The organism is Paenibacillus sp. RRE4 (assembly GCF_031844205.1).
Lineage (GTDB): Bacteria > Bacillota > Bacilli > Paenibacillales > Paenibacillaceae > Paenibacillus > Paenibacillus xylanexedens_B.
Genome location: NZ_JAUZUT010000002.1, coordinates 230,686 through 346,028, shown reverse-complemented (window position 1 = coordinate 346,028; position 115,343 = coordinate 230,686). Strand labels below are relative to the sequence as shown.

The 115,343-nt window shown below is 47.4% G+C and carries 100 protein-coding genes (2 of these 100 only partly in view); 57 read left to right on the top strand and 43 right to left on the bottom strand.

All coding sequences use genetic code 11. The features are described 5' to 3' along the window. Positions 1-8, top strand: the 3' portion of a protein-coding gene (locus Q9R46_RS18555) for an MFS transporter (protein ID WP_311281253.1). Its footprint begins 1,411 nt before the window's first position; 8 of the gene's 1,419 nt are visible here — the last part of the coding sequence; the start codon falls outside the window, past its left edge; its stop codon occupies positions 6-8. Between the two features lie 185 nt (positions 9-193). On the opposite strand, the gene Q9R46_RS18550 is transcribed toward Q9R46_RS18555, so the two are convergent. Further along, positions 194-349: a hypothetical protein gene (locus Q9R46_RS18550; RefSeq protein ID WP_311281252.1), complete on the bottom strand. Its 156-nt coding sequence runs from the start codon at positions 347-349 to the stop codon at positions 194-196. Between Q9R46_RS18550 and Q9R46_RS18545 the strand changes: the two genes are divergently transcribed. Then, a complete protein-coding gene (locus tag Q9R46_RS18545) occupies positions 348-734 on the top strand; it encodes a hypothetical protein (protein WP_311281251.1) in 387 nt (128 codons plus the stop codon). The two genes, Q9R46_RS18550 and Q9R46_RS18545, sit on opposite strands and share 2 nt — an antisense overlap. Positions 735-804: 70 nt before the next feature. Here the strand turns inward: Q9R46_RS18545 and Q9R46_RS18540 are convergent, their stop codons facing one another. Next, positions 805-1,338 (bottom strand): hypothetical protein, encoded by a 534-nt coding sequence (locus Q9R46_RS18540; RefSeq protein ID WP_311281250.1) that lies wholly within the window; start codon positions 1,336-1,338, stop codon positions 805-807. 208 nt (positions 1,339-1,546) lie between these two features. Here Q9R46_RS18540 and Q9R46_RS18535 point away from each other — a divergent pair, with 208 nt between their 5' ends. The 5 genes from Q9R46_RS18535 (at position 1,547) to Q9R46_RS18515 (ending at position 10,072) form a co-directional block, all read left to right on the top strand. Next, positions 1,547-2,074 carry a DUF6385 domain-containing protein gene (locus tag Q9R46_RS18535; RefSeq protein WP_311281249.1) on the top strand — a complete coding sequence of 176 codons (528 nt, stop codon included), beginning with the start codon at positions 1,547-1,549 and terminating at the stop codon, positions 2,072-2,074. A 39-nt stretch (positions 2,075-2,113) separates the two neighbouring features. Beyond that, positions 2,114-3,457: a DUF6385 domain-containing protein gene (locus Q9R46_RS18530; RefSeq protein ID WP_311281247.1), complete on the top strand. Its 1,344-nt coding sequence runs from the start codon at positions 2,114-2,116 to the stop codon at positions 3,455-3,457. An 80-nt stretch (positions 3,458-3,537) separates the two neighbouring features. Continuing rightward, positions 3,538-5,991 (top strand): glycosyltransferase, encoded by a 2,454-nt coding sequence (locus tag Q9R46_RS18525; RefSeq protein ID WP_311281246.1) that lies wholly within the window; start codon positions 3,538-3,540, stop codon positions 5,989-5,991. Continuing rightward, complete coding sequence (locus Q9R46_RS18520; protein ID WP_311281245.1) at positions 5,918-8,008, top strand: tetratricopeptide repeat-containing glycosyltransferase family 2 protein; 2,091 nt, start codon at positions 5,918-5,920, stop codon at positions 8,006-8,008. The genes Q9R46_RS18525 and Q9R46_RS18520 overlap by 74 nt, the downstream gene beginning before the upstream one ends. A 78-nt stretch (positions 8,009-8,086) precedes the next feature. Further along, entirely contained in the window at positions 8,087-10,072 is a 1,986-nt protein-coding gene (locus tag Q9R46_RS18515) for a tetratricopeptide repeat-containing glycosyltransferase (RefSeq protein WP_311281244.1), read from the top strand. An 88-nt stretch (positions 10,073-10,160) separates the two neighbouring features. Here Q9R46_RS18515 and Q9R46_RS18510 read toward each other — a convergent pair whose 3' ends face one another. Genes Q9R46_RS18510 through Q9R46_RS18495 form a run of 4 tightly spaced genes read right to left on the bottom strand, consistent with a single transcriptional unit; the run spans position 10,161 to position 14,530 of the window. After that, positions 10,161-10,841: a class I SAM-dependent methyltransferase gene (locus tag Q9R46_RS18510; protein WP_311281243.1), complete on the bottom strand. Its 681-nt coding sequence runs from the start codon at positions 10,839-10,841 to the stop codon at positions 10,161-10,163. Further along, positions 10,838-12,277, bottom strand: a complete 1,440-nt coding sequence (locus Q9R46_RS18505; protein WP_311281242.1) for a glycosyltransferase family 4 protein — start codon at positions 12,275-12,277, stop codon at positions 10,838-10,840. The genes Q9R46_RS18510 and Q9R46_RS18505 overlap by 4 nt, the downstream gene beginning before the upstream one ends. Position 12,278: 1 nt before the next feature. After that, on the bottom strand, positions 12,279-13,199 hold the full coding sequence (locus tag Q9R46_RS18500) for a glycosyltransferase (RefSeq protein ID WP_311281241.1): 921 nt from the start codon (positions 13,197-13,199) through the stop codon (positions 12,279-12,281). Continuing rightward, positions 13,199-14,530: a hypothetical protein gene (locus tag Q9R46_RS18495; RefSeq protein WP_311281240.1), complete on the bottom strand. Its 1,332-nt coding sequence runs from the start codon at positions 14,528-14,530 to the stop codon at positions 13,199-13,201. Before Q9R46_RS18495 ends, Q9R46_RS18500 begins: the two co-directional genes overlap by 1 nt. 235 nt (positions 14,531-14,765) lie before the next feature. Between Q9R46_RS18495 and Q9R46_RS18490 the strand changes: the two genes are divergently transcribed. The 5 genes from Q9R46_RS18490 to cydC are packed head-to-tail and all read left to right on the top strand — an operon-like array spanning position 14,766 to position 21,108. Next, the gene (locus Q9R46_RS18490; RefSeq protein WP_260989910.1) at positions 14,766-14,900 is read left to right on the top strand and encodes a hypothetical protein; all 135 of its coding nucleotides are present in this window, start codon (positions 14,766-14,768) and stop codon (positions 14,898-14,900) included. Positions 14,901-14,904: 4 nt separating this feature from the next. Then, positions 14,905-16,320, top strand: a complete 1,416-nt coding sequence (locus Q9R46_RS18485) for a cytochrome ubiquinol oxidase subunit I (protein WP_311281239.1) — start codon at positions 14,905-14,907, stop codon at positions 16,318-16,320. Next, a complete protein-coding gene (gene cydB / locus Q9R46_RS18480; RefSeq protein WP_311281238.1) occupies positions 16,307-17,320 on the top strand; it encodes a cytochrome d ubiquinol oxidase subunit II in 1,014 nt (337 codons plus the stop codon). Before Q9R46_RS18485 ends, cydB begins: the two co-directional genes overlap by 14 nt. A 1-nt stretch (position 17,321) precedes the next feature. After that, positions 17,322-19,157 carry a thiol reductant ABC exporter subunit CydD gene (gene cydD / locus Q9R46_RS18475; RefSeq protein ID WP_311281237.1) on the top strand — a complete coding sequence of 612 codons (1,836 nt, stop codon included), beginning with the start codon at positions 17,322-17,324 and terminating at the stop codon, positions 19,155-19,157. A gap of 1 nt (position 19,158) precedes the next feature. Beyond that, positions 19,159-21,108 (top strand): thiol reductant ABC exporter subunit CydC, encoded by a 1,950-nt coding sequence (gene cydC, locus Q9R46_RS18470; RefSeq protein ID WP_311281236.1) that lies wholly within the window; start codon positions 19,159-19,161, stop codon positions 21,106-21,108. Between the two features lie 910 nt (positions 21,109-22,018). Here the strand turns inward: cydC and Q9R46_RS18465 are convergent. Further along, positions 22,019-23,041: a LacI family DNA-binding transcriptional regulator gene (locus tag Q9R46_RS18465; protein WP_145333621.1), complete on the bottom strand. Its 1,023-nt coding sequence runs from the start codon at positions 23,039-23,041 to the stop codon at positions 22,019-22,021. A 490-nt stretch (positions 23,042-23,531) separates the two neighbouring features. Here Q9R46_RS18465 and Q9R46_RS18460 point away from each other — a divergent pair, with 490 nt between their 5' ends. From Q9R46_RS18460 to Q9R46_RS18450, 3 genes are all read left to right on the top strand, one after another. Then, the gene (locus Q9R46_RS18460) at positions 23,532-24,875 is read left to right on the top strand and encodes an ABC transporter substrate-binding protein (RefSeq protein ID WP_123064072.1); all 1,344 of its coding nucleotides are present in this window, start codon (positions 23,532-23,534) and stop codon (positions 24,873-24,875) included. 168 nt (positions 24,876-25,043) lie between these two features. Continuing rightward, on the top strand, positions 25,044-25,937 hold the full coding sequence (locus Q9R46_RS18455) for a carbohydrate ABC transporter permease (protein ID WP_145333818.1): 894 nt from the start codon (positions 25,044-25,046) through the stop codon (positions 25,935-25,937). Next, a complete protein-coding gene (locus Q9R46_RS18450) occupies positions 25,937-26,755 on the top strand; it encodes a carbohydrate ABC transporter permease (RefSeq protein WP_145333620.1) in 819 nt (272 codons plus the stop codon). Before Q9R46_RS18455 ends, Q9R46_RS18450 begins: the two co-directional genes overlap by 1 nt. A gap of 176 nt (positions 26,756-26,931) precedes the next feature. Here the strand turns inward: Q9R46_RS18450 and Q9R46_RS18445 are convergent, their stop codons facing one another. From Q9R46_RS18445 to Q9R46_RS18435, 3 genes are all read right to left on the bottom strand, one after another. Further along, the gene (locus tag Q9R46_RS18445) at positions 26,932-27,891 is read right to left on the bottom strand and encodes an MraY family glycosyltransferase (protein WP_090921690.1); all 960 of its coding nucleotides are present in this window, start codon (positions 27,889-27,891) and stop codon (positions 26,932-26,934) included. A gap of 132 nt (positions 27,892-28,023) precedes the next feature. Then, positions 28,024-28,842 carry a hypothetical protein gene (locus Q9R46_RS18440; protein ID WP_311281235.1) on the bottom strand — a complete coding sequence of 273 codons (819 nt, stop codon included), beginning with the start codon at positions 28,840-28,842 and terminating at the stop codon, positions 28,024-28,026. Beyond that, positions 28,842-29,153 (bottom strand): ArsR/SmtB family transcription factor, encoded by a 312-nt coding sequence (locus tag Q9R46_RS18435; protein WP_145333618.1) that lies wholly within the window; start codon positions 29,151-29,153, stop codon positions 28,842-28,844. The genes Q9R46_RS18440 and Q9R46_RS18435 overlap by 1 nt, the downstream gene beginning before the upstream one ends. Positions 29,154-29,364: 211 nt before the next feature. Between Q9R46_RS18435 and Q9R46_RS18430 the strand changes: the two genes are divergently transcribed. Then, on the top strand, positions 29,365-29,754 hold the full coding sequence (locus Q9R46_RS18430; RefSeq protein WP_311281234.1) for a nuclear transport factor 2 family protein: 390 nt from the start codon (positions 29,365-29,367) through the stop codon (positions 29,752-29,754). Between the two features lie 759 nt (positions 29,755-30,513). Here Q9R46_RS18430 and gntK read toward each other — a convergent pair. The 4 genes from gntK to Q9R46_RS18410 form a co-directional block, all read right to left on the bottom strand. Next, positions 30,514-32,064, bottom strand: a complete 1,551-nt coding sequence (gene gntK / locus Q9R46_RS18425) for a gluconokinase (protein ID WP_311281233.1) — start codon at positions 32,062-32,064, stop codon at positions 30,514-30,516. Between the two features lie 156 nt (positions 32,065-32,220). Then, positions 32,221-33,048 carry a carbohydrate ABC transporter permease gene (locus Q9R46_RS18420; protein WP_145333615.1) on the bottom strand — a complete coding sequence of 276 codons (828 nt, stop codon included), beginning with the start codon at positions 33,046-33,048 and terminating at the stop codon, positions 32,221-32,223. 21 nt (positions 33,049-33,069) lie between these two features. After that, complete coding sequence (locus Q9R46_RS18415) at positions 33,070-34,020, bottom strand: carbohydrate ABC transporter permease (protein ID WP_311281232.1); 951 nt, start codon at positions 34,018-34,020, stop codon at positions 33,070-33,072. A gap of 95 nt (positions 34,021-34,115) precedes the next feature. Next, positions 34,116-35,390 carry an ABC transporter substrate-binding protein gene (locus tag Q9R46_RS18410; RefSeq protein WP_311281231.1) on the bottom strand — a complete coding sequence of 425 codons (1,275 nt, stop codon included), beginning with the start codon at positions 35,388-35,390 and terminating at the stop codon, positions 34,116-34,118. 402 nt (positions 35,391-35,792) lie between these two features. Between Q9R46_RS18410 and Q9R46_RS18405 the strand changes: the two genes are divergently transcribed. The 5 genes from Q9R46_RS18405 to Q9R46_RS18385 all read left to right on the top strand — a co-directional run bounded on the left by Q9R46_RS18405 (position 35,793) and on the right by Q9R46_RS18385 (position 42,025). Beyond that, positions 35,793-36,566, top strand: a complete 774-nt coding sequence (locus Q9R46_RS18405; protein WP_145333613.1) for a GTP cyclohydrolase II — start codon at positions 35,793-35,795, stop codon at positions 36,564-36,566. A 259-nt stretch (positions 36,567-36,825) separates the two neighbouring features. Beyond that, entirely contained in the window at positions 36,826-37,395 is a 570-nt protein-coding gene (locus tag Q9R46_RS18400; protein WP_145333612.1) for a glycerol-3-phosphate responsive antiterminator, read from the top strand. Positions 37,396-37,417: 22 nt separating this feature from the next. Further along, complete coding sequence (glpK, locus tag Q9R46_RS18395; protein WP_311281230.1) at positions 37,418-38,905, top strand: glycerol kinase GlpK; 1,488 nt, start codon at positions 37,418-37,420, stop codon at positions 38,903-38,905. Positions 38,906-39,310: 405 nt separating this feature from the next. Next, positions 39,311-40,969, top strand: a complete 1,659-nt coding sequence (locus tag Q9R46_RS18390) for a glycerol-3-phosphate dehydrogenase/oxidase (RefSeq protein ID WP_311281229.1) — start codon at positions 39,311-39,313, stop codon at positions 40,967-40,969. A gap of 69 nt (positions 40,970-41,038) precedes the next feature. Beyond that, positions 41,039-42,025, top strand: coding sequence for a Gfo/Idh/MocA family protein (locus tag Q9R46_RS18385; RefSeq protein WP_311281228.1), 987 nt, complete (start codon positions 41,039-41,041; stop codon positions 42,023-42,025). A 122-nt stretch (positions 42,026-42,147) separates the two neighbouring features. Here Q9R46_RS18385 and Q9R46_RS18380 read toward each other — a convergent pair whose 3' ends face one another. Continuing rightward, positions 42,148-42,435 carry a winged helix-turn-helix transcriptional regulator gene (locus Q9R46_RS18380; RefSeq protein ID WP_090921779.1) on the bottom strand — a complete coding sequence of 96 codons (288 nt, stop codon included), beginning with the start codon at positions 42,433-42,435 and terminating at the stop codon, positions 42,148-42,150. A gap of 524 nt (positions 42,436-42,959) precedes the next feature. Between Q9R46_RS18380 and Q9R46_RS18375 the strand changes: the two genes are divergently transcribed. Beyond that, the gene (locus Q9R46_RS18375; RefSeq protein WP_186331753.1) at positions 42,960-43,343 is read left to right on the top strand and encodes a DoxX family protein; all 384 of its coding nucleotides are present in this window, start codon (positions 42,960-42,962) and stop codon (positions 43,341-43,343) included. A 108-nt stretch (positions 43,344-43,451) separates the two neighbouring features. On the opposite strand, the gene Q9R46_RS18370 is transcribed toward Q9R46_RS18375, so the two are convergent. From Q9R46_RS18370 to Q9R46_RS18350, 5 genes are all read right to left on the bottom strand, one after another. After that, positions 43,452-44,288, bottom strand: coding sequence for a DNA alkylation repair protein (locus Q9R46_RS18370; protein WP_311281227.1), 837 nt, complete (start codon positions 44,286-44,288; stop codon positions 43,452-43,454). An 84-nt stretch (positions 44,289-44,372) separates the two neighbouring features. Continuing rightward, positions 44,373-45,077 carry a Crp/Fnr family transcriptional regulator gene (locus Q9R46_RS18365; RefSeq protein WP_311281226.1) on the bottom strand — a complete coding sequence of 235 codons (705 nt, stop codon included), beginning with the start codon at positions 45,075-45,077 and terminating at the stop codon, positions 44,373-44,375. A gap of 128 nt (positions 45,078-45,205) precedes the next feature. Continuing rightward, positions 45,206-45,724 carry an AbrB/MazE/SpoVT family DNA-binding domain-containing protein gene (locus tag Q9R46_RS18360; protein ID WP_145333605.1) on the bottom strand — a complete coding sequence of 173 codons (519 nt, stop codon included), beginning with the start codon at positions 45,722-45,724 and terminating at the stop codon, positions 45,206-45,208. Between the two features lie 104 nt (positions 45,725-45,828). Continuing rightward, the gene (locus Q9R46_RS18355; RefSeq protein WP_311281225.1) at positions 45,829-46,509 is read right to left on the bottom strand and encodes a CidB/LrgB family autolysis modulator; all 681 of its coding nucleotides are present in this window, start codon (positions 46,507-46,509) and stop codon (positions 45,829-45,831) included. After that, positions 46,506-46,877: a CidA/LrgA family protein gene (locus Q9R46_RS18350; protein WP_145333603.1), complete on the bottom strand. Its 372-nt coding sequence runs from the start codon at positions 46,875-46,877 to the stop codon at positions 46,506-46,508. The genes Q9R46_RS18355 and Q9R46_RS18350 overlap by 4 nt, the downstream gene beginning before the upstream one ends. Before the next feature lie 201 nt (positions 46,878-47,078). Here Q9R46_RS18350 and cidR point away from each other — a divergent pair, with 201 nt between their 5' ends. From cidR to Q9R46_RS18325, 5 genes are all read left to right on the top strand, one after another. Further along, positions 47,079-47,969: a cidABC operon transcriptional activator CidR gene (gene cidR / locus Q9R46_RS18345; protein ID WP_311281224.1), complete on the top strand. Its 891-nt coding sequence runs from the start codon at positions 47,079-47,081 to the stop codon at positions 47,967-47,969. A 424-nt stretch (positions 47,970-48,393) separates the two neighbouring features. Beyond that, entirely contained in the window at positions 48,394-49,125 is a 732-nt protein-coding gene (locus Q9R46_RS18340; RefSeq protein ID WP_311281223.1) for a hypothetical protein, read from the top strand. A gap of 237 nt (positions 49,126-49,362) precedes the next feature. Then, the gene (locus tag Q9R46_RS18335; protein ID WP_311281222.1) at positions 49,363-50,220 is read left to right on the top strand and encodes a carbon-nitrogen hydrolase family protein; all 858 of its coding nucleotides are present in this window, start codon (positions 49,363-49,365) and stop codon (positions 50,218-50,220) included. A gap of 50 nt (positions 50,221-50,270) precedes the next feature. Further along, positions 50,271-50,951, top strand: a complete 681-nt coding sequence (locus Q9R46_RS18330; RefSeq protein ID WP_311281221.1) for a GNAT family N-acetyltransferase — start codon at positions 50,271-50,273, stop codon at positions 50,949-50,951. A gap of 158 nt (positions 50,952-51,109) precedes the next feature. Then, complete coding sequence (locus tag Q9R46_RS18325; protein WP_311281220.1) at positions 51,110-51,781, top strand: GNAT family N-acetyltransferase; 672 nt, start codon at positions 51,110-51,112, stop codon at positions 51,779-51,781. 671 nt (positions 51,782-52,452) lie between these two features. Here the strand turns inward: Q9R46_RS18325 and Q9R46_RS18320 are convergent. Then, entirely contained in the window at positions 52,453-52,950 is a 498-nt protein-coding gene (locus Q9R46_RS18320; RefSeq protein ID WP_311281219.1) for an antibiotic biosynthesis monooxygenase family protein, read from the bottom strand. Positions 52,951-53,136: 186 nt separating this feature from the next. Between Q9R46_RS18320 and Q9R46_RS18315 the strand changes: the two genes are divergently transcribed. The 3 genes from Q9R46_RS18315 to Q9R46_RS18305 all read left to right on the top strand — a co-directional run bounded on the left by Q9R46_RS18315 (position 53,137) and on the right by Q9R46_RS18305 (position 58,735). Then, positions 53,137-55,455, top strand: a complete 2,319-nt coding sequence (locus Q9R46_RS18315) for a helicase C-terminal domain-containing protein (protein WP_311281218.1) — start codon at positions 53,137-53,139, stop codon at positions 55,453-55,455. Between the two features lie 204 nt (positions 55,456-55,659). Further along, entirely contained in the window at positions 55,660-57,159 is a 1,500-nt protein-coding gene (locus Q9R46_RS18310) for an alpha-amylase (RefSeq protein ID WP_311281217.1), read from the top strand. Between the two features lie 877 nt (positions 57,160-58,036). Continuing rightward, the gene (locus Q9R46_RS18305; protein WP_311281216.1) at positions 58,037-58,735 is read left to right on the top strand and encodes a hypothetical protein; all 699 of its coding nucleotides are present in this window, start codon (positions 58,037-58,039) and stop codon (positions 58,733-58,735) included. A 10-nt stretch (positions 58,736-58,745) separates the two neighbouring features. Here the strand turns inward: Q9R46_RS18305 and Q9R46_RS18300 are convergent, their stop codons facing one another. Next, complete coding sequence (locus tag Q9R46_RS18300; RefSeq protein ID WP_311281215.1) at positions 58,746-59,498, bottom strand: MBL fold metallo-hydrolase; 753 nt, start codon at positions 59,496-59,498, stop codon at positions 58,746-58,748. Between the two features lie 301 nt (positions 59,499-59,799). Here Q9R46_RS18300 and uxaC point away from each other — a divergent pair, with 301 nt between their 5' ends. The 8 genes from uxaC (at position 59,800) to Q9R46_RS18260 (ending at position 70,284) form a co-directional block, all read left to right on the top strand. Continuing rightward, the gene (uxaC, locus tag Q9R46_RS18295; RefSeq protein WP_311281214.1) at positions 59,800-61,239 is read left to right on the top strand and encodes a glucuronate isomerase; all 1,440 of its coding nucleotides are present in this window, start codon (positions 59,800-59,802) and stop codon (positions 61,237-61,239) included. A gap of 398 nt (positions 61,240-61,637) precedes the next feature. Beyond that, on the top strand, positions 61,638-62,216 hold the full coding sequence (locus Q9R46_RS18290; RefSeq protein ID WP_145333591.1) for a MarR family winged helix-turn-helix transcriptional regulator: 579 nt from the start codon (positions 61,638-61,640) through the stop codon (positions 62,214-62,216). Then, positions 62,213-63,940 carry an ABC transporter ATP-binding protein gene (locus Q9R46_RS18285; protein WP_311281213.1) on the top strand — a complete coding sequence of 576 codons (1,728 nt, stop codon included), beginning with the start codon at positions 62,213-62,215 and terminating at the stop codon, positions 63,938-63,940. Before Q9R46_RS18290 ends, Q9R46_RS18285 begins: the two co-directional genes overlap by 4 nt. Next, on the top strand, positions 63,937-65,826 hold the full coding sequence (locus Q9R46_RS18280) for an ABC transporter ATP-binding protein (protein ID WP_311281212.1): 1,890 nt from the start codon (positions 63,937-63,939) through the stop codon (positions 65,824-65,826). The genes Q9R46_RS18285 and Q9R46_RS18280 overlap by 4 nt, the downstream gene beginning before the upstream one ends. A gap of 197 nt (positions 65,827-66,023) precedes the next feature. After that, positions 66,024-66,977 carry a S8 family serine peptidase gene (locus Q9R46_RS18275; protein WP_311281211.1) on the top strand — a complete coding sequence of 318 codons (954 nt, stop codon included), beginning with the start codon at positions 66,024-66,026 and terminating at the stop codon, positions 66,975-66,977. Between the two features lie 18 nt (positions 66,978-66,995). Further along, complete coding sequence (locus Q9R46_RS18270) at positions 66,996-68,783, top strand: prenyltransferase/squalene oxidase repeat-containing protein (RefSeq protein WP_311281210.1); 1,788 nt, start codon at positions 66,996-66,998, stop codon at positions 68,781-68,783. A gap of 64 nt (positions 68,784-68,847) precedes the next feature. Beyond that, positions 68,848-69,648: a hypothetical protein gene (locus Q9R46_RS18265; protein WP_311281209.1), complete on the top strand. Its 801-nt coding sequence runs from the start codon at positions 68,848-68,850 to the stop codon at positions 69,646-69,648. A gap of 177 nt (positions 69,649-69,825) precedes the next feature. Continuing rightward, on the top strand, positions 69,826-70,284 hold the full coding sequence (locus Q9R46_RS18260) for a hypothetical protein (protein WP_311281208.1): 459 nt from the start codon (positions 69,826-69,828) through the stop codon (positions 70,282-70,284). A gap of 224 nt (positions 70,285-70,508) precedes the next feature. On the opposite strand, the gene Q9R46_RS18255 is transcribed toward Q9R46_RS18260, so the two are convergent. Then, entirely contained in the window at positions 70,509-71,021 is a 513-nt protein-coding gene (locus tag Q9R46_RS18255) for a hypothetical protein (protein ID WP_311281207.1), read from the bottom strand. Positions 71,022-71,483: 462 nt separating this feature from the next. Between Q9R46_RS18255 and Q9R46_RS18250 the strand changes: the two genes are divergently transcribed. Beyond that, positions 71,484-72,380 (top strand): diacylglycerol/lipid kinase family protein, encoded by an 897-nt coding sequence (locus tag Q9R46_RS18250; RefSeq protein WP_311281206.1) that lies wholly within the window; start codon positions 71,484-71,486, stop codon positions 72,378-72,380. A 21-nt stretch (positions 72,381-72,401) separates the two neighbouring features. Here the strand turns inward: Q9R46_RS18250 and Q9R46_RS18245 are convergent, their stop codons facing one another. Continuing rightward, positions 72,402-73,037, bottom strand: coding sequence for a TetR/AcrR family transcriptional regulator (locus tag Q9R46_RS18245; protein ID WP_311281205.1), 636 nt, complete (start codon positions 73,035-73,037; stop codon positions 72,402-72,404). A gap of 393 nt (positions 73,038-73,430) precedes the next feature. Between Q9R46_RS18245 and Q9R46_RS18240 the strand changes: the two genes are divergently transcribed. Together Q9R46_RS18240 and Q9R46_RS18235 are read left to right on the top strand one after the other, a co-directional pair. Beyond that, positions 73,431-75,662: an MMPL family transporter gene (locus tag Q9R46_RS18240; protein WP_311281204.1), complete on the top strand. Its 2,232-nt coding sequence runs from the start codon at positions 73,431-73,433 to the stop codon at positions 75,660-75,662. A gap of 267 nt (positions 75,663-75,929) precedes the next feature. Next, complete coding sequence (locus tag Q9R46_RS18235) at positions 75,930-76,883, top strand: nucleoside hydrolase (protein ID WP_090924098.1); 954 nt, start codon at positions 75,930-75,932, stop codon at positions 76,881-76,883. 190 nt (positions 76,884-77,073) lie between these two features. On the opposite strand, the gene Q9R46_RS18230 is transcribed toward Q9R46_RS18235, so the two are convergent. From Q9R46_RS18230 to Q9R46_RS18220, 3 genes are all read right to left on the bottom strand, one after another. Further along, a complete protein-coding gene (locus Q9R46_RS18230; protein ID WP_311281203.1) occupies positions 77,074-78,795 on the bottom strand; it encodes a methyl-accepting chemotaxis protein in 1,722 nt (573 codons plus the stop codon). 320 nt (positions 78,796-79,115) lie between these two features. After that, complete coding sequence (locus Q9R46_RS18225) at positions 79,116-79,862, bottom strand: DUF3105 domain-containing protein (protein ID WP_311281202.1); 747 nt, start codon at positions 79,860-79,862, stop codon at positions 79,116-79,118. A 443-nt stretch (positions 79,863-80,305) separates the two neighbouring features. Next, positions 80,306-81,250 (bottom strand): zinc ribbon domain-containing protein, encoded by a 945-nt coding sequence (locus tag Q9R46_RS18220; RefSeq protein WP_311281201.1) that lies wholly within the window; start codon positions 81,248-81,250, stop codon positions 80,306-80,308. A 332-nt stretch (positions 81,251-81,582) separates the two neighbouring features. Here Q9R46_RS18220 and efeO point away from each other — a divergent pair, with 332 nt between their 5' ends. The 7 genes from efeO (at position 81,583) to Q9R46_RS18185 (ending at position 90,412) form a co-directional block, all read left to right on the top strand. Then, complete coding sequence (gene efeO, locus Q9R46_RS18215) at positions 81,583-82,479, top strand: iron uptake system protein EfeO (RefSeq protein ID WP_311281284.1); 897 nt, start codon at positions 81,583-81,585, stop codon at positions 82,477-82,479. A 4-nt stretch (positions 82,480-82,483) separates the two neighbouring features. Beyond that, the gene (efeB, locus tag Q9R46_RS18210; protein WP_311281200.1) at positions 82,484-83,761 is read left to right on the top strand and encodes an iron uptake transporter deferrochelatase/peroxidase subunit; all 1,278 of its coding nucleotides are present in this window, start codon (positions 82,484-82,486) and stop codon (positions 83,759-83,761) included. A 61-nt stretch (positions 83,762-83,822) separates the two neighbouring features. Beyond that, on the top strand, positions 83,823-85,772 hold the full coding sequence (locus Q9R46_RS18205) for an FTR1 family iron permease (protein WP_311281199.1): 1,950 nt from the start codon (positions 83,823-83,825) through the stop codon (positions 85,770-85,772). A 256-nt stretch (positions 85,773-86,028) separates the two neighbouring features. Further along, positions 86,029-86,766 carry an HAD family hydrolase gene (locus Q9R46_RS18200; protein ID WP_397386390.1) on the top strand — a complete coding sequence of 246 codons (738 nt, stop codon included), beginning with the start codon at positions 86,029-86,031 and terminating at the stop codon, positions 86,764-86,766. A 397-nt stretch (positions 86,767-87,163) separates the two neighbouring features. After that, a complete protein-coding gene (locus Q9R46_RS18195; protein WP_311281197.1) occupies positions 87,164-87,643 on the top strand; it encodes a Dps family protein in 480 nt (159 codons plus the stop codon). Positions 87,644-87,769: 126 nt separating this feature from the next. Next, positions 87,770-89,023 (top strand): nitric oxide synthase oxygenase, encoded by a 1,254-nt coding sequence (locus tag Q9R46_RS18190; RefSeq protein WP_397386388.1) that lies wholly within the window; start codon positions 87,770-87,772, stop codon positions 89,021-89,023. Positions 89,024-89,578: 555 nt separating this feature from the next. After that, the gene (locus Q9R46_RS18185; RefSeq protein WP_154890241.1) at positions 89,579-90,412 is read left to right on the top strand and encodes a hypothetical protein; all 834 of its coding nucleotides are present in this window, start codon (positions 89,579-89,581) and stop codon (positions 90,410-90,412) included. Positions 90,413-91,342: 930 nt separating this feature from the next. Here Q9R46_RS18185 and Q9R46_RS18180 read toward each other — a convergent pair. The 3 genes from Q9R46_RS18180 to Q9R46_RS18170 all read right to left on the bottom strand — a co-directional run bounded on the left by Q9R46_RS18180 (position 91,343) and on the right by Q9R46_RS18170 (position 93,314). Next, a complete protein-coding gene (locus tag Q9R46_RS18180) occupies positions 91,343-92,608 on the bottom strand; it encodes an MFS transporter (protein ID WP_311281195.1) in 1,266 nt (421 codons plus the stop codon). A 176-nt stretch (positions 92,609-92,784) separates the two neighbouring features. Next, the gene (locus tag Q9R46_RS18175; protein WP_090924107.1) at positions 92,785-92,979 is read right to left on the bottom strand and encodes a hypothetical protein; all 195 of its coding nucleotides are present in this window, start codon (positions 92,977-92,979) and stop codon (positions 92,785-92,787) included. Between the two features lie 83 nt (positions 92,980-93,062). After that, entirely contained in the window at positions 93,063-93,314 is a 252-nt protein-coding gene (locus Q9R46_RS18170; protein ID WP_090924108.1) for a hypothetical protein, read from the bottom strand. A 251-nt stretch (positions 93,315-93,565) separates the two neighbouring features. On the opposite strand from Q9R46_RS18170, the gene Q9R46_RS18165 reads away from it, so the two are divergent. From Q9R46_RS18165 to Q9R46_RS18145, 5 genes are all read left to right on the top strand, one after another. Beyond that, positions 93,566-94,675 carry an ABC transporter ATP-binding protein gene (locus Q9R46_RS18165; RefSeq protein WP_145333567.1) on the top strand — a complete coding sequence of 370 codons (1,110 nt, stop codon included), beginning with the start codon at positions 93,566-93,568 and terminating at the stop codon, positions 94,673-94,675. Beyond that, positions 94,665-95,498, top strand: a complete 834-nt coding sequence (locus Q9R46_RS18160) for an ABC transporter permease (RefSeq protein WP_090924110.1) — start codon at positions 94,665-94,667, stop codon at positions 95,496-95,498. The genes Q9R46_RS18165 and Q9R46_RS18160 overlap by 11 nt, the downstream gene beginning before the upstream one ends. Beyond that, positions 95,473-96,282 carry an ABC transporter permease gene (locus Q9R46_RS18155; RefSeq protein ID WP_110895773.1) on the top strand — a complete coding sequence of 270 codons (810 nt, stop codon included), beginning with the start codon at positions 95,473-95,475 and terminating at the stop codon, positions 96,280-96,282. The genes Q9R46_RS18160 and Q9R46_RS18155 overlap by 26 nt, the downstream gene beginning before the upstream one ends. Then, on the top strand, positions 96,279-97,352 hold the full coding sequence (locus Q9R46_RS18150; protein WP_311281194.1) for an ABC transporter substrate-binding protein: 1,074 nt from the start codon (positions 96,279-96,281) through the stop codon (positions 97,350-97,352). The genes Q9R46_RS18155 and Q9R46_RS18150 overlap by 4 nt, the downstream gene beginning before the upstream one ends. Before the next feature lie 369 nt (positions 97,353-97,721). Beyond that, entirely contained in the window at positions 97,722-98,441 is a 720-nt protein-coding gene (locus tag Q9R46_RS18145) for a CPBP family intramembrane glutamic endopeptidase (protein ID WP_311281193.1), read from the top strand. A 332-nt stretch (positions 98,442-98,773) separates the two neighbouring features. Here the strand turns inward: Q9R46_RS18145 and Q9R46_RS18140 are convergent, their stop codons facing one another. Together Q9R46_RS18140 and Q9R46_RS18135 are read right to left on the bottom strand one after the other, a co-directional pair. Beyond that, positions 98,774-99,274, bottom strand: a complete 501-nt coding sequence (locus Q9R46_RS18140) for a hypothetical protein (protein WP_311281192.1) — start codon at positions 99,272-99,274, stop codon at positions 98,774-98,776. Between the two features lie 125 nt (positions 99,275-99,399). Further along, on the bottom strand, positions 99,400-100,461 hold the full coding sequence (locus Q9R46_RS18135; protein ID WP_311281191.1) for an AraC family transcriptional regulator: 1,062 nt from the start codon (positions 100,459-100,461) through the stop codon (positions 99,400-99,402). Between the two features lie 134 nt (positions 100,462-100,595). On the opposite strand from Q9R46_RS18135, the gene Q9R46_RS18130 reads away from it, so the two are divergent. Continuing rightward, entirely contained in the window at positions 100,596-101,183 is a 588-nt protein-coding gene (locus tag Q9R46_RS18130) for an NAD(P)H-dependent oxidoreductase (RefSeq protein WP_311281190.1), read from the top strand. A 177-nt stretch (positions 101,184-101,360) separates the two neighbouring features. Here the strand turns inward: Q9R46_RS18130 and Q9R46_RS18125 are convergent, their stop codons facing one another. From Q9R46_RS18125 to Q9R46_RS18110, 4 genes are all read right to left on the bottom strand, one after another. After that, the gene (locus Q9R46_RS18125; protein WP_145333560.1) at positions 101,361-102,362 is read right to left on the bottom strand and encodes a cation diffusion facilitator family transporter; all 1,002 of its coding nucleotides are present in this window, start codon (positions 102,360-102,362) and stop codon (positions 101,361-101,363) included. A 181-nt stretch (positions 102,363-102,543) separates the two neighbouring features. After that, positions 102,544-103,155 carry an SMI1/KNR4 family protein gene (locus Q9R46_RS18120; protein ID WP_311281189.1) on the bottom strand — a complete coding sequence of 204 codons (612 nt, stop codon included), beginning with the start codon at positions 103,153-103,155 and terminating at the stop codon, positions 102,544-102,546. Positions 103,156-103,445: 290 nt separating this feature from the next. Then, complete coding sequence (locus Q9R46_RS18115; RefSeq protein ID WP_311281188.1) at positions 103,446-104,219, bottom strand: DODA-type extradiol aromatic ring-opening family dioxygenase; 774 nt, start codon at positions 104,217-104,219, stop codon at positions 103,446-103,448. After that, a complete protein-coding gene (locus Q9R46_RS18110; RefSeq protein ID WP_311281187.1) occupies positions 104,216-104,893 on the bottom strand; it encodes an alpha/beta hydrolase in 678 nt (225 codons plus the stop codon). Before Q9R46_RS18110 ends, Q9R46_RS18115 begins: the two co-directional genes overlap by 4 nt. 291 nt (positions 104,894-105,184) lie before the next feature. Between Q9R46_RS18110 and Q9R46_RS18105 the strand changes: the two genes are divergently transcribed. Continuing rightward, a complete protein-coding gene (locus tag Q9R46_RS18105) occupies positions 105,185-105,553 on the top strand; it encodes a glyoxalase superfamily protein (protein ID WP_311281186.1) in 369 nt (122 codons plus the stop codon). Positions 105,554-105,594: 41 nt separating this feature from the next. Then, entirely contained in the window at positions 105,595-106,143 is a 549-nt protein-coding gene (locus Q9R46_RS18100; RefSeq protein WP_145333555.1) for a helix-turn-helix domain-containing protein, read from the top strand. A gap of 379 nt (positions 106,144-106,522) precedes the next feature. Here Q9R46_RS18100 and Q9R46_RS18095 read toward each other — a convergent pair whose 3' ends face one another. From Q9R46_RS18095 to Q9R46_RS18065, 7 genes are all read right to left on the bottom strand, one after another. Further along, positions 106,523-108,658 carry an ATP-binding protein gene (locus tag Q9R46_RS18095; protein ID WP_311281185.1) on the bottom strand — a complete coding sequence of 712 codons (2,136 nt, stop codon included), beginning with the start codon at positions 108,656-108,658 and terminating at the stop codon, positions 106,523-106,525. A gap of 1,152 nt (positions 108,659-109,810) precedes the next feature. Then, positions 109,811-109,942, bottom strand: a complete 132-nt coding sequence (locus Q9R46_RS18090; protein WP_311281184.1) for a hypothetical protein — start codon at positions 109,940-109,942, stop codon at positions 109,811-109,813. After that, complete coding sequence (locus Q9R46_RS18085; RefSeq protein ID WP_311281183.1) at positions 109,935-110,132, bottom strand: hypothetical protein; 198 nt, start codon at positions 110,130-110,132, stop codon at positions 109,935-109,937. The genes Q9R46_RS18090 and Q9R46_RS18085 overlap by 8 nt, the downstream gene beginning before the upstream one ends. Before the next feature lie 138 nt (positions 110,133-110,270). Beyond that, the gene (locus tag Q9R46_RS18080; protein ID WP_311281182.1) at positions 110,271-110,990 is read right to left on the bottom strand and encodes a 3-ketoacyl-ACP reductase; all 720 of its coding nucleotides are present in this window, start codon (positions 110,988-110,990) and stop codon (positions 110,271-110,273) included. 83 nt (positions 110,991-111,073) lie between these two features. Further along, positions 111,074-111,997, bottom strand: coding sequence for a DUF4097 family beta strand repeat-containing protein (locus Q9R46_RS18075; RefSeq protein ID WP_311281181.1), 924 nt, complete (start codon positions 111,995-111,997; stop codon positions 111,074-111,076). Then, positions 111,994-112,605 carry an HAAS signaling domain-containing protein gene (locus Q9R46_RS18070; protein WP_311281180.1) on the bottom strand — a complete coding sequence of 204 codons (612 nt, stop codon included), beginning with the start codon at positions 112,603-112,605 and terminating at the stop codon, positions 111,994-111,996. The genes Q9R46_RS18075 and Q9R46_RS18070 overlap by 4 nt, the downstream gene beginning before the upstream one ends. Before the next feature lie 387 nt (positions 112,606-112,992). Then, the gene (locus Q9R46_RS18065; RefSeq protein WP_311281179.1) at positions 112,993-114,537 is read right to left on the bottom strand and encodes an FAD-dependent oxidoreductase; all 1,545 of its coding nucleotides are present in this window, start codon (positions 114,535-114,537) and stop codon (positions 112,993-112,995) included. 370 nt (positions 114,538-114,907) lie between these two features. Here Q9R46_RS18065 and Q9R46_RS18060 point away from each other — a divergent pair, with 370 nt between their 5' ends. After that, positions 114,908-115,343: the 5' end (the start) of a glycoside hydrolase family 3 C-terminal domain-containing protein gene (locus Q9R46_RS18060; protein WP_311281178.1), read on the top strand. 2,396 nt of this gene lie beyond the right edge of the window; 436 of the gene's 2,832 nt are visible here — the first part of the coding sequence; the start codon lies at positions 114,908-114,910; the stop codon falls past the right edge of the window.

Sequence of the window (115,343 nt, the reverse complement as noted above, 5' to 3'; positions counted from 1 at the left end):
TTTCGTAAAAGGCTTGTCCCATAGCTGGAATGAATGAACTCACTAAAGTCGATGGGAATTCAAAGGAATAAATGGCTGTACCTGATGCTTCTGGCACATTCCACATCTTGGCATATGAAATAGCCGCCTTCGGTATTTATCCGAACGTGGCTATTTCTGTTCTTTGCCTGCACAGAGGCAAGGCTATAGACCATCACACTTCCCACCAAGTGAAATACGTTGTGGAGGCTAACAAACCGGCAACAGTTAGTGATCCGGTGACGGACAGGTTTATGGCCTGACCCGGAGGAATCACGTATTTCCCGAACTCGTTGGATTGAAATGGACCAACTTGCAGAGGCATGGACATGATAGCGGTAGCACCGGATGGGGTTGCTGTAGAAAATCGAACGAGAGCAACACTTGTGTTACTGCTGGAGAGATTGCTGTTTACGGCTGTGAGTGTGCTTGGAGATGAGAGGGTACCGTTTGCACTTAGAGTCATCGTTCCACTGAAAGAAGATAACAAGTTGAGTGCGACAGTAATGCCACCGGACAATCGCGAGACATACAAGGTTCTGCCACTTCCGGCTGGATTGGCGAGTTGCAAAGTGGCTGTTACGCTTCCACCGAGTATACCTAAAGTAGTGGAGTTTGTAGAGCCTGCATTATACAGATTGCCTGTGCTGCCGGCACTGTTTTCGGGTGGAGCAACAATGCCGGGCGAGATGTATGTGTTTGTGTTTGACGTGTAGACGGGTTGGTTCAAGGGATTAAATACATTATTGTTCGGCATGATTTGCACCACCTTTACTCAAATTCATGTTAGAATTCCCACCAAAATAGATTGATAGACCCCACCTGGCTTCCGGTTCCCAAGCTTATGGATAACGATTGACCTGGAGGAACGACAATAGAGCCGTTCAAATCGAGAGCATACAGACCTGCGGTGAGCGGAATGCTTAGAAGGCTGGTGAAGGTACCCCCAAGTGTTCCTGTATTCTGCCTTGTCGTTACGATACTGGTGTTGGCATTGCCTAGCAATGTATTGACGGGTACGGGGGTGCTGCCGACAGTGACGGTTCCGCCGGAATAGACCACAAGTGTGGCTGCTGCTGTTGTGCCCCCTGATAAGCTCGCAATGCGTATCGTTCTGCCGCTTCCGGCGGCATTTAGAATTTGTAGAAGGAGATTTTGGCTCGAAGGAATAGAAACATTGTTGGTTGTCAGGGCAAAAAAACTTCCTGCCGCAGCCGCGCCAGTATCCGGAGCCGCCCCAATTCCCGGAGCCGCGAAGGTATTGGTAAGCTGTGTGTATAAAGGGCCATTAGATTGGTTGAACACATTCGTATTGGTCATCCCACTTAACCTCCTCTAAACAATGAAATAGATGGAGAATAGCTTATGGCCTACGTTATTTCGCCTGTCCTCATTACTAGCATGGTATGTAAAAGGAAGAGAAAGCGTTTGGGATTGCATCCGAATTTTCAAATAACGGCAGATGCCGTGCCCGTATTTCTATTCCGGGCATACGATGCGTAAGCACATTTTTTAAGGGGAAATCGAGATGAGTCGAACAGCCAAGCGAAGCAGGAAGAGAACGAAACCTTCAGCCAAGCGGACAATGAAACCAAAAACTAAATATGTCAGCCGCCGCCCATCCTGTTGTTCTCGCCGCGCCAAACTGCTGAAGCCCCCTTGTTCCCGGATTACCCGTCCCAGGTTCAAACAGGGTGCTTTCTCACGCACGAAACTCCCTGGTGCTACTCACTGTTTTACAGAGCATACCTACACTGGAGCTGAGACAGGTCAGGGTGAACATGCCCTCCCGCCGCAGGATACCTCATCTCTGAGCATGTACAGCTATGGCGTGGTGAACCGCGGGAAACATCCAGCGATCGTTCAAGTTCAGGTCAGCCCGAATGCCGTAGATTATGCGGTGGATAGTCAGGAAGTCATTGAGGGAGGCCAGACGAAGGCGCTGGTTCCCTTGCGATTTCTGCATTATACCCGGCTTGTGCTCCTGCCTGTAAATCCGGCTCAGCCTACTCGGCTTGATGTATATTTTCAGGCACAGCGTATGCTCGTAAGGTAGTTTAATTACACAGATTGTCCAGGGAGGAGGACGAGGCTCATGCCTAACTTTACAACGTTTAATACGAATCCGGATAACCTGAGAACACTGATTTTTGGTCAGGATAGTACAGGTACGGCTCAGCCCGTCAGAACGGATACAAGCGGGAATGTGGTAGGTATCATTCTGGACGGGACAATTAGTAACATTTCAGGTCTGACCACGGTTACGATTAATGCAGGGACAATCACCAACATTCTGAATGGTACGATCACGAATGTACTGGGTGCCACGATTACGGCGGGAACCATCACCAGTGTGCTGGGAGCGACAGTAACAGCCGGGACCCTGACCAACTTGCTGAACGGTACCATTACCAGCGTGCTTGGGGCAACCGTCACTGCCGGAACATTAACCAACCTTTTGAACGGTACAATTACTAGTGTGCTCGGCGCAACGATTACGGCAGGAACGATTAACAGCGTCCTCGGGGCTACCATCACGGCCGGGACCCTGACGAACTTGCTAAACGGTACGATTACCAATGTGCTTGGAGCAACGATCACGGCGGGAACCATCACCAGTGTATTGGGTGCTACGATTACGGCAGGCACAATCACAAGTGTGCTCGGTGCAACGTTGACGGCAGGTACATTAACGAACCTGTTAAATGGTACGCTCACCAGCGTACTTGGCGCGACGATTACCGCGGGTACACTAACGAATTTGTTAAACGGAACGATCACGAATGTCCTCGGCGCAACGATCACAGCAGGTACAATTACGAGTGTGCTTGGAGCAACAATTACAGCCGGAACGATTACCGGTGTGCTTGGTGCTACCTTAACAGCCGGAACGCTGACGAACCTTTTAAACGGAACGATCACGAGTGTCCTCGGTGCAACAGTGACAGCTGGAACGTTGACCAACTTGCTGAATGGTACGCTCACGAGTGTACTGGGCGCGACCATTACCGCAGGTACGTTAACCAACCTGTTGAACGGAACCATTACCAGCGTGCTTGGTGCCACGATTACGGCCGGTACACTGAGCAGCGTTACATCCATCTCCCAAAAAAGTTTTCAAGAGAACCAGCTTATCGGCACGCCGACGGCTAACACGTTTACATCGCTGCCTGCTGTAACAACGAGTGTATTCGGCACATACTCTTTCTTCGTATATAACAGGGGGCCGGGATTGAACAGGGTAGATGCGCAAGTGGAAATCAGTGCTAACGGAACCAACTGGTATACGGATGTAGCTACGGTAACAGGGATTCTATCCGGTTCTGTAGATGTTTTGGTACCTCAACGGTTTCTGAAATACACACGTCTTTCTTATCGCTCGAGTCTGCTTGGTGCACCGAGTACGATTGACGTGTTCTTCAATGGACAAGGCACATAACCCGCTTGGCTGTCATATAGGTACATGGAGTTCACTTTGGTGGGCTTCATGTACTTTTTTTGTATCGGAGGTTAATGGGGATGCAGAACCGGTTACTCGGCATTCATATGATTGTGCAAAATGAAGAGCAGCACCTGCCCCGCTGTCTGGACAGCTTGAAGCAAGCAGGCTTGGAATGGTTCATTACAGATACAGGCTCGTCCGACCGGACAGCTGATATTGCCAGAACATATGGTGCGACAGTGCTACACGCCAGTTGGGAAGATGATTTTGCTAAAGCCCGAAATATTAGCCTGCCCCTGGCAACGACGGAATGGATTCTCTGTCTGGATGCCGATGAGTATGTCATCGAAGGATTGGAACAATTAATGAGTTTTTTGCCAAACGTCCATAAGAGCATCACCCGTTTACGCATCACAATCGAAAATCAATACGGAGAAGGGACGGAGGACAAGATCCTGTCCCATCCTGTACGGCTGTTCCGTGCCCAGCATGGCTATCAGTACACAGGGCGCATTCATGAACAGCTGTTTCGCCAAAACATGGATGACCAAAGCTCTGACATTACCCTAAATAAGCCCCAAAAAAAGATGAGCATACACTCTGATTCACCTGAAATATGTGCAACAGGCAATTTAGCAGACGTAGATGTAGATGCAGACACAGACACAGATGTAAAAGTTGAGCCGCTTGCCCCTTTGCGTCTGGGGCATGATGGTTATCTAGCTACCGTAATCGCCAAAGGGGATAAAGCCAAGCGTAATTTGCACCTGATCGAGCGGGAGCTTGCCGATCATCCGGCAGACCCTTTTCACCTTTACAATCTGGGCGTAACACGCTGCCAACTGGGTGACCCTGGGCAAGCGGCGGAGGCTTTTAGTGAGTCGCTGAAACGAGCCGTATGGCAAGCTCCCTATCGCCCCACCCTTGTAAGAGATTTGGCGAAAGTACTGGTAGAACTGGAGCGTTACGAAGAAGCCCATCTGCTACTTTCCGCAGAAACTCAACGTTACCCTGCATACGCTGATCTCCATTTGATATACGGTGAAGTTCTGGAGCAGCAGGGTTTGCAGGAACGGGCTTATCGTGCCTATGCACGGGCGAGCACCTGTGGCTCCGGTCCGAATGATCACGGAAGGTCTGGCGGCGGAGAAGCCGTGAACAAAGCTTTTTACGTGACAGAAGCAGGCTCTTGCAGTTATCGGGCATATGCATCGATGGCGCGGCTTGCACAGAAACGGGGATTCGGGCAAGAAGCGGTTCGGCTATACGAGCTTGCCCTGGAGCAATTATCTGCCTACAGACCCGCTTGGATCGGATTGGCGGATGCATTGCAGCAACAGGGGCATTCGGATGATTCCATTGCAGGTCAGCTGATGCATTTAGCTAACCGATTACATCAGATCCGTGGAACAGATCATGCAGATCAAATGAACCGGCCGCACCCCACTTTGGAAAAGGAAACAGAGATCGTGCTGATTCATATGCTCTATGCCCTCGCTAATTGCGGAGCGTATAAACAGGCATTACTTCTTCTGGGTGGTGAGGCATCCCATATTCATGTTCCAGTAGGTGATCAACTTCACTGGATGTTGTGTGCAGGCCAAGTTACAGATGCATGGGACCTCGCTCAGAGTAGCTGGGGAGAAGCGGATAGAGAGGAGCATAAACAGATTTCTTTCCCGTCTGTCATCACGTCAGGAGTTGAGGATGATGCTGATATGAGCCTTCAATCGGATGAGCGAAGTGATTGGGCGCTAGCATGTTGGGCGAGTGGCAGGCGTTTGACTTCATCCTTCTTGGCTAAAGTATCTCCTCTGGAGAGGGGAATGTGGAAGGTAGCGGACCGGTTACTGTTTGAGTATAAGCCTGGAACTCTATCGGCTGGTTCTTCTAGACCTCCTGTACCTGCTGCATCGGATAGGCAACTTCTGCAATGGAGCGAACCTGTGCAAATGATGGCAAGGCAGTTAGTGGCTCGTGCGATCCAAAGCGGGCAGTTGGTCATCGCACAGCAGTTGCATGAGCGCTTGGCTTGTATCATGTCAGATCCTGAGAGGACAGAAACAGCAATTCGGCGGAATTATGCGGGTCTGTTGCATCGGTATGGATACACGATGATTGCTGCCGAGATGCTGATTCAGTGTATGACGGAAGGAGAATTGGATGCGGAAGGGCTGTTCTGTCTGGGCGAAACGCTGTACTCCAAAGGACATTTGGAGCAAGCACTGTCGCTCTTGGAACAGGCACTGGAGCAAAAGCCGGATTTCAGTGAAGCCCGTGTTGGAGCGGCTATCTGTTACTTGCAAATGGCCCTCGGTTTAATTCATCAGGAACGGAATCGTTCTTCCGAGGTTAGAGTACTTGCGAATCAGCAGCTGGCTTTGGAACAGCAGTTGCGAACAGCGGAGGGGATACCTTGGCGGACAGTATATCATGCAAAAGAAAGGAGGAATCACCATGCAGGCACATCAGCATCAGAGACAGCGGAGTCAGGCCGAGCGGATCTCTCTGTGCATGATCGTCAAGGATGAGGAAGAGATGCTGCCACGTTGCCTTGAAAGTGTGCGGGGTGCGGTGGATGAGATCATTGTAGTAGATACTGGATCATCTGATCGCAGTGTGGCCATTGCGCAGGAGTATGGCGCGTCGGTCGTTGAGTTTGAGTGGTGCGATGATTTTGCCGCGGCACGAAATGCTGGCCTGGAGCGGGCTTCCGGCGACTGGATTCTCTTTCTTGATGCGGACGAGGCGCTGGAAGCGACAGCTCGGGAGCAGATCAGAAGCTGGACGGAAGTCAGCGGCTGCGACGGATTGTTTTTAAACATTCATAACTATACGGGTTCGGGTCAGCAAGGCGCGACGGTCAATCCGGTGCTGCGTTTGTTTCGCAATCATCCCGAGCATCGGTTCAAGGGTCGCATCCATGAGCAGATTGCGGCGGCGATCTGTGAGCGAGATCCGGAGGCTGCGTTTCATATCACGGATATGGTGATTCACCATTACGGGTATCAGACGGTGGTTGTGGAGCGCAAGGACAAGGTGAATCGCAATGTGCGTCTACTGCAGCAGGCGGTGGTGGAAGAGCCGAATCAACCGTTCCATCACTATAACTTGGGCGTGGAGTATTTGCGTGTGGGTGAAGCGGAGCAGGCACTGGATTCATTCGGCAAAGCGCGGAAGATGATTGACCCTGCCGTGACCAGCTATGCTCATTTGCTGTTGAAATACGAAGTCCGCTGTCTGGAGCATTTGCAGCGCTGGCAGGACGCACTGGAGCGTGTGGACGCGGCGCTGGAACTTTTCCCGGAATACACAGATTTGATGCATCATCGGGCGATATGTGCAGATGCTGTGGGGGATACAGAGGCTGCAGAGATATGGCTTCGTAAAGCCGTTCGGCAGGGGCCTCCTCCAGCGATTTTCCACACTGAAGAAGGAATGGGCACATACCAGACATGGTACACGCTGGGCCGCTTGCTGGAAGGAAAGGCCGATCTTGAAGGAGCGGTCGATGCTTATGTGGAAACGGTGCGGGCAAAATCCAGCTTGGTACCGCCGCTGTATCGCCTGTTTCGAATTATGCGCGTATCAGGGCAGGAAGGGCAAATTCCGGCGGTGATCGAGTCGCGTTTTGCCCTGAGTTCGGAGGAGGCTTTGTCTAAAGTACTGGGTATTCTGGAACAGTGCCATTGTTACGATGCTGCGCTTGAATTGCTTGGGGAGTTAACGTCTGCTTCTTCCGGCGAGCAACGGGAGAAACGTTCGGTGGCTGAGGCCGTTCTGCATGTAAAACGAGGGGACTGGAGTAGCGCGCGTTTGAAACTCGAAACGGTGAAGCGAAAAAGGGGTCCATTTGCCCCTATGGCTGCCCGTTGGCTTGAACGTTTACGATGGCTGGATGGGAAAGAGGGGCAGGAAACAAGCGGACAGGATGCTTTTACCCGTTGGCTGATGCACAGCTCACAGTTAGGCGAGGGCAGAGAGAGTGCATCTGAGGAAAAGTCGGGGTCTACAGGATGGGGAAAGGCTGTAGTAGAGATGGGAAACAGATCGAAAAAGGAGAATGTAGCTGGACTTGAGAGTGTGGCGGACTCTGATCATGCAGGGCTGTATGAGGGCTGGCAAGCTCTCGGGCTAATGCTGGAAGGGTGTGTCCAGTCTGGAAGATGGCAGGCGCTGCATGGATTGATTCAACGGGGACGTCAGCTGCTGGATGCAGGTGGTGGAATCATGGGAAAAGGTTTGGAAGAGGAAAAGTATGCCGGAAGTAAGCCGGAGCATGAAGAAAATCGGGTACAACAATCCGAGAGTGAGCGTACAGATGCCAAAGAAATATCGGCTAAGGAGCCTTTCGCAGGAGCCTTGGATACGTTGAGCGGAACAGGAGGGTTGGTTCAAGGCATGGTGAGTGCAGCTGATCGCCATCTGGCGCAACTTACGTCTGATACGGAACAGGTGGAGCCTGGGAAAAGGCAGCGCCGTTCATACTGGCCTGTCATTCAGCATATTCGGCTGGAGTTGCCTGGAGCAGACGGATTCGAGGGCTGAGTCGGAAGAGCGGCGGACAATAAATGGAAGGCGAAGGATCAGCAGGGAGGGTTTTGACGGAAGGAGGGCAGGGTGCGGGTGAAGGAAGGTATCAGCTTATGTATGATCGTGAGGGATGAAAGCGAATTTCTGGAACGTTGTCTGGGTTCTGTACGTGAAATCATAGACGAGATCATTATCGTGGATACAGGTTCGGCTGATGATTCCGTAGCTATTGCTCAGCGATATGATGCAACGATCATTAGTACAGAGTGGAATGGAGACTTTAGCCAGGCGCGTAATCTTTCGCTCGCTGCCGCGAGTTATTCATGGATTTTGGTACTCGATGCCGATGAAATGTGGATGCATACGTTATGGACAAAGTCAGAGTTGCTGGAATGGCTCGAAGCGGGGAGTGAAGAGGTCTGGGGGTATTGGGTTAAGGTGACGAGTCTGCTGGGTATTTCAGGCGAAGAACGTGTAACGGACGAGGTGTGCCGTTTATTTCGAAATGACCCCCGAATTGCTTTTCGTGGAAGAATCCATGAGGAAGTCGCTTCTTCCATTCTCGCATTGATGCCGCAAGGGATTCGTCATTCGGACATCGAGGTTGTTCATTACGGTTATTTGGATGAGGTCATTGCAGCTAAGCGAAAAGATGTGCGTAACATGAGGTTGATCCGGCTGGCTCTGCAGCAGACAGCAGATCAGCAGGAACTGCTCTATGCGCTGGCTGCCGAGTGGTTTCAGCAATCGAAGTATGATGAAGCACTTCGATTGCTGTTGCCGCTGCTGGCACAGCTTGATCCGACGTGTGGATATCATTCGGATGTGGTGTTAAAAACAGCTTATACGTGGAGAGAATTGGGGCAGCTCGAGCTGGCGCTCTCTGTGGTGGAGACCTGGGTAACGGTGTATGATGATTTCCCGGATCTGCTTGAACTTGCCGCGGTGTTGGAACTGGATCAGGGCCGGGCAGATCGTGCATTAGAATGGTTAAAGCAGGCGAAATCCGCTGCATCGACAGCAGTGCGGTATACCTCGGTGTCCGGTGCCGGAAGCTACCGCAGCCTAACGTTGGAAGGCATGGCACATGAGCAGGATGGCCGCTGGGCAGAAGCGGAAGCATCCTATACGGAAGCGCTGGGCATACAGCCCGGCAACGGGGCGGCATGGCAGCGAATGCTACTCCTTGGGGCAGCCACGGGACGGCCGCAGGCCATTGCTGGCGTAGCCGAGGGGGGGAGCTTGCCGCTAGCGGCGTGGCAAGCACTGGTCTCGGTAGCGCTGGCTGCGCATCGGCCGGAATGGCTGCTGCGCCATGCGGGGGCGCTGGGCCCGGCGCAACGCGGGAAGCCGCTTGCCGAGGGGCTGGCGCTGGCCCAGATCGGCGAGGATGCAGCCGCGAGCACGGCGCTGCGGCTGTGGGTAGCGCATGCGCAGCATGGGCCAGAGGCTGCGCTGGCACTGTGGGCGCTGGGCCACAAGCAGCGTGAGCGCGGCGTGCCCGGGCGTGCGGCGGCAACTCGCCAGCAGGCAGCCGTGCCGGAGGTGGCGCGTGCTGCAGAGGCGCTGCTGCAAGGCGAAGGCGCGCCGGCGTGCGGCACTCCGAGCAGCATGGCGCTACCCGCGCAAGCGCTCGCCGCCGTGGGCGCCTGGCCCGCATGGCTGCGCCTGCTGCAGGCCCTGCCGCCTGGCGGCGCGCTGGCGCTGCTCGCCGCGCTCCCGCCTGCGGCCCGCTGCGGGCTGCTGCGCGCGCCCGCTCACGTCCGCGCAGGGCTGCTTGCGCTATGCGGCACGCCTGGCGGCGCGCAGCAGCCCTGCGCGGACGAAGTGCCCGCCCCGGCGCTCGCAGCGCATGCGCTCCTGGCGGGCACGCTCGCGCTGCTCGCCGGGCGGCAGGGCCTGGCGCGTGATTGGGCCGATTACGCGGCCCGGATCACGGCACGGCATGCTGCCGCCCAAGGCCGCCCGGCGAAGGCACCGCCGCCGGGCCTGCAGACCCTGCTGCGCCTGACGGAATCTGGCGCAGCCCATGCCCCAGCCTACCAGCAGCAGTGCAACATGCTGCTGGTGTACCTGTGATCCGGCGTACCCATGGCGCCGGATGCCCCGGGATGCCCGGCTTTCAGCACAGCAATTGATGTATTAATGGCGTGCGGGACTAACGTCTCTATCCTTTTTCCGCCTTGCATATCACAGCCCTGAAGCAGCGGATGGGCGCGCCATACATCTCCGAGGAGATGGCGTCGGCAGGTTCTTCCACGGTTAACTTATCTTCAATCGTCAGTCCTGTGACAGCCATGATCGTTTCCAGTAGATCCGGTCGCATCTCGGGTACATCAAACGTGGCGATTAATTGTCCGTTTGGCTTCAACACCCGGGCGAATTCGCGAAAAGCCCGTAGCATCGTGCCCGTGTCCAGATGCTCCAGAACAGAGATGCAGAATATGCGGTCAAACTGCTCGGGACGATATGGAAGCTGCGCCAGATTGGCCTGAGCGCGATGAAGCCGGGTGAGGTAATGTTCGGGCAGATGGAGAGCCGCCTGTTCGCCAAAATCAGCCGCAATATCTAGACGAATCGCCTCTTCCGACAGGATGCGTTCATCCCAATCACATGCGTGAACTTCGCGGCAATGCTCCGTGAGCCAAAATTTGAACGGGTGCGAAATGCCGCAGGCTGCATCCAGTACCACGTCGCTTGAACGTGCAAATTGCTTTGCCCACTCATACTCATAAGGACGGCTCCACCAGGCGGGATGAAGCGGGAAAACGAGCGTGTCTGTCTTCGGATCGCTTTGCCGGATGTACCTTGATTCCATCATTGACGTGGTGTCGGGTGTGTCCATCATGTTTGAATCGCCTCCTTCAATCCTGTTTCAGCTAAAAAAGATTCCAGAACCCTGCTCCACCGGCTACGCCATATGGACAGATCATAAGACAGTGCGGTTTCGCGCGCATAGATGCCAAGCCGCTCCCGCGTGGCGCGATCCTGAACGAGCCTGATGAGCGCGGCAGTCAATGCCTGCTCACCCGGAGGCACGAGCAATCCGTTGAACCCATCCTGAATCAGATCATTGAGTCCCCCGACATTGGAAGCGATAACCGGAAGACCGCAGCTCATCGCTTCCAGGCATGCGTAGGAGGTTCCCTCCGAGAATAACGTAGGTATAACAACGATATCTGCCTGATGGTAAGCGTCACGAATATCTTTGAAATCGTACGTATGCTGGTGGATGCGGGCCGTATGCGGATGTGTACGCTGCCAATAGCGAAAGGCTCTGCCTACCGTACTGCCTTCGACCAGTTCCCCGGCAAATTCAACCTCCACATCCGGAAAAGCCCCCAGCAGCTTATCTGCCGCAAGCATCATAGGAATGATACCGCGCTCGCTACTGATGCGGCGGGGATACAGAATGCGGATTGGACGTGGAACTGACACAGGCACAGCGTCATTCGTATGATCGTGACCTTGATGAGAAGGAGGTTCGGCAAATTCATTTTCGAAAGAAAAAGCACCTACACCGGAGACTTCACCCTGCTCTCGCTTAAAACTCTTCGTTCTGGCTTTTTGCCCTGAACTGCGATCTAAATCTGAATCATTAAGGCCTGCTGTATGATGATCTGCAACATCCCCTCTGTATTCCTTAACAAGAATGTCTTCATGTTCAGTCTGGAGTGGCAAATCTCTTTTCCATGCCGTCATCCATTCCTCTTCATGCTGCGGTGTGAGCATCCTGCTTGGCGGAGCAGGGATGAAATAAGAGGTGTCCACTGCGTTGGGAATCAGCACAATTTGTTCTGAATCGGTGTACGTACAAGCTGCCCGGCAGAAGGTCTGGAAATGGGAGTCTACCGAAACGATGCGAACCAGTCCGTCCAGCGCCAGCTGAATGTGATCGGCAACCTGGCGTTTCGTCTCAAGCGGCAGGCGGGGGCGATCCCAATTAATTCCATGACATATCCCGAGGCTGCCAGGTTTATAGGTAATGGGTTGCCAGAGGCAACTGGCATAGATGATTGGACCGCGGGCTGCTGCGGCCATCCGGTCAAAGGCTTCCGGTACATTTTCCATGTCGTAATCGTAACCATAGACGTCAATCTGTTCGGTTCGGGTCTGGAATGCTTCGAAATAGGACAGCTGGTGCACTTCCGGAATATGTCCGAGTCCGCGGATGACACTGCATAGATCGAGAATATAACGTTCCAGTCCGCCGCCAAATACCCGGCCAAACTCCCGGTTGTAACCATCGGTAAAACTATGGGTCAGGATGCTGACCACGCCCATATTACGACTCCTCCTTCCAAGGGAGCAGGCGCGGTTCAGGGTCCAGAATGGACTCATACTGCGCTGGGTTACCCCATTCCCCATGCGGATCAATCCGTTTGTACCGTAAATATTTGCGTACCCGATCCTCCAAACTCCCTGCCCAGCCGAGATGCTGAACTTTCAGTTCCGTGCACACCCCTGGCAACACGGTGCAGGACAGGGGGAGACGAGCAACATGGTGATTCTGTTGCGGATAAAAGTAAGGATAGCCCGGCATGTAACGGACAAGGGAGGCGGTGTGACGTTTGTGCATCGACCACAGCTCATCATCCCGATAATGTGTTCGGCAACCCCACATATCGTAGAATCGGAAGGCAAACCAGTCTGCATAGTCCTGATCAATGAGTTTACGCATTGCCTTTTTGGCTTCAGCACTGTATAGTTCATCGGCATCTACCGATAGAAGCCAGTCTGGATCTGTACTGACGGCTGCTTGCCATAACGTGTTGCGAAGGCGCCATTCCTCGGCAAATAGCGGCTTCTCCAACACGTCCAGACGTACGACTTTTGGGAAAGCTCTGCATATTTCCGGTGTTCCGTCTGTACTGGCATCATCCACGATGACGATTTCATCCACGAATTCACTCAGATCTTGCAACACTTCTTCCAGATACCGTCCTTGTTCATTACGTACCTGAAGCATGGCAGTCAGCTTGTTGTTTTTATTTTTGCGTACCCGACGTACGGGAGAGTTTTGTTCGTACGCGTCTACCTCTACATCACGGCTCGCGGGGGAGTTCGTTTCTTCTTCGATCCGCGAGTTAACGATGCGATGAACTTGACTTGAGGCGCCTTGGGCTTCGGAATTCGAAGGCGTTTGAAGCGAATCATGCATAACGGGCCTACTTCCAGGGGTTCTGCGCTTCTTCGGATCTATCATTAAGGCACCTCCCCAAGCAACTGCTGTACGGCTTGATCCAGCAACTCCAGTTCCATAATCCGGGCCAAGGCCTCTTCATCCTCCGCAGCTGTCTCCAGAAACAGCCTTACCGCACCGTGGCGTTCGCCTCGAAGAGCCAGTGCTGTCCCGGATAGTTGTCGATATTGCAGAAGGCTGGTTGCATCCTGAATATCACTGGCATGAACGAGCGCAAGCGCATCCTCCACACACTCTGTTTCCTGATAGATACGGAACTTCCAATGCCTTGCCGTTTCCCCGCCAAGCTCATCCAGAACGCGCAGAGCACTGCCATAATCATCATTGATACGCAGCAGTTCTGCGCGAACCAACTGTTCTTCTCCGGCTTCAAGCCAGCGGCACAATTGCTCATAATGATGACGTTCTTGCTCGTTATTTGCACTGATGCCAAACACCTGCAGAGCTTCTTCAACCTGACCTGATCTCGCATAGATGGCGGAGAGGAACCGGTAATGGGACACCACACAATCCTGCCTTCCGTTGATGACAGCATGAGTGAATGCTTCCTTGAGCGAGGCGGCGGCACGGGAATCTTCCAGTAAATACTCATATGCGGACAGAAGAAACGAGATGGTTTCATGAGCGCCTGTTTTGGCTCGAAGCTGTCTGTAGTAGTCGGCTCGCACACGACATTGAAGCGTGGTAATGCGGTCTGGTTTACCAGTCAGTGCCTGCTGAAGTGCATGCATAAAAAATATCTCATAATCCCGCAGTGGAATACGTGTACCGTCATATTGGATGTAACCGGCTGGTGAAGTGTCTTCTCCCCCTAGCCAGATGGCACGGGTACCTTGGAAGAGCAACTTCATATACCGGGTTTCCGAGGATGTGGCGACCAGATCGGCAATGCCGACAAGTCTGGAGATACTGCTCTCCCAGAGTGGAGATGATGCTTCGTCTCCTACCGGTTCAGGCAATAGTGCAATACATATTTCCGGTTGTAGTGAAGCTACAGCCATGAGCCAGTATGGATGTGCAACGATTGCAGCTGTGTGAGGTTCCTGTAGTCGTTTCTCCGCTTCCGCAAGGGAGATTACTTGAATGGCCTTTGGCAATTCCTCATCCTCAGCTGTACGGCTGCTGACATAAAAGATCGTACCTTCTTGAGCTGCAAATAGAGCAGCGATGTCCGGGTAAGGGAAGGATGACCAGCCTCCTTTTCGCGGGAAAAGCACATACTGGACTGCAATGTCTGTGGACACAGACAGATCGGTGGCTGCCTTCTCCAAGTGCTCTTCATGCTTTGGTTTTGGCTTTGAAGCAGTATCTGTTAATGATTCCGCATGTTCCATCTGTAACTCACCACACTTTGACAAGGGATTTTTGGTATGTAAAAAAGCCGTTGCAGCACTTCACATATCTCCGTCTGACACTAACATATGGGCATTTGTCTCCAAACATGAACAACTTCCAAGAATACATGCAACAGTTCAAGACAAAACAGGCCGCGGGCATGTGGGTTAGATAGGCTTAATTTTATCTATTGTGTGACCAAGGTCACTTTTTTTCGCAGGGGAGGTGGGTATTGTGATAATTCTCACATGTGAGTTGTACGTAATCTGGCACAATACGTTCATCAACGTATTTGGAGAACAGACAGCGAAGATGAACGCTTCAACGCCACTTACGTATCTTGCTAAAGCGAACAGAAAGAAGGGGTAAAGGTATGGATCCGATTATGTTATCGCGTATCCAATATGCACTTACAACGATTTTCCACTTTTTCTTCGTACCGCTGTCCATCGGCCTTGTGCTGCTAGTTGCGATTATGGAGACGTTGTATGTCATGAAGGGAAAAGAGATTTACAAAACGATGGCGAAGTTTTGGGGCAAGCTGTTCCTGATCAATTTTGCCGTCGGTGTGGTCACCGGTATTTTGCAGGAGTTCCAGTTCGGCATGAACTGGTCGGAGTATTCCCGGTTTGTCGGCGATGTCTTCGGTGCTCCGCTGGCGATCGAGGCTTTGCTAGCATTTTTTATGGAATCCACATTTATCGGTTTATGGATATTCGGCTGGGATCGTTTGTCCAAAAAAGTGCATCTGGCCTGCATCTGGCTCGTGTTTGCCGGTACATTCCTGTCAGCGGTGTGGATTCTGGCAGCGAACTCGTTTATGCAGCATCCCGTTGGGTTCGCCATCAATAATGGCCGGGCGGAGATGAATGACTTCTTTGCACTCATTACGAATGGACAGTTTCTCGTTGAATTCCCGCATACCATTTTTGGTGCGTTAATGACGGGAGCTTTTGTGGTGACGGGCATTAGTGCTTACAAGTTGATGAAAAAACAAGACGTGGACGTGTTCCGCAGATCCTTCAACATTGCCGTTATTATCGGGCTTGTATCCTCGCTGGGAGTGGCTTTCTCGGGACACTTTCAGGCGCAATATCTGGTGGAGACACAGCCGATGAAGATGGCTGCAAGTGAGGGCACATGGACAACAACCGAAGATCCGGCACCGTGGACGGTCATTGCCTCCATCGACCCGGAAAAGCAGGAGAATTCGGGTGAAATCAAAATTCCTGGATTGCTTAGTTACCTGTCTTACAGTAAATTCTCAGGCAGTGTTAAAGGCATGAAAGAACTGAATGCCGAGTATCAACAAACGTACGGACCTGGCGACTACATTCCGCCTGTACGCACGACGTTCTGGAGCTTCCGTGTCATGATTGCTGCAGGCGGCTTGATGATTCTGCTGGCGATGTACGGAACATATCTGGCTTGGCGCAAGAAGCTGGAAGTGGCGAAACCATGGTTTATGCGTCTGATGGTTTTTGCCATATCCCTGCCGTTTATCGCCAATACAGCAGGCTGGATTATGACCGAGGTTGGCAGACAGCCATGGACGGTATTTGGATATATGACAACCGAAGCCGGTGTATCGCCTAACGTTTCAGCAGGCATGATTTTGTTCTCCACAATTGCCTTTACTGCGGCGTATACGGTTCTGGGCATCGTGATGGTGTATCTGTTTGTACGCAAAATCAAAGCAGGCCCATATGCCGTTGATAAGTCAGAAGAGCATGATGAGCCGGCCGATCCGTTTGGTGTAGATGGGGGGTATTCCGTTGTTACTAAGTGAGCTGTGGTTTGTGCTGATTGCCGTATTGTTTATCGGGTTTTTCTTCCTTGAAGGATTTGACTTCGGGGTGGGTATGTCTACAGGGCTGATCGCCAAAACAGATCGTGAACGTCGTACATTAATTAATTCGATTGGCCCGTTCTGGGATGGAAACGAGGTCTGGCTGCTGACCGCGGGCGGTGCCATGTTTGCAGCCTTCCCGCACTGGTACGCAACGCTGTTCAGCGGATTCTACCTGCCGCTGGTGGTTGTGTTGCTCTTGTTGATCGGACGCGGAGTTGCCTTTGAATTCCGCAGTAAAATGAAACAGCAGCGCTGGCGTAGAACGTGGGACATCATTATTTTGGTGGCAAGCGCCTTGCTGCCATTCCTGTTTGGGGTCGTTTTTGCAACGTTGATGAAGGGCCTGCCTATTGATGAGAACATGCAGATGCATGCCGGTTTCCTGGATATCGTGAATCCGTACACCGTTGTAGGCGGCTTGAGTGTAACGTTATTGTGTCTGGTTCACGGGCTGTTATTTGTTTCCCTGCGTACCGTAGGTGAATTGAGAGAACGGGCACTACACATGGCGAAAAAGGTAATGATACCGCTGGTTGCAGTGCTTGCGATATACGCATTATTGACCTATCTGATGACTGACGTATTCACAGTTCGCGGCTGGGCACTCTGGATTATGGTTCTGCTGGGTGCTGCGGCGCTGGCTCTTGCGGCTTACTTCATTCGTCAGCAACGAGAAGGTTGGGCTTTCGGGATGACAGGTGCGGTTATTGCCATTGCCTTTGCCTCCGTATTTATCGGATTGTTCCCACGAGTTATGGTAAGTTCCATCAATTCGGCATTCGATCTGACCGTATATAACGCAGCATCAGGACCTTATTCATTAAAAGTGATGACTATTGTTGCGTGCACCTTGTTGCCGTTTGTGCTTGGATATCAGATCTGGAGTTATTATATTTTCCGCAAACGTCTGAACGAGCAGCACCACCTGGAGTACTGACATGGGACGCGGGCTAATGAAGCTGCCGGGCATCCGGCCGGTACTCGCACTGGCATCTGCATTGGTGTTGTTGCAGGCGATGACGATTATTATGCAGGCCAAATGGCTGGCACAGGCGATTACGGCGTTGTTTGAAGGTGCCACGGTTTCGTCACAGTATCCGGTGCTGCTGTTGTTTCTGGCTGCTTTTGCTGCCCGCTATGCCTTGTCATTCTGGTTACAGCTTGTTACTACGCGGTATGCAGAAAGAACCGGAACCGATCTACGTAGACAGATGACGGAACAATGGTTCAGGCTCGGGCCGCGTTATGCCAAAACAGAAGGTACGGGACATTTGGTGACGCTGGCACGTGAAGGGGTTTCCCAATATAAAACGTATCTGGAGCTGTTTATTCCGCGTATGCTGGGCATGGGATTCATACCTGTTGTTGTTCTGCTTTATGTATTCAAACTGGATACAATGTCCGGTGTGATATTAATGCTAACGCTACCGATCCTGATCGTGTTTATGATCCTTATTGGTCTGGCGACTCAGCGCAAGATTGACGGACAGTTCAAGTCCTACAAGGCGCTGGCCAATCATTTTGTGGATACGCTGCGTGGGCTGGAAACGTTGAAAACGCTGGGTCAAAGCAAAACACACGAAGGCTCCATCATGCAAGTAAGCCAGCGATACCGAAAAGCAACCATGTCCACACTGCGCATGGCCTTTTTATCCTCATTTGCGCTGGATTTCTTCACCATGTTGTCGGTTGCGTCCGTTGCGGTAGGTCTCGGACTCCGGCTTACGGAAGGACAGATGTCACTGTTTCCTGCCCTAACCGTTTTAATTCTAGCACCAGAGTATTTCCTGCCCGTACGCATGTTGGGTGCAGATTACCACGCGACTCTGGATGGCAAGGAAGCCGGAGAAGCAATTAATCAAGTGATTGCACGAGGCAAGGCCGCAGAACAGCGCGAAAAGGATGCCTATGCAAGTGTAGTGGATCAGTCAGGGGGATTGGATGAAAATGGATCTGTTTCCCCTACGCAACTGCGAGTGGTATTTAACCGGGATAAACATGGGATGCAAGATGCGGCGACCGCAGCGTCTTGGGGAGAGCATAGTCGGTTAGCACTGACCAATATTCAGGTTAGGCACGAAGCGGAGGGAGCATATTCCCTTCAGGATGTTACTTTCCAGCTGAAGGGTCTTGGGAAAATCGGAATCATTGGCGCTAGTGGGGCGGGAAAATCAACGCTCATCGATGTTCTCGCAGGTTTTCAGCTTCCAACAGCCGGACAAGTGCTGGTCAACGGGAAGCATCTGACCCCGGAACTGCTCCGAGACTGGCGCAGCCAGACGGCAGCGATCCCGCAGCATCCGTATATTTTCAGTGGCTCGATTGCGGATAATATTCGTTTTTACAAGCCAGAGGCATCGGATGCGGAAGTGGCTCAAGCAGCACAGGTAGCGGGGCTGACAAAGCTATTGTCATCTCTGGCAAGTGGGCTACATGAACAGATTGGTGCAGGGGGCAGACAGCTCAGTGGCGGTCAGGAGCAACGTGTGGCGCTCGCAAGAGCTTTGCTGAGCGAACGCAGCGTGCTGCTGCTTGACGAACCTACCGCGCATCTGGATGTGGAGACCGAATACGAACTGAAACAGACGATGCTACCCTTGTTTGAAGGTAAGCTTGTCTTTCTGGCAACGCATCGTCTGCATTGGATGCCGCATATGGATCGCATTATTGTCATGGATGGCGGTACGGTAGCGGAGACAGGTACACATCAGGAACTGCTTGCACGAAAAGGGGTATATTATCACATGATTGAAGCGCAGATGGAGGCGATATGAGATGAGATCCGGACATCCAGGGACAGAGACCGAACGAGGCGGACAAGGTGGAAAAAATGGCTGGATTACTCCATACGCGACACAGTACCGCTGGCGAATGATCGGTGCGATTGCACTGGGCACATGCGCGGCTCTCTGTGCGGTGATGCTCCTTTTTACCTCCGGGTATCTGATCTCCAAGTCTGCGCTGCGTCCTGAAAATATTTTGATGGTCTATGTTCCGATTGTTGGTGTACGTGCCTTTGGTATCTTCCGGGCGGTGTTCCGTTATGTCGAACGACTGGCAGGGCATGATGCTGTTTTGCGTGTGCTTGCAGATCAGCGGGTGAAGCTATATCGCATTTTGGAACCACAGGCTCTGTTTCTGCGTTCGCGGATGCAGACCGGTGACGTGCTCGGTGCACTGGCCGATGATGTAGAACGTCTGCAAGATATATATCTGCGTACTGTATTCCCTGCTGTTACAGCACTTGTGATCTACGGAGCGGCGGTACTGGCATTTGGCAGTATAGATCCGATGTTTGCGCTATGTATGGCACTGTATATGTTGTTTATTGTTGTTGCACTTCCCGCAATTTCACTAAAAATGACATGGAGATGGCGTGTACAGCTCAAAAGAGAAAACAGCAAGCTGTACACACGTCTGACCGATGGCGTGCTTGGGCTTGGAGATTGGATTGCCAGTGGCAGAGCGGCAACGTTCGTGCAATGGCAGGAAGAGGACGAGGAGCATGCTGATCAGATTCGCCGTAGATTGCGTCGCTGGAGCCGTTGGCGCGATTTTATTGCTCAATGCATCATTGGGGTGATGGTTGTTATGGTCACCATGTGGGCAGGACAAGCGGCGTCAACAGCTCAGTTGCCCGCGGTTATGATTGCGGCATTTGTGCTTGTCCTGTTCCCTTTAACGGAATCATTGCTACCGGTTGGCGACGCAGTAGGGCATGTGCCAGATTATCGTGAATCGTTGGATCGATTAAACAAGCTGGAGGGCTCGGAAGATAAGGGACGTCAGAATGGGAAAGATCAGAAAAAGAAGTCCCAAACATTTGAGTCACATAACAGACATCGATCTGGTTCAGTTGCGGTGCAATCGACCTATGAAGTACCCGTAGCGGATAAGGGAATGACTGCAGATGGACGAATCCGTCTACGCATTCCCCCGAAACTCCGGGCGGATATTAGCATTGAGCAAGTGAGTTATCGATATGAAGCAGAGACAGCATATGCCGTTCGGGATATCTCTCTGCATCTGCCTCAGGGCAAACGTATGGCTATTCTTGGACGCAGCGGTGGTGGTAAATCAACGTTGCTGAAGCTGATCCAAGGTGCCTTGTCGCCCTCATCCGGCAAGGTTTTAATCAATGATCTGCCTGTAGAGATGCTTGGCGAGAGTGTAACCGAAGTGATAGCAGTACTCAATCAGAGCCCACATCTCTTTAATACGACGGTTGCGGGCAATCTGCGGATTGGTCGCCCAGATGCAACGAATGAAGAGATTCGGCAGGTCGCTGCGCAGGTTGGTTTGGCTGAACTGATCGAGTCTCTGCCACAGGGGTATCAGACACCGATGCTAGAGACAGGACTGCGCTTCTCCGGCGGAGAGCGTCAGCGGATTGCACTAGCCAGGGTTTTGCTACGGAAGACGCCCGTTGTTATTTTTGATGAGCCGACTGTAGGGTTAGATCCCGTGACAGAACGCGAACTGATGCGTACCATGCTGGACAGCCTGCAAGGCAAAACGTTAATCTGGGTCACCCACCACCTGATTGGTGCAGAGAAGATGGACGAGATTGTGTTTGTGGAAAATGGAAACATCGTCATGCAGGGTTCTCACGAACAGCTGCTGGCTCGGGAAGAGCGATATCGCCGACTCCTTGAACTGGATCGGCCCGGATGGTTGGATCGGCAGCGCAAATCCCCGCTACCTCCCACCGCTGCTTTCAAGTAACCGACTGTGGCAGGAGATTATGACCCTATGTGAGCAGAGATTCCGTCCCTCTACTAGTTCTGAGGATGTCACCGAGTAGTAGGGAGGGTGCAGGAAAGTGATATAATGCAGGTGAATAATGTGAAAAAAGACGAAGCAGGCACAGTCCTGCTTCATCTTTTTGTTGTTTGTGCCCGAAGTCGCCAAAAGTCGGTGCCCGACTATGTAGCTCTCATCATGTGCTAACTATCGTTCAATGAACACCCTCGCGCCTGCTTATGTACTCCCCACTATGTACTGCCAAGCTACAATGCAAAGGGCATGTATGCCCTTATTGTTATGAAGGTCGTTGGGCCGTCTCCATCACGCTCCAGAGTCAATTCTACATCTCTGCCTTGATGACAATGACAATGCGGCTAACGATCACAGATGACCCTATTTGGCCCGTTTTAGCTCTTTTCGAATTCTAACGATCATGAGGAACGCTATTTTCTCGTTTTGGCTCGATAATTGCAGTTCCCAAGCCGTTTTAGTTCAAATAGCGTCGCTGGTGATCGTTAGAATTTTTACCGAGGCCGAATCCCGCAAATAAGGCTTCTGGTGATCGTTAGAGTGTAGAGGGGAGAGAGACGTAACTAGTGCACACCGGGTTACAGCAAAAGTAATAACTGAGTAACTATTTAGCGTCACCACAGTGTCAACCAACCCGAGCCCCAGCACCAACATCAACGCCAGCCCCAACGAACTACTATCGATCTATCCATCTAATCAGAGCCTCGTGCAATACATACCTGACACAACAGACGATGTTTCTACCCCCACGCTCTCGAATCACAGTGCTACTCAACTTGACTAACGTGATATCCAGCCGAGTAGCCCAGTCCTTCTTTACACTACACTACACTACACTACACTACACCGCCAAATTCATTTACTGATATGCCAGCAAAGTGCCGCAGGAACGGCGTAACACCAGCTCCGGCTCTACTTTAATGCAACGATTATCCATTTGTTTGTTCATCAGGTCGAACAGGATCATTGCCGCAAGACGTCCGATTTTGTCTGTATCCTGCTTAACAGTTGTGAGTGGCGGATCACTGTAACGACAGGCTTCGATGTCATCACATCCTGCAACAGCAATGTCCTCGGGAACACGGAGTCCCGCCTCTTTAAAGGCTCGTACTGCCCCGAATGCAAGCAAGTCCGTGGCGGCGAATACAGCTCGCGGCAAGACATCTGCTTTTAACAGCTGTTTGGCTGCCTCGTAACCGTCGGTAGCGGCATAATCTTGGCTGTATACCAACCATTCCGGTTTCTCTTCGAGACTAAACTGCTTTAGGGATTGTTTGAAGGCTTCTTCCCGTTGCTGCATGACGAGGGAGGCACGCTTTAGCCCGATAAACCCGAGATCCCGATAGCCATTCATGTAAAATTGTTCCACCACTTTGGTAGAGATTTTCTCGTTATCCGACATGATATAACAGGAGTTCTGTCCGGTCAGCTCAATATCAATTCCGATGCACGGAATGGGACTGGCATCAAGGTCAGACACGCTGCTCTCCACCTCATCTCCCGCAATGATAATACAGCCATCCACTTGAAAATATTTGGAACGTGCCAGGTAGTCCTCTCCCTGATCCAGAAATTTTTCGTTGGAAAAGAAGAGTAAATCATATCCTAACAGGCCGATCTGTTTCTTAAAGGCATTAATGACTTCCACAAAAAAAGGGTGACTGAAATCGACATTCAACTTCCCTGCAAAGACAACACCCACCAGATTGGACTTTTTAGTTGCCAGTGTTTTGGCGGAAGATGAGGGGCGATAGCCTGTTTCCTCCATAATCTTAAGTACGCGTTGGCGTGTCTCTTCACCAATGTCAGGGTAGTTGTTAATAATTTTGGACACCGTTGCAACAGACACACCGGCTAAACGAGCTATCGTTTTGATATTCATTATATATCCCTCAGATTCTAAACTAGTTTCGTAGATTGTGGCTGTGTCATTTTATAGCTTTCTTGCCAACATTCTATGCCACAACTATCTTAGAGTCAATAACAGAAAGGGGAATCGTCGAGGTGAATATGATATGTATGGATATTTTTTAAGTGTTTGAAGTCAAATCTAACGAAAACACCGAGATATTTTAGTAAAAATAACCTAGTTTAGCTGAAAGTGAAGGCTCATTTTTACTAGATTGACAGGAAGAGCAGAGGTGGAAAAACCAAGCCACCGAATATAGGTTTCGTAAAATAAAATATGGAGTTGCTCTCAAAATGACGCTAAACCCCATACATGACGCAGTTTCATCACATATTTTGTAAAAATTCAAATAAACTATTTACAAATTTATCAGGCGGAGTCATAATGAGGGTGTAATTAACGAAACTGATTTCGTAAATTTATTGAATTGTAAATTAATCTTGAATGGTTGGGGGAAAGTGATATGAAGAGAAAGATTTTATCTATTACACTTGTAACCGCTTTAATGTTTGTGCTTGCAGCATGTGGCAACGGTTCGACCGATTCGGACGGGAAGGCGTCTACGGATGGGAACAAAAAGGTAACGTTAAAGATCATTCACTGGCAACAAGAGAACATCAACAATTACATCAAAGAATTCAATAAAAAGTTTGAAGAGAAGTACCCGGACGTGAAAGTGGAGTATACCACAGTTCCGGCAGATGCAACGTATGATCAATTGATGCAAACACGGATGAACGCAGGGAGTACAGGGGATGTAGATATCATTCCGCTCAAGTCCAGCTTCGTGGGCGCTCCGCAGGACTGGTCTAAGGGTGCGGCTGATCCGATGTGGAAGCAATGGATCGATGCAGGGTTGATCAGTGACTTGTCAGGTCAGGCATTTATCAAAAACTATAACGAAGTTGACGTGCAGAACGCGATGACGTACAACGACAAGGTGTACGGTGTCAACATGGGTAAAGTGGCATTCACAGGCCTGTTCTACAACAAAGACCTTTTTGCCAAATACAATCTGCAAGTGCCAACGACTTGGGATGAACTGCAGAACGTCATCAAAGTATTCAAAGATAACGGTGTAGAAGCATTAGGTTTTGCAGGTAAAGATGTTTGGCCGATTGGTCTTGCAGTACAGGGGCTTCAAGCCTCCATCCATGATGACCAGCTTAGCTACATCAAAGGTCTGTGGACGGGGCAAACCAAGTTGACTGATCCGGTACAGATCGAAGTTTTGCAAAAGGCTCAAACGTTGATGAACAGCGCAATGCCTGGTTTCATGGGGATTGACTACGGAACACTGCCAAGTCTGTTTGCTACAGGTAAGGTGGCGATGATTGCGGACGGTACGTGGGATGCTACGACGATTCAAGCGGCTAACCCGGATCTGAAGTTTGGGTATTTCCCGATTCCGGGCAGTAATGATGCGGCAAAAAACAAAGACTTGGCTGGCAAATACGATATGACCTGGATGGTTGTAGATAAGTCACCAAACAAGGATTATGCGCTGAAGTGGCTTGAAATGTTGTCGGAGAAAGGGAACTATACGGATTTTGTTAATGCAGCCGGATTCCTTCCGACACAGCCTGATGTAGAAATCAAGAGCGAGTTTATCAAAGATATTCAACCATACCTGGAGAACTTCAAGTTGTCCTGGGATCAGTTGTTTATTAATCGTCAGAATGTAGGACAGTACATTGCGGAGTCCAGTGTTCATGCAGAGATGCTTAAACCGGCCGGGCCAATTGCTACACCAGAGGAACTTGCGAGCAAATCACAAGCAGACTGGGATGCGGCAGCTCCCAAGTAAGCAAATGATTGGACCCGTGTACTATAAATAATTCGAGTATCGATCTAAGATTGCCATACAGAATAACCACCGGAATAGCGCTTGGGGTAAGAGCCTTCAGGCCAGCCTCGATCAAGCAAAGCTGTTATTCCGGTTTTTTGGTTTTACCCGATGAAAGGTGTGAGGACGATGTATCCGTTTGGAAAAGGGAAGGCGCGGCTGATTCCTTATCTATATTTAAGCATTCCGTTGCTGCTTTATGTCGTGTTTGGCTTTGGCCCATCACTCGTGACTGTGCTGTTTTCGTTTACCGACGCGACTGGAGTGAGAGGACAGGAGTGGAGCTTTGTCGGTTTCGAAAATTATAAAACCTTCTTTGGCGCATCTAATGCGGGCGATCGACTGGACGCGATCGGGCGATCCTTATATTTTGCGTTTGCCGTAGTCATCATCCAAAACGCAGTAGGTCTGTTCATGGCAATCCTGATTAACAAAAAGCTTCGAGGCGACAAGCTGTATCGTGCGGTATTCTTTTTGCCCGTCGTGCTGGGTGTAACGGTGTCTGGCCTGATCTGGCAGCTCGTAGCGAATCCGCTTGGCGGGCCGGCGCAGTCGCTTCTGAATTTCTTTGGTACCAGCTCCAACTTTTTCGGGGATTATAATATTGCCTTCGAGCTAATTATTTTCGTGCAAATCTGGATGTACATGGGCTACTCCATGACCATCTTCCTTGCCGGGCTGCAGACGATTCCGAGTGATCTATACGAGGCGGCTTATATGGATGGTGCATCGGGCTGGAAAGCCTTCACTAACATCACGTTCCCGATGATTGCTCCTTCTTTCACCGTGAATATGCTGTTGTCCATCATCGGCGCACTGCAAACCTTTGACATTATCTACGTCCTCACAGGCGGTAAATTCAATACAACCACTCTGGCATTTGACGTTTATGCAACAGCGTTTGGCAGCGGTACGGCGGATTATGGTCTGGCTTCTGCGGTAGCGATGATCCAGTTCCTGTTTGTGTTCACAATCTCCATGGTCGCATTGTTCTATCTTCGCAAAAGAGAGGTGGAAGTATAATGAAGCAAAGCAGAACATCAAGAACAATCAGCTACATTATTGTGCTGCTGATGCTTGCGCTATACGTCTTCCCTCTGTTCTATCTGTTTAATGTGTCGATGAAAACACAGACGGAGTATTTGCTGAATCCCGTAGCGCTGACAGAGGGCATTCGGCTGGAGAACTTTGCCGAAGCATGGACGAAGGGCAGTTTCTCGCAGTACATGTGGAACAGTGTGCTTTACACGGGCATGTCTACCTTGTTGACGTTGATCTTGTCTGTGTTTGCAGCATTCCCGCTTGCTCGTAGATACGTGAAGTTCAGCACGTTCATTTATATTTTCTTTTTGATCTCTATGTATTTGCCGAACCCGTTGATTCCGCAGTTCTCTTTGATCAATCAACTGGGGCTGTATAATACGCAAACGGGTTACATTTTGCTGAAAACGACGGGTACGGGTATTGCGTTTCTGATGTTTGTCGGTTATATCAAATCGGTATCCCGCGAGCTGGATGAGGCGGCTGCCATGGATGGATGCGGATACACCCGTTATCTGTTTACCATTCTTGTTCCGTTAATGAAGCCGATTCTGGCAACAGGCATCATTCTCACAGCCATCGGGGTGTGGAATGATATCATTGGGCCGACCATTTATTTGTCTGATCCGAATTATCAGCCAGTGACCAAAGGGTTATTTACCTTCTATGGGCAGTATATGAATAACTGGCCGTTGCTGGCGTGCGGAATTTTAATTGTAACGCTGCCGCTGGTTGTGCTGTACGTTGCGTTGCAGCGTTTCATCGTCGGCGGTGCAATGGCTGGTGCGGTTAAATCATAGGTCTTTTATGAATTAGAAAAACGACTAATCTGGATTTCTTCTTGATGTGTAGATATCGATGTAACAAGATATGGGATAACAACAGAAGCCACCCTCATTCGACATGAGGGTGGCTTCTTGTATTTCTATTGAACCATTCATTGGCATAGCTTGCATTGGGTGATCCAACGATTTTTTTACATGTCCACTAACAATAAAATAATGGAGGACAGACACAGACAGGTGCTGACCAGATAGAGAACGGCAACCACCTGTTTGTGATTCAAACCGGCACGTAACAGGCGATAGTGAGCTTGGCTTGCATCGGCCTGATAGATCGCTTTGCCTTGCAGGAAACGTTTGATCACGACGAAAATATTATCGAAAATCGGTACGCCGAGCGCCAAAATCGGAATGAAAATGGACAGCATCGTCGCTTGTTTGAATGCACCGTCAAGTGCGATAACCGCTAGGATGAAGCCTAGAAACGTAGCGCCGGCATCGCCCATAAATACTTTGGCTGGAGCCTTGTTATATTTGAGATAACCAAGCGTTACCCCAACTAAAGTGATGGACATCAGCGCTGAATCGCTCTGGCCCTTGGTGATGGCTACGATAAACAGCGTGATTGCCGAGATTGCAGACAAACCACCAGCCAGCCCATCCATCCCATCCGAGAAGTTAATCACCGTCGTAACTCCGAAAATCCACAAGATCGTCAGAATGAATTGCAACCAGATCGGCAGGAGCACATACTCTGCATTGAACGGATTCACGAACCCGGTAAATGCAATACCCGAAGCGAAAACGAGCACCGCGGCCGAGACTTGAATAATCATTTTAGGTAACGCAGGAAAATCTTTTCCTTTGGTTTTGTACCAGTCATCAATCGTACCAATCGTCAGGAGAAGCATTCCGCCTGCAACCAATGCGGCGGTCTCCCAGGTCAATTCTTTAGTAAGAGCAATATATGTCAGGAAAAATCCAGTGAATATCGCGTAGCTAGCGGTCAGTGGTATCGGTTGCCTGTGCAGCTTACGCTCCACATCTTCCCGGGGCTTGTCCACAAAATCCAGTTTGTGCGCCAGTCGGCCCAGCGGCGGAATCAGCAGAACCACGACAGCAAAAGACAATATGAAAGCCAGTATGTACATCATAAACTCGCTTGGTTCACTCCCATCATCCTCATTTCCTCTTATTATACGAGTTCAACCCGAAATCTGTCGATGTCAGTATTGTAACCTAGAGGTTAGATAGTAATGCGCGTCAGATGTAATAGATGAAACAAATTAGACGTTACTTTGAGGCAGATAAGGCCCGAAGTAATCAAGTACGTTTTCTGCATGATATCCATCATCGCCCTGCCAAGTTGCGACAAAGATAAAGTCGCCCGAACCGCCTTTACGTTTTCTTGGCGTATTCCCGGGAACCAGGATGCCGGCGGCTGCCCAGATTTCCAGCAGGGCGTCCCTTTCCTGTTTGCTGGAGGGGAGACATTCTTTCCACTTTTTCTCCAGAGAGCGTGCGCTGTCTTTTGGATCTCCGGTCTGTGAGACTTCCAGCAGCTTGACGAGGATCGTTTGGTCTTCCACGGTCACATCGTACGGGATGGTGCTATCCAGAAGCAGCAGTTCCAAATCCATCAGGCAGTAGAGTAGCCACCCATGCCGCACGCCACCCCATTTCATCCGTTCAAAATTTAGCACGTTCAGATCTTCATTCACATATTGTTTATCCGATTGTAAGCAAAGGAAGTTACAGTCCCCGCAGGCGCTTGTATTGGCATGTAAAGCCGGGCGTTCCCTGTAAGTATGCAGCGGCATGTTTCGTGTCAAAGCCCAGCTGGATAACGCGCTGCGCAGATACAATTTTTTGGTGGATAGGCTGTGTAGAAAGGCTGTAATGACGCGCTCTTTAAGCGCAGGGTTCTGATGCATGTGATGCAGGCGCTGTACGATCTCGTCATGGCTGATCGTGAGAGGGTCGAACATGACGCCCTTGCTTTTGGCATATTCAAAATCGTCACCCGCAAAGGGGGCATGGGGGGATTTCCAACCGCCACCACTCCAGAATGTACTCAGTAGAATTTTAGCTGCTTTTTTATCCATTAGGCGGAGCCTCCTGTTTGTAGAATCATAGCGACCAGTCCTGGAAAACGTGCAATGAGTTCGTCCTTTCTAAGGGAATAAAAGTGCTGTTTACCGTCAATGCGTGGCTGAATAATGCCAGCTTCTCGCAAGATTTTGATGTGATGGGACAACGTTGATTTGGAGATATGGTCGACTTCAAAAGCCGAGCAATTTTTCTCACCCGAGCTGGCCAGGCAGTATGCGATTTTCATGCGGATGGGGTCACCGAGTGCATTGCAGACCGTGGTCAGACTCATCTCCGAAGCGGTAGGTATCGTTATAGTTCTCATAAGATAGACGTTAGCATAGTTGGCTTTTTCTTTCAATGTTCGAAAAAAATCGAAATATGTGTTGCGATGAAGCTTGGAAGTGTGGTAAGGTTCTTTTCGCATTATATTGTTCGATATTATTCGAACTGATAACATGTATAACATGTGATAAGCATACGGCATGAGATTTTTCGTTCGAAGCGACATGAGACCAACAGGAGGCTAATTATTAATGAATACAGCAACGAGCATTACGATGTTGAATAACTATTTCCGATTATTTGATGCTTCACGGACAGATCAGCGGGCTATGGAGGATTTGTTATCCCTGTTTACTCCGGATGCTGAGATTGTGTTGAATGGCACTAGCCATACTGGGTTTGAGGGATTTATGAAAGCTTTCTATAATTACAACCAAGACATTAAACATATGTGGGATGCGTGGGTGCCCCAGCCGGACGGCAGTTATCAAACGAATTGGGCTGTGTGCGGACAAGCAACGGATGGATCGGTGTATGCGAAGACGGGCGTGGATATTGCGCGTGTGAATGATGCAGGCCGGATTGTATACTTGGAAAATGTACAAGCGGACGAGAATGCGTTCAGCAAATATAATTCGTAGGTGTGTTATAAACCCCACAGCTTTAAGCTTTGGGGTTTATTTGTATCTTGGTGAGTGTGCGCACCGCATATTGGACATATTTTCTGAAAAAAAGATCGAATGAAACAGGCTCTTCCCGTCTCTAGGTTGGGAAGAGCCTTCATTGAGGAGCGTCATATGAATGTTGTGCTAATCCTTGTTACTTCATTTCATATTAGAGTGGAGCTGACCTCTGCAAGGCTCGAAGTCTTACAGGGGTGGGGCATTTGAGAAGAGGCCTCTCACGCTACGCAAATTCTAACGGTCACCAGAGACGCTATTTGGCGGAAAAAGCAAGCTTTCAGATTCTAACGATCACCAGAAACGCTATTTGCTCGAGATAGCTGTTTCTGGGACACTTTTAACCTGAAAATGTTGAAATAAGGTGTCTGGTGATCGTTAGATTTCAAAAACCTCCTAAAAGCACTAAATAAGCTCTCTGGTGATCGTTAGCGCTTTACCCTTCACTATCTGCTACCAATGATCGTTATCATCATTCCCGTGTACTATCCGCAACCGTAGACCATTGCCATCATTCCCGTGTAGTATTCGCTTCAAGAGATATTATCGTCAAGCTTCTGCTTAGACTTCCCGCACCATTCGAACACTGAGGGTGCTAGTAATTCGCTCCAACACCCTCTATTTCGGAGAATGGTTAACACCAGTTCTTCACTATTCGTCTCTATCCGTCTAGCTCAGAGAGAGCTCCTAGCCGTGCTTTATTATGATTATGCCAACGCATTACTCCTCCATCATTCGATTCTGGAACGCCGCGATATCGGCATATTCCTCTTCAAATTTGCGTGAGATGCGGATGAAAATCGGCAACAGTTCGCGATACACACGCACACGTTCCGGGTGTGGCTTATGGCGGTGTGTTGAGCCAATCATGCCGGAAACGGCGCTTAGTGAATCGATGCGGCCTGTGGCATACAGCCCGAGCACGGCGGCACCAAGGCAGGAACTCTCGATGCTTTCGGGTATGATAACATCCTGATCGAAAATATCGGCCATCATCTGCCGCCACAGCTCGGAGCGAGCGAAGCCTCCAGTGGCCTGGATCTTTTTCGGACGCCCAATCTTCTCCTCAATGGCGAGCATAACCGTGTACAGGTTAAACAGCACACCTTCCAGCGCTGCACGGATCATATGCTCCTTCTTGTGATGCAACGTCAGACCGAAAAACGATCCGCGTGCGTTCGGGTTCCAGAGTGGTGCGCGCTCCCCGGTCATATAGGGGTGAAACAGCAGTCCGTCTGAACCTGGGGGTACATTTTCAGCGACACGTGTCAGGACTTCATACGGATCGATCCCGAGCCGTTTTGCCGTTTCCACCTCAGACGCCGCAAACTCATCCCGAATCCAGCGGAAAATCACGCCGCCATTGTTCACAGGCCCGCCAATCACCCATTGATCCTCCGTAAGCGCATAACAGAAAAAACGTCCTTTGGGATCGGTTACTGGTTTATCCACGACCGTACGAATCGCTCCACTGGTACCGATCGTCACAGCAACAATCCCTGGGTCAATAGCATTTACACCCAGATTCGAGAGTACACCGTCGCTTGCCCCAATCACAAAAGGAGTCGTCTCCGCAATGCCCATCGCTTTGGCATATTCGGGATTAAGCCCTTCTTTGAATACATGAGTTGTCGGTACAAGGCTGGACAGATGCTCCGGTGTAATGCCTGCGACATGTAATGCTTCTGCATCCCATTCGAGTTTTTCCAGATTCATAAGTCCGGTGGCGGAGGCCATCGAATGATCGATAACAAATTCAGAGAATAGCTTGTAGAAAACATATTCCTTCATGGAGATCAATTTATGTGTCTGTCTGAACAAGTCCGGTTCTTCTCGGGTGAGCCACATCATTTTAGTTAGTGGAGACATGGGATGAATGGGTGTACCCGTTCGCAGGTAGATTTCATGTCCGTTCATCTCCGATTTGAGTGCTTCTGTCCATTCGGCACTGCGATTGTCTGCCCATGTCATCGCTCGCATCAACGGTTTGCCTTGTGCATTAACAGGAAGAATGCTATGCATGGCCGAGCTGAACGAAACAAACAGAATGTCGTCCGGCTGTACCCCTGCTTTAGAGGTGGCTTGATGCACGGAGGAAATAACGGCTTGGAAAATGTCCTCTGCATCCTGCTCTGCAATCGCGGGTGTTGGTGTGTATAGCGGATAATCTGCACCACCTTGTGCCACAATGCTACCGTCCTGCTTGAACAACACAGCCTTGGTCGAGGTTGTGCCGATATCTACGCCGATCATATAAGGTGAAGCCGCCATGGTGATCATCCCTCTTCCGTTTCAATTACTGCGTCTGAAAGTGCTATGAATTAACGTCTGGTATCTCATCTATAGAATAAGAATATCAGACTTGAGGGAAGGATCAAAATGGCGTCACATATATTCACCGCTCCAGGGAGTCTTACCTCCCCTGGGTCAGTCCTTCACCGCTCCTGCGGCAATATCCGAGATAAACTGTCGGCTGATGAACAGGAACATGATGATGAGTGGAAGAACGGCAAGCAGTGTACCTGCAATGACCATCGCATAATCCGTGTTATAGAGTCCGTTTAATTGAGACAATGCAATTTGCAACGTGTATTTGCGTGCATCTGTTAGTACAATTAACGGCCACAGGTAGTCATTCCACACACCGATAAAGGTGAAAGCACCGAGAAAAGCAAATGCTGGCCGCAGAATCGGCAATGCGACGTTCCAATACAAGCGAAAGAAATTACATCCGTCGATCCGTCCTGCATCCAGCAGATCGTTCGGGATGGATTCCGTCGCATACTGACGGATCCAGAAGATGCCGAAGGCGTTGACCATGCCCGGAATAATGAGGGCTTTGAAGGAACCTACCCACCCGAACGTGGCCATCAGCACGAAGGAAGGCACCAGCGACAGCTGGGAAGGCACCATCATGGTGGCGAGCAGCAGGACGAAAAGCCATTTTTTGCCCGGAAACTCAAACTTCGCAAACGCAAATCCCGCCAGTGAATCAAAAAACAACACCAGAATGGTTACTACACCTGATACAAACAAGGTATTCAGAAAGGCTCCCCAGAAATCAATCTGCTGCAAAACCCGTGTAATATTATTCCACAGCTCACCGCCGAACCAGAGTTGGGGCGGAAACTTGTAGATGTCGGACGTTGTTCGGGTGGACATAACCATGAGCCAATAGAACGGGAACATGGATATAAGCATGCCCCCGATCAGGCCGGTATACAGCACCAGCGACTTGAGATGTTTGGACGCCATGAGCGCTCCCCCCTTGTCACATCAGGATGATTTGCCTTGAACAAGCTTCCAGTTCACGATGGAGAACAGGGCGATAATCAGGAACATGCCCCAGCCAACGGCGGCCCCGTATCCAAAATAATTGTTGATGAATGACTCACGGTACAAGTAAAGTACGATGGTCATACCAGCTGCTCCGGCACCGCCGTCATTGCCCACCAGCACCTGCGGTTCAGTGAACAGTTGCATGCCGCCAATCGTAGACGTAATGACCGTGAACAGAATGACCGGGCGTAGCATCGGAATGGTAATACGGAAGAAGGATTGCACAGCGGATGCCCCGTCGATTCTGGCCGCTTCATACAGCGTCTGCGGGATGCTCTGAAGTCCGGCCAGATAGATAATGGCGTTATATCCGGTCCAGCGCCAGACCACCATGGATGAGATGGCAATTTTGATGCCCCATGGTGCATTCAGCCACTCGACGACCGGAAGGCCGACCGACTGCAGCAGATAGTTAAGGAAACCGTAATTGTTTGCAAACAAAGCCCCGAAGATGATGGCTACCGCCACAATGGATGTGACGTTGGGCAGAAAGTAACCGACCCGGAACAAGGTACGGAATTTGATGAAAGGCGCATGTAGTAGAAACGCAATAATAAGAGCGAAGAAAAGCATCGGAATGGTCGAATAGATCCAGATCATCAACGTGTTGCCAACCGCTTGCCAGAATTCAGCATCGGTGAGCATGTATTTAAAATTGTTCAAGCCGTTATACGTCATCACACCGATTCCATCCCATTTGTGGAAAGCCAGATATAGTGAGAATGCGATCGGGAACAGTCCGAACACGGCGAACAGAATGTAAAAAGGCGAGATGGCAACATAGAGCGCGCGATGCTCCCATATGCGGGCCCGGAGTGATTTTTGCCGATCCAGATCGGGCAGGAACGGACCGGAATCAGGGGACGTGCGAGGTTCGGTGACAGCCATAACAACTCCTCCTTTACGGGTACGAAACCACATCAAACGAGATCGAGTGAGGGTAACCCATATAAGTCATAAACCGTTGGGATCAAATGCATGCCTTAACGTTGTAATTCCCGCTCGACCCGGTGCACCGTATCCGACCAGACTTGCTGTGGATCAGCGTTTTGTTTGGCAATATCGTTCAGCCGCCGGGTGATAATGTTGTGTACAGACGGATATCGTTCGCCAAAAAAGGCATCTGGCACATGCTGTGCGGATTCAGCGAATATCGGACCTGTTGCTTGCCCGCCGAAGAAAGGTTCCTTTTCTTTCATGGCTGGTTTATCAAACACACCTGGAGCTGACGGGAACAGGTTAAGCGTCTGATACTGCTCCAGTTGGTTCTCTGGACTTTGCAGCCAGCGTATTAATTCGAAGGCCTCCTTCGGATGTTTGCTTGATTTTAAAATAGAGAGAAAGGAGCCGCCGTTATTGCCGTCTCCCCCGGGAGCGCGAGTCACACGCCATTTGCCCGAAGTGTCCGGTGCGGCTTCCTGGAGCACCTGCTTCATCCAGACTGCACCAACGAACGAGGCAATTTCGCCGTTATTCATCGCTGCATTCCAGGTGGGCGTCCAGCCGTCAGCGTTAGCAAGCAGTCCCTTTTCCTTAAAAGCAACGGCTGTGTCCCAGCTTTTGCGTACAGCAGGAGAATCCATGCCGATAAACGACCCGTCTGGACGGAAATAGCGTTCTTTAGCTTGGGAAAGCACTTGGTTGTAAACGCTTCCGATATTATCGGTCAGAAAAACCTTGCCGCCAAACTTCTCCTTTAGCTGCTCTCCGGCAGCAGCATAGGCATCCCAGTTATCGATCTGGCTTGCAACCTGCTCCGGTTCGGAAGGTAGCCCTGCTTCCTTGAACAAGTCTGCACGATAGAAAAGAGCTGTTGGCCCCGTATCCATCGGAAAGCCGATCATCTGTCCATTTGGCGTCACACCCTGCTTCCATTTCCACGGCAAATACTGGCCTTCCACCTCTCCTGCGCCTAGATCATACAGGTTATAGAAGCGATCCTCGCTCGGGAATAACTCCATGATCCAGTCGTTAAGTGCGACGATATCTGGTTCACCTGAGCGTGCAGCGAGGGTGGTTTTGAGCTTGGCTTTGAAATCCCCGCCGATCTTCTGGGCAGTCAGTTCAATATTCGGGAATTTCTCTTTAGCCTTGGCAATGAGTTTGTCGTCAATAGATCGATTCCAATACCACAATGTAAGCGCTACCTTTTTACTGGATGCTGAATCATCCTGTCCCGGCCAGATGGAGCATCCGCTAATTAGCAGGACACAGACCATGATGATGGCTATCCAACAGGTTCTTCTACGGCGGTTCATAGGCTAACCCCCTCATCATTAGGTTTGACGCAAGAAGTATCAAGGACTAAGGCTGGGCTTCGTGGACTACACCAATAGTGTATGAGTAGTTTCTAAACTCATACCCAATTTTCCTTAAATGAAACACGTGGATTGTGTCCATAACGTAACATAAATTTAGTAGTTACTTTAAAAATAAAAGTTACTTGACACAATATAATTTTTATTCTAAACTAACTTACATTAAGTAACTAATTATAGTGAGGATTATATAGATACGTAATATTTCGCTGTGAGCAGGGCTTGAAAACAAGATCTCTTTGAATGTATTACGTCAGTAAGTGATCCAAAATCAAAGCGGTTGCGAATGCATAATATTATGACACATTTTGAGATGAAGATGCTTAACAGGAGGAACGAACGATGATCAATTCACATATTATTCAACTGCTTGCCCCTAAAATCCAGACTTTTCCGAGTGGAAAAGAATTCATACATTTGGTGGGACCCATTAAACTGCCGGTCAATCTGGATGGGGAAACGAGAACATTCCAATGGTACAGCTGGCTGAAAACGGACAAAGCGATGGAAAGCGGCGAACTGATCGCATCTCTTGCGGGTGCTGAACTGGCAGAGCGTCAGCAATCCAGCGTGCTGGTGTATGGCGATTTTGCTGAGGCGCAGGATGCGTTGATTCGTATGCATAGCATCTGTCACACGGGCGATATCTTCGGTAGCAAACGCTGTGACTGCGGTTTCCAGCTGGAGCAGTCCATGAAGATGATTGCGGCACACGGCGCAGGTGCGCTGTTCTATCTTGCGAACCATGAAGGACGGGGCATTGGCCTGTTCAGCAAAGCAATGGCTTACATTTTGCAGGAAGAAGGTCTGGATACGGTAGATGCGAACCTGCAACTTGGCTTCACGGATGATGCACGTAATTATGACGATGCGATTGCTGTATTGCGTGCACTTCGGTCAGCTCCGGTTACGTTGATTACGAATAATCCACGTAAGCTGGCTGCACTGCAGGAAGCAGGACTCAATGTCGGCGGGCGCGTTCCGCTGTGGGGAGATCGGTCGGCATTTAATGAGAAGTATCTGCAAACGAAAGTGAACCGTTCAGGTCACTTGGCGGAAAGCGATAGCTGGACAGATGCGGGGACAGAGACACGTGTTCCACATGCACAGGCTTGATTGATTAAGGATGAATATTTGGATTTATATGGTGATTTATATTGATCATACGTAGGTTGTAGTGTAGACGGGCTGTTACGGTACTTTTCATATTGAAAAGTGCTGTAGCAGTCTTTTTGCGGTGTAAGATACCGCGCCGGGAGGAATATGCGGCATGTCGCCTGAGTTCTGGAATTTGGCGACTTCCCCCAAATCACTTGCCGTTGGTGTGTGACGAATTATACAATATAGGCATCTGATGAATGCAGGAGGAACGATGGTGGCATTTGAGGGACAGCGTATTTTGCCAGCGGCGAAGAGTATGAAGCAGTTTGAAGCAATCATCGAAGGCCCTTATACATACGGGGTCATGTTGGAAACGCATATCGCACAGCTGCAGAGCATGATGGAGCAGGCTCGGCGGTATGGGAAGAAGATTTTGCTGCATGCCGATCTGGTGCAAGGGCTGAAAAATGACGAGTACGCCGCAGAGTATCTGTGCCAGCATATTCGTCCTGCCGGACTAATCTCCACAAGGGCCAGTATCATCCAGAAGGCGAAACAAAAAGGCATTACGGCGATTCAACGGGTGTTCCTGCTGGATACCCATGCGCTGGAGAAAAGTTACCAATTGGTTGCCAAAACACAGCCCGACTATATCGAGGTATTGCCTGGTGTCATTCCGCATATTATTGCGGAGGTGTCTGAACGGACAGGTATCCCCATTATTGCAGGCGGGCTGATTCGTACACCTGATGAAGTGGAACTTGCACTCGGTGTGGGAGCGGCGGCTGTAACGACATCCAATGATGATTTGATCAAGCATTTTGGGAAATCGCTTACATTTTGATTACACACTGGAGGCACAAGGTATGGAAAAATTTATTTTGGCTTTGGACCAGGGTACAACAAGCTCCCGGGCAATTCTGTTTAACCACAGCGGCGAGATTGTGCATATGGCACAGCAAGAGTTCCCGCAGTATTTTCCCAAACCGGGCTGGGTAGAGCAAAATGCCAACGAAATCTGGAGCTCCATCCTCGCCGTAATGGCATCCTGTCTCGCGGAGAGTGGCATCAAACCCGCACAGATTGCAGGGATCGGCATCACCAATCAACGGGAAACCGCGGTGGTGTGGGATAAGCAAACCGGTAGACCGATCTACAACGCAGTGGTATGGCAGTCCATACAGACAGCATCTATCTGTGATGAGTTGAAAACGCAAGGGCTGGACGACCTGTTTCATCAGAAAACAGGCTTGCTCATTAACCCCTACTTTTCGGGTACGAAAGTAAAATGGATTCTGGATCATGTCCCTGGTGCACGTGAACGGGCAGAGAAAGGGGAGTTACTGTTCGGCACCATCGACAGTTGGTTGATCTGGAAGCTGAGCGGCGGTACCCATGTTACGGACGTTTCGAATGCTTCGCGCACCCTGATGTATAACATCTATGAGCTGCAGTGGGATGATGAATTGCTGGATATTCTGGATATCCCTAAGGCGATGTTGCCTGAAGTGAGAGGCTCTTCCGAGATCTATGCGCATACGACAGATTACCATTTCTTCGGTCATCGGGTTCCGATTGCGGGTGCGGCAGGTGATCAGCAAGCTGCATTGTTTGGTCAGAGATGTTATGTCCAGGGCAGTATGAAAAATACATACGGTACCGGATGTTTCATGTTGATGAACACGGGCGAGAAGCCTGTACAATCGGATCACGGGTTGATTACAACGATTGCCTGGGGTGTGGATGGTAAAGTTCAATATGCGCTGGAAGGCAGCATTTTCGTAGCAGGTTCAGCTGTGCAGTGGCTGAGGGACGGCCTTCGCATGCTTCGTTCTTCCAAAGACAGTGAGGACTATGCGAAGCGAGTGCCTTCGACGGACGGGGTCTATATGGTGCCTGCCTTTGTGGGACTCGGAAGCCCGTATTGGGACAGCGATGTGAAAGGAGCCGTATTTGGCCTTACTCGTGGTACCACGAAGGAGCATTTTATCCGTGCTACACTTGAGGCGCTGGCTTATCAGACCAAGGATGTACTGGAGGCTATGGTGACCGATTCCGGATACCCCGTACATACGTTACGTGTTGATGGAGGCGCTGCGGCGAATGATTTCCTGATGCAATTCCAGAGTGATATTCTGGGCATTCCTGTGGAGCGTCCGTCAGTGAACGAAACGACAGCTCTCGGTGCTGCCTATCTGGCAGGCCTGGCGGTCGGGTTCTGGTCGAACGTAGATGAATTGAACCAGCATGATCATACGGAGCGAGTTTTTGAGTCTGTGATGGCCAAGGACGAGCGGGAGCAGTTGTATTCCGGTTGGCAACGAGCGATCAAGGCAGCCATGGCTTTTAAATAAAATAGAATTATGTCTTCCTCATTATATGCAAATGGTCATTTGTACTTTTTCGTCAAACATATGTTATAAATGATATTTACTGGTGTAAAATGATGTATCATTTACAGGGATTATATTCCTGGATGGAGAGAATGCATTGTCCACAATAAGGAAAATTGTAAAGTTAGTGGCTTGCTTTGAAATTCCATCCTTGCACAAAAAAAGTTTTTTAAATTTTTTTGAATAATGTGTCAATTCAGGCCTTCACGCCACCGAAAATCTGTGATAGGATTAGGTTACAAGTTAAAAAATGATGTCTGGAGATCGGGAGGGACCACGTGCGTTCAGCAATTGCTGAACGAATGACGTGGTCCTTTTTTTGTTGTTTTTTAGAGAAAAATAAGGGAAATTATGGAGGGTTCATACATGACAGCAACGTTCTCGGCGGCAAAACGAACCGAATATATGGAACAAATGGCGAATGCACATTTTGACGTATTGGTGATTGGTGGAGGCATTACGGGCGCAGGAATTGCACTGGATGCGGCATCTCGCGGATTGAAGACGGCGCTTGTGGAGATGCAGGATTTCGCGGCAGGCACATCGAGTCGTTCCACAAAACTGGTTCATGGCGGCTTGCGCTACCTGAAGCAGTTTGAAGTGAAGATGGTAGCCGAGGTTGGAAGAGAGCGGGCGGTGGTTTATGAGAATGGACCCCATGTGACGACACCGGAACCAATGTTATTGCCTATATACACGGGAGGCACGTTTGGCCGTTTCAGTACATCCATGGGTTTGATGGTGTACGACCGACTTGCTGGAGTGAAGCGCAGTGAACGTCGCCAGATGCTGAATGCCAGTGATACATCTGCAAGTGAGCCTCTGCTGCGGAAGCAGGGACTGCTGGGAGGCGGACGTTATGTGGAGTACCGGACGGATGATGCGAGACTTACGATTGAAGTCATGAAGGAAGCAGTGCGGCACGGGGTGCTGGCTGTTAATTATATGAAAGCAACTTCTTTTCAGAAGGAGAATGGAACGATTACAGGCATCCATGTGATGGATCAACTAAACGGGAATGGTTATAAACTTATGGCGAAAAAAGTAATCAATGCTTCGGGGCCATGGGTAGATACCCTCCGTGAAGTGGATGGCTCACGTCAAGGCAAAACGCTACAGATGACCAAAGGCATTCATCTTGTATTTGACGGGGCACGATTCCCGCTACGGCAAGCGGTTTACTTTGATACGCCAGATGGACGCATGGTCTTTGCGGTGCCGCGGGATGGCAAAACCTATGTAGGTACAACCGATACCGTATTCCGTGATGACCCGGCTCATCCGTTAATTTCGGAGTCAGACCGTGATTATGTCATTGATGCAGTGAACGGCATGTTCCCGGATGTCCGGATTCGTGCAGAGGATGTAGAGTCAGGCTGGGCAGGCGTGCGTCCACTGATCCATGAGGAGGGTAAGGGCCCTTCAGAGATTTCGCGTAAGGATGAGGTCTGGGTATCGGATTCCGGCCTGATTACCATTGCCGGAGGTAAATTGACGGGGTATCGCAAAATGGCCGAGATGGTCGTGGATCTGGTTGCACGTCAGATGCAGCAAGAGTTCGGTTACACCCCGGGACCTTGTGTAACCAAAAAGATGCCGATCTCCGGCGGAGATGTTGGCGGTTCGGCCGGATACGTCACGTACACCGAACGCAAGATCAAGGATGGCGTTGCCCTAGGTCTGGACCGGAAAGCGGCGGAGCGGCTTGCCCGTACGTATGGCTCCAACGTGGATGCGCTGTATGAGCGCATGCCTGACCCGCGAGCCAAGGCAGAGCTTCAAGGCATGTCGCAAGAGCTTTTGCTGATGCTTCGTTACGCGATGGAGGAAGAGATGGCGGCAACGCCCGCTGATTTCTGGGTACGCCGAACGGGAGATTTATTTTTCCGCATCGATGAGGTACGCCGTTATAGATCAGCAGTCAGCATGTATATGGCAGAACAGCTTGGCTGGTCAGAACAGCAGGTAGCAACCTACGCTAAGGAATTGGATCAACTGTTGCTGGAAGCATCCGGCAAGAGCTAGAAGAGCAGGAATTTGCGGGGCTGGGTCGAATGGAACATGTAAGCGCGTAACAGAGAGGGGATTACATCCATGACATTGCAGATCGGAATCATAGGAACAGGCTGGTTCAGCAAAGTACACGCAGATATTCTTACACGCATGGAAGGTGTTCGTGTCGCAAGTGTATGCGGAACAACACTCGAAAAGGCGGAAGCGATGGCTTCCGTATATGATGCAACGGGTTACGATAATCTTGAACGTATGCTGGACGGTGAGAAACTGGACGCCGTATACATCTGCGTACCTCCGATGTCCCACGGATTCATCGAGTCAGAGTTGATCAAACGGGGCATTCCGTTCCTGGTGGAAAAACCATTGAGCACAGGAATGGATGTACCGCTCCAGATACTGGAGCAGGTGCAACAGTCTTCTTTGTTAACCTCTGTAGGCTATCATTTCCGTTACCAGGGTGCTGCGCAGGTCATGAAACAAGCCATGCAGGAACAAAAGGTGGGCATGGCTCTGGGGCGCTGGATGGGCGGCATGCCTGGCGTTGGTTGGTGGCGCCGTCAAGACGGATCGGGAGGCCAGTTTGTGGAGCAGACGACCCATATTGTGGATCTCCTGCGTTTCTGTGCAGGCGAGGTGACGGAAGTCTATGCCGTTGCAGCCCAGCGTAGCATGCATGAGAAGCATGAGCATGTGACGGTGGATGATGTCGCTAACGTGACATTGAAGCTGGAAAGCGGTGCAATTGCAAGCATTGCGAATACGTGTTTACTGCCTGACGGTGAGGGTGGAGCAGGGCTGCAATTCTACACGGATGCCGGTGTATGGGACTGGACACCTGACCGTCTTCTGTTACCGAGTGCGGCTTCGCATCCGATGGCAGGACTTGAGGTTTCAGCTGGACAGAATCCTTATGAACGGGAGAATGAAGCATTTATTCATGCACTTCGCACGGGAGATCGATCACGCATTTTGTCCGATTACGCAGATGCCTGCCGTACACAGGCGATCACCGTCGCTGCTCAGGAATCCGTGGACTCCGGCCTGCCTGTAAAGATCAAAGCTTAAACAGATCGTTAGCGCACAAAAACGCCTGCGGCCCGAACCATGTTCTCTGTGGTTCCGGGTGCAGGCGTTTTTCCTATAAAATTTAGGGTATATAAGACCTCTTGTTTGTAGTTGTATCTGGACTACTTCAATTGTTGCTGTTCTTTTAACCAGTCCGAAGACCAGCTGTAGATTTGATTAATGACAGGTTCAATCGCTCTACCTTTAGGGGTAAGCTCATATTCCACACGGGGCGGAATCTCGGGATACATATGCCGGGTTACGATGCCTTCCGTCTCCATCTCTTTCAGACGCTCCGATAACAGACGTCCGCTAATCGCCATCTCGGCCTCCAGTTCCGTGAACCGTTTGGGTCCGGACAGCAGCTGATACATAATCAGCAGTACCCACTTTTTCCCGATGATGTCCATGGCTTGTGTAATCAGACAAGGGCTTGGGGATTTTACTTTTCTCAGCTTCAACGTGTTTCACCTCGATTCATGGCAAATGTGCAATACAACCTATATAAAAGGACAAAAGTTTCTGCCGCTCTGAAAAATAAAGTCCTTCATGTGAAGGGTGGTCACTACAAAATATACTGTAACATACCTTTTGTATGTATTATACATCATTTTACGAAAAATTACTTGATGAAATTATCTTATTATTATATACTCACTTCATAAAAGTAAGTTTGTGAGTAATAATGCGTATTATAAATGTACATACCATTTCCGGTTAAGTTGTCACACAATCAGAGCAGTGGATAAACCTCGGGAATTTGAACGTTATCAAGGTTCTAGGGAATTTTATGAAACTACAGTTTCTCCTAGGGAACTTTTACATAGATGAGTGCTACAGTACATACTGTATTTTGCTGAATTTTGTGCAGAAAAGATTAGCGATAAGTTAAAGATTCTCAAAATAACACTTGGATGAATGGGAGATGGAAGATATGAAAAGGGTGTTGGGATATGTTTTTTTGGTGGTGCTGGCAGGTGTTTTCGTCATGACGGGATATACGAAAGTTACGGGAGCGGAGATGATGATTGATACCTTCGAGAGTTTCTCTTATCCTACATGGACGATGTATTTGATCGGTGTGTTGGAACTGCTTAGTGCGGTTGGGTTGCTCATTCCGCGTACCCGTATTCTGGCTTCGGGAATACTAACGTTCATTCTGATCGGAGCTGTAGGCAGCCATTTAATCTATGCACAATATGCGGCTATACCGCTCCCGGCAGTATTGCTTGTAGCAAACATCGTCGTGTTACTGGTTAGTCTGCACAGACTGGAAGAAGAAGAGAGCAACATGGATATGGATATCGTACAGGCATAGTTAGAGTATAGAAATTCGTTTTCATAAATAAATGAGTAACGCCCGTTATCCATTGAAGGATGTGCTTGCCTCTAATTTGTTTAGATGTAAGCACATCCTTCCCGCACATTAGATACTTCGTTGACCACGCTTAACGATTCGTTGTGTAGGTTTGGTATCCGATTGTTCGATCCACATGGCACATGTCTGCCGAACCCAATCCGGGTTTGTTTTACTGGCATCGTTCAACCAGTTACTGAGGGAGTCCTGTACATAGGGGTGTGCATCGGATTTCACAGGAGATAGTAAGGGAAGGGCAATCTCCGGATGATCTTTCAAAGGCTGGATGTGTTTCGCCCATACCCCGCGAGGACGGGTGGATTCAATGGCGAAGCGGCGAATCATCGGATCGGGATCGCTACTCCACGGGATTAAATCTTGGAGGGCCGTTAATAAGTCTGCAGTGATGGAATCCCGCACGGCCATCCAGGCGATCTCTCTTACGCCAAAGTGAGCATCCGCTGCAAACGGGCGGATCTGCTCCAGCTTTTCCGTCACATGCAGATGGGGATTCAGCCCAATGATATAAGCTGCCCAGCAGCGAACACTGTCTGAGCGGTGATTTGCTAAACATATGAAAAGGTCTGCTTCGTCCTGCCTCGGTATTCCCTCCATATATTCCAGCCAGAGTGAGCCTATTGCAGGGATAACTTTCATGATGCGGTGTTGATCCTTCGGCTCCAATTTTCCATAGACATCCTGTGTGGAGATGGGAACATCAAGTTCGCGGGTGATCTGTTGCAAAAGCAGAATATGGTCTACCGCCAGCCACTCCGTCAGATTCACGGATTCGATCGTTCCGCTTTGTAACAGGTGGCGAATGTGTTCTGGAATTTCGGCGGCTTTACGCGCACCTTTGCGAAGTAGGATATCTTCGTTGATGGTATTGTCAGGGCTCGTTTCCATGGTTTGGCCTCCTTGCTTGTCTGCATTCATTTATACATAACGTACAATGAAACAGGTGCAAAGGGATGTAAGGCAGCTTACAAGTTATCCGTCTTGCAAAGGGGAAATCAATTGGCGAAAGGCCCTGAGTTCACTTGCATGAAGAGAAGCTGATTTGAATCCGGTACGGATACGGCCTGATTGCGAGAGTTCTTTTATAGCTACCGTAACAGATTCCCTGGAGGCACCTGCCATCCAGGCAATTTCCTGATGTGTAATAGTACACTGAATCAGGCAGTATTCATCCTTTTTCGTCCAACCCATCTGCTCGGCCAACCGACATAAACTATGAATGATTTTGTCATGCAAATTCCCGAGTGCAAGAGTCTGTGTCAGTTCACTCATTCGCTTCATTCGTTCACTCAGCACATGCATCATTCTCATCATAAATGCCGGATGATCGATTAAAAACTGCTCAAATCGGTTTCTGTCCATCAGGCAGATGTCGCAGTTCTCCAGCGTTTCGATATATAAATCACGCGTGCCGAGGGAAATGCCCTTCATTTCTCCAAAAACGTTACCTTCACTCAACATATCCACCGTAAATTGTTTTCCCTCAGGGCTTAATGTATACAAGCGAACTTTGCCCCGTTTGATAAAATAAAACCCTTCTGTGAATGTATCCGGTCTCTGAATGGTTGTATGTTTAGGGAGTGTTGTTATCGACGTCATACTGTCCATCTCAACGAGATCGGTCTCCGATAAGGAGGACATGAGGTCGAATTGAGACAGATACATAATTTTATCCATGAGACTCCTTTCGCTCACCATATAAAATGATAAAAAAAAGAAGAACCCGATGAAGCCAGGGTTCTTTGACAGCGTGCTATCCATTGCTTAGGAGTACGCTGTTTATTTATAATGACATGCCGTTCCAGCTATAATAACTTTTTTAGTTGAGAGACGCGTCCCTGGCTAATGCCAAGTTTCTCCGCAATTTGCTGTTGAGCGAGGCCAGGATTCTGTTCAATAATCTCTTTCATCTGTTGCAGCATGCGCGCCGTTTTGGGCCGCAGGTCGGGGTAGTCCTGATTCGCAGCAGCATCTCCTTCTTCCCAGGAGGAAGCTGAGGCAGCAGCGGGTTTAGGCACAGGACGTTCTTTGGGTGCAGAAACCTGTTTGTTTTCAGGTACGAACCAGTCGGGAGTGTCATCTGGGTGTTTTAATTGAATCGCACAAGTCCGGCAGATGAATTGCTCTTTGAAATACATTTCCGTATCCACGTCACCGCAAAAAATACACAATGTTGATTTGTACTTTCTTAAAATCAACTCTTTCCCTTCAATGAAAAATTCAAGCGGATCGCCGATATGGATTTCCATTGTATCCCGCATCTCTTTGGGAAGGACAATTCGTCCGAGACGGTCCAGAGATCTCTTCATTCCGGTTCTTTTCATCGCATCTCCCCCGCAATATTAACATTAAAACCTGTCCTTATTGTAAGGAAGAAAGGGCTTTAATACAACAATAATATTTCAAAAAAAAGGGATTATTCCAACTATTATGGGAAAATAAGTTTGGAGAGCGCGGGAGCGACGGCTAAAGTGAAGAGCGCAGCCAAAACCATGGAGATACTGGAGATCGTTCCTGTTAATGAACTGAGCTCGAAGGCTTTCGAAGTTCCTGTACCATGAGCACCTGTTCCGAGGAGTGTCCCGCGAGCAATCTCGCCATCAATACGAAGCATTTTGACGATAGAAGGCCCCATAATAGCCCCAAGTAGCCCGGTCATAATCACGAATACGGCCGTGACTGCCGGGATGCCCCCGATAGAAGCAGATACATTCATCGCAATGGGCGTTGTAATCGAGCGCGGAATCAGACTATGAATCAAGCCGGAGTCGAGATGCAACCATTTTGCAAGCATAGCGGAAGAGAGTACAGCCACAACTGAGCCGGTCATGACACTGACCACAATCTCGGAAATATGTTTTTTGAGTACATGGAAGAAGGTGTAGAGCGGTACGGCAAAAGCGACCGTAGCAGGTTGCAGCAGAAGGCTAAGCCATTTGCCTCCGCTACTATATGCGGCATAATCCGTTCCAGTCACTAGAAGTATGCCTACGACCAATAGCGGCGTAATAAGTAGCGGTGACAGATATACTTTGGGCAGACTGCGATACATTTTCTTGGCAACCATGTAGATCCCGACCGTTAACAGCAAACATAAAAATCCAATCATCCGGTATGACGCTCCTTTCGTTTGGCAATACGTGTAGCAACAAGGCCGGTACAGGCCATAACCAGAAACGTGCTTAGCAGCACGATAAATAAAATTTGCAATCCGTCATGCTCCAGCATAGGCATGTAATTCATGATGCCAACCGCCGACGGGATAAAGAATAACAGCAGTTCACCGAGCAGCCATGCCGCTCCGACCTCAATCCAACGCAGCTTCACCACGCCAGTTTGCAGCAAGACGAACAGCACGATCATTCCGAGAATGGACCCGGGTACAGGCAGGTGGAGAGTACGGGCCAGCAGGTCCATGAGCAGTGAAAAAACCATTAGTAACGCAATTTGCATAATCCCGATGCCCCATTTTTTCACGCGAATCCCTCCTTTATATATATCAACATGTGTCTAATAAGTTTGCTTTGAATATTTGTGAAAATGAATGGAAATGTTGCTTCGTATCACAAATTTTACATCGCAATCTTTCATGAGTAAAATGCATATTAAGAATGTTTTCTATTCCATTTATCTATGTTGATAATAGATGGAGCCAGAATCACAGGAGGGGATGAGACGATGGATATTCGTCATTTGCAATATTTTCTCGAAGTTGCCCGGCAACAGAGCTTTACAAAGGCCGCCGAGGTGCTGTATATCACCCAGCCTACGATTAGTAAGACGGTCAAAAGTCTGGAGGAGGAGCTGGGCGTGACCTTGCTGGATCGATACGGTAAACAGGTGCAGCTAACGGATGCGGGGCATGTCTTTTTTCGGCAGGCGCTGGAGATTGAAAAATCGTTCCGTAGTCTTTCATCGGAACTGGACGATCTGATGAATCTGAAGAAGGGACATCTGCGCATCGGTCTGCCGCCGATGGTAGGATCGAGTTTCTTTCCGATGATTATCGGTGAGTTCCATAAAGCGTATCCACAAGTGAGCATTCAATTGTTTGAGGATGGGGCGAAAAAAGTGGAGGCCGATGTCATCAGCGGTGCGCTGGATATCGGTGTGGCGGTGTTGCCAACGGTCGATGAACTGCTCGATCATTTTGTGTTTGTTCAGGAAAAGCTTAATCTGCTCGTGCATCCTTCGCATCCCCTTGCTGAACAGAAGTCGGTCGCGCTCCATGAACTGGAACAGGATGCGTTTGTTTTGTTTCGGGAAGATTTTGCGCTCCATGACCGCATTATTGCGGCTTGCCAGCAAGCTGGATTCCAGCCGCATGTGGTCTATGAGAGTTCCCAGTGGGATCTGTTAAGTGCGATGGTTGCGGCGAATCTGGGTGTGGCCTTGCTACCGGAGACGATCTGCCGTGAGGTTGACCATATGCGCGTACGGGTCATCCCCGTTATTGAACCGGTCATTCCTTGGCAGCTCGGTATGATCTGGCGGAAGGATCGATATCTTTCTTTTGCCACCCGGGAATGGATCGGATTTACCCAGTCCATGCTGGGGAACAGAGAGTGAAGTCGATCCTTGAGCCTGAGCATCCATAGGATAGTTATAGATTAGAGTTCCGTTACGAATGGTCAGAAGCCCATTACTCAATCACTAATGATCTGATTAACGGGCTTTTTCCAGTTTTATCGATCTTTTCTTCTAATTTTATTGTCATTTTAACCGATATAAAGTTACTGAGGGGGTGTGCATAAGGAAGATATTAGTAAGGGGAGCATAAAAGATTGCTGGAAAATGATAATTTTAAAAATGGGTTGGTGCCTGAGTGTTCAGAAGTTAGATGATTTGAAGCCTGTGGAAAATATACAGAGTAGAGTTCGCGGTAATTACATATATTTACCATTTGTACCGTGTGAAGTATGAAGTATGTAATATGTAGCTCGAATTTCAAAAGAGATGCCAATTATTCTTAATTCGAAAGGGTTGTGTAAAGTTGAAGAAACGTACTGCAAATAAAGGATTCAAGATGTCTATAGTGATTGGTTTGATGACGATTATGCTGGTGGCTTGTGGTAAGCCGTTAACCGAAAAACTATACTCAGAAACAGTACCCGACGATATTAAAAATAGCACTGAAATCACGCAAGAAGATAAAGATCTCTTGGGGAAGGCTATCTTATATTCAATGGGTAGCAATACGGATCTTTCTACTAAAACGGTGGGTCAAATTATAACCGATGAGAAGCAAAGACAGCTGAAGCTTGAGGAAGAAGAGAAGAAGAGACAGGAAGAAATCAAAAGAAAACAGGAAGAAGCTGAAGCAAAAAAACAAAGTCAACTAAAACTGTTGGATGAGTCTGTACAGGTTGGTTTAATTAAAAAAAGCGTGACATTGAAAGACACGAAAAAATGGATATTCAGCGACGTTATACATATGACGCTTGACTTGAAGAACATTTCGGACAAGGATATTAAAGGGTTTCAGGGAGTCATTACCTTCAAAGACATGTTTGATAATGAGATCAAGTCACTAAACGTTAAATATGATGAACCCATCAAAGCCGGAGCTTCCACGTCTTATGAGGGTAGTTTCGAATTAAATCAGTTTATGGATAAAGATACTGAACTTAGGGAGACACCTTTAGAAAAAATCAAGGTTGAGTTTGAGATGGATCAAATCATCTTTGGTGACGGCAATATTGCGAAACGTTCGGATATTGAGTAAATTAGTTTAGGCATTGAATTGAATAAATTAGTTTTAGGGATTGATTGGATAAATGAGTCTACTAAAAGCCTCTTCATACTATGAAGAGGCTTTTTTGTATAAAATTGTGCATGATGTAGACGGATGAGTATCGTAGGTATCGTTGCTAAATCGGCTTATCCCCATAGCTATAGCATTAGATAAATCATCGGATCATTGATACAATATAAACACAAATACTAGTGGGGGTGTGGACTTATGAAACTGCGGGTATCCGCTGTGCAATATCAATTGCAGACAATCGGTTCATTTGAGGAATTTGCCGCTCAAGCGGAGCATTATATACGGACAGCTGACGAATTCGGGACGGAATTTGTGCTGTTTCCTGAATTTTTCACAACCCAATTAATGTCCATTGGAGACGCACAAGGAAATGCGTTAACGATTGAAGATTTGCCTGATTTTACAGGGCAATATGAGCAGTTGTTCGTCTCCCTTGCTGCCAAATACAATATGCATCTCATCGGGGGCACTCACGTTATTCGGAAGGAAGGCAAGCTGTATAATACGGCGCATATGTTCTACCCGGATGGACGAATTGCACGCCAGGCCAAAATTCATATTACGCCTACCGAAGTGACCGAATGGAACATGGCCGCGGGTGACGGACTGGAAGTGTTTGATACGGACAAAGGCCGCATTGCGATGCTGACCTGTTACGATATTGAATTTCCCGAAATTGTACGTATGGCGAAAGCCAAGGGAGCAGACGTAATTTTCTGTCCTTCTTGTACGGACGACCGCCACGGATTTTACCGGGTACGGTATACGAGTCATGCTCGTGCAGTGGAGAATCAGATTTACGTTGTATTAACCGGAACGGTGGGCCATCTGCCTACAGTGGATTTCATGCGTGCCAATTATGGACAAGCTGCGATCATTACCCCGAATGATGTACCATTCCCTCCGCGTGGCATTCTGGCTGAGGGTGAGATTAACAACGATATGATTGTAACCGCCGATCTCGATCTGGATTTGCTGTACGAGGTACGTGAACGGGGCTCAGTAACAACCTGGCGTGACCGCCGTACAGATCTGTACACCGATTGGGAGTAGATCTGATTTTGGAAGCTGAGTAGAGTTAGACAAAGGAGGGGTTAAGCGGGATGTATGTCAAAGAAATGCTGATAACGGCAGCGGGTGGCAGTGACAAAAAGGGTAGAGCTAAAGCGGTCATCCGCAATTATGCGGCCCATGACTTTGAAGAGCTTATTCGTATACAGGCAGAGAGCTTCCCACCACCATATCCGGAGGAACTTCTTTGGAACCAAGAGCAACTCAGTAGCCATATTCAGCATTATCCTGAAGGAGCCATCTGCATCGAGGTGGATGGGGAACTGGCTGGCTCAATGACTTCACTTCGAATGCAGTGGGATGCTGCGCACCCATCCAGCCATACGTGGGCAGAGGTCACCGATGATGGATATATCCGCAATCACCAGCCGGATGGGAACACGTTATACATTGTTGACCTCTGCGTCCGGCCGAAATATCGGAAGTGGGGGCTCGCCCAGCTCATGATGCAGGCGATGTACCATCTTGTCATTGCACAGGGGATGGATCGTTTGCTTGGGGCAGGGCGTATGCCGGGATATCACCGGGTATCCGAGCAAATGTCAGCACAACAGTATCTGGATCAGGTTGCCGATGGAGAGAGGCATGACCCGGTTATTTCTTTTCTGCTACGATGCGGGCGTATGCCTGTTGGAGTGGCTGCCGATTATCTGGATGACGAGGAATCTTGTCATTACGCGGCTCTGATGGAGTGGCGCAATCCGTTTAAATAGGGAAGTTGTTACTTCCATGTGCGCGTCCTGCTTTAAATTTTGTGGATTTTTAATAAATTCAATCGTGCTGATGTTCTTGAGATTGCTATACGTTAGAATGAATGACTGCAATCGGCGATTTCACCGAATACATACTTGAAATAGGGAGGAATTTATCTATGGAATTTACACGTATTACATCCATTCAGGACCCGTTGTTCGCTCAAATGCACAAGCTGATGCAGGAGATTTTCCCGCCGGAGGAAGTGCTGGATTTCCCGTTATGGGCTGAACCATTGGAAGACCCGGGCATTCGGGTGTTTGTCGCTGTACATGAAGGCCAAGTGGTAGGTGCGACGGAATACCGTTACTATGAGGACTGGAACGTGGCCATGACTGATTTTACGATTATCGGACGTGAAGGCTTGGGAATCGGCGCATTCTTGGCGAATCGCCGCAAGCTGGATCTGCAGCAGCTCGCTGCTGCCAATGGCAAGTCGTTGTTTGGCATGTTTGCCGAAATCTACAATCCATATTTGACTCAGGATCACGCGTTTGGCGGCATCAAACCGATGGACCCGTACGTGCGCCGCGAAGTGTTGTCCCATCTGGGGTATCAGCGTCTGGACTTCCCTTATGTTCATCCATCCTGGCAAGGCGACGGTGAAGCCGTGGGAGGTTTGGACCTGTGCTTTATGCCGGGCGATGAGTCTCTTGCGGAACTGCCAGCTAAATTGGTGTCCGATTTCCTAAATCGATACTATGCTGTGTTGCCAAACAAACCGCAGGAATGGCTGGCTATGGTGGAGCAGTTGAATGCGCGTGAATCCGTGGCATTGCGTCCGTTGTAAGTTGAAGCACTGTATCGGATGTAGAGCAACTAGGCTGCTGGTGCTGGAACTTGGGTTGGGACTTGAACGTGGTATACGTATAACTAAAGTATAAATGTAAGTACCCGTAATTCAGTCTGTTTTTTCAGTTCAGGATTGCGGGTACTGTTTTTTTCGATGAAGGGTAACTGAGGCTTTCCTGAATCCTGAATAAAGTTGAATAAACCTGAATAAAGGATGAGGAAATGCGCTAACGATCTCAGAAAGCCTTATTTAGGCGTTTGAGCACACGTTCAGAATCTAACGATCAGGAGAGAGCTCATTTTAGGGAAAAGGGGCTATTTTCAAGCTAAAACTGTGAATTTTACCAAAATAACGTTTCCTGAGATCGTTAGATCTCTAGAAGGGCAAAAAAGTCCCATATAAGCTCCCTTGAGATCGTTAGAAATCCAATGAATACTCGATGGTTCATGTTACACCTATGCATTGATGCCAACTCGTAACTTCGCACCACTTACTTCGCAATTCATGCTTATGCGAGAGTCCCATACTCTGCGATTCAGATTTGTGAGCAACCCCGCAACTTCATGTTTTGTGGCTGTTGAACTCGGCCGTACGAATACGCAACTGGGGTTTCTGAAATCCTAGCTCCAGCTACTCCACTTAATCGTAACTCGCCAGCTCTACTCTCTCTACTCAATTGTATAGGTCGACACAAATGAAGGTCGCGGGAACATGGTTGGTTTCTGCGCGGTCAGGCCTTCACTTGTGCTGCGATTGCGATGAGCATGGTTGTACGCCTGCGACTGTTGCCAGCCTTTGAAATGTTCTTCGGTTTGCCACAGTGTCAGAACGACATACGTATCACCTTTGAGTGGACGGAGCACACGAATACCAATGAATCCAGGCTCATCTTCAACTTTGCGGGCACGATTCTTAAAACGTTCCTCAAAATCATTCCGACCATCTTCTGTGACAGGAATGTTGTTCAGCACAGCGAAGCCACCACCTGTCCATGATCCGGCATCGTCAAAAGCTTCATATGCAGCCACCTGCTCATCCGATTCAATGTCCAGCAAACGATCAGTGGTTTCCAGAGCGAGAAGTACCTGATCTTCAGCGCGTAGTGTCAGATGTGGGTATGCTGCAAGTGCATCCGGAAGTGGAGATGGAACCAGATAAATATACATAGGAAGTTGCCCCCTCTTAAAATACGTAAACTCCATCATAAGTTTGACTATACTTTCGTGATCTAGTTCAACTTATACAACCCAACATAGCATACGGGAACGGACGAGTCCAATTTGCCAAAAATCTGGTTAGAGGAGCCTGTTTCGTGATAAAGTAGAACCACTACTAGCAGAACGGGTGATCGTATGAAAACAACAATTCGGATATCAGTCAGGCCGCTGGTCGAGTATGTTTATCGGAGCGGCAGCATCCGTCCGGGATTCCGCACCAATGCTTCGATGCAGGAGGGAACACGAATCCATCAGCGTGTGCAGAAGGCATATACCGAAGAGGATTTAAAAGAAGTAGTACTGGAAGCCGAGCTTCAACATGGGGATTTGACCTACGTCATTGAAGGGCGATGTGACGGCTTGATTCGCCTGGAGGGTCAATTAACGGTGGATGAGATCAAATCCACGGCGGGTAACCTGGACGAGCTGGAAGGTGGCCTCGACGTGCACTGGGCCCAGGCGAAGATGTATGCCTATATGTATGCCGTGCAGCATGGTGAGCCTCGGATGCAGGTGCAGTTGACGTATGTGCATTCGGTGACGGGTGAAGAGCGGCGGTTTCGCCGCATGGCGGAGCGGCAGGAGCTGGAGCAGTTTGCGGCAGAAGTTATCGCCGGATATGCACCTTATGCGGAGATGATTGCTGCCTATGAAACGAAGCGGGACGTTAGTGTGCGCGAGCTTCCGTTTCCTTTTCGCAAATACCGGGAAGGACAGCGTAAGCTGGCAGGCGCAGTGTACAAAACGATTCGTGAAGGACAGGGACTTATGGCCAAAGCGCCTACAGGCATCGGTAAGACCATGTCCGTACTCTTTCCTACGGTGAAAGCCATCGGTGAAGGCGAGGCCAGCCGTTTGTTCTACCTGACCGCGAGAACGACAACGAGAGTGGCGGCGGAGGAAGCTTTTGCCCGGATGCAGGCGGAAGGGTTGAACATGCATGTCATCAGCCTGACGGCGAAGGATAAAATTTGTTTCAAAGACGAGGAAGCCTGCGACACGGGACAGTGCGGCATGTGTGAAGGGTATTATGACCGAATTAATGGTGCTGTGCTGGACATGCTGGAACATGAAACGTTGATGACCCGGTCCGTCATTGAGCAGTATGCCCGCAAACATCGGGTGTGTCCGTTTGAGTTTTCGCTGGATGCGGCATATGCAGCCGATGCGGTAATCTGCGATTATAACTATATTTTCGATCCGCGTATCTCACTCAAACGTATGCTGGAGGAACAGAAGCGCAGAACGGTGCTGCTGGTGGATGAGGCACATAATCTGGTGGATCGTGGGCGTATGATGTTCTCCGCGGAGCTGGAAAAAGCCGTATTTCTCGATGTCAAAAGAGAGTTCCAGACGCTGGGCAGCAATGTACCCGCCGCCAAAGCGATTGTGGACTACACCGGAGCCATCGACAAGTATCTGATTACCCTTCGTAAGAACGGCGGAGAAGAGGGCAAGATCATTCAACAGGAGGCACCAGAGGAACTGATTGAACGGCTTGAGCCATTTGTCATGGTGGCGGAGCAATGTCTGGCCGAGGGTGGGTCTGGCCATGCTGAGATGGATCAGCTGTTGCTTGATGCCTATTTTACAGCGCAGAACTTCGTACGAATTGCCAGGTTATATGACGAGCGATTTATCACCTATGCAGAGTGTGTACGAAGCGAGGTACGGGTGAAACTGTTCTGTCTGGACCCGTCTTTGCTACTGCGTCAGACGGCGAAGGGCTTCCGCTCAACCATTCATTTCTCGGCAACCTTGTCACCTCTTCGGTATTACCGCGATATGCTGGGAGCAGAGGAAGAGGACTACACCCTGCAGATTCCGTCTCCGTTCAACCGGGAACAGCTGGATGTGCGGCTGATGCCTCTGTCTGTACGTTATAAAGACCGGGAGCGGTCCAAACGCCCGATTGCCGAGATGTTACAACAACTCGTATCCGAGTGGCCGCGCAGCAATCTGCTGGTCTTTTTCCCTTCCTATCCGTACATGCGTGAGATTTATCAAGCATATATACAGCTTCCGGGGGCCAGCGATGCGGATACGATGATGCAGGAGCAGGGCATGAACGAGCAGGAGCGAGAGCAGTTCCTGGCGGCGTTCCAGCCGCATCCTGAGCGCACACGTCTTGTTTTTGCCGTAATGGGCGGCGTGTTCTCCGAGGGAGTCGATCTGCCGGGAGATCGTCTGAATGGCGTTGTCGTTGTAGGTGCAGGGCTACCGCAGATTGGTCTGGAGAACAACGTGTTGAAGGATTATTTTGACAAGTCGGGCCGCAACGGCTTTAACTACGCCTATGTGTTTCCGGGTATGAATAAGGTGCTTCAGGCTGGGGGCAGGCTCATTCGAACGGAAGAAGATAAGGGTGTGCTTGTGCTAGTGGATGACCGTTTCATGCAGGAGCCGTATCGTTCTCTTTTACCTGACGAATGGATGGATTATAAACGGATTTGATGACGTTTACGTTTTTTTATGTCTTTATTGTGCTCTTTTCATTGATTTACGAAAAATTTTCTTTGAATTTCTTAACATTCTTTCATTTTCATGATTGAAACATAGGGTAATCGGGTTATAACTTGGTTAGCACGAACGAACAACGGCGATACCCTATCCGTTCCGCGGTCCGCTTCGAATGCAAATCAAGGAGGTCGGTTTGTGATGAAGAGAAATCATACGATGATGCAGTTTTTTGAATGGCATTTGGCTGCAGACGGCGATCATTGGAAACGACTGGCTGACATGGCCCCGGAACTGAAAGCAAAAGGCATAGACTCCGTATGGGTGCCTCCTGTAACGAAGGCAGTGTCTGCAGAGGATACAGGTTATGGCGTATATGATCTGTACGATCTGGGTGAATTTGATCAAAAGGGTACGGTACGCACGAAATATGGCACCAAGCAGGAACTGGTGGAAGCCATCGCAGAATGTCAGAAAAGCGGCATTGTCGTTTATGTGGATCTCGTAATGAATCATAAGGCCGGAGCTGATGAGAAGGAAGTCTTTAAGGTGATCGAGGTTGATCCCAACGACCGGACGAAGGAGATTTCCGAACCATTCGAGATTGAAGGCTGGACGAAGTTCACATTTCCAGGCCGGGGTAATGAATATTCTTCCTTCAAATGGACATCCGAACACTTCAATGGCACCGATTTTGATGCAAAAGAAGAACGTACGGGTGTTTTCCGCATTGCCGGCGAGAACAAAACCTGGAATGAAAACGTCGATGCTGAGTTTGGCAACTACGATTATCTGATGTTTGCCAATATAGATTATAACCACCCGGATGTACGGCATGAGATGATCGAGTGGGGGAAATGGCTGATCGATACGTTGCAATGCGGCGGGTTCCGACTGGACGCGATCAAACATATTAACCATGAGTTTGTCAAAGAATTTGCAGCAGAGATGATCCGCAAACGCGGGCAGGATTTCTACATCGTCGGTGAGTTCTGGAATCCAAACCTGGATGCCTGTCGTACCTTTTTAGATACGGTGGATTATCAAATTGACTTGTTTGACGTATCGCTTCACTATAAATTTCACGAAGCCTCGTTGGCGGGGCGTGATTTCGATCTTTCCAAAATTTTTGAAGATACCCTGGTTCAGACGCATCCAACCCATGCGGTCACCTTTGTGGACAACCATGATTCACAGCCTCATGAGGCGCTCGAATCATGGGTTGGCGATTGGTTTAAGCCAAGCGCGTATGCACTGACGCTGCTACGTCGTGACGGATATCCCGTCGTCTTTTACGGCGATTATTACGGGATTGGCGGACCTGAACCGGTGGAGGGCAAAAAAGAGATTTTGGACATTCTGTTGTCAGCTCGTTGCAACAAAGCTTATGGAGAACAGGAAGACTATTTTGATCATCCCAACACTATTGGTTGGGTTCGCCGCGGCGTGGAAGAGATGGAAGGCTCGGGTTGCGCGGTGGTCATCTCGAACGGAGATGACGGTGAGAAGAGAATGTTTGTCGGGGAGCATCGTGCCGGGGAAGTCTGGGAAGACCTGACCGGTAGTTGTGAAGATTCGATCACCATTGAGGAAGATGGCTGGGCTACGTTCCACGTCTGCGGCGGAGGGGTGTCTGTCTGGGCATTCCCGGAAACGAGAGAGGACTGTGGCACAGATACTGTAAATACAGATACAGAGTAATGTACGTTCGTTCGCAGAAGGCATAAGCTGGACGCTGGAATAGATATGGCTGGTGTTGTAGATACAGTAGTGCCCAAGTACTCAAGAAAAACGGATGCTGAATGCTGATGTAGATATCCATTGGTTGAACGACAGATGGAGAAGATCAAAATAACCGTGGGCTCATGCTTGCAGGAGTAAGCTTTGAAGCTTTGGCATAGTTAGTACGTAATAAATTAAAAAGTTGATACGATAAAGAATCGTAAGCTAGGATGAAACCACTTGAAGCTGAGCTGCATCCCACCTGTTCGATCGTGTCCAACGAGGGAGGGCAGTTCAAACAGACACGCTGTGGCGTGCTGATTCAGGTGGTTTTTTCTATTTTGTAACTTCGATTTACAAGTTCGCAGGCTTCGGAATTCAAGCGTAGAGAACTCGAATTCGAATTTGGAGAACTCGGGAATTCTAACGATCTCAGGAAAGCTTATTTCCCCCTAAACCGGACGGTTGGAAATCTAACGATCCTCAGTGAGCTTATTTCACCAAAATTCAGCCAAAACGGTATCATTTACTGCAAATTCACCCAAATAACGTTTCTGGTGATCGTTAGAATCATAAAACCTCAAATATATGCCAAATAAGGTTTCTGGTGATCGTTAGCGTACAATATGTGGCCAGTTCGAGTTACAAATTGACAATACCTCTCGCTCTCGCTTACCAAGCTGAGCACTTAATCCACATCCACTCCACAGACGAATCAATTACTGTGTTACCAAGGATGAACTGTACATCCTCTATAAACTTTGATAAAAATCATTAGAATATATGGTATAATCATCCAAATGAAGTGAGGAATCCTATGAACTAGGTTGCATTATCCAGCAAAAAGGGGGCTAACATGGAAACCCAAACCCAAACCCAAACCCAAACCCAAACCCAAACCCAAACCCAAACCCAAACCCAAGACCCAACTACACGAGCGAGGAAAAGAAAACGCCTCTTTTTACTTGTTCTGTGTCTGCTTGTAACAGCAGTGTGTCTGGCAGCATGCAGCTTTGGTGTAAAACACGGGCCGCGTGGAGAAGTACAGCGAACAGACAAGTATACGTTTAACTCGGAACGCAGGGATATAGAGGCACGCATGAATAAGGATCGGGAGAGTTTCCGAGAAACCCTGCCAGAGGGATATCATCTTGCCGCAACAGTGGATGTGAGCCCCGGATCTGAAGCGGACGGGATCACATATGAGATTATACTTAATGATGTTCGCATACCAATGATGAATGTCCTTCAGTCGTTCACGCTTGATTCCGACATGATTCATACGCTTCATGTAGCTGAACTGTTCAACTCGAATGTGAGTAATACATATGAAACAACAATGGGACCGGGTAAGGAGCCGCTAGGATTGAGTTTGTCGAGAAGTTATGTTCTGAAACCCGAATCCGAAATTAGCCCTGAATATCTTCAGAACTACACTGATATGTATGTCAAAATATCATATGGACCAGAAGATCAGCGGACGGAGGAATATTTTCATCTTAAAGCAAGGCCATCTTCAAGAATGATTGAATATATGAAATCATGGGAGGGCTAAGCCCTCCGAATTACTGATCCAACTCAAAGGACTCCAGCGTGCCAGCCATGCGCAGATCGTCCGCGTACGTACGGTTGAATGTTGCTCGTTTGTCCGCATCGGCATATTCGTCATGATAATGCATCAGTACCGTTTTCCGTCTCACTTCAGCGGGCAGCTGCTCCAGATCTCTCAGTGACGTATGGGATTTGATCACCAAGTCATGCATATGGCATTCATGGAAAATCAACTGCACATCGGGTGCGATCCTCTCCACTCGCTCACGATCAAGCGTGCTGTCTGCACTATAGTAAAAATAAGGCTTCGCCATCAGTCCGTTGCTGACCATGCCGGGAACATGCTTCGTGCGAAATGTCTCAAATGTGACTCCGCCGAGCTCAAAGCTTCCGCCATCCGGTAGCGGAATGACATCATAATAGTCACTCATTGTACGCTCGCCGTCCGTTGTATACCGCATCCCTGGAGAGAGGATGTTCCACAGTGGATCAACCAACTCTTCATGAATGAACAGGCGTGGCTTGCGATCCCCGACAATCTGCGCATAGTAGCCCAGCATCTGAACCCCGTTAATATGATCCTCATGCAGATGGGTGATAAACACATTATGAATACCTGTCATCGCGAAACCATATTCCTTGAGCGCTTTGGCATTGGACTCTGGAAAATCAATAACCAGATGGGTATCGCCGAATTCAGCGAACATACTGTTGTGATGTTGTTCCACACTAAACATATCTCCTGTGCCTAGAAAAGTGATTTTCATCGCATTTCATCTCCTTGTTTGGCAAATGTAAGACCGCTGTAGGTTCAAGCTTCAATTTCAATATCCTGTACGGATTCTATCTTAGTATATCAATATTAATATTAGTAACATCAGTATCAATCTTTAAATCAGTATCATTGATGTTAAATCCAGTATACTGTGTTTCCGGGAGTGTGCCTAAACCAACCTTTTTTGAGAACGCTATCATTTTATATTGAACTTTGGCGCCAAACGGTGTAGCTTAAAGATGGAAGTGAACCTAAATGAACGTAAACTCACCTAAAGGGAGCGTGCAAGGCGAATGAAATCTTTTCTGGATGAACAATTTTTACTTCACAATGAAACGGCGGTCAAACTGTACGAGCAATATGCAAAAGACATGCCGATTATGGATTATCACTGTCACCTCAGTCCTCAGGAAATTTACGAAAACAAAACATTTGGCAATCTGACAGAGGCCTGGCTGTACGGCGATCATTACAAATGGCGTCTGATGCGGGCTAACGGCGTTGAAGAGAAATATGTGACGGGCGGCGAAGGTGTGACGGATTATGACCGTTTCCTGGCGTATGCGAGAACAGTACCGATGATGATCGGCAACCCGCTGTATGCCTGGTCACACTTGGAATTACAACGTTATTTCGATGTACATGAAGTGCTTAATGAGAAAAGCGCCCCAGCGATCTGGGAAAAAGTAAATACCCAACTAACCGGCGAAGGCTTCGGTGCGCGTGATCTGATTACCAAATCCAATGTCACCGTGGTGTGCACCACCGATGACCCAACCGATTCCCTCGAATATCATCTGAAGATTCAGGAGATTGAAGGTTTTGACACAGCCGTACTGCCGTCTTTCCGCCCGGATAAAGGGTTGGAATTAAACCGGGATACATTTATTGAATGGGTAGGCAAGCTTTCACAGGTTGTGGGCAAGGACATTACAGATTATGACTCATTCCTGGCTGCGCTGGAATCTCGTGTGGAGTTCTTCCATTCCGTAGGCGGCCGTGTCTCTGACCATGCACTGGACTATGTGCCTTATGCTGCAGCGACACGCGAGGAGGCATCCGCTGCATTTGCCAAAGCACTCGCTGGCGAGAAAGTTTCACGCACGGAAGAGGACGGCTACAAGACGGTTACACTCACATTCCTTGGCAAGCTGTATGCGGAGCGTGGTTGGGTCATGCAATTCCACATCAATGCAGCGCGTAATAACAATACGAAAATGTTCAAGAAGCTCGGGCCTGACACAGGGTACGATGCCGTGAACGATATGCCGTTATCAGCGGCTGTTATCGGATTGCTGGATACGTTGGAGCAACAGGATGCTCTGCCAAAAACGATCCTCTACTCCCTTAATCCAAGGGACAACGAAGTGCTTGCTGCCATTATCGGAAGCTTCCAGGGTGGAGGCATTCCAGGTAAAATTCAGCTTGGCGCGGCTTGGTGGTTCAATGATACGAAGGATGGCATGCTCGCTCAGATGAAGGCGCTCGCGAATGTGGGGTTGCTCAGCCGTTTTGTCGGCATGTTGACTGACTCAAGAAGTTTCCTCTCGTATACGAGACATGAATACTTCCGCCGCTTGCTCTGTAACCTGATTGGTGAATGGGCAGAACAAGGCGAAGCACCAGACGATATGGAGCTGCTCGGTCAGATCGTACAAGGTATTGCCTACAATAATGCTAAAGACTATTTCCCGTTTGCTACTGTGCCAAAAAGCGTGTCTGCTTCCAAATAAATACCGATCCAACAGGTCTACTTTAATAACATTGCATCGCAAAGAATTGTATTTCAAAAGGCTGCCCAATTTTTCCGTTTGTCCTTAACCGAACGGAGAGATTGGGGGCTTTTTTGTTATGCTGATGGATCAGAGTCATCATGCTGTCATTGTGCAGTAAGTGATGATATGGGCGAACATATGGCATGAAAGGCCTGTGGGAATTGGATGCTTTTGACATGAATGAAATAATTGACATATGCATAAGTTGATAATATACTTAGGTAACCTAATTAATTGTGTTGCTATTAAATTGGTTTGCTATTAGATTGAATGGCTATTAAATAAAAGACCTACTTAATAGGGAAACTATTAATTGTTTTACGGGACATGATGTTCCGATGAAGGAGGACGATGAGATGACTGGGATTGATCCGGTAGCCCAGAAGCTTTTATATTCCATCATGCAGTTTAACAAAGGCAAATGGAGGCAACATAAACCGCATGGACGCAATCACAACGAAATTATGGTACTCGCTTGTTTGCTTCATGGGGCACATCCAGGGGAGCGCATGGATTGGCGGGATAATCCGCCCGATTTCGAGAGCCATTTAAACCAGGAACATCCGGGATTAAAAGTGTCCGAAATTAGCGCTTTAATGCGTGTAAAATCACCGACCATTACACCCGTGATTCGCGGCCTGGAGGATGAAGGGCTGGTTGAGCGGACGATGGACCCCGAGGATCGCCGGGCTGTACGGATTACGATTACAGATGCTGGCCGTGCGATTATTCGTGCAGCCCATGAAGAACGAATGGCTACCTTCAACAGACTGGTTGAACATTTGGGCGAAGAGGATAGTTTGCAACTGGCTGGACTGCTCAGCAAGGTGTATACCTTCTTTGATGCACAGGTTTCCGGGCATGATGAAGGACATGAAAACGACAATAAAGCACCTGATACAGAAACACCCGAACAAGGAGATGATACGCCATGATGAAATTATTTCGCATGTTAAAGCCCTATCGTATTCCGATTATTTTTATTTTGGCACTCATCTTTCTGCAAACGATGGCGGAGCTGTACTTGCCTACGTTAATGGCTGATATCGTCAACCTGGGTATCGTCAAAGGCGATGTACCTTATATCTGGAAAATTGGCGGTTTCATGCTACTGATTGCCATTGGCGGAACCACATGTTCCATTATCGCGAGTTATCTGTCTTCGCGCACAGCAGGCGGATTTGCCAAGCAGCTGCGCAGTAGAGTGTTCCGGCATGTTGAGAATTTTTCACTGCAGGAATTCGACAAGCTGGGCACCGCTTCATTGATTACGCGTACAACGAATGATATTACACAGGTGCAGAACGTATTAACGATGATGCTGCGCATGATGATTATGGCTCCGATGATGTGTATCGGGGGGATTTTCATGGCCGTTTCTCAGGACGCGAAGCTATCTACCATTTTCCTCGTTGTTCTGCCTGTACTTGCGGGAGCAATCGCCTTAATCGGTTCCAAAGGATTTCCGCTGTTTAAGCAAATCCAGAAAAAGCTCGACCGGCTTAATCTGGTCCTGCGTGAACAGCTGACAGGTATCCGGGTTGTTCGTTCTTTTAACCGTGGCGAGCATGAGCGTGTTCGTTTCAACGGGGCAAATACCGAATTAAGAGATGCGTCGATTAAGGTCAATGTTCTGATGGCGACCGTTATGCCCGTGATGATGCTGGTCATGAATTTTTCGATGATTGCCATTCTGTACTTTGGTGGCCTGCGTATTGATGGCGGTCATATGAACATTGGTTCCCTGATTGCCTTTGTGCAATATGCGATGCAGATTATGTTCTCGCTGATTATGGTATCCATGATTTTTGTAATGATTCCAAGAGCATCAGCTTCGGCAGAACGGATCAATGAAGTGCTGGATATGCAGCCCGATCTGTATGACCCTGCACAGCCCGGCACGATGAAATCGATGCAAGGAACGATTGAGTTCGATCGTGTCACTTTCCGCTATCCGGGTGCAGAAAACGCTGCCCTGTCCGATATTTCGTTTACGGCTCGTTCCGGTGAAACGACAGCGATTATCGGCGGTACGGGTTCAGGCAAAACCACATTGCTCAGCCTCATTCCGCGTTTCTATGATGTGACCGAAGGTACTGTGCGTGTGAATGGAGCCGATGTGCGGGAGCTTAAACAAGAAGAACTTCGATCCAAAATCGGGTTTGTCCCGCAAAAGGCCGTTCTTTTCACCGGTACGGTTGCAGATAACATTCGGCAAGGTAAGGATGATGCGAGTATGGATGAAGTTATTCATGCGGCACGTACGGCCCAAGCCGAAAACTTCATCTCCGAGATGAAGGAAGGGTATGACAGTCTGATTGCACAAGGCGGGAATAATGTGTCAGGTGGACAGAAACAACGTTTGTCCATTGCACGCGCACTCGTTCGCCGTCCTGAAATTTATATTTTCGATGACAGTTTCTCGGCCCTTGATTTTAAAACGGATGCCAAACTTCGTGCTGCGCTCAAATCGGAAACGACGGAAGCGGCTGTGCTGATCGTAGCTCAGCGGGTAAGCACGGTAATGGATGCAGACCGTATTCTCGTCATGGACGAGGGCAAAATTGTCGGTTCGGGAACACATAAAGAGCTGCTGGAGAAAAATGAAGTATATCGTGAGATTGTATCCTCCCAGCTTACTGAGGAGGAGATCGCATGAGTGAACGTACAGCACAGCACAAAGCATCCAGTGCTCCACGCGGACCCGGACCGGGTCATCCTGGCGGCGGAATGGGTATGCGGCCTCCAGCCGAGAAAGCGAAGGATTTCAAAGGCACACTGCGCCGATTGGTTCAGTATCTCCGGCCACACAGCTCTCGTCTAATCGGCGTGCTGATTGCTGCCATTCTAAGTACCGTGTTTGGCATTATTAGTCCGAAGATTATGGCTGAGGGTACAGATATCCTTGCCCATGGAGCCATTGCGATAATGCAGGGTGTGCAGGGAGCCGGGATTGATTTTCCAGCTTTGATGCGAGTATTGTACCTGTTGCTTGGACTGTATCTGCTCAGTGCTGCTTTTGCGTATGTACAGCAATATCTGATGGCTGGTGTAGCTCAGCGGGTCGTCTATGATATGCGCGAGCAGATCAGTGCCAAGGTTGGACGTTTACCGCTGAAATATTTCGATTCCCGTACACATGGTGAGACGCTTAGCCGTGCAACCAATGACGTGGACAATATCAGTAACACACTGCAACAAAGTTTGGCCCAGTTCATTACGTCCGTTGTGACGATTGTGGGTGTCATCATTATGATGCTGACGATCAGTCCATGGATGACGCTGATTACGATTTTGACTTTACCGCTTAGTGTCGTGGTCGTTATGCTGGTTGCTTCCCGTTCGCAAAAGCATTTTGCCGGGCAGCAGAAGTCGCTTGGTGAACTGAACGGTCACGTAGAAGAAATGTATACCGGCCACAAGGTGGTCAAAGCCTTTGGACGTGAAGAGCAATCCGTACAGCAGTTTGAGAAAGTGAATGAAGAGTTATATGCATCGGGTTGGAAAGCTCAGTTTATCTCCGGGATTATTATGCCCTTGATGAACTTTGTCGGTAACCTGGGATATGTGCTGATCTGTGTGGTCGGCGGGATTTTTGTTACACGGGGTTCCATCTCCATCGGGGACATTCTGGCCTTCACACAGTATTCGCGTCAGTTCACACAGCCGATTAACCAGATTGCCAACATCTCGAACATTATTCAATCCACGATTGCTTCGGCAGAGCGTGTGTTTGAACTGCTGGATGAGGAAGAGGAAGTTCCTGAGTCGAAACAACCTGCAACGTTGCGTTACCCGACTGGGGCTGTAGCTTTTGAGGCAGTGGATTTTGGTTATAAAGAAGATGAACTGCTCATTCGCAATATGAATATTAATGTTGCACCAGGTCAGACCGTAGCTATTGTTGGGCCGACAGGTGCCGGGAAAACAACACTGATTAACTTGCTTATGCGGTTCTATGAACTCCAGAGTGGCCGGATTACTATTGATGGCATTAACATTAAAGACATGTCCCGTGGTAATCTGCGCGGTCTGTTCGGTATGGTGCTTCAGGATACGTGGCTGTTTAATGGTACAATCCGGGATAATATTGCTTATGGACGGGAAGGTGCAACGGAAGAGGAAGTGGTTAAAGCTGCTGTAGCTGCCCATGCGGATCATTTCATTCGCACACTGCCGGACGGTTACGATACGATACTAAATGAAGAGGCGTCCAATATCTCTCAAGGTCAGAAACAACTGCTGACGATTGCGAGAGCGATTCTGGCGAACCCATCTATCCTGATTTTGGATGAAGCAACTAGTAGCGTCGATACCCGTACCGAGGTCTTTATCCAGAAAGCGATGAATGAACTGATGCAGAACCGTACGAGTTTTGTTATCGCTCACCGTCTGTCCACCATTCGTGGTGCCGATCTCATTCTTGTCATGGATCACGGTAATGTGATTGAGCAGGGCAACCATGAGGAACTGATGGCGAAGCAGGGCTTCTATGCGGATCTGTACAACAGTCAGTTTACGGAGCAACAGCCACAGGCGATCTAGAGCAGTTTAGTTTTGGAGGGGCATATTATGCTCCTCTTTTTTGTGTCTTGAGCCCATGAGCTTAATAGGAGAAAGGAAAAGGGATATAATATAACCTTTTAAAATTACAAAAAACGACAATAATGTATTTTTAATTGACAAAAAAGTACTATATGCTGTTATATTTATTGGGTATATAATGAAATTGTGGTGATTAAATGGGATTTATAAAAAAAACTACAATTGCTATTCTACTTATGGTATCTATTGTTTTCTCTCAAGGTGAACTCTTCAAAACTGAATTAGTGGGTTATTCTGCAAACGAGTTATCAAAATACAGCGGTTTGAAGGATATTAGTGGCTATAATAAAGATTTTACGGTAGTTGTTCTAGATACTGGTGTTACAGATCATAGAGACCTTTCAGACTCAATAACCATTTTTAAAGATTTTGTAAATGACTTGGACGAGAAATATGATGATTATGGTCATGGAACTGAAGTGAGCGGGATAATAGCTGGGAACGGTTATAAGTCTAATGGAAATTATTTGGGTGTGAATCCATCTACACAAATCTGTATGTTAAAAGTGTTTAACCACTATGGTGAACTAGATTTGGTAGCGTTAACGAAAGCTGTGAATTGGATTGTTGAAAATAAAGAGAAATATCAAATAAGAGTGGTTAACATGTCATTTGGTTTTGAAGATTATTCTTTTCATAATTTCGTATTAGAGGAATTGATAAATCGGTTATTTTTAGAAGAGATTATTTTGGTAGGTTCCGCTGGAAATAGAGGTGAAACTGACAGCGAAATCACTATTCCAGGAAGGTATGATGAAGTATTGACTGCAGGCAGTCTGAATTATACTCCAAATAGACTCTATGGAATTACAGAATCAAATATTTCGTTGTTTTCAAGTACCAAAATTAATGGAATAGAATCTAGAAAACCAGATTTTTATGTTCCTGGTGAACGAGTTATCACGACAAGTTCTAAGAGCGATGATGATTATGTTGTTGTTAGTGGTACGTCTTTCGCAGCTGCGATTCTGACAGGTCAAATAACACTTTTAATTGAAAAATATCCCGAATTAGATAATAAAGAGATCGTAGAACTTGTTTTTGGAAGCACAAAGGCAAGTGGAAGGAAAGTATTTGTTTCTAGAGATTGAAAGTGAGGGTGAACTCTTTTGAAACTAAAAAAAGGAAAATATTTATTTGTAACTGGCATAGTTGTCGTTATAAGTATCTTCTATACAGTTTGGATGAATACGAAACTTGATAAGCAGAAAAATATAGTTAACTTAGAACACATTAAAATGGATAAGGAAGAACTAGAGTTTGGAGGATTAGAGGAAAAGATTAAATTAATGGAAACTGAAGATGGAGGTTATGGTTATTTAACAGAAGAAGCTAAAAATTTAGTTGATTTGTATAGTACATATTACGCCGATAAAACATTTGAAGTGCTTAGGTATCAAAATAAGGGGATTTTAGATGGGGAAAGTTTAGATCTGAATCTCTTCAATGTAGACAATGCCTCCTTATCAGATATATTTTATTATTGTTCGCTAGTTGGAGATCTAAACAAAAATGAGGAGTTTTCCAAAATGATTGAGAATCAGATTTTGGAATTGAGAAAATCAGATGGCACTTTCTCGCAGGATAAAGGGGATCTCGAAAACAATAAAAATAATGTCGATTATCTCGCAACCTATATGGCTCTATATTCTTTACAGAAAATAAAATCATCATACGATTTTAATTATGTTGAGTCTTGGTATAAGAATTCATTTCGCAAAGAAGTAGATTCAGGATCATATACAATTGATAAAATGGAGAATATAAAAAATTTAGTTGAGATATCGAAGCTATTTAATTTTGAAATAGAAGATGCTCTAAAAGGAAAGATAAAAGGAATGTTAAAGCTAATGAAACAAGATTTAACTTCTAATTCAGATACTTTACCATTGTTGAATTTATCTACTTTGCTGTTTTTATCTAAAGAGATAGATGAAAAAACGGGGTTATCCTCAGAAAAAGTCAAACAGATATTAAATAGATATAAAAATGAAGATGGTGGCTACAGTCTTTATATTGGGGAGAAGTCTAATGCTCTCTCTACTTATCTTGCTGCTTCGATACTTAAACATGAGTTAAAAGACACTTTGAAGAATGAAGTATTAGAAATAGAGTCATTTCTTAAACGTTTCGAATTGGAGAGTGGATATTTCATACCAATTGATACGATAAATAGTGACATAGTGTCCACTTATTATATATCCGAGATATCTGACATGTTGAATTTTGACACTTTGAAAAATGTTGATAAATATCTTAAAGATTTAAATGAAAGAGACCATCCCTATTATTGGGTTTTAAAATTTAAGAATGATAGAACTAGTTTAAGTCCTCAAGATTTTGAACATATTAAGTATTTGTTGAATGCAGTTGTTAGTTCATACACTGATGAGAGTGATATCAATACTTTAATAGAAATATACTCGTATCTTGAGATACTTATTGATTCTAAGGTAGAAATCAACACGGATTTAAAACAAAAAATAAAAAAGAATGTAGAAAACAGCGTGAAGAAGGCGTTAAAAGAAGATGCAAATTATTCAAGTGTCCAAATTGAAAGCTATGGATCTCTAATACTGAGTAAGTTAGGAGAAGAAGGAAGTAGAGATCTTAATAAAGCAGTTCAATCTTTGACCAGTAGTCTCAATAACCTTGGAAATCTTGAACAGGATGAATTAGAGTTTTTATATTTTACCCTTAGGGCTATTCGTGAAATAAATCCTGATCAATTTAATGAAATTATAGAAGACGAAAAACTTTACAGTCTCATTTCAAAGACTTATATATCATGTTTTGTTGGAAATGGATTATTTAGTTATGCGTCTGATAAAGGAAACATTGATCTGAGATCTACCTTTTATGGGGTGTGGGTATTTGAAAATGTTATTAGAAAGTAGAATAACATTTTCAGTTTTTAATAGCTAAAGTGGGAGGTGAAAAAATCTGAAAGGAATGATCTATTTGAAGAAAACAGCATCTGTTTTGTTATCCGTGGGATTACTATTATCCATTTTTACAGGGAGTGCGTCCGCTGCTGAAGGGAGTAATGTTAACAAGGAGAAGAGGCTCATTACCACAATTCAGATTTCTTTAAATGATCAACAAAGAACTGCTACATTATCTGATTCTCAGCAAGCTGAGTTATCTGTATTTGAAGAGAATGGTAAGAAAATTTATGAAGTTAAGGGTGCTAAAACTCCTGATGAAAAAAGACGAGCATTTGAAATTTTGAATAATTATATGGAAAAAGGTACGGTGCAACAAGCCACGGTTACTGTTAACAAAACAGGTTATGATTTTTATGGTAATGAATATGGTTATAGTAGTGCAAATCGAAGCGCTATGGGCTACACTTGGGCAAAATATAATGCAGGTAAGGGTTTTGCAAACAATAGCAACGTTTATGACAAAACTTGGGGTGGGCAAAGTGCAAGCTGGACTGGTTCAAACAATCCCTCGTATATAAAGTTGCTTCAAAGTGTGACTGTTAATGTCAGCAATGCTTCAAGTACATTGACAATTGGATGGCCACCGAGTTATTCCGTAACTCCAACAAGAACTTCTTCAACGGCATCTTGGAGTTCAGATTCAACATCAGGTGTCACAGTATTAGGTGCAGAACATCAAACAACTCAGATCAACCGGGATGATGTGCAACGTGGTAAAATAACATCATTACTTTACAGTGACTCAGCCGATGTGAAAGTAGGAAGTACAATTTATCGTCCAACCAATTCCGTAAGATTTACAAATGGCCTGTAGAGGAAACTAATCCACTGTAAAATACCCAATACACTTCTCATTTTACGCTAGAGATAGCTGCATAAACAAGCAGCTATCTCCTTTCATTTTCTCAATATACAGTTTAAAAAAGAAAATGTAGTAAATTGATATTAAAATATGGGTTGAATAATTCGTATTCTAAAGGAGGTCTACATTTTGAAATTTAGAAAAATGATCCCTATTTTTGCCTTGATTATTGTATGCCTTATAATATATATTGCAACATTAACACAGCAGTCTGATTCAGAAATCGAAGGTTTGCCATTAAACATTTTAAAAAAAGATATCCTTAGTACTCAAGCTACTAAATCGACTTACACGAGAACAGATAAGCAAGTTAACATTGGATCGGAGCAAGTACATCTAGATGAAAATACCAAAACAGAAATTATAAAACATCTTAATTCTCTTACCACTGGCGATGTAACTAATGTAAACAATACTGAGGGAAGCGTGATATTTGGAATTGCTTTTAAGTTTCAGAATCAATCGGAAATCAGAGTTCAATACACTTCAAACGACACGTATCTTACCAAGATTGGTAAAGATACCTATCGGTATAAAGTTCAGAATAAAGAGCTAAGTGATATATTAGATACATTAAGCAAAGACTAGCTTTCCTGACGGATTCTAATATGAAGTACGATACCTGCTGAGACTGAATAGATAAAAGGCTTATTGCCGGATTAGTGTAGTTCATTCGAGTTGCTGCCAGGAGCAATATGAATCAGTTAATACATCTGCATCCGAGGAATGGATTCTAGTTTAGTTTAACTAGTGAACTCTTTTCATGGATCTTCAGTGAATGCCTAAGTGGGAGAACGGCTCACGAATTCTTTTCAGAGGAACTGTTCACTAGAGCAATTCGAATGATCATCAGTGTTTTCACGCTGTTCAATCATACGTTTAACCACTTCATAACAGTCGTCGATGTGTTTGTTGCCCACATACCGCATGGCAGTGAAGCTGAGAGCGGCGGCGAGACCTTGACCTGCAAACGGAACAAACTTTGCAACCGATTTGGTTGCGACTCGAATACCTACTCGTTTGAGCACCTGAACGACCAGTTCCTTCGTGACCATACGGCCGATGATTTTACTCCCGATCGACATGACAAATCCGTAAATCATGGACTTCGTCTCAGGGTCCATGCCGTCGAGCTGTTTTTGCGATAATCCAAATTTATTGTTAATAGCAGGTAACAGCTGCATCAGCATGCCCACGTCGGCGATAACATCTGTACCGGGAAGCGGTACGAGCGTGGAGCCGGCTGAAGCGGTTGCTCTTTTGCGAACCATCGTACGGCATTCTTTGCGCACTTGCTCTAATTGTTCCATTGTAGCTGGAATCATAGGGAATTCCTCCATTCGTGTATAGTGTACATATAACCGTTTTGAAGTGAATTGAATGGGTTGCTCCCGCGAAGTTGTTGCCTATATCTCATAGGTTGCGGAGGAACCTTTTTTCTCATGCATACATCCGGTTATATCAGGTAATGGCTATAAGACCGGAGATGGGAAAAGAAGATGATAATCCTGTGGTTAAAGATAGATCGGAAGCTATATTTTTATACAATTATACATACAGCTCCTGTTGCTTATAGTGAATTGATAGTAGCCTGTCCTGTACAGCTATCCGGTATTACGCATGAACAACAAAAACGATGCATATTCCGCATGTCGCTCCCTCTCTATGAAGTCACGCCTGCACAACCATGGTTCACGAATCTCTAAAGTATCTTGAGCGGCGACCTTGTTTATCGTTTCAACCTTTTTGGGTAAAGGGAAACAAGCATTAGAATGGAGGAAAGCAGCATGGAATGGAATAAAGCCTTGTTAATACATCACCTTCATTCGGGGAAAGCGAATCGGGAAAACACGATAGGTCTGGTGACCGGCATACTGGCTCCAGCCATTCATGAATTGGTCGTGGTACGGACGGATGAACCGGGTGAAGGAGAGAAGCTGTGCCGGAAGCGCGGGGAAGAGTTCGATGTGGTGTTTATTCTGGGCGGCGACGGTACGGTGCATGAGTGTGTGAACGGGCTGGCATCCTTGCAAAACCCTCCACAGATCGGCGTACTTCCAGGCGGTACATGTAATGATTTTGCACGATCACTTGGGATTCCCCCGGATGCGGAGACAGCGGCACAAGAGATGCTGGCAGGTCGAGTTATCTCGGTGGATGTAGGACGAGCAGATGATCGGGTGTTCACAAACTTTTTCGGAATAGGGCTCATCAGTGAGGCTTCACAGAACATTAACGAGAGTTTAAAAAGTACGCTCGGCAAAGTCAGTTATTTCATCAGCACAATCCAGACGATAACCCGTTCCGAGCCATTTCAGTATGAGCTAGAGATCGATGGAGAGCGGACGACAGGCAAAGCTGTGATGATCTATGCGGCCAACGGACGTTTTCTGGGCACGAATGCGTTACCTTTTGCTCCGGATGCGTTGCAGGACGGCCAGCTGGATGTGCTTATTATTCATGAGACAGGCATTCCACTTCTGCGTGAGGTGCTTTCACATAAGCCAGAGGGAGAATGGCAGCCCCGGAACGAGAGTATTTCCTATTTCAAGGCATCTACGCTGAAAATAAAAACAGGTGTACCGATGCCAGCCGATACGGATGGCGAATTGTACATGGAGACACCCGCCGAGTTGTCGGTGCTGGCGGGTCATCTGCATTTTCTGACCGGGGCGGAGGAATAACCTCCCCGGTTTTTGTGTTTTTTAGTTATTAACTGCTCCGTTCAAAAAGAGTCCCACAAGTTCCTCGGCTAGTTCGGCAATCGTATCGTGCATACGACGCACTTCCTCACGATTGGCGAGCATCAGCAGGGAGGTGAAGGCCTGAGCAAGCAGCAGGGGATTGCCCTCTCTCAGATACCCATGATCCATTTCCCGCTGGAAATGTGTAGCGAGAACTTCGAAGATACGATTTTCCGCATCCCGGATCTGAGCAAGCTGGTCGGCATTCAGATACGTTTCGGCTTCACGCATCATCGTTTCCGTATCCACATGAGACTGTTGCATCTTGGCAGCCGCCACGTTGACCAACCGTTCGTGCAATGTGCCGGGTTCTTCAAGTCGCAGTGTTGTCTGTTGCATGCCCATCGCCATCATACGGGTAATGGCTATGGTGAACAGTTCCGGTTTGCTCGAAAAATGATAATAGATCGACGCCTTGGTCACCTGACATAACGAAGCGATTTGCTGAAGGGAAACGGCTTCGTACCCGTATTCCATAAACAGCCGTGAGGCCGTCATTAGGATGTTATTGTAGGCGGAAGCTTGATCTGCACCTGCTTTTGGTCTGCCTGGAGCACGCGTCGGACGTACTTCTTTTCTTGTTTTTTTGTTCATCATACTCGACCTCATTTACGGATAAAATAACGTATTGTGACTTTTCAAAAAATTAGGGATTGCATAATTAACCTTCCGGTATATATAATTAACTCGATTATATTATGACCCATGGTTCATTTCCATACCATGACATTAATTTAAAAGCTGTTTTTGATAAAAAGATTTCTCGTATGAGTTGAACTATTTACTTTGCACTGGAACGGAGAGGACAGAAAAAACCTGAAAAAGCGGAGCGTTCGCCTTTATCACCGAATTTTTCCCTTCATAAAAGGAATCAAAAAAATCTGGCGATAACAGCGATTGGAAGGTTATTCTGTCATCGAAGTGTCTGTGCAAACCATCTTTCTGTTCAACTTATATGGATTTCAACAAAACTAGGGAGATGAATAGACCATGCAGGAAGGTTCAGGTTATGGCCGCTTCGTAGCGGGCAAACGAAGTAAATGGGTTACGTTGCTCGTATGGATTATTATTGCCGTTGTGCTTGGTTTAGTATGGCCGGCAGTAAACCAGCGTGAGACCAACAACGCACGAGATTTAAGTGATTCGAAACCGTCCGTACAGGCCGCAGCCTTGGCGAAAAAGGAATTCCCTGGCGGCGAGGGCTTACCTGCGCTAATCGTCTGGCGTAACCCTGCTGGACTCACAGAGGATCAGATCCAGCAGATTCAGGCGTTAACCGAGCGATTGGATCAAGACCCCGTGGAACAGCAACAGTCCGTTATACCATTGTATCAGTTACCACCACAGGTTATTAAAGGTCAGCTGTCGGAAGACGGAAGCACCATCGTCATGCCGCTGTTTTTCAACAAAGATGCCGATTCAGAGCAACTGAAGGCAGGCATTGAAGGATTAGAGGAAAAAACAAAAGCCATCTTCGGCATGAACCCGTTTGATACGGCTATCGATAACCAAGGCAAGTTGATTGCACGCGTAACCGGACCTGTGGGCATATCCATTGATGCAAGCGGATTGTTCTCATCCGCCGATGTCTCTCTGCTCATCGCAACTGTCGTGCTTGTACTCGTGTTGCTCTTGCTGATCTACCGTTCACCGGTGCTAGCGGTCATTCCGATTATTGCCGTAGGCTTCGCCTATATGGTGACCAGTCCGATTCTCGGATTTATGGCAGATCAAGGCTGGATCACAGTAGATGCACAGTCCATCTCCATCATGACCGTATTGCTCTTTGGAGCAGGTACGGATTATTGTCTGTTCATGATCTCCAGATACCGTCAAATTCTCTATCATGAGCCGGATAAAAAGAAAGCGATCTTCCAAGCCATCACCGGTTCATCCGGCGCGATTGCAATGAGTGGATTTACGGTAGTCGCAGCTCTACTCGTATTGCTGTTAGCTGAATACGGTGCATATCATCGTTTTGCCGTACCATTCAGTTTGTCCATCTTCATCATGTTTATTGCAAGTCTGACGCTGGTTCCGGCGCTACTGGCCATCTTCGGACGGGGATCGTTCTATCCGTTCGTTCCACGTACTCACGAGATGGAAGTGGAGCGGGCGAAGAAAAAAGGCAAACCGGCTCCGGCTCCGCGTAAAGTCCGTGAAAGCTGGATCGGACGAATTGTAACGACCAAACCTTGGACGGTTTTGGCCATTACGGTCGTGTTGCTCGGTGGACTGGCTGCTTTTTCAACCCAAGTGAAATTTACGTACGACTTGTTATCTTCCTTCCCGGAAAATGTACCTTCCCGCGAAGGCTTCAAGGTCATTGGGGAGCAATTTTCGCAAGGAGAGCTCGCTCCGGTTAAAGTGATCGTGGATGCCGGGGGCAAAGAGACGGATCTGAAGCAACGTCTCGAATCACTGGATTATATCAGCAAGGTGGGTGACCCGCAGCAAGGCGCGGAGAATGCCAACATTACGGCGTATAACGTAGAGTTCAATCTCAATCCTTACTCGATTGAAGCGATGCAGCATATTCCGGATTTGCGAGCTGCGGCGGAAGCGGCATTGAAAGATGCCGGAGTTACTAACGTGGATCAACAAGTGTGGATCGATGGACAGACAGCTGAACAATATGATATCGAAGTCGCCGGAGAGCGAGATGCGAAGATTATTATTCCGGTCGTGATCGGTATGATTACACTCTTACTGCTACTCTATCTTCGCTCCATCGTTGCGACAGCATACTTGATTGTAACGGTGGTCCTGTCGTATTTCTCTGCACTTGGTCTGGGTTGGATCATTATCCACTATGGTCTGGGAGCAGAAGCGATTCAGGGAGCGATTCCGCTGTATTCCTTTGTCTTCCTCGTGGCACTCGGCGAGGATTATAACATCTTCATGATCTCAAGCATCTGGCAGAAACGCAAAATAATGCCGCTCCGTCAGGCGATTAGGGAAGGGGTAGGCGAGACGGGTTCGGTCATTACCTCTGCAGGTCTGATTCTGGCGGGTACGTTCGCCGTTCTGGCAACCTTGCCGATTCAGGTGCTGGTGCAGTTCGGGATCATCACTGCGGTAGGCGTAATGCTCGATACGTTCCTGGTTCGTCCGTTCATGGTGCCAGCGATTACAGCGTTGCTGGGCAAATGGGCGTTTTGGCCAGGCAAGTATACGGAGATTGCCGAGAAGCAAGAGAAGAAACCAACCCGATCCCTGTAATTCAGGAGGAGGGCCAGATGGACGGCGGGGCTCGATGCCCGTGGTCCATCTTTCTTTTTACCAGAGGCGGGAGCCTGAGGTTTGTATGCCTGAGATGGAATGGATAAGCTGGTAAAAATGCTCAGGGTATGTTGCGGATACGGGATTCTTTGGGTGCGGAAGGTTTACTCGGCTTAGGGTTATGGGACATAATAGAAGAAGCGTCGGCCTTGGGCAGACGGACAAGTTCACATCAATGGGGTAACCAGAGGAAGGATGAAAGCAAGCATGACGAACAAACTGAATGTGTATTTCAATCATGACGGCGGCGTGGATGATCTCGTATCGCTGTTTATGCTTCTGCAAATGGACAATGTAAACGTAACCGGTGTATCGGTTATTCCGGCAGACGGGTATTTGGAGCCGGCAACCGATGCGAGCCGTAAAATTATCGATCGTTTCGGGACGTATTCTATCGAAGTGGCTAAATCCAATTCCAGAGGCAAAAACCCGTTTCCAGCTGCATGGAGACTGCACTCATTCTATGTAGATGCACTGCCTGTTCTGAATGAATCCGGCAAAATGGAAGCACCGCTCTCGGCTATTCCTGCGCATCAGCATCTGATTGAGAAAGTACGCAATACCGAAGGCAAAACGCTGTTGTTGTTCACAGGCCCGCTGACGGACCTCGCGCGTGCGCTGGACGAAGCACCGGACATCGAAGAGAAAATCGACAAGCTGGTATGGATGGGCGGTACATTCGAACGCGGAAACGTAGAAGAGCCGGAGCATGACGGTACGGCGGAATGGAACGTATTCTGGGACCCGGAAGCGGCTTATCGCGTATGGCAGAGCGGCATCCAGATTGATCTGGTCGCACTCGAAAGCACAAACAAAGTACCTCTTACACCCGCAGTCCGTAACCGCTGGGCAGCAGAACGCCGCTTCGAAGGCGTGGATTTCCTGGGGAACTGTTATGCAGGATGTCCGCCACTGGTGTACAGTGAGACCAACTCCACGTATTATCTGTGGGATGTGCTGACTACGGCTTCCGTAGGCCGCGAGGACATCGTGAAGAAAAAAACCGTGAATTGTATCGTCATTCCAGATGGCCCGAGTCAAGGCCGCACGGTGGAGCAAGCGGACGGACGTCCGGTACAACTGGTGTATGATACAGATCCGGAAGCATTTTTCACATACATGACGGATTTGGGGAAAAAAGCTGCTCCGCAGCGTTACTAATGATCGGCAGCCGGATGGCTGACCTTCATGTAAGATAAAAAGACCTTTATACGATACGCATCAACGATACGCATCGTATAAAGGTAAGAGCTAAAGAAAGCCGCAGGCTGTGTTCCGATGATCGGGAAGAATCCCGATGATGTGGATCACTGCCATGCGGCTTTTTGGTATGGAGCAAGTGGGCAACGAACTAGATCTTAAAGCGGCTGATCAGGCCATTCAGCTCGCTGGATAAAACACGTAGTGACTCTGCGGAAGCACTGATCTCACCCATGGATTGTAGCTGCGTTTCGGCAGCCTGCGATACCTTCTGGATGCTGGATGAGGATTCTCGCGAGATGTGTTCCATGTTTTCAATGGATGCCGACACTTCCTCTGAGCTTGCTGACAGCTGTTCAGAAGCTGCGGACACTTCATGCAGGCGCTCGTTGATCGTTTCAATGCCGCCATGAATGGAGGAGAACGATTGACCTGCCTCTTGCACAACGGTCAGACCGGATTGTACCGCCGTAGTGCTTGCCGACATATGTTCTGCAAGCAAAGAGGTCTGACGTGTCATCTCGGCAATTAACTCGGCTACATGTTGTGAAGATTGCTCGGATTCTCCTGCAAGCTTGCGGACCTCGGAAGCAACTACGGCGAAACCATTGCCGTGTTCACCTGCACGGGCTGCTTCGATACTGGCATTGAGTGCGAGCAGATTTGTCTGTGAGGCAATATTTTTCATCAATTGGGCTACCGATTCAATCTGGCTGGAGTAATCCGTAAGCTGGGTCGTCGATGCGGCCATCTGTACGTTGGCCCGATGAATCCCGTCCATGCTACGGATGGCTGTATCCAGCTTCGCCTGTCCTTGAATGGCATCGTTCGTTGTCTGTTGTGATACGTCGGCAACTCTGGAAGAAGAATGAGCAATGTGCTGCATGCTACGTGTGATTTCTTCCATGGCTACAGTGACTTCTCCAGCGCGTACCACCTGTTCGGAAGCCCCCTGTGCAGTATGGTTCGTGTGCTCGGCAATGCGCTGACTGGCCTCGGCCGTTGCCTGGGAATGCCGGGATACACCTTCTGCGGCGTGAAGCAAGGAATCCGAGCTTTGGCGAATGCCCGTCATGACTTGCCGGGTATCCATGACCAGGTGTTTGAACTCGGAAGCGAGCTGGCCAATTTCGTCTTTGCGTCCAAGCTCCACATTGACGGTGAGGTCCCCTTTTCCAACTTCGGTAATGAGCTGTTTCAGCTTCACCAGTGGCCTTGTCAGATAACGTGCGAAAATATACACCAGCAACACACTGAGCAATACAATCGCCAGTGCTGTCCAAACCATCGTGATGCGGTTGCTCGACATGAGTTCATAGACGGCGGTAGAGTCCAGATCTGCGCCTACAATGCCTAACATCTTGCCATCCGATCCATGAATCGGTACATAAGCGGTAATCGTAGCCCCGTAATCTTCATCCCGAGTAAGCTCTCCGCGAACGGATGTGTCTTCTGAAAAGGCTTGAAGCATGCCATCGTAAAGTGTTTCCTCCGTTGTACCGTACGGGGAAAAATCATCCTCGGCTACATCCGGCGCGGCCCCGTCTACCACGTAATAATACGCAACCTTTCCACTTTCCTCGCGTGTGCCAAGTGTGTACAAATATTTGAGTCCGTTGGCTTCACGCAACTGGCTAAGTTGTGCGCGCAGCGTATCGTAATACGCCGTTTTGTCCTGCCCCGTGCTGAGTGGAGCATACAGTGTCGTATCAATCAAAGCGGCTGCCCGTTCAGCTACAGCCTGTGCCTGCATCCCCATCGATTGTTCAACCAATTGAGCAGACGCCTGATACATCGTGATGCCCAAAATGGCCCCCGCGGCCAGCATCAAACAGGAAAAAAACAAAAAAATTCGCATAAACAAACTATTCATCGTTCCAATTGCTCCCCCTTGTGAGCGTATATGTTATGTATACATTTCTACTTCCATTTATCGGCATAACATTGGAAAAGGATTAGGAATTGGGAGGGTTAAAGCTAGTGATTTAAGTCGTTGTGTTCCTACTGCGTTCAGTTGTGGGGTCTGTGGGGTCTAATCATCCTGAGTAACGCTAATTGCTTCTTTTTAAACAGTAGAAAATGTAACGATTCCTGAAAGACCTTATTTTGCACCAAAGGATCGTTCTTCGAGCTTAAGCACTTCTTTTTCAGGAGATAAGGTTTCTGGAGATCGTTACATTTCAATTTGCTAAGCTACATTGTTCCGCCGCCTTGGCGAATGGATGGCGGGATCTTCTCAGGCCCCTGATTGATGTAACGATGGATAAACGTACCTACCTTGGCATCATCAAACTTGTCCAGTTTCATCGTTTTGGTCCAGGCGGTCACAACGACCTCGCTGTCGTCAGGAATATCCTTGTTGGGTACGGCGAGAATGCCTGACCCGGCTTGGCGAAATTTTGCGAGATATTGGAGATCTTCCTTCAGCTCATCACTGGCATTTTCACGATAATAGATGATGATGTCTCCATGCTCCATGTTGTGAACCAGATAAGGATACCCCGGGAAGTCAGTATAAAAGCCAAAATGGATATCATGTGGATTATGTGGACCTGATGTCGGTATTTTCATTTCATACTGGATCGGCTCTTCGGTGTGGGTGGCTCCATAATATTTGTCATCCGTCACATCGATTGTTGCATTGTTCGGGAGGTCAGCTACATCGTAAGTCTTTCCCGCACCCTGAAGGAAGAAGAATCCAAATGATACGATCGATACAGCGATCAGCACATGAGCCGTAAGCCGAAGGGAGCGGCTTTTCTTCTGAATGGTTGCTCGTTCGTTCTTTTTCATATGACTAACAATTTTCCCACGTGTACGTGATGCCCAGATATAGGCGGCAATCGAAAGTAGTAGCACAGCGGCTCCAATGATCAGCCCCAGATATGAGGTGCCTGTTTGTTGTTCCATTTGCATATGATCCATGTGGGTCATGTCCATTCGAATTCCTCCGCTTTCGTCAACAAATAATGAATAGTTACACTACATATTGTAGTGTTAAAGGTGAAGCAACATAAAGAAAACATACAGACAAGCTAATAAACATTAAAAACCAAGCAAGAAACAAAGAAAAACAGTAGAGCAAGCAGCAATCGATGCAAGGCTATAAGTAAGCAAATATAAGTAAGTAAACTTCTTCTTTTCTTACTCAAGACCACATAAACGATTTGCTTTATCTTAAAGTCTGCTATACCTGCTTCAATAGAGCAAAGTTACTTCATCTAAATGCTGGCTCATATAAGTAAATACAAACATATTTTTTACACTACACATTATAGTGTATGGAATATGATCCGCGCAATGTTGCTTTGGCAAATGAAAAAGACTCCCCCCACAATCGGAGGAAGTCACCATTTCAGCAATTTTAAGTAGAAGAAACGAATTTACAAGCGTCCAAACGGCGAGAATAACGGGCTCAATAAACCAGCTATAGTCGAAAATAACAAACGATACATCAAGTAAAACAATACAGCATTCACAATCAACACGCTGTACGTGCTGTCAATGGCAGCTTTGGTCCGATTGAGCGGATGCTGGAACAGCACCGTATTCATCGCAACAAAAACCATAATATACGACAGCACCAGTAGCGAGATTGCAAACGAGTAGGAGATCACAATCATCAAGTTAGCGAGCAGAAGCGTCGCGATTGCAGGGACTAGTAAAGTTCCGAACTGGGCAATCAGAATTTTCGGACGGAACGTAATTCGTTCCAGCTTAAGTACACCATAGATGAGCGCAACAGCAGCAACCAGAATAATAGCTGAAAACAGGAGCGGGCGCAAAAATCCGCTAATAAATATGCCTTCCGCACCGAGGCGGCCAAATGTGATCAGAACATATGTAGAGGTCAAAACAGCAAACAATGCCATCGTTAGCCACCCGTTCAGGGCATGCTGTTCGCCGACGGTTTTCATCGATTGATACGGACGAGCCAGTACGCTGAGGAAATAGGTCAGGTATTGTTTGCTTACTTCTTTGGCTTGCTGTACTTTCTCATTCTGAACGAAGTTGTTCCACTGATTTCCTGCGCCACCTTGGTTAGTATCGTGATCAGAAGCATCATTGTTATTGGAATGTACTGTTGCTGTTTCTTTCACAAGCGATGGTACAGGTGAAGCCGAAGAAGAGCGTGTAGGTTCTGGTTGGTGAGAAGCAGATTCCTTGTTGCTGGACCAATGCGTGTATTCCGAGTCAGCGGAAGCTGAATCTGTGCGTGTTACGGAATCCACAGCATCAGAAGAAGCATGGGTTCCCGTCAGGTTAGAGCCGCACTTCTCGCAAAACTGGGCATCTCCATTTTCATGATTACATACTTGGCATTTCATGTTCATAAGCCTCCAATTTCTTAAATTATGGAACAAGTTAACATTGTGTCTCATTTTAACGTTCTATGACGAACTTTGTCTATGGATCGCAGAATTAAATACCCAAAATCAACCTTATGAAACAGGAAGTTCAACTGTCTTATTTTCATATTGACATAAAGATGGGGCGGAATTATGATGTCATTATCGAAATTGATAATCATTATCAATTAAAAGCTGGGGAGTCAAGAGCGATATTTGTATGTCTGCTCGACGTTCCTGTATCGGTAAAGGATTGTTTTAAGGGTTTGTTGCCTAATTACTGCGTTCATAGGGGAGTGTTCGTGTTGAGAATGAGAAAAAGTGTGACTTTGCCAGCTGTCGTGATGGTGACTTCGGTTTTGCTTGCAGCGTGTGGCAATGATGGAGCGGCTTTGAACAAGGCATCTGAGAAGCCGACCGTAACGAGTGAAGCTCAAACAGCATCTCAGGATACGAGCAAGGGAGGCCAAGAGCCAACCGTTGCAGATTACTCTGTTGCGGTAGAGGGATATCGTACGTTTGCCGTAGAGCAGATTGATGCGTTTGTGAAGGAAACCGAGAAGTTCACAGAGGCGGTGAAGGCGGGAGACTTGGAGAAGGCCAAGTCGCTCTATGCCCCGGCACGTATGTATTATGAACGGATTGAACCGGTAGCGGAGGCGCTAGGTGATCTGGACCCTAACATTGATGCGCGTGATGGTGACGTTGAGGCTGCAGACTGGCGTGGTTTTCACCGGATTGAGAAAGCATTATGGGCAGACAAAACAACCGATGGCATGAGCGAATATGCAGACACACTGCTCAGTGATGCGAAGCTGCTACGGGCTAAAGTGGAAACGATGGATATTGATGCAAGTCTGATGGTTACGGGCGCGGTCGAACTGCTGAACGAGGTATCTTCCAGCAAGGTGACCGGGGAAGAGGAACGGTATTCGCATACGGATCTGTATGATTTCGCGGCAAATGTAGAAGGAGCACGCGAGATTTACAACTTGCTGAAGGATGATCTGGCATCCAAGGACAAAGCGTTGAACCAGCAGATTGCGGATCGATTCGATGCGCTGGAGAAGGAACTGGCTCCGTTCAAGGAAGGTGACGGGTACGTTTCTTACAAGAAGTTGAAGGATGAGGACGTGCGCAAGCTAAGCCAGAATCTTGATGCGCTCGCGGAGCCGCTGTCCAATATGGGACAGGTACTGGGAGTATAGAACAATGACGGAGAACAAGCAGGATTCGCTGAAAAAGCCGTTGTCACGGCGTGAGATGCTGAAGCTGACCGGCGTAGCCGGGCTTGGTCTGCTTATTGGCGGGGGCGGCGCAGGCGGGCTGATGGCGCTGGGCCATAAAGGCTCTTCTGTCGCCGCTGTAGAACCTGCGGCGGCTGATAAGGGCTTGCCTTTCTATGGCAAGCATCAGGCAGGTATTATTACGCCCGCGCAGGATTTTATCTGCTTTGCGGCGTTTGACGTTACCGCAGGCAGCGTGGAAGAGCTTCGCCGTCTGTTCCGGGACTGGACGGTAGCCTCGGCTGCCATGGCTTCCGGACAGATGATCGGCGAGCACAACACCACGCTGAATACGCCGCCCACCGATACGGGGGAGGCGGCAGGCCTGACACCGTCACGTACCACGTTGACGTTTGGTGTGGGGCCGTCTTTGTTTGACGGGCGCTTCGGCTTGAAGGGCCCGAAGCCGCGGGGACTGCGTGACCTGCCGGCATTTGCCGGGGATGCGCTGGACCCGAAGTGGTGTGGTGGCGACCTGTGCGTGCAAGTCTGCGCAGACGATATGCAGGTCGCCTTCCATGCGATCCGCAACCTCGCGCGTATTGCGCGAGGGCATGCGGTGCTGCGCTGGACCCAGGAGGGCTTCCAGCGCACAGGCCGAGCTGACCCCGCGGGTGGAACACCGCGCAATCTGCTCGGCTTCAAAGACGGCACCGGCAATCCGGATACTACGGATGCCGTTCTCATGGACCAGACCGTCTGGGCGCAGCCTAGTGACGGTCCGGGGTGGATGGCCGGCGGCAGCTACATGGCAGTCCGCCGGGTGCGCATGCGTGTGGAGGTCTGGGACCGCTCCACCTTGAAGGATCAGGAGGCGACGTTTGGTCGCCACCGTGACAGCGGCGCGCCGATCGGCAGCCGTGGAGAATTCGACCCGGTGGATCTGCAGGCCAAATCCACCGATGGACAGCCCTTAATCCCGACAACATCGCATCTGCGGCTAGCCAAGGGAGACGGGAGTCAACAGATCTTGCGCCGCTCGTACTCCTATTCGAGCGGCCTCGATGCCAAAACAGGCCAGCTCGACGCAGGCTTGCTGTTTATCAGCTACCAGCGGGATCTGGACAAGCAGTTTATCCCGATCCAGACACGGCTGGCGAAGAGTGACAAACTGAATGAATATACAGTACATGTGGGCAGTGCCGTCTTTGCCTGTTTTCCCGGGTGCAAACAGGGCGGATATATCGGGGAGACATTGTTCTAATGCTGTTGAGTTTACATCGAAATCCACATCCAAATGGTCACGGATTAAGGGGCAAAACGATATGAGATTGCTACGCATTACATTCCCTATACGAATTACATTATCTTTACTCGTTGGCCTCATCTATTCTTTTTCATGGATGGGTGGGGGCCAGTTCAAACATGTTGATTATGTTTTTGGTGAACGCGTCCATGCCTTCGAGGATACTGCTTATGCTTCTAGAGATGCTTCTTATGTGTCAATTACAGCTGCGTCTGCTGTACAAAAGGAAAACGCAACAATGGATCAGCTGGATGCCCTGCTTCCTTCGGTAGGAAGCGCGCTGGTAGAAGCAGGCCAAGGCAAGCTGGAAGATGCCATTCGGGATGTATCCGAGTTTCAGGTGTTATGGCAACAGGCCGGACAACTGAAGCCGGAGCAAAATGCAGAGCAGGTCGCCGGTTTAACTACTACCGTTAACGATGCACTCACCAAGGTTCAGGATGTATTGAAGGGTAGCGATGCCGACGCAGCCAAAAGTGCACTGGCAGACCTTGCAAGAGCAGTCAATGCATACGTAGAAGCCTTCCAAAGTGGAGAAGGTGGCAGTGACGCAGGCCGGAAGGCGGCAACACGTTTACTTCCGGATTCCCGCAGCAGTCTTGTCGCCATGCAAAACGGAGACTGGCCACTGGCAGAGCGTACGTATAAACGAATCGTTACTGCCTGGAAAGGCACGGAAGCACCGATTCGCAAGGATCATTTTGGCGTATACAGTCAGTTGGAGAAACAAATGAGTCTGATTCGGATTGCCATGCAAGCTGACCCGCGCAAGGAAACACAGGCCATCCAGCAAATGAACGAAATGGTGACGCTGCTGACGGATTACAGCATGGGTACACTCAAGGATGGAGAACTGGATAAACAAGCAGTCAACGCTGGTTCTGGTTCTTCATCGCTGGCTGATCTGTTGCAATTGCTGAAACAGGTGCAGCAGCAGATTCAGGCCGGGGACAGCTCCGGAGCGGTTACCGGCATGGAACAGTTTATTGTTGTTTGGCCTTCCGTCGAGGGACAAGTGCAGATCTCTTCGCCTGCATCGTATACCGCGATCGAGAACGAGATGACGGAAGCATCCGGCTATCTGGTCTCCAGTCCCCCGAATACATCGAAAGCAACAGTGGTGGTATCCCAGATGATAGAGCGGTTGGAACCTATAACGGAAACAACGTCGTATACTGCATGGGATGCGGCCTTAATTCTTCTTCGTGAAGGACTGGAGGCTATTCTGGTACTGGCTGCTTTGCTGGCCTACGCCAAGAAAAGCGGACAAGCTGCTGCGCGGCGATGGATTTGGGCTGGTGCGGGTAGCGGCTTGCTCTTGAGTGTAGCGATGGCTGTAGTGCTAACACTGGTGCTGGCAACGGCGTCTTCGGGCAGTACACGCGAGATGATTGAAGGGTATACCGGTCTTGCGGCAGTTGTTCTGATGTTAACCGTTGGACAATGGATGCACAACAAATCAAACGCCCGCTCATGGAACAGTTATGTAGAACGTCAGGTAGGAGGAGCGCTTGCACGCGGAAGTTTATGGTCTTTGTTTGCTGTCGCTGGGCTTGCCATATTAAGAGAAGGTGCGGAAACCACTATTTTTTACATCGGCATGGCTCCTTCCATTCAGTTATCCCAGTTGTTCATCGGGGTGGGCATAGCTTTGGTGATCCTGGTTATTCTGGCCATAGCGATTATTCAGTTCAGTGTGCGTCTGCCGGTGCGCTGGTTTTTCCTCACGGCTACGCTATTGATCTATTATCTGGTCTTTCGTTTTCTGGGCGAGAGTATTCACGCCTTGCAGGTATCGGCCGCGCTTCCTGCGCATGTGGCACATGAGTTGCCTGCCCTAAGCTGGCTTGGCATGTATCCTACATGGGAGACCTTTGTGCCGCAAATGGTGGTATTGCTCTATCTGGTCTTTAGTCTGGTTCGCACCGAGAAACGCTCAGCGAGAAGCACGTCGAGTACATCGGTTTGAATACTGACAGTGAAGCCAGCTGATTCTGATAATGTACATTAAATCTGATGATGTCGATCAAAAAGCCTTCTCAGGGCGTCTCTAGAGATTTAATTAACATAATGCTCTCTCTTCGCCACGATTGGTGGTAAGTAGGGGGCATTTTTACGTAAAAGCATCTAAGTGAGGTTTGGACGGACCTCTCCACTACATATATAGTAGTAATAGAGAACAGCTTGAATTGAGAGCAGATCAGAAGCAGGGGGAAGTATCCATGATGGAGAGCAATATTACAACTAAAGCCATATTTTTCGATGTAGATGATACCTTATATGATCACTTACAGCCGCTTCGAGGTGCTTTAGAAGAAGTGCTCGGATTGCCGGAATCGTTTGATTATGCGCTGGCGTATCATCGATTTCGCTATTACAGCGACTGGCTGTCTGCACAGGAAGACCTGTCTGCGGTTCCCGAACCGGATGCAGTAGAGCGTATGAGATGCCGTAGATTCGAGCTGACGATGGCTGATTTTGGGATCGAACTGCAGCCTGGACAAGCGCAAGAACTGCAACGAAGGTATCTGAGCAGACAGTTTGAGATTACTCCCTTCCAAGGAGCCTATGATCTGATTCGCAGACTTCTAGCGGAGGGACATACGGTGGGGCTGATTACGAATGGAGAAGGTCAGCATCAGCGGCGTAAGTTAGAAGCGTTGGATGTGTTCGGCCTGGTGGAAGAGCCTCTGGTCTTTATTTCTGGTGAAGTCGGTTATGCGAAACCGGACGGCAGACTGTTCGAGCATGTGAACAAGCAGACAGGAACAACAGCGGATCATAGTTACTATGTTGGTGATTCGTGGCGCAACGATGTTGCCGGAGCGGTAGACGCAGGCTGGAATATCATCTGGTTTAATCACCGTGAGGCATCGCCCGAATCAGATCATCAACCTCATTTTATAGCACGGAACTACGAGGAAATCAGTCATCTTCTTACGTTTGAACAGGTTCGTTCATAGGGGGGAACACGGAGAATCGAAGCATTTCTAGAATTGAATCATCATCATGTTGTAACAACGCATTCAGCCCTGTCATCTGTGATTGCAGATGAAGGGCTGTTTTTTATTCTCACTCAGACGTGTGAGAATGTTCACTGAAGGTCGATAAGGTTGGCGGTATAACTACATGACAACCTTGTTCATAGTGGAAGCAGTCATAAGTTCATCATGAAGCAGAGCTTCATGGAATCTTCATTTGGAAGAGAGGCCAAAGCTCTTTTCAAAGTATATAGTCAGTGTTATAATTAAAACAAGATTTAGATTAAGTCTAAATTAAAAACGGAGAATAACGAAGCGATTCCAAACAAATCATAATCCAAACAAACTAAATTGAGACATTCGAAAGGGGATAAATTCCATGAGTACAATCCAAACTAATCCAAACACTGCTGTAACAAACACAGCTAAACTTCAAGAGGTCTTGAACCGTCAGATCGCAGGTTGGTCTGTCCTTTACACAAAGTTGCATAACTTCCATTGGTATGTCAAAGGACCACACTTCTTCACACTTCACGCCAAATTTGAGGAATTGTACAACCTGGCTACAGCGAATATGGACGAGGTTGCTGAGCGCCTTCTGACCATTGGTGGTCGTCCTGTAGCAACGATCGCAGAACAACTGCGTCTATCCCCAATTACTGAGGCGCAGGGACAACTGTCTGCCGAAGAGATGGTTGATCATGTTGTTGACGATCTGAATGCGATGCTGCATGTGATTCGCCAAGGCATTCATGAAGCAGGGGAAGTTGAAGACAATGCGACTGAAGACATGATGATCGGATTCACCGCTGCGCTGGATAAAGAGATCTGGATGTTAAACGCATTTTTGGGCAAATAATCTAGGCCAACCTGTGTCCTGACAACGATATGTAGAGTCCGTGAACAAACGTCCCGTTCGCTTACAAATCCGGTGTGCTTCCCGTATAATAATGGCATCCAAGATGTACAGAATGGTGGAATGAAAATGCGGACAGACCTGGAACGATTGCAGGAAGAAGCCGAACGGTTTATATATACAAGTTACGAAGAGCTGGGCCATACGCGTGAAGACGCAGAGGCCCGGCTTATTGCCATTAAGCAGGAGATGGACAAAACAGGAACCTATACCCATACTGCCGAGGAACTGGAGCATGGCTGCAAAATGGCTTGGCGGAACAGCAACCGCTGTATCGGGCGGCTGTTTTGGGATAAGTTACGGATCGTGGATGCACGCCATGCGGATACCGCAGGAGCGGCTGCGCAGGCTGTGCTGGATCATATCCATAACGCTTCAAACGGAGGCAAGATCATTCCGACGATTACCCTCTTGCCACCAGCTGGCCCGGATGGAACACCGATCCGAATCTGGAATCATCAGTTGATCCGTTATGCTGGATATGAGACAGCGCAAGGCATTGTGGGTGATCCTGCTTCCATTGAACTGACCAAAGCCGCCAATTCCCTCGGCTGGCAGGGAGCTGGAGGCGATTATGATGTGTTGCCGATCATTATTCAAGCTCAAGGACAGGCCCCAGAGTGGTATGTAATACCAGAGCAGGAGATCATCGAAGTGCAGATTGAGCACCCGGAGCGAGTGGAGATTGCTGAACTCGGCCTGCGTTGGTACGGTGTGCCAATGATTGCGGATATGCGGGTCGAGATCGGAGGCATTAACTACCCGGCTGCGCCGTTTAACGGTTGGTATATGGAAACGGAGATCGGAGCGCGAAACTTTGCCGATACATTCCGATATAACAAGTTGCCCGCTGTAGCTGCTGCACTGGGATTGAACACGTCGAGTGAAACGACATTATGGAAGGATCGCGCATTAGTGGAGCTGAATGTCGCTGTTCTGCATTCATTCAAGAAGGCAGGAGTGAGTATCGTGGACCACCATACGGCTGCATCACAGTTTGCTCTGTTTGAACAGCGGGAAGAGAAGGCTGGACGCGAGCTGACCGGAGACTGGGTGTGGCTGATTCCACCAGTGTCCCCAGCCACTACTCATATTTTTCACAGTTCCTATCGGAATGAGATTGTGAAGCCGAACTTTTTTCATCAGGCCCCTGCATACAGGTTTCAAGATGGGATGGCTGTTGCCTCAGATGTCGGTATCAGTGAGCAACACCATAAGCAACATGAGAACCCGGATCGTCAAAACGACCGGGAGCATGCGTCCGATGAAGCCAAACAGTCACAGGCAGGGAATACACCAATGAAATGCCCGTTTGCACATTAATTTGTGTGAGCGGGTTTTTTAGCTTTTTTTTATACGTAAATGGTGGGGAATAATCCGTGAATTCTTGTAAGCTGTTAGTTGCAATATTACCGGAGAATTAGATATGATGATTACAAAGATTGTATATATTTTCAAATAAATATATTTTAACAGTAAAAAACATACGTTTTAGGGAGATATTTGTTTGATAATTGATCGGCAAATCAATTATTAAACAGAGATAAGAAATTTCTGAGTTAATACTTATCCTGCTGGAAGTATTATTCAATTTCGGTATAAGGTGTTTTCTCGCATAATCAGCAATCGAATACAACATATTGATTTTCTTTGTTATGGTTCTACATATAGATGATATTCACGGGTTAAAGCAATTTGTATACCTCTTAAATGCAGATATCAAGCATGGTTTTCAGTAAAAGTTAGATATTGAAGTATGTAAATGAAATTAAGACTATCTTTTCTTTATTTTTACATGGAATAAACATACATATTTTAGGTTGTATATTTAATTTAATTGTATTATTATATATATATTACCTAATATGAGGGATTTTTTTGAAGAAAATTGTAAGTATGATTTTATCTGTATCTTTAATATTCGGTGTTGCTAGTACAGGTTTTGCTAGCGGTGCCAACTTGGATACGGAACCTAAAGTTACCGTGTCTTCAACAGAAAACGAAAAAGCTCTTTTTTCATCTGATGGTAACCTTATCGGTACCGTTAAAACAGTAACAGATATCAAGATTGTTACTGAAGGTAAAGACACTACTTTTACTTATACTGAGCATAATAACTATGACTTGCAACCAGAGTATGCAGCTATTCCAGAGTACCAAGAGACTTTTGCTGACGGCACTAAAACTGATACTTACACTATTGAAGATACGAAAGTTTTTAAGGATGGAGAACTTGTAATTGATACTGCTGTAGCTGATGCGCCAATAGCTCCTGTGTCCGATAACTCAACTATTACGCCTTTTGCTGTTGATACGGGCGGAATACCAGCTATGTCCCACTACTATAGTACTAGTGATTTGAAAAATTATTCTTTTGGAACATATAGTGATGTTAAATTTGACGCATTTAAACCAAATTATTACATGGGTCCAGCAGGTTCAAATGTCCAAAAATCCATTCCACGTACTCATAGTTTGTTCAATTCTGCTAAGAGTTCCATTGACTCTTTTAAAAGTAACCAGGATGACTACGTTTATGCTATCGGTTCGTTTCTTATAGCTAGTGGTACACTGGGTCTTACTTGGGCAACCATTGTTGGTGCCATCGCATCCGGTGGTGCTGCTGCAGCGGCAGCAGGAGTGGTAATTGCGAAATTCAATTCTTGCAAAACTGACATAGGTAAAGCTTATAATTACGTTTCTAATTTTTAAAATTATTTAATACAATAAGAGAGGCATATGAAACTTATATGCCTCTCTTGTTGTTATATTATTAGAAGGGAGGTTAACCATTTGTTAATAACAATCATATACACAATAATTGTTTTCATTATTCTGTTACTAACATTTAGATTATTTAAGTACAAATTCAAGAAACACAACAAAGAAAATATTGGACTTATCGTTTCAGCGTTCATCCTCATTTTCATCGGAGATCTGTCTTCAGTTTGGTTCTACATCTTTCTTTCAATAGTCTTAGTTTTATTGGTTGTTTTCATTGTTGGAACACTCAGAAATCGCAATCCATAATTCAATTTGAAATTCAACGGGGCTGTCTCAAAAGCCCTTGAAACACTCATCGGTAAAAAAGGTTAACACCGATTGGTCTAAACGGTACAAAGCAGAGGTCATCCTGCTTTGTACCGTTCGCGTTTTTCTGTAGGCTACTCATTCCATGCTCCCAATCGACAATGTGCATCCTTCCTCGATCATCAGGTGTTCTCTCTTCTCGTTTTTTTCTAGTTACGAACAAATACAAGCTTCACGGGCAGAGCGTAGATCGTTCATACGATGACGGAGCCGTTAATGTCCTTAGCAGTCGATGAGGGAATACTTTGAAACACTTCTCGCAGCGTTATTCGTTTGCCTCGACTAGATCCATAAGTAGGTATTCTGCGGTGAAACCTATACCTGATGAGTTTATCCGTGGATGATCAAAGACTCGTGGTAATAGCTCTGCTTTTTTGCTTCGGTTTCGGTTGAGCACAGAATCGTTGATGATGAATACCCGAACACGCGTAAACTGCCTCACAATACAGATCCCTACATAAAACGCAAAATCGTTGAAAATACATAAATAAAAGAAGTTTCTTAAGATAAAGCCTTGATCAAGTTTACTTTTCACTTAAAAGAACTGCTACGTCAGCTCTCTTTCATCCGATACCTGCTTCGCATGATGGCTTGAACGGCGATGGCTGCCGCGATCAGAACAAGATTAAAGACAAATACAGCATATAGAGACAAGGTCTCCATCAGAAGTGCTGCGAGTAGAGGAGATACCATAGAGCCGATCTCCGCAGACGAGACAATTTTACCAATGACAGAGCTTCGATTCACTTCAGGAGTGTGATCCCCAATATGTGCAAAAAAGGAATCCATGTAACAAGCCCCGCCAATGCCACCGACGAACATGCCAATGTACACCCAGAGGTGGACAGATGTACTTAGAAAAACAACGACTTCAACGCCGATCAGGAACATGCCCAGCATGCACAGCAGGAGCCGATCACCCAAGCGGTCGGAGAGAAAACCGACAAAAGGGGCAGCCGCAAGCGTAGAAATACCGGCTATGGTAAAGGCCAGACTGGCAGAGAAGGTATCCCACTGCATGATTTGAGTTGCATAGAGTGCAAAATACGTCAAGAAAACGGCATAGGCACTCATCTCCAGGACATGCACCGTTATGTATCCTGTAAGTGGGACAGAAATAGGACCTGTGCCATTACTTGGGCAAGACTGTGTATTATTGGAGGCATACTCCTGAGCGATCTTTTCTTGACGTGAAGTTTGATCTGCAGGAGCCGAAGAGAGAACTTCACTATCCTTCGACTCTAGAATGGGTATTGAGCCAGATGATCCATACGTTGTTTTGTTTTGCATACCCATAACAACAACCATGGCGATCAGACAACAGCATGCAACCAGCCAGAACGGAACGGACAGCGGTACGTGGAGCGTAAGCCAGCCGCTGATGACCGGCCCTAGGATCATGCCCCCACCCTCACTACTACTGATGTATCCGTTGTATAGTCCCCGGTTATCGCTATTTCCTCCGTCACTGATGATGGAGCGTACGATGACGGTCAGCCCGGTTGAAGCCATTCCTTGCAATAGCCGCAACAGGCCAAGGAACAGGGGCGTAGAGGCAATGGCAAAACCAGCTGTACATATGGCGAGCATCAGCAACATAAGGACGAGAGATATTTTGACCCCTACATGGCGATAGAGAGCAGAGGCAGGGAGCCCGCCGGCTACTTTACCTAAATAGAACAATCCGAAAATGAACCCCATCTCCCAGCCAGATAGGCCAAGTTGGTCGATATATACCGGAAAGAGGGGCAGAATCATAAATCCCCCCATCTGGCTAAGAAAACAGACACTCATCAAAAGGGGTAAATTACGACGCATTTCCATGGTCTTCCTCACCTCAACTCCATGATATGGAGTCCCGGCATCATTCATTCTTTTTGAATCACTTCGAAAAACTAAAATAACTCAAAAAGGAACGTAGCAGATGTAACTGCTACGTCTTCTTGTGAGACTTATGCTGCGAAATTTACATCAATGCTGAACAGGGTTTCCCATCAGTGATGATGGTGAGGGTGTTTATTTTCGTGGTCAGGTATAACAACGTTAACAACGGTTTTTTGAATATGTGTTGCATGGTTTGTGTTTTCTGCATTGTTTTTAGATTTGTTTTTCGCACGATTTTTAGAAATGAGTTTGCTTTTGTTGGCAGCTTTGCTTTTTGGAGAGAGCGGTGAGAAGAAGTTAGTCATGGTAAAGCCTCCTTCATTAATATACGTTTTATTTTTTGAATCTATCAACTCGTATGGGTGAGCCAACATATTGGAATGGATAGTTACCAGTAAGGATTGCAGCCGGGATTGCAGTGATGGTGATGATGGTTGTGTGGATGATGGTGGTGGTGATGTGTATCTTTCTCTTTAGATTCAGGCAGAATGACGTTAACGACAGTTTCCTGAATATGCTCTGACTTGCTTGTGTTACCTGCGTTGTTTTTAGATTTGTTTTTCGCGCGGTTTTTGGATACCAGTTTGCTTTTGTTGGCAGCTTTACTCTTTGGAGAGTGTGGGGACAAGTAGTTAGCCATGAAGAATACCTCCTTGTGATGGATATACGTTATACTATTCCGAATCTATTAATTCGTTTGTATAGAAGACTAATTCATAAGAAAATAGATTTATTGCCATATTATTAATATCTGTAACGTACGCGCGTGACCTTTCAAAACAAAAGAAAATGGGTTAAATTATTCATATTCGAGATATGACTTAATTAAAGTCGTGTATAATAGGTAAGGTTTCTTAGGATCTACCCAAGGATAAGGGGGCGACGTGAAGCATGTCAGAACAACAACCGATCATTCGGTTCGAGCGGGTGACACAGCAATATGACCAGGATGAGGCTGTATTGAAAGCTGTCAGCTTTGAGATTGAACGTGGGAAATTTTATACGCTTCTCGGTCCGTCCGGTTGCGGTAAAACAACGATATTACGGCTGATTGCCGGCTTTGCGGAGCCGACCGAGGGCAGCATTTATTTTAACGGCGCATTGATTAACAAGGTGCCTGCGCATCAGCGTCAGGTGAATACGGTATTTCAGGACTATGCGTTATTTCCACATTTGAATGTATTCGAGAACGTGGCCTTCGGCTTGCGGATTAAAAAAATGAAAACATCCGAGATTCGTAGCAAAGTGCTCGAAGCTCTCAAATTTGTTAATCTGTCCGGTTATGAGAACCGGGAGATTGGCGAGATGTCCGGCGGACAGCGCCAGCGTGTGGCGATTGCCCGCGCGATTGTGAACGAGCCGGAAATTTTGCTGCTGGACGAGCCTTTGTCAGCGCTCGACCTGAAGCTTCGTACCGAGATGCAGTACGAGTTACGGGAGCTGCAGCAGCGGCTGGGTATTACGTTTATTTTTGTCACGCATGACCAGGAAGAAGCACTCGCGATGTCGGATGAAATCTTTGTCCTGAACGGCGGTGTCATTCAGCAGAGCGGTACGCCGAATGATATTTATGATGAGCCGATTAACCGCTTTGTTGCGGACTTTATTGGAGAGTCGAATATCGTGGCTGGCAGGATGAAGCAGGACTTTGTCGTTGAGTTTGCAGGTGCACAGTATGAATGTGTCGACCAGGGTTTGCAAGCGGACGAGCCCGTTGAGATTGTTATCCGCCCGGAGGACTTCGAGATCACAACCGAGGAGCAGGGCAAGCTCAAGGTGAAGGTAGACTCGCAGCTGTTCCGCGGCGTGCACTACGAAATCTCGACCTACGATGACGCAGGCAACGAATGGTTGATTCATTCGACGAAGAAAGCGGTCGTGGGATCGCGCATCGGGCTTTATTTTGACCCGGAAGCCATTCACGTCATGCGTTTCAACGAAACCGAGGAAGAGTTCGACAGACGACTCGAAGCTTACCAAGAGGCCGCTCATGCAGACTAAAGCCAGCACGCGCAATGCGTATCTGATTCCCTATGTGTTATGGATGGTGTTGTTCGTTGTAGCGCCGGTGTTGCTGGTCATCTATTATTCGTTCTTTGATGTGGAGGGCAACTTCACACTGGGCAACTATGCGCGGTTCTTTACGCCAGTGTATATGCAGATGACGCTTAGCTCATTCTGGTACGCATTTCTGATCACGGCGTTCTCGCTGCTGATCTCGTATCCAACGGCATATATGTTGACTCGGACGAAGCATAAGCAGCTGTGGTTGTTGCTGATTATTTTGCCAAGCTGGATCAATCTGCTGTTAAAAGCGTACGCCTTTATCGGCCTGTTCGGCACATACGGTCTGACCAACTCCCTGCTGGAAGTGGTGGGCATTGGGACGCAGCAGATATTGTTTACCGATTTCAGCTTTATCTTTGTTTCGGTGTACATCTTCATTCCGTTTATGATTCTGCCGATCTTTAACGCGCTGGAAGAGATGAATCCGTCCCTGATCTATGCTGCACGGGATCTTGGCGCTTCATCCTGGCTGACGTTCCGCCGCGTGATCTTCCCGCTGACGATCAGCGGGGTGAAATCAGGCTGTCAGGCGGTATTCATCCCGGCGCTGTCCCTGTTTATGATTACCCGCCTCATTGCGGGGAACCGTGTTATTACGCTGGGTACAGCGATTGAGCAGCATTTTCTCGTTACCCAGGACTGGGGCATGGGTTCGACGATTGCCGTCTTTTTGATTATCGCGATGGCGGTCATTATGTTTCTGACCGGATCAGGCAAGAAGGAGGTGCGAAATGGGAAGAAACGGAAAGCTGTCTAATGTCTATCTGGCTGTTGTATTCGCCATTTTGTACGCGCCGATTGCCTATTTGATCTTCTATTCGTTCAATAGCGGCGGCCATATGCGGGGGTTCGAGGGTTTCACGCTGGAATGGTACCGGGAAGTTTTTGCGGACACCCGCTTGCTCATTATCGTGTTAAATACGTTTATCATTGCGCTGTTGTCCTCTGCGATTTCAACCATTTTGGGTGTGGCTGGCGCACTGGCGATTTATCATGTCCGTCGCAAACGGACCAAAAATACGCTGTTATCCCTGAACAACGTACTGATTGTTAGCCCGGATGTCATTATCGGTGCATCATTCCTGATTTTGTTTACGATGATTGGCATCAAACTCGGCTTCACTTCGGTATTGCTGTCTCATATCGCATTCAGTGTACCGATTGTTGTGATTATGGTGCTCCCTAAGTTACAGGAGATGAGCCCAACCTTGATGGATGCGGCTCGCGATCTGGGTGCAGGATCATGGCAAATACTGACGCGTGTCGTGCTGCCTTACGTGAAGCCCGGTATTTTTGCTGGATTTTTCATGGCTTTGACGTATTCACTCGACGACTTTGCCGTAACCTTCTTTGTGACAGGGAACGGCTACTCCACGCTCTCAGTGGAGATTTACTCCAGAGCAAGGCAGGGTGTGTCACTGTCGATTAATGCCCTGTCTACCTTGTTGTTCCTGCTCACGGTGTTGTTAGTGGTTGGATATTACTTCATTAACCGCCGTGCAACACGGATACCACCTGGAGGAAAGGGGTTGCGTCCATGAAACAGTTGGTACGAACATTCGCGCTTGTGTTTGTGGCCGCATTTGCCCTGATGATTCTGGCTTCGTATCTGAATAAAAGTCAGGGATATTCCGGTGGAAACACGCTGACGATCTACAACTGGGGCGATTATATCGACCCGGATCTCTTGAAGGAATTCGAAGAAGAATCTGGCATGAAGGTCATCTATCAGACGTTTGATTCCAATGAAGCGATGTTGACCAAGATTGAACAGGGTGGCACAACGTTTGACGTGGCGATTCCTTCCGAATATGCGATTAGCAAAATGAAAGAAGAGAACCTGCTCGTTCCGATCGACCACAACAAGCTGCCCAACCTGAAAAACATCGATGCCCGGTTCCTGAACTTGAACTATGATCCGGATAACCAATTCTCTATCCCTTATTTCTGGGGCACGGTTGGTATCGTGTATAATCCGGAGCTGGTGGGTGGCCTGACATTTGACAGCTGGAATGACCTGTGGGACCCGCGTTTGAAAAATCAGATCCTGCTGCTCGATGGTGCCCGTGAGGTCATCGGTATGGGGCTGAATAGTCTGGGGTACTCACTTAATGATACGAATGAAGATCATCTTCAGGCTGCACTCAAAAAGCTGTCTACCCTGACACCTAACGTAAGAGCCATCGTTGGGGACGAGATCAAAATGTTGCTTGCCAACGAAGAAGCCGCGGTTGGACTCGTATGGTCCGGGGATGCATCGGAGATTATGGATCAGAATGACAAGCTGGATTACAAGGTACCGGAGGAAGGTTCAAATCTCTGGTTCGACAGCATGGTCATCCCGAAAACAGCCAAAAACGTGGACGGCGCGCACCAGTTTATCAACTTTATGCTGGACCCGGATCATGCCGCACGCAACGCAGAGTACGTGGGATACTCCACACCGAATGCGGAGGCACTTAAGCTGCTACCAGAAGATATCTCGCAGGATGAACGCTTCTATCCAGACGAGACACTAACAAGCAAGCTGGAGGTTTACAACAATCTGGGCAAAAAAATGCTATCGCATTATAACGATCTGTTCCTTGAATTTAAAATGCATAGTAAATAATTGTCCTTCAGTCGACGCTAGCTGCGCGAACTGTAACGAATGCAACAAGTGCAACTCAAATACCCCTGAGCCTATGGGTGGCCTCAGGGGATATTTGACGTTGAGTGAATTCTAGGTTCTGAGGGAACGAAACGAAGAGCGTGGCAAAAGGTTTAGAACATAGCATTGATCCTAAGACCGCTCTGACAATTCTGGTTGCCGGGAACTTTATTTACACCCGTGCGTACTAAAGCCCATAACCCCGAATATGAAGAGTATATCGGGATGGAGGGGACGGAACGGATGAATTGGAGAAAAATCTCTGACTGTGCAGATGTGATGTTTGAATTGATTTTGTCTTACTAAAATGAAAAGGAAAGGAGGGGCTTGATGTTAGTCGTTATCGTGCTTGTGCTGTTATCTTGGCTCTTGCTTCGTTTCACGATCAAGCAACCGTTGTCTGTGCTCGGGTACCATCCGGCAGGGTTGCGTCTGCGGCAATTTGCCATAGCTTTGCTGTTGGGTATCCTTGTGTCCTCGGCGGTTCACTGGACAGAATCCCTGGTCACCATGTCAAACTGGAAGCTAAACCCGGAATATTCCTGGGCTGATTTTTGGAAAGCGAGTTGGTGGAACTTCAAGTCGGTCTGGTTTGAGGAATTGCTTTTCCGTGGTGCACTGCTTGTACTTATGATTCACGGGTTAGGAGTCCGATGGGGAGTCGTACTTTCTTCCATGGCGTTTGGAATGTATCACTGGTTCTCGGGCGGTGTGTTCGGAAACATCCCGATAATGATTATTGTATTTACAACGACCTTTATCATGGGCTTGGTTTGGGCATATGCGTATGCCAAAACCGGTTCTATAGCTCTTGCAGCAGGTAGCCATCTGGGCTGGAACGGAGCATCATCCATCCTGTTCTCTGACGGCCCGAACGGCGAGCAGTTATTCGTTCAAGTGACAGGCATAAGCTACATGCCACTTGCCGGAATACCTTCACTGATTTTCTTTATCGCGTCAAACGCGGCCCTGCCTCTGATCCTTTTTTTCTGGATTAAATACAATATTGCTATGCAATCAAAACCCAATGAACAGGCAGTTTCACCCTAATAAGAACAACAATAATAAAAAAAACATCCCTTGATCACGTATGGATCAGGAATGTTCCCTTTCTTTTACCTGCTCTAAAGCAATGGCTTTGAAGTGCGATATCCGATGAATATGAGATTACACGTTAACGGAGGGGACAGGACAAACGAAGGAAGCGAAGCGCTCGCCTGAAAGCTTTCTGGAAGAAAGCTACTTCGGAAGCATACGCTACCAACTGGATTTTCTCATCAGATAGGAGATTCAAAAAAATCCGGGAGTAACAGCGATCCGCAGTTGTTCTGTCCCCGGAGTGGCTTAGTGTAATCTAGCCAACCTCATCGGATATCATGCCACTACATATGCTTTTTGCGCCCCATGATGAGATACGCCCCGCCCACAATAAGCACTATCGCTACGACAGGTTGAATATAGCTCATACTGCTCAGTACGGAACCGATCGACATGACAGCGAAGAACAACAGGGAAAGAACCGTCAGAATATTGATCGGAATCAGCAACCATTTATTTTTGCCGCCAAACCAGTAGAGTTCAAACAAACCGACCGCTGGCGCCAGAATGAAGCCCGGCCACATGGTGCCCCAGTTACCAAACAGCATCGCGATCTGGCATACAATACCCACGGCCAGCAGCAAGCCGCCGGGAACGAGCAACCCAACGCCACGGCCAATCATGGCGAAGTATAGCCAGTGGAAGAACAGTCCAAGCGGAATCACAAATAACGTAGGCCAGAAAGTAGCAAAGATTGTTCCTGGACCCATGGTGCCGCCTTGATTCAGAATCAGGTATACACCAAGCAAAATCAGGACAGGTGCAAGAATCGTACGTTTAGCCATAATTTCTCTCCTTTTGATTGTGGAATCTTTCATCCGTGCAATATGTATCATCACTTTCGTTATACACAGCATACCACGAACTGGAAAAGGGGAACCTCCGTCTTTGGCGTTAAACTTATCCTAGACTAAAGTCTAGGTATGGGGTTACGGTTCTCTCCCTGCCGAATCGCCAGATTAGCCCGGTATTGTCCCGGAGTCTGTCCTGTCCACTTTTTGAACGCATTCTGAAAAGCACTTTGTTCTGAAAAATGCAGGGCATAGGCGATATCGCCGACAGCATAGTTGCCTCTTTGTAAATAATGCAGAGCCATTTCCTTCCGTACCTGAACAGAAATTTCGTTAAACGTTGTACCTTCTTCACGCAATCTGCTCTGTAGTGTGCGAATGCTCACGCCGAGATGTGCTGCCGTGTGTTGTAATGTGGGGAAGAAGGAAGGCAGACTCTCCGTGATTAAGCGGCTTACTTTGCTGGAGAAGGGCTGAGAGGCATACAGGTCTGCCCGGGTCTCCTCCGCCATGGACTCGAAAATCTTCAACATCCTGGCATCCGAATATAAAACGGGCAACGTCAGGACCTCTTTGGATAGACGCAGCAGGGTTTGGGTAGCACCGAACTCGGGAGTGACCCCAAGGGAGTTCACGTAAACAGACAGATCACCTGCCCCGTCAGGGGCTTCGTGACGGAATTGGACTTCTCGTACCACGGCCCGATGATTCGCCAGCTTGTTGATCAGATGTAATACCGAAACAGCCATATCCTCTACGCAATGGCGAGACATGGGAATTTCTTCATTTTGCACAGACAACTGAATGATCACATCCGGCCCATCGACCTTCCACTCCAGTTGAAATCCACTATACAAAATATCGTTATACCGCTGGTACGCGCCAAGCGCGTCACCAATCGTTTTGGAGTGCATCATCACATATCCGGGCAGACTTAAATCCGCAAAATCCAGCCGCCCACCCTGGTTTAATCCAAAATAGGGATCATTCGCATAATCAGCAGCACGCCGCATGATCCGTTCCAATTCAGTGACGGGAATCCGGGCATCCGGGTTCTCCAGGATGGAGGGGTCTACATCGATGTCTTTAAAAAAGGATTCCGTGTCAAAACCTTTGTGTACCAGCGTTTTCAAAATAGGATATACCATGGATATCGGGACACTTTGATTAAGATGTTTCATAATTCCTCCGTTTGCGCGAATCCGCAATGATTCAGCGCCCTTGATCATTTGTTTATGCCTTCGTTCGCTCTATGCTTGTGATATGTCCGTTTCATCGGTCTTCATAGATCATATTATACAGGAGGAACACAAGTATGAATGCAAATAAAATTGTTATCATTAATGGTCATCCCGATCCGCAAAGCTATTGCAAGGCGTTGTCACAGTCTTACGCAGCCGGAGCGAGGAAATCGGGAGCTACAGTGAAGATAATCGATCTGAGTGAGATCGAGTTCAATCCGAATCTTCGATATGGTTATCGGCAGCGAACCGAACTGGAGCCTGATTTGCTGAAAGCACAGGAGTTGATCCGTTGGGCCGAACATTTGGTGTTTGTTTATCCGACATGGTGGGGAACGATGCCTGCTGTCATGAAAGGTTTTTTTGATCGGGTCTTTCTGCCTGGATTTGTCATAAAATATCGTGACAATTCGCCTCTGTGGGACAAACTTCTAAAAGGCAAGTCTGCACAGTTGATTGTGACTTCAGATACGCCACGTTTGTACAATATATTGGTATATCGAGAATCAGGGCATCGAATCATGAAATCCAACATCCTTAAATTCACTGGAGTATCTCCGGTACGTGTCACCGAGATTAGCCCGATCCGTAAGTCCACGGACGAATTTAGACAGAAATGGCTGGATAAGGTGAATAAAATGGGAATGAAGCAGGCACGGTGATCCGGAGAGGGATAGCCATATTAGATGAGCATCGCACATGAGGAATAAGGAACAGAGGGACAGGAGATAAAAAAGATCGAAGAATACAAAAGAAACGAAGCAGAACACACCCTGCTTCGTTTCTTTGTTGTACAGATGAAGCAGGGATATGTTAGCTAGTATCCTGCGATTTCACTGCTATTTGATAACATCCGAATGTTTCTTGCCCCAGCTGTTCACGCCGTCGTCTTCGATAATGGAGATCGCCGCGTCAGCAATATCCGGGTTTGTCATCAGTTTCTCCTGAATCCGGAACTTGATATCGTCCGCATCCGCGAGACTGAGTCCCTTGGTCAATTCAATTAGACCCTCGACATGGTAATATCGGCCTTCCTGAATAATTCGCATCATTTGAATATCAGCCACATGGCTGTCTGCCAAAATCGTCTGGGACACCTTGTCCTCGATATCCTGCGGTGCGGCGACACCGATCAGACCGATCATGTTGTCATAGCCGACACGGAAAGCAACGGCGATCATCAGACATCCGATGATGGTGGTGACAATCCCGTCCAGCAAAGCAAAGTTTGTCAGTGCAATGACAACAACAGAAACGAGCGCAAGCGTTGCTCCAAGCACAGCTACAACGTCCTCGTAAAATACAAGGCGGGTTGGAGGTGCGGCGCGCCCTACATTTTTAATCGCTGCAGGCACCAGGGCAAACCCTGTCGCTTTGGGAGCACGAGCTTCTTTCAAGATTTCCTTCATGGCTTTGATGAGGATGGCTCCATCGATCACAATATTAAGCACAAGCACACCAATGTTGATCCACAGTCCGCCCGAGTGACCAGCAGGATGCTTGAGTAAATGAATGCCTTCGTGAATGGTTTCATAGGCCATAATCGTCACCACAATAACGGCAATCATACAGAAAATGTTGATGACCCGTCCGAATCCGGTCGGGAAGCGGCGTGTAGGTTTTTTCTCGGATAATACACTTCCGACAAATACAAACCCTTGGTTAATGGCATCGGCCAGTGAATGCATTGCTGACGCGAACATGGCGCCGCTGCCACTGAATATAAAGGCTCCTCCTTTACATAGTGCAAGTACGGCGTTACCCGCCATGGCTACAGCAGAGGATGTGTTGCCTTTTTTGACGAGAGACATAAAGCTCTCTGACTTCGGTTGTTCAGCCACTTCGGTAGTTCCTCCCAGATATGTAGTTGGTGTAGAAAGACAGTCCTTCTTTCGGTAGCTTGTGCATTTCCACTAAATGTTATTATAACCGCCTTTACAACTCCCAGCATTATGAAAAAATGGTCATATCACTATCCAGACGATAATGGCTGTTCATATAATTGGAGTCATTCAATTTGACTTAGTATTCGATCACATCGATCTCACGCAAGTTACGATTGGATTGCTCCAGCAATTCGGTGAAGGTTCCGGCTACGTAATAGACAAAGTCAGGATCATGTTTGAACATAATGATCTGTCCATATGTTCCTTCCTCTGTCGGGTCAAAATCCATCATCAAATACAGCGAACCGCCTCCCAGCTTGCCAAAGGTAATCCATGATTTCTGATGCAAATAAGGCTTGATTCGTGGGTCCAGCTCACGCATTTCTTCTTCGGAAAAATAGTCTTCCATCCGAATCTCTACAGTACCGTCATGTTCTCTCTTCATTTGTTCCAGCGATAACATGTAGAAGACCATATCTTCATTTTGTGCGGCATCACCTGGAAAAAGGATGTGAAAGGCATATCCACTGCCGTTTTTACGTTTGTAAAATGTCCTGAAATCTGCCGGTAGTCTTATATTGTAATATTGTTCGAACGCATCAAGTTCCTCATCGGTTGCTCCTTCCTGTTCGCGATAGGCTTCCAGCAACTCCTGGTTCTCCTCATCCTGCACCTTTTCTTCCAGCAGCTCCAGCAACTCTTGCATGAGTTCATCGATCCGTTGTTCTGATTTTGGTTCTGACATCATGTTTCGCCTCCTTATGAGCGGTTCGCATGTCATACTCGTCTGGTAAATCTGATGATGAGATGGTTTCCCATTAGTATAGATTTACTCCGTAAGCTCGTACAAGAAACGATAGACCCAAGCGGGAGTCCTGAATAATGAACGAATATGGATGTGTAAAAGTGCACTTGTGTCTATGCAATTGCATTCAGCCTAACAATATCTCAAAAAAGCGTGAGTAGCAGGGTTTCCCCGTGACTCACGCTTTGGTCTCTATTTGGTATCTATATGTTTTAAACCAATCTCATGTTTCGTTATTCAAATCTCCAGCATGACAAACTCAAGTTGCCCAACTGATATGCCCGGAACAAGAGAGAAGCTTGTTTCTTCTCATCTCCTGCACCCATGGCGATCAGGATTGGCACAAAATGCTCTGGCGTAGGAACCGCTGCCTGTGCGGAAGGAGCAAGCTTGTCATATGCGAACAGGGCATTGGTATCCCAGCGCTCCAGCTTATCTTGAAGCCAGCTGTCGAATTCCATAGCCCAGGAATCGACACCTTGACTTTCCCAGTTCAGACGGCGCAGGTTATGCACGGTTCCGCCACTGCCAATGACAAGCACGTCTTGCTCCCGCAAAGAAGCGAGTGCTTGGCCTACCTGATACTGTTGCTCACCCGTCAGATAACGGTTCACGGACAGAGCAATTACAGGAATGTCTGCCTCGGGATAAAGCAGGCGTAGTACAACCCACGCTCCATGGTCCAGGCCGCGTACCTCATCCGTCTGTACTGAAATTCCCGCTTCGGTGAACAACTTGACGATCTCGGCGGTTGTTTCGGCATGTCCTTGCGCTGGATATTTGATCTGGTACAGTTCAGGTTGAAAACCGCCGAAATCATAGATCGTGTCATATGAGCCGGTTACAGCAGATACGAGCTGTGTCGTCGATTCCCAGTGAGCGGAGAACAGGACGATCGCTTTAGGTTTGGGCAGCTCCTGCCCAAGCTTTTGTAAAAATTCGGTGTACGCATTCTCCTCCAGTGCAAGTGAAGGAGCGCCATGGGCGATAAACAAAGATGGCATCATGATTCAGTCATTCCTTTCATATCTTCGGCATTGACCTGAGCATCCGTCCGAAGGAAGTGTTGGAGTTGGGCATATAACTCAGGGGTTACATGGTGACCCCCGCTGTATGGCACATACGTAACTTGATTCGTATAATTCTGGAAAAACGAAGCATTATCTTCACCCAGCTGTAACGGGAAAAGGTGATCCTGATCGCCGTGTGAGATAAATGCGGACAGGTTGGACGAAGGTTGCAAAGCATATTCCTCCTTAACAAACTGTGGAATGTATCCGCTCATAGCCACGATGCCTTTGATGGCATCACCCATCACCAAGGCAAGCGTCATCGCCATGATGCCGCCCTGACTGAATCCGGCGATATAACGCCGTGCAGGATCGATCGCATATTGCGCCGACAGCTCGATGATGAGCTGTTGCAGTCCTTGAACCGAGGCATCGTATAATTCGCGAACGGGATTGCCTATACTTTTGATCTGGAAATAAGCATAACCACCGCCCTGTACAATAGGCCCACGAATGGCAACAATAATAAAATCGGAAGACAGCGGCTCCATTAATCGAAGCATGTCCTGTTCATCTGATCCCATGCCGTGCAAGGCAAAAATAACGGGATATTGCTGGGCTTTATCGTAATGTGGAGGCAGCTTCACCTCATGAATATAAGTAGAATTCAAACCAATACACCTCCAGGTGGAATATGAGTTGCGATGAATCGAATGTATAAAATGAATGCATAGATCGAACCAATGAAGCAAATGAGTGGAAAGAAGTAATGACATGGATTAAACTAAAAACATAAAGTTCACTAATGTGAAAATAATATTCTTATTGATGAACAAAATTTATCATGCTTTTATTGTAAGGTCAATATTTTTTTTGTATGATGAAAATATGTTTTGTATAAGGGAACTTGGGTTGAGCATCGGATATGCACATTTATTTCTGTAGAGGAGGACGTGAAGACGATGATGAAAAAAATTGTACCTATTCTTCGAATTTTTGATGAAGCGAAGGCAAAGGAATTTTACACGGATTTCTTGGGGTTCAACGTGGACTGGGAGCATCGATTCGAGGCCGATATGCCGCTGTACATGCAAGTGTCGCAGGATGAGATTATTATTCATCTGTCCGAACATCACGGAGACTGTACTCCTGGTGCGGCATTACGCATTGAGACGGAGCATCTGGAGGAGCTGCATGAGCGGATTTCTTTGCAAAAATATAAATATGCGAGACCGGGTATCCAAAAAACGCCTTGGGATTCACGGGAGATGACCATTACCGATCCATTCGGCAATCGCCTTGTTTTTGTAGAGACAGCGGTTGAATCTTGATTTCAATGAAACGGTAGTTAGAGAGAAGAGAGGGCGGTCACATGGATATTGGCTTGGCCATTCGAACGATACGCAAACAGAAACAGATTACGATTATGCAGCTCTGTGAGGGGACGGGGTTGTCCAAAGGGTTTATCAGCAATGTGGAAAATAACAAAACGTCACCGTCCATCGCTACATTGGAAAGCATCGCGGACTATCTCGGCGTACCGTTGCCTTACCTGTTGTTAACGTCGGAGCAACGTATGAATGTGGTCCGCAAACATGAACGCAAGGAGACCACAGCAGGTAGCGGGCAGATCAAAGTACAGCAGTTAACGGCAAAAGGTGCGATGCGAATGTCCATTGTAGAACTGCCAGCAGGAGCTTCGACTGGGATCAGCAAACATGCGGGCGAGGAGAGTCATCTGGTACTGCAAGGTGTCATCCAAGCGAAGCAGGGGGAGGATGTCGAGACGCTGGAAGCGGGAGATTCGTTTACATGGAACGCGATTGTACCCCATGAGGTGACTAATATTGGTGAGGAACCCGCCGTTGTGCTTATTGCGGTGTCCAAGGAATTGGAGCTGGATCATCTGTTGAACAAGTAAGGTAAGTGAGGCGAGTGAAGAAGGGGACGAATTGTAAAATATGATGTATGCCGTCTGCTTTTGTTAGTCGAGAACTGATTCAGGTGTATTACAAAAGCATAAACAGGTGAGGGACACGTGTCCCTCACCTTGTTTTAGTCAGTCTGTAAATGTTTGCGAGTCGAGTCGAACTCCTGTCCAAAGATATGATACATAAGCTTGTAGGGCTGTAGTTACAGTTTTAATTTCCCCCGATTATCGCCCCGTAACAGGTTATACGTTGGTTCAGCCTGATTTTCTTCTTCAGCACAACCCAGGCGAAAATGTGACAGTATCCCACTACTTGTTAGATCCTAGTCCTGTCACATGGGCGAAGTAAAGTGAGAGCACACATCACAGTTTAAGTCAACTTATTCAATTCAACTTGAGTCGCTAGCATTAAACCATCAAGCACACATTGTTGCAACATAAAGTATAATTCTTCTAAATCTCCTGGATTTTGTCCTTCCAAATCTTTTTCTAAAAAGTCAGAAAGTACTTGATTTACTGCAGGCTTAAGTACAATATGCATATGATCGTTTCTATAAATTCTGATTCTCAAAAGAGCTTGAAACAAAACTGCATAGTTGTTTTTTATATCATCCCAAAAGTAATTTTTCTTTGCCATCGAGGAGGCATAGTTTTCAATAGGTTCAACAAAACATCTATTACAAACATTAATGAAGTGCACAAACTGATCGTATTTTTCGCAAGGCTCAAGTGTTGAGAAGCGGTCAGCTTCTGGAAAAGAGTTAGGCCCAAACAACGTGGGCATCCCCTTTTGCCTAATAACTTTTTCCAGTAATCTAATATCTTTAGAGATTGAAGTCTTTCTTCTTTCGATCCAGTCTTTTCTTTGCTGACCAGGTACTACGCTTAAAATTGTTTTACGCCCTTCTTTACTTGCTAATTCTATTCCAATATATCTTTCAACTACAGGGATTCTTATTTTAGGCAATTGATCGTTTTCATCGTATTCTAATAAACCGTATTCTCGTAAATGCTTACTTTGGCTACGATGATGAGGAGAATTTAAATAATCAATTCTTCTTCCGCTAGCTAGTAATTCTAGAAGCTTATATTCATCAGGATAAAATTCGATCAGTTCTGATAAAATATGTTGACAATAATCTACTAATTCAGATTCTCTACTATCCTGATCAGCTGTTAATTCATCCAGTTTAATAGTGTACGGTCTTTTAATACCATGACTTAATAATTTACTATTCATAATGCTACATGCCAGTCTAGTGAATAAGGGCAGACCGCCATACCTTTGAAAAATATATTCCATAGCATCTACAGAGAAATTAATCCCCATTTTCTTACCAAGTCGACGGACCATTTCTTTAGTTTCATCAAAAGTAAATCCCTTTAAATATTGTGAGGTAACGAGGCTGAAAAGAGGATTTTGAACACCATCTATAATGTCTACTTCTACCGCACTTGCATTAACTCCTGCTACCAAAAAAGTTAAATGTCTACTTTCACTTTGAGCAGCCCAAATTGTTTGCCAAAAATCAACAAAATCCTCGTGCCAATGCAAATCCTTTTTTGCTTTAAAGGATATCCACTCAATTTCATCAAACATTAAAACAATTTTTTGATTCGAAGGGGTAGTGCGAATAAATTCCACGAAAGAATCAGAAATGTTTTTTTCATCAAGTGAAAGTTCCTTAATACTTAAGGAAAACTTTTTTGAAATATCAATTATAATTTTTTGTAAGAGCTCATGCCACCTCTTCCTTCTAATTAGCTTGCAGTCATAATAAAAAACTGATCCTATATTTTGATCATCGATCACTCGACGTAACTTATACAAAACTGATGTTTTACCAGTTTTCCTCAGTCCAAATATACCTCTATTTTTCCCACTTTTAACTGAGTCAATTAGTGTAGTTACAAGATTTGATCTTCCAAAAAAATAAGTATCACTTATTAGCGGAAGCTTAAAATCAAAGAGATCCCGACTAAAAAATTGCAAATTTAATTCATTTCTTACAAAAAAAGAGTCACCTTTAGCCTCTCGAACTTCTTCCCCGGTTAGTGCTATGATTACTTTAACTTCATCATTATCTGCGGTATAACTCCTTACATATTCTTTTACATCATTGGATTCTGATACAAGAATCCAATTAAGCGTTTCCACTCGCCCTTTCGCCGGAAATTCTAAAAAGCAAGAATCTGCCGCTTGAATCGTTCTTGCTTCAATACGATCATAATTAGAATATACTAAAAGTACTGCATTATTAAATCCATACGCTTCCTTCATATATTCAACGGGGTTAAGTATATATTGAGATATTTCAGTATTGAATGCTCTTTTCCTACCTCCCCAAGTAACATAGAATCCATTTATAAAAGGCTTTAATATTTCTTCCTCGTGAGGATATTTTGCAAGATGTGACTCACGTACTTCTTTTCTTAGTCCCCCATTGAGTATAGGAACATTTTGATAAGTATCTATTTGTTTTTCCATGTCGTGATTATTATTCATTGCTTCTCCCCCTAAAATAATTTTACTGTGAATTAAAATATGCTCAAGGTCTTGTTTTTTAAATCAGAAGTGAAATCTTTTTGAATAGGACTTTGTTTATAGGACTGCCCTATTGTTAAACAGATTTTTTTGTAGAAGTGAATTTCCTGTATTTTACCTACCATAATTCGCTACCTAGGGTTCCTTACAAATTATTAAGCTCACACTGTGGTGAAGAACCTTAGATTAGATACAGCATGTGCTTTCAAAGAGTATTCCACATAGATCAATAAACTCCTTTATAAGAAGCCAAGCGATACTACACTTAGCTTTTGATTTTCCTTGCTTTAAATAACTGTATCTCACTCTAAACTAGCAACTATTACTTTCTGGTGGAGAACTAAATCTTTATCGCCAATCTATGATCAGCTAAATTTTCTGTATCTGCCTTTATACCCTGACCTCCAACGTATATTTTTTTTCGTATTTACAACATCACCGATCGTCTTTTTAACCCCATCATACTTTATAGTTTCTCCAATAACTCAATCTTCATTTGATCCAGTATTGTCTGATGATAAGGCTTTGTTTTTCCGCTTCTGAAAAAAAATATCCGATTCCAAACTTGTGTCCTGCTAAATCGAATAACAATGCTGACCGATATGGTACAACCGAGTATGTGTCATATGTATGATAAAAAAAAGTGTATACCTATGCCCAAAAAATCAACACTCTCTTAACTAAAGAAAGGGTAAAAAAAAGCTGCGTGAAAACAGAAATTGTAGCAACCATCCTCAGCACGACTAGGCCCCTGTAACTGTGAAGCAGTAATCGCACTCAGGACCGTTTCTTCTATCATGAACGATATGAAATTACTCTCAGAGATTGTGACAACTAAGCCTGTTCATAGTAAATGAAACCTTGAGTCTGAGTTGCTCTAACTTTAGTGTCTGAAATATCTTTGAAACTTACATTACCCCAAAAACATAACTAAAGTCTCCACTATTTTTAGAAAGTCCGTTTGTTTATCGAGATGAAAAGCCTCTTCCATACATCTTGCCTCTATTTTATGTATAAAGTGAATTACTAAAAGTAAGGCCATCATGCCATTTCGCCTCTAATAAATAATTTTTCCAACAAATTTGATAGAACCATCTATTTTAGCCTATGATCTTAAATCGCTCTTGCAATCTGATCGGGATCTACTAGATCACCAAGCCAATCTCTCATTTGCATACTAAGTGTGCTCTTTCCTGCCCCATTGGTTCCAGCAAACACAGTCATAACTGGTTTGGTTTTACTCATGATATTCAAACTCCTGGCGTCTCCCAGTAGCATCAAATACAATTTCAAATTTATTACCTTCAGCATCCTCACGAATGCGTTTGTTACCCTTTATATAATATATAGAGACACCAGATTCTTTAGCTCGTTTACGTGCATGTTGATTTGCCTTCTTTAAAATTTCTTGGAGCTGTTCTCGATTCTCAAACATCTTGAATCCCCCAACCCAAATGTCATTCCTAAATGCAACTTGATTATATCATAAACAGAAACACCACCAACCGGAACGCTGGTTGGTGGTGTCTGCATTGCATGCATTAATTCATAGGTAGAAACCTTCACTCACATCTTACTGCGGATTGGTTGTCCAGATCCCTGCGGCTTTGACGAATACGCGGTCAGACAGCTTGAGTGTGGCCAGCGCCAGTTCGGCTACATCTTCGGCTTGCATCATGCGATCCTCGTCTCCGATTTTGAGTCCGGCATTCACAGCCAGTTCCGTATTCACGGTGCTCGGTGTCAGCGCGGTTACACGAATGTTGGATTTGCGAACTTCCTGCATTAAGGATTCCGTCATGCCAAGCAATGCGAATTTGGATGCGCAATACGCTGAACCTGTAGCGAATCCGCGCTCACCTGCTGTTGAAGCAATGTTAATGATGCTACCGCTGCTTTCCTTGATCATGCTTGGAAGAATGGCGCGAGTTACATAGTATGTACCCATGACATTCACATGCAGGATGCGTTCCCACTCTTCAGGGTCCATCTCTAGCAGCGTACCGAAACTTCCGATCCCTGCATTGTTAATGAGGATATCTATAGCTCCCAGCTCCATTTCAATAGCTGCCACTGCTGCTTCAGCTTGAGAGCGATCCGAGATGTCTGCTGCAGCACTCGTTACTTTCACGCCATATTCCTTACTTAGAGACTCTTGAAGAGACTGCAGATCGGAAGCCGTGCGGGCGATCAGTCCGAGATGTACGCCTTCTTTGGCGAGGGCTTCAGCGATGGCGCGTCCAATACCTTTGCCGGCGCCAGTAATGATGGCTGTTTTATTTTTAAGTTCCATAGGAATATTCCTCCTCAGCATTTGGGTTAGCACTTGATTATACTATACTTTACCCAATGATCGGAAATATGCTTCATCACACGTTAGCGCGGCTGGGTAATTCGAATGCTGCCAGAGGTCGTGCGTGCCTGGATCACATCCTGACTTATGCCTGGCGACTCCGGTATATTAACATCGCCCGAAGTGGCTTTGGCCTCATAAATTCCGTCAAAATCAGGCGCAGCCTGGATGGAGATATCTCCCGATGTCCCTGATACCTGAATAGGCGCTGCGTGAGATTGCTGGATATCGATACTGCCGGATGTGAACTCAACATTAGCCTCACCATTCAATTGTGTAATTTCCACATCTCCTGATTGAATTACGCTGTTTACTTTTCCATCCACTTGTTTTGCGGTGAAGCTTCCTGACGTCTGTTCTACGGCTATATCCCCTTGAATAGAAGAAGCAGCAATGTCCCCTGAGGTCAAAGACAATTCCATGCGAGGAACCTGAATATCATTTAGAACGATGTTGCCTGAGTTGCTTTTCATCTCCAAATGTTCAGCATTTAGCCCGGTTATATTCCAATCTGCTGAGGTAGATTGTAGTGTGACATCATTCAAGGGATATCCTTTTGGCAAAGCCACGGTTATTCTTGAATCCTGTTCCCCCCAGTTCCAATTAAATGAGAACAACTTCAGACGGTTGTGTTTTTGCAGCGTCAGCTGGAATGTTCCATCGGTAAAACTTGCCTCCTCGAAACTTTGGATAACCTCCGGATCCCACTTTCCGTCCACTTCGATATACGCTTGGTTGTCTGGACTAACGATGAATTCAATATCCGCGTTAAAGTTGCCATCCAGCTGAATATTTTGCAGATCCTCTTGCAGTCCACCGGTGGTCAGTTCCCACCGCTTGCTGTATGCTTCCCTATCATCCTTGAACTGAAAACCATAGATTGATGTTCCAAGTAAACCTATGCCAATGCAGACGAGAGCCAGTGCTACCCATTTTTTAGTGCTCATGCAGAAACATCCCCTTTCATCACGTTCACATTCCACCGAACATAGCGAAGTGTCATATTTTTAAATGCAATAAAGACAAATTTAGAGGCAAGGGCAAACAATATGCCAATACCGAACAGCCCAATGGCAACGAAAATTTCTGTTGTTTCAAGGTGATTCAGATACAGATAGTCGAAGGCAACAGCGACAGGAGCCAGAGCAAGCAAGGATAGACTTGCTATCGTAAGCCAAACGGACCAGAGGCTAAGACCAATTGGAATCATGAGGGCGAGATTAAGGAAGATCAAACCGATCCCCACAAAAAAGTTCCGCGTAGCCCGATTGTAATTAACAGGTGGCCTCATCTCTTGGAACGTTGGTACATCGAAGGGAGCTCTACCTCTACCTGATGTGTCGGAGTATGTTTTAGCGTCATGCCGTTCAACGAGTACTTTACGTGCAATTTCCTCCGGGTGACCGAGCTCGCGTGCAATCTCTTCTTCCGATTTGCCTTCACGTAGCCCTAACGTAAACTTGTGGGCATAATCTGCAAGTAGTTCGGCACGTTCCAACCGGTCCATCGGACGTAAAACGACTTCCATAGCTTGCATAAATTGCTGTCTATTCATCTTGTGTTCCTTCCTCCATTAGATAAGTTGCTCTAGAACGCCCATTTGGAATGGATGTTTACTTTCACAACGTTTTTTCTTGGTTCTGTTCAAAAATCATTCGTATGTATGGTTTAGTGCAGTGGCGGCGGATTCATCATTGCATTTATTATTTATGTAATATTAGGCAAGGTTTGTAACCTTAGTTCTATATTAGCATACAAAAAAACCGGGTCGGCTGCTTCCGTCTGGAGGCGGATACCGATCCGGTCTATGAGATGAGATATACGTTAGTAAAGTTCCACGTACGTTCACACAAGGAGCTCGAAAATCTTGTTCTGTGCATTTGGTGGGGCATATATGGTATGTGCTGTATAGCATATGCTATAGGGTGTACGACAACATTATTTACTGCTCCTGCACATCCAGGATGGGGAGGTCTTCGACCGCAGGTCCTTCAATGACATGACCTTCATAATTAAAACGTGAGCCGTGACACGGGCAGTCCCAGGAACGTTCCCCATTATTCCACTCCACTTCGCATCCCAAATGGGTGCATGTCGTGTCCACCAGGAACAGCTTACCACTGGTGTCCTTATAGGCACCGGCCCTTTTACCGTTATGACGCACGACTGCGCCTTCGTCGTTGCCAAGCTCGTTTATTTTTTTGTGTACAATGCCGACTTTGCCTGCAATTAACTCCTTCGCAACATTGACGTTCTCCACGATAAAGTGTTTGAAACTCGGGTCTGCCTTGAATCTTGCCGGATCAAATACTTCTGCGTGCGGATTAACTCTTCCGGTAATTCGGTCTGCCAGCAGATGTCCGGCCATCGTGCCTGTGGTCATGCCCCATTTGGCAAAGCCTGTAGCGACATAGACCCGTTCATGCCTTCCGGTAATCGGCCCGATGTAGGGCACTTTATCGATGGAGATCAGATCCTGAGCTGACCAGCGAAACGGAATGTTACGAATCCCAAACGTCTCGGCTGCATACTTTTCCAGACGTTCGTAGTGACCAAAGGTACAGATGCCTTGTCCGGTTTTATGATTTTCTCCGCCGAACAGAATATGCTCTTTACCATTATGAACGACAGCGCGGAGTGAACGGGCCGGATCATCATCAGAGATGTACATGCCGCCTGCATAAGGCTTCTCGGGCTCAACCATAACCGCATAGGAGCGTTCGGCATGAAGTCGCGTAAAGTAAAATCCGGGATCGTATACGGGAAAATGGGAAGCGACAACGATATGCTCTGCCGTGACGAATGAACCGCTGTAGGTTCTGATTTTCAGAGAGGATTCCTCCTCAACGTCAGTTACCGTAGTTTGTTCATAGACACGTACCCCTTTTTTCACGGCTGAAGCAAGCAGGTAGTGCAGATAAGCTAAAGGGTCGAAACGAGCTTGTCCAGGCATACGAATGCCTGCTCTGGAGGGGACAGGAATCGGAAGGGGGTCTACCCATTCACCAGGGATGTTGAGTTTGCCATAAGCGGTCAGCTCGACCTCCAGCTTTTTGATATTGTCTTCGGATTGAATATAGACGTAAGCATCCTCATCAGCCCACTGACATTCGATCTGCTTTTCCTTGACCAGACTACGCATCCAGCTCGCTGCATGTGCATTCCCTTCATAGTACATCCGTGCCTGCTCATGTCCGAAGTGATGCATAATTTCATCAAAAATAACACCATGCTGTGCAGATACTTTGGCGGTTGTATGGCCTGTTGTGCCGTCCAGTACTTTTCCAGCTTCAAGCAGAACGACACTCAGACCAGACTGGGCAAGCAAATAGGCTGTGGTGATGCCTGCGATCCCGGCTCCGATAATCGCTACGTCAGCTGTGGTATGCTCTGTTAACTTCGGATAAGATTCGAATGTATTCGCGGCACGCCACAAAGATTCCGGTACCGGCGGCAAGCTGGTCTTCAACTGCTCATTATTATTCATGGATTGGTTTCCTCCTAGATCATAATCACGCATAATAGGGGACGTTCAGAAGCCGAAGTCCCTGTACTTGTATTCAGGATTGCCAGAGTATGCCGGAAAAAAACGAGTAACCGCATATTTGTAAGAAGGGAAGAGGAACATTTTCTTGACATGCCCCTCTATTTTTTTATATCAGAATGTTTTATAGTAGGATTACCGAAATCGTTTTAGGTTTTTGTATAATATCCCCTAAAATAAAAATAAATCATGTTTTATAAAGGTATTTTGCCTAATTTAGAAAGGTAATCGGAAAGATAAAGTCCGTTTTTATGAATTAAAATGTATTCGCTATCATAATGAAACTATACTATACATTAAAGGGAGATTAGATATGACAACTCATCAAACGAAATATCCGTTTCAAGATACAACCATGGCACTTAACGATCGAGTGAAGGACCTTGTGTCCCGCTTGACGGACGATGAAAAAATTGAATCCATGCTGCAATACCAGCCAGCCGTTGAGCGCTTGGGTGTTGCTGCTTACAAACATGGAACGGAAGCCGCCCACGGCCTGGCTTGGCTTGGTGAAGCTACCTCATTCCCGCAGCCTGTAGGACTCGCATGTACGTGGGATACCGACCTGATGAAAGAGATCGGCTCCGTCATCGGAGACGAGGCACGTGTATTTTACAAACGCAATCCTGCCGTCAATGGTCTTACGCTGTGGGCACCTACGGTGGATATGGAACGTGACCCGCGCTGGGGACGAAACGAAGAGGCGTATGGCGAGGACCCGGAACTGACCGCAGAGCTGACAACCGCAT

Coding starts and splice junctions, on each gene's coding strand:
- Q9R46_RS18545 (WP_311281251.1), top strand. CDS start 348: ATGATAGCGGTAGCACCGGATGGGGTTGCTGTAGAAAATCGAACGAGA.
- Q9R46_RS18550 (WP_311281252.1), bottom strand. CDS start 349: ATGTCCATGCCTCTGCAAGTTGGTCCATTTCAATCCAACGAGTTCGGG.
- Q9R46_RS18540 (WP_311281250.1), bottom strand. CDS start 1,338: ATGACCAATACGAATGTGTTCAACCAATCTAATGGCCCTTTATACACA.
- Q9R46_RS18535 (WP_311281249.1), top strand. CDS start 1,547: ATGAGTCGAACAGCCAAGCGAAGCAGGAAGAGAACGAAACCTTCAGCC.
- Q9R46_RS18530 (WP_311281247.1), top strand. CDS start 2,114: ATGCCTAACTTTACAACGTTTAATACGAATCCGGATAACCTGAGAACA.
- Q9R46_RS18525 (WP_311281246.1), top strand. CDS start 3,538: ATGCAGAACCGGTTACTCGGCATTCATATGATTGTGCAAAATGAAGAG.
- Q9R46_RS18520 (WP_311281245.1), top strand. CDS start 5,918: ATGCAGGCACATCAGCATCAGAGACAGCGGAGTCAGGCCGAGCGGATC.
- Q9R46_RS18510 (WP_311281243.1), bottom strand. CDS start 10,841: ATGATGGACACACCCGACACCACGTCAATGATGGAATCAAGGTACATC.
- Q9R46_RS18505 (WP_311281242.1), bottom strand. CDS start 12,277: ATGGGCGTGGTCAGCATCCTGACCCATAGTTTTACCGATGGTTACAAC.
- Q9R46_RS18500 (WP_311281241.1), bottom strand. CDS start 13,199: ATGATAGATCCGAAGAAGCGCAGAACCCCTGGAAGTAGGCCCGTTATG.
- Q9R46_RS18495 (WP_311281240.1), bottom strand. CDS start 14,530: ATGGAACATGCGGAATCATTAACAGATACTGCTTCAAAGCCAAAACCA.
- Q9R46_RS18485 (WP_311281239.1), top strand. CDS start 14,905: ATGGATCCGATTATGTTATCGCGTATCCAATATGCACTTACAACGATT.
- cydD (WP_311281237.1), top strand. CDS start 17,322: ATGGGACGCGGGCTAATGAAGCTGCCGGGCATCCGGCCGGTACTCGCA.
- cydC (WP_311281236.1), top strand. CDS start 19,159: ATGAGATCCGGACATCCAGGGACAGAGACCGAACGAGGCGGACAAGGT.
- Q9R46_RS18465 (WP_145333621.1), bottom strand. CDS start 23,041: ATGAATATCAAAACGATAGCTCGTTTAGCCGGTGTGTCTGTTGCAACG.
- Q9R46_RS18460 (WP_123064072.1), top strand. CDS start 23,532: ATGAAGAGAAAGATTTTATCTATTACACTTGTAACCGCTTTAATGTTT.
- Q9R46_RS18455 (WP_145333818.1), top strand. CDS start 25,044: ATGTATCCGTTTGGAAAAGGGAAGGCGCGGCTGATTCCTTATCTATAT.
- Q9R46_RS18450 (WP_145333620.1), top strand. CDS start 25,937: ATGAAGCAAAGCAGAACATCAAGAACAATCAGCTACATTATTGTGCTG.
- Q9R46_RS18445 (WP_090921690.1), bottom strand. CDS start 27,891: ATGATGTACATACTGGCTTTCATATTGTCTTTTGCTGTCGTGGTTCTG.
- Q9R46_RS18440 (WP_311281235.1), bottom strand. CDS start 28,842: ATGGATAAAAAAGCAGCTAAAATTCTACTGAGTACATTCTGGAGTGGT.
- Q9R46_RS18435 (WP_145333618.1), bottom strand. CDS start 29,153: ATGAGAACTATAACGATACCTACCGCTTCGGAGATGAGTCTGACCACG.
- Q9R46_RS18430 (WP_311281234.1), top strand. CDS start 29,365: ATGAATACAGCAACGAGCATTACGATGTTGAATAACTATTTCCGATTA.
- gntK (WP_311281233.1), bottom strand. CDS start 32,064: ATGGCGGCTTCACCTTATATGATCGGCGTAGATATCGGCACAACCTCG.
- Q9R46_RS18420 (WP_145333615.1), bottom strand. CDS start 33,048: ATGGCGTCCAAACATCTCAAGTCGCTGGTGCTGTATACCGGCCTGATC.
- Q9R46_RS18415 (WP_311281232.1), bottom strand. CDS start 34,020: ATGGCTGTCACCGAACCTCGCACGTCCCCTGATTCCGGTCCGTTCCTG.
- Q9R46_RS18410 (WP_311281231.1), bottom strand. CDS start 35,390: ATGAACCGCCGTAGAAGAACCTGTTGGATAGCCATCATCATGGTCTGT.
- Q9R46_RS18405 (WP_145333613.1), top strand. CDS start 35,793: ATGATCAATTCACATATTATTCAACTGCTTGCCCCTAAAATCCAGACT.
- glpK (WP_311281230.1), top strand. CDS start 37,418: ATGGAAAAATTTATTTTGGCTTTGGACCAGGGTACAACAAGCTCCCGG.
- Q9R46_RS18390 (WP_311281229.1), top strand. CDS start 39,311: ATGACAGCAACGTTCTCGGCGGCAAAACGAACCGAATATATGGAACAA.
- Q9R46_RS18385 (WP_311281228.1), top strand. CDS start 41,039: ATGACATTGCAGATCGGAATCATAGGAACAGGCTGGTTCAGCAAAGTA.
- Q9R46_RS18380 (WP_090921779.1), bottom strand. CDS start 42,435: ATGGACATCATCGGGAAAAAGTGGGTACTGCTGATTATGTATCAGCTG.
- Q9R46_RS18375 (WP_186331753.1), top strand. CDS start 42,960: ATGAAAAGGGTGTTGGGATATGTTTTTTTGGTGGTGCTGGCAGGTGTT.
- Q9R46_RS18370 (WP_311281227.1), bottom strand. CDS start 44,288: ATGGAAACGAGCCCTGACAATACCATCAACGAAGATATCCTACTTCGC.
- Q9R46_RS18365 (WP_311281226.1), bottom strand. CDS start 45,077: ATGGATAAAATTATGTATCTGTCTCAATTCGACCTCATGTCCTCCTTA.
- Q9R46_RS18360 (WP_145333605.1), bottom strand. CDS start 45,724: ATGAAAAGAACCGGAATGAAGAGATCTCTGGACCGTCTCGGACGAATT.
- Q9R46_RS18355 (WP_311281225.1), bottom strand. CDS start 46,509: ATGATTGGATTTTTATGTTTGCTGTTAACGGTCGGGATCTACATGGTT.
- cidR (WP_311281224.1), top strand. CDS start 47,079: ATGGATATTCGTCATTTGCAATATTTTCTCGAAGTTGCCCGGCAACAG.
- Q9R46_RS18335 (WP_311281222.1), top strand. CDS start 49,363: ATGAAACTGCGGGTATCCGCTGTGCAATATCAATTGCAGACAATCGGT.
- Q9R46_RS18330 (WP_311281221.1), top strand. CDS start 50,271: ATGTATGTCAAAGAAATGCTGATAACGGCAGCGGGTGGCAGTGACAAA.
- Q9R46_RS18325 (WP_311281220.1), top strand. CDS start 51,110: ATGGAATTTACACGTATTACATCCATTCAGGACCCGTTGTTCGCTCAA.
- Q9R46_RS18320 (WP_311281219.1), bottom strand. CDS start 52,950: ATGTATATTTATCTGGTTCCATCTCCACTTCCGGATGCACTTGCAGCA.
- Q9R46_RS18315 (WP_311281218.1), top strand. CDS start 53,137: ATGAAAACAACAATTCGGATATCAGTCAGGCCGCTGGTCGAGTATGTT.
- Q9R46_RS18310 (WP_311281217.1), top strand. CDS start 55,660: ATGAAGAGAAATCATACGATGATGCAGTTTTTTGAATGGCATTTGGCT.
- Q9R46_RS18305 (WP_311281216.1), top strand. CDS start 58,037: ATGGAAACCCAAACCCAAACCCAAACCCAAACCCAAACCCAAACCCAA.
- Q9R46_RS18300 (WP_311281215.1), bottom strand. CDS start 59,498: ATGAAAATCACTTTTCTAGGCACAGGAGATATGTTTAGTGTGGAACAA.
- uxaC (WP_311281214.1), top strand. CDS start 59,800: ATGAAATCTTTTCTGGATGAACAATTTTTACTTCACAATGAAACGGCG.
- Q9R46_RS18290 (WP_145333591.1), top strand. CDS start 61,638: ATGACTGGGATTGATCCGGTAGCCCAGAAGCTTTTATATTCCATCATG.
- Q9R46_RS18285 (WP_311281213.1), top strand. CDS start 62,213: ATGATGAAATTATTTCGCATGTTAAAGCCCTATCGTATTCCGATTATT.
- Q9R46_RS18280 (WP_311281212.1), top strand. CDS start 63,937: ATGAGTGAACGTACAGCACAGCACAAAGCATCCAGTGCTCCACGCGGA.
- Q9R46_RS18275 (WP_311281211.1), top strand. CDS start 66,024: ATGGGATTTATAAAAAAAACTACAATTGCTATTCTACTTATGGTATCT.
- Q9R46_RS18255 (WP_311281207.1), bottom strand. CDS start 71,021: ATGATTCCAGCTACAATGGAACAATTAGAGCAAGTGCGCAAAGAATGC.
- Q9R46_RS18250 (WP_311281206.1), top strand. CDS start 71,484: ATGGAATGGAATAAAGCCTTGTTAATACATCACCTTCATTCGGGGAAA.
- Q9R46_RS18245 (WP_311281205.1), bottom strand. CDS start 73,037: ATGATGAACAAAAAAACAAGAAAAGAAGTACGTCCGACGCGTGCTCCA.
- Q9R46_RS18240 (WP_311281204.1), top strand. CDS start 73,431: ATGCAGGAAGGTTCAGGTTATGGCCGCTTCGTAGCGGGCAAACGAAGT.
- Q9R46_RS18235 (WP_090924098.1), top strand. CDS start 75,930: ATGACGAACAAACTGAATGTGTATTTCAATCATGACGGCGGCGTGGAT.
- Q9R46_RS18230 (WP_311281203.1), bottom strand. CDS start 78,795: ATGAATAGTTTGTTTATGCGAATTTTTTTGTTTTTTTCCTGTTTGATG.
- Q9R46_RS18225 (WP_311281202.1), bottom strand. CDS start 79,862: ATGGACATGACCCACATGGATCATATGCAAATGGAACAACAAACAGGC.
- Q9R46_RS18220 (WP_311281201.1), bottom strand. CDS start 81,250: ATGAAATGCCAAGTATGTAATCATGAAAATGGAGATGCCCAGTTTTGC.
- efeO (WP_311281284.1), top strand. CDS start 81,583: ATGAGAAAAAGTGTGACTTTGCCAGCTGTCGTGATGGTGACTTCGGTT.
- efeB (WP_311281200.1), top strand. CDS start 82,484: ATGACGGAGAACAAGCAGGATTCGCTGAAAAAGCCGTTGTCACGGCGT.
- Q9R46_RS18205 (WP_311281199.1), top strand. CDS start 83,823: ATGAGATTGCTACGCATTACATTCCCTATACGAATTACATTATCTTTA.
- Q9R46_RS18200 (WP_397386390.1), top strand. CDS start 86,029: ATGGAGAGCAATATTACAACTAAAGCCATATTTTTCGATGTAGATGAT.
- Q9R46_RS18195 (WP_311281197.1), top strand. CDS start 87,164: ATGAGTACAATCCAAACTAATCCAAACACTGCTGTAACAAACACAGCT.
- Q9R46_RS18190 (WP_397386388.1), top strand. CDS start 87,770: ATGCGGACAGACCTGGAACGATTGCAGGAAGAAGCCGAACGGTTTATA.
- Q9R46_RS18180 (WP_311281195.1), bottom strand. CDS start 92,608: ATGCGTCGTAATTTACCCCTTTTGATGAGTGTCTGTTTTCTTAGCCAG.
- Q9R46_RS18175 (WP_090924107.1), bottom strand. CDS start 92,979: ATGACTAACTTCTTCTCACCGCTCTCTCCAAAAAGCAAAGCTGCCAAC.
- Q9R46_RS18170 (WP_090924108.1), bottom strand. CDS start 93,314: ATGGCTAACTACTTGTCCCCACACTCTCCAAAGAGTAAAGCTGCCAAC.
- Q9R46_RS18165 (WP_145333567.1), top strand. CDS start 93,566: ATGTCAGAACAACAACCGATCATTCGGTTCGAGCGGGTGACACAGCAA.
- Q9R46_RS18160 (WP_090924110.1), top strand. CDS start 94,665: ATGCAGACTAAAGCCAGCACGCGCAATGCGTATCTGATTCCCTATGTG.
- Q9R46_RS18155 (WP_110895773.1), top strand. CDS start 95,473: ATGGGAAGAAACGGAAAGCTGTCTAATGTCTATCTGGCTGTTGTATTC.
- Q9R46_RS18150 (WP_311281194.1), top strand. CDS start 96,279: ATGAAACAGTTGGTACGAACATTCGCGCTTGTGTTTGTGGCCGCATTT.
- Q9R46_RS18145 (WP_311281193.1), top strand. CDS start 97,722: ATGTTAGTCGTTATCGTGCTTGTGCTGTTATCTTGGCTCTTGCTTCGT.
- Q9R46_RS18140 (WP_311281192.1), bottom strand. CDS start 99,274: ATGGCTAAACGTACGATTCTTGCACCTGTCCTGATTTTGCTTGGTGTA.
- Q9R46_RS18135 (WP_311281191.1), bottom strand. CDS start 100,461: ATGAAACATCTTAATCAAAGTGTCCCGATATCCATGGTATATCCTATT.
- Q9R46_RS18130 (WP_311281190.1), top strand. CDS start 100,596: ATGAATGCAAATAAAATTGTTATCATTAATGGTCATCCCGATCCGCAA.
- Q9R46_RS18120 (WP_311281189.1), bottom strand. CDS start 103,155: ATGATGTCAGAACCAAAATCAGAACAACGGATCGATGAACTCATGCAA.
- Q9R46_RS18115 (WP_311281188.1), bottom strand. CDS start 104,219: ATGATGCCATCTTTGTTTATCGCCCATGGCGCTCCTTCACTTGCACTG.
- Q9R46_RS18105 (WP_311281186.1), top strand. CDS start 105,185: ATGATGAAAAAAATTGTACCTATTCTTCGAATTTTTGATGAAGCGAAG.
- Q9R46_RS18100 (WP_145333555.1), top strand. CDS start 105,595: ATGGATATTGGCTTGGCCATTCGAACGATACGCAAACAGAAACAGATT.
- Q9R46_RS18095 (WP_311281185.1), bottom strand. CDS start 108,658: ATGAATAATAATCACGACATGGAAAAACAAATAGATACTTATCAAAAT.
- Q9R46_RS18090 (WP_311281184.1), bottom strand. CDS start 109,942: ATGAGTAAAACCAAACCAGTTATGACTGTGTTTGCTGGAACCAATGGG.
- Q9R46_RS18085 (WP_311281183.1), bottom strand. CDS start 110,132: ATGTTTGAGAATCGAGAACAGCTCCAAGAAATTTTAAAGAAGGCAAAT.
- Q9R46_RS18080 (WP_311281182.1), bottom strand. CDS start 110,990: ATGGAACTTAAAAATAAAACAGCCATCATTACTGGCGCCGGCAAAGGT.
- Q9R46_RS18075 (WP_311281181.1), bottom strand. CDS start 111,997: ATGAGCACTAAAAAATGGGTAGCACTGGCTCTCGTCTGCATTGGCATA.
- Q9R46_RS18070 (WP_311281180.1), bottom strand. CDS start 112,605: ATGAATAGACAGCAATTTATGCAAGCTATGGAAGTCGTTTTACGTCCG.
- Q9R46_RS18065 (WP_311281179.1), bottom strand. CDS start 114,537: ATGAATAATAATGAGCAGTTGAAGACCAGCTTGCCGCCGGTACCGGAA.